115 protein-coding genes and 2 tRNA genes (1 of these 117 cut by a window edge) are annotated in these 111,507 nt (G+C 61.6%); 70 read left to right on the top strand and 47 right to left on the bottom strand.

The genetic code is table 11. The annotated features are described in order from the left end of the window. Positions 1-82: 82 nt before the first annotated feature. The 11 genes from QMG46_RS07600 to QMG46_RS07650 all read left to right on the top strand — a co-directional run bounded on the left by QMG46_RS07600 (position 83) and on the right by QMG46_RS07650 (position 15,451). Positions 83-3,811 (top strand): DUF4132 domain-containing protein, encoded by a 3,729-nt coding sequence (locus QMG46_RS07600; RefSeq protein WP_281851891.1) that lies wholly within the window; start codon positions 83-85, stop codon positions 3,809-3,811. Positions 3,812-3,819: 8 nt separating this feature from the next. Continuing rightward, positions 3,820-4,920, top strand: a complete 1,101-nt coding sequence (locus QMG46_RS07605; RefSeq protein ID WP_281851892.1) for an ATP-binding protein — start codon at positions 3,820-3,822, stop codon at positions 4,918-4,920. Then, complete coding sequence (locus QMG46_RS07610) at positions 4,910-7,381, top strand: DUF5682 family protein (protein ID WP_281851893.1); 2,472 nt, start codon at positions 4,910-4,912, stop codon at positions 7,379-7,381. Before QMG46_RS07605 ends, QMG46_RS07610 begins: the two co-directional genes overlap by 11 nt. After that, positions 7,378-8,496 (top strand): VWA domain-containing protein, encoded by a 1,119-nt coding sequence (locus tag QMG46_RS07615; protein WP_281851894.1) that lies wholly within the window; start codon positions 7,378-7,380, stop codon positions 8,494-8,496. Before QMG46_RS07610 ends, QMG46_RS07615 begins: the two co-directional genes overlap by 4 nt. Then, on the top strand, positions 8,493-10,652 hold the full coding sequence (locus QMG46_RS07620; protein ID WP_281851895.1) for a YehQ C-terminal OB-fold domain-containing protein: 2,160 nt from the start codon (positions 8,493-8,495) through the stop codon (positions 10,650-10,652). Before QMG46_RS07615 ends, QMG46_RS07620 begins: the two co-directional genes overlap by 4 nt. 205 nt (positions 10,653-10,857) lie before the next feature. After that, complete coding sequence (locus QMG46_RS07625; RefSeq protein WP_281851896.1) at positions 10,858-11,457, top strand: anthranilate synthase component II; 600 nt, start codon at positions 10,858-10,860, stop codon at positions 11,455-11,457. A 29-nt stretch (positions 11,458-11,486) separates the two neighbouring features. Then, entirely contained in the window at positions 11,487-12,515 is a 1,029-nt protein-coding gene (trpD, locus tag QMG46_RS07630; RefSeq protein ID WP_281852836.1) for an anthranilate phosphoribosyltransferase, read from the top strand. Between the two features lie 51 nt (positions 12,516-12,566). Next, a complete protein-coding gene (trpC, locus tag QMG46_RS07635) occupies positions 12,567-13,361 on the top strand; it encodes an indole-3-glycerol phosphate synthase TrpC (protein ID WP_281851897.1) in 795 nt (264 codons plus the stop codon). Between the two features lie 3 nt (positions 13,362-13,364). After that, positions 13,365-14,060, top strand: a complete 696-nt coding sequence (locus QMG46_RS07640) for an HAD-IB family phosphatase (protein ID WP_281851898.1) — start codon at positions 13,365-13,367, stop codon at positions 14,058-14,060. 4 nt (positions 14,061-14,064) lie between these two features. Beyond that, positions 14,065-14,553 (top strand): GNAT family N-acetyltransferase, encoded by a 489-nt coding sequence (locus tag QMG46_RS07645; RefSeq protein ID WP_281851899.1) that lies wholly within the window; start codon positions 14,065-14,067, stop codon positions 14,551-14,553. Between the two features lie 157 nt (positions 14,554-14,710). Further along, positions 14,711-15,451 carry a hypothetical protein gene (locus tag QMG46_RS07650; RefSeq protein ID WP_281851901.1) on the top strand — a complete coding sequence of 247 codons (741 nt, stop codon included), beginning with the start codon at positions 14,711-14,713 and terminating at the stop codon, positions 15,449-15,451. Positions 15,452-15,566: 115 nt separating this feature from the next. Here the strand turns inward: QMG46_RS07650 and crp are convergent, their stop codons facing one another. After that, complete coding sequence (gene crp, locus QMG46_RS07655; RefSeq protein WP_281851902.1) at positions 15,567-16,262, bottom strand: cAMP-activated global transcriptional regulator CRP; 696 nt, start codon at positions 16,260-16,262, stop codon at positions 15,567-15,569. Positions 16,263-16,545: 283 nt separating this feature from the next. Here crp and speD point away from each other — a divergent pair, with 283 nt between their 5' ends. Further along, positions 16,546-17,331, top strand: coding sequence for an adenosylmethionine decarboxylase (speD, locus tag QMG46_RS07660; protein WP_281851904.1), 786 nt, complete (start codon positions 16,546-16,548; stop codon positions 17,329-17,331). A gap of 123 nt (positions 17,332-17,454) precedes the next feature. Here speD and coq7 read toward each other — a convergent pair whose 3' ends face one another. Next, on the bottom strand, positions 17,455-18,096 hold the full coding sequence (gene coq7, locus QMG46_RS07665; protein WP_281851905.1) for a 2-polyprenyl-3-methyl-6-methoxy-1,4-benzoquinone monooxygenase: 642 nt from the start codon (positions 18,094-18,096) through the stop codon (positions 17,455-17,457). Positions 18,097-18,361: 265 nt separating this feature from the next. Between coq7 and rplM the strand changes: the two genes are divergently transcribed. From rplM to QMG46_RS07705, 8 genes are all read left to right on the top strand, one after another. After that, positions 18,362-18,790, top strand: coding sequence for a 50S ribosomal protein L13 (gene rplM / locus QMG46_RS07670; RefSeq protein ID WP_281851906.1), 429 nt, complete (start codon positions 18,362-18,364; stop codon positions 18,788-18,790). Between the two features lie 9 nt (positions 18,791-18,799). After that, the gene (gene rpsI / locus QMG46_RS07675) at positions 18,800-19,192 is read left to right on the top strand and encodes a 30S ribosomal protein S9 (RefSeq protein WP_281851908.1); all 393 of its coding nucleotides are present in this window, start codon (positions 18,800-18,802) and stop codon (positions 19,190-19,192) included. A 54-nt stretch (positions 19,193-19,246) separates the two neighbouring features. Next, positions 19,247-19,320 (top strand) — tRNA-Gln (locus QMG46_RS07680). Positions 19,321-19,467: 147 nt separating this feature from the next. Beyond that, entirely contained in the window at positions 19,468-19,971 is a 504-nt protein-coding gene (locus tag QMG46_RS07685) for a hypothetical protein (protein WP_281851909.1), read from the top strand. Positions 19,972-20,310: 339 nt separating this feature from the next. Beyond that, positions 20,311-21,363 carry a class I SAM-dependent methyltransferase gene (locus QMG46_RS07690; protein ID WP_281851910.1) on the top strand — a complete coding sequence of 351 codons (1,053 nt, stop codon included), beginning with the start codon at positions 20,311-20,313 and terminating at the stop codon, positions 21,361-21,363. A 121-nt stretch (positions 21,364-21,484) separates the two neighbouring features. Then, a complete protein-coding gene (locus QMG46_RS07695; protein ID WP_281851911.1) occupies positions 21,485-22,021 on the top strand; it encodes a GNAT family N-acetyltransferase in 537 nt (178 codons plus the stop codon). After that, positions 22,018-22,413, top strand: coding sequence for a VOC family protein (locus QMG46_RS07700; protein ID WP_281851912.1), 396 nt, complete (start codon positions 22,018-22,020; stop codon positions 22,411-22,413). Before QMG46_RS07695 ends, QMG46_RS07700 begins: the two co-directional genes overlap by 4 nt. Further along, the gene (locus tag QMG46_RS07705) at positions 22,410-22,715 is read left to right on the top strand and encodes an antibiotic biosynthesis monooxygenase family protein (RefSeq protein ID WP_281851913.1); all 306 of its coding nucleotides are present in this window, start codon (positions 22,410-22,412) and stop codon (positions 22,713-22,715) included. The genes QMG46_RS07700 and QMG46_RS07705 overlap by 4 nt, the downstream gene beginning before the upstream one ends. 48 nt (positions 22,716-22,763) lie before the next feature. On the opposite strand, the gene QMG46_RS07710 is transcribed toward QMG46_RS07705, so the two are convergent. Together QMG46_RS07710 and QMG46_RS07715 are read right to left on the bottom strand one after the other, a co-directional pair. Beyond that, positions 22,764-23,789, bottom strand: a complete 1,026-nt coding sequence (locus tag QMG46_RS07710) for an SDR family oxidoreductase (RefSeq protein WP_281851914.1) — start codon at positions 23,787-23,789, stop codon at positions 22,764-22,766. Between the two features lie 41 nt (positions 23,790-23,830). Then, entirely contained in the window at positions 23,831-24,820 is a 990-nt protein-coding gene (locus tag QMG46_RS07715; protein WP_281851915.1) for an aldo/keto reductase, read from the bottom strand. A gap of 119 nt (positions 24,821-24,939) precedes the next feature. On the opposite strand from QMG46_RS07715, the gene QMG46_RS07720 reads away from it, so the two are divergent. Beyond that, positions 24,940-25,881, top strand: a complete 942-nt coding sequence (locus tag QMG46_RS07720) for an AraC family transcriptional regulator (RefSeq protein WP_281851916.1) — start codon at positions 24,940-24,942, stop codon at positions 25,879-25,881. On the opposite strand, the gene QMG46_RS07725 is transcribed toward QMG46_RS07720, so the two are convergent. The 3 genes from QMG46_RS07725 to QMG46_RS07735 form a co-directional block, all read right to left on the bottom strand. Next, on the bottom strand, positions 25,862-26,494 hold the full coding sequence (locus QMG46_RS07725) for a DUF6988 family protein (RefSeq protein WP_281851917.1): 633 nt from the start codon (positions 26,492-26,494) through the stop codon (positions 25,862-25,864). The two genes, QMG46_RS07720 and QMG46_RS07725, sit on opposite strands and share 20 nt — an antisense overlap. Before the next feature lie 305 nt (positions 26,495-26,799). Beyond that, positions 26,800-27,219, bottom strand: a complete 420-nt coding sequence (locus QMG46_RS07730) for a DUF6326 family protein (protein WP_281851918.1) — start codon at positions 27,217-27,219, stop codon at positions 26,800-26,802. Positions 27,220-27,325: 106 nt separating this feature from the next. After that, positions 27,326-28,348, bottom strand: coding sequence for a hypothetical protein (locus tag QMG46_RS07735; protein WP_281851919.1), 1,023 nt, complete (start codon positions 28,346-28,348; stop codon positions 27,326-27,328). A gap of 208 nt (positions 28,349-28,556) precedes the next feature. On the opposite strand from QMG46_RS07735, the gene QMG46_RS07740 reads away from it, so the two are divergent. The 3 genes from QMG46_RS07740 to QMG46_RS07750 all read left to right on the top strand — a co-directional run bounded on the left by QMG46_RS07740 (position 28,557) and on the right by QMG46_RS07750 (position 32,276). Next, positions 28,557-28,979 (top strand): GFA family protein, encoded by a 423-nt coding sequence (locus tag QMG46_RS07740; RefSeq protein WP_281851920.1) that lies wholly within the window; start codon positions 28,557-28,559, stop codon positions 28,977-28,979. A 124-nt stretch (positions 28,980-29,103) separates the two neighbouring features. After that, entirely contained in the window at positions 29,104-30,021 is a 918-nt protein-coding gene (locus tag QMG46_RS07745; protein ID WP_281851921.1) for an aldose 1-epimerase, read from the top strand. 11 nt (positions 30,022-30,032) lie between these two features. Further along, complete coding sequence (locus QMG46_RS07750; protein ID WP_281851922.1) at positions 30,033-32,276, top strand: alpha-galactosidase; 2,244 nt, start codon at positions 30,033-30,035, stop codon at positions 32,274-32,276. Positions 32,277-32,449: 173 nt separating this feature from the next. Here the strand turns inward: QMG46_RS07750 and QMG46_RS07755 are convergent, their stop codons facing one another. Further along, positions 32,450-33,166, bottom strand: coding sequence for a FadR/GntR family transcriptional regulator (locus QMG46_RS07755; protein WP_281851923.1), 717 nt, complete (start codon positions 33,164-33,166; stop codon positions 32,450-32,452). Between the two features lie 412 nt (positions 33,167-33,578). Between QMG46_RS07755 and QMG46_RS07760 the strand changes: the two genes are divergently transcribed. Together QMG46_RS07760 and QMG46_RS07765 are read left to right on the top strand one after the other, a co-directional pair. Beyond that, entirely contained in the window at positions 33,579-34,085 is a 507-nt protein-coding gene (locus QMG46_RS07760) for a hypothetical protein (protein ID WP_281851924.1), read from the top strand. 16 nt (positions 34,086-34,101) lie between these two features. Next, the gene (locus tag QMG46_RS07765; protein WP_281851925.1) at positions 34,102-35,544 is read left to right on the top strand and encodes an XVIPCD domain-containing protein; all 1,443 of its coding nucleotides are present in this window, start codon (positions 34,102-34,104) and stop codon (positions 35,542-35,544) included. 32 nt (positions 35,545-35,576) lie between these two features. Here the strand turns inward: QMG46_RS07765 and QMG46_RS07770 are convergent, their stop codons facing one another. Both QMG46_RS07770 and QMG46_RS07775 read right to left on the bottom strand, forming a co-directional pair. Further along, positions 35,577-35,948: a 2-hydroxyacyl-CoA dehydratase gene (locus QMG46_RS07770; RefSeq protein WP_281851926.1), complete on the bottom strand. Its 372-nt coding sequence runs from the start codon at positions 35,946-35,948 to the stop codon at positions 35,577-35,579. 122 nt (positions 35,949-36,070) lie between these two features. Next, complete coding sequence (locus tag QMG46_RS07775; protein ID WP_281851927.1) at positions 36,071-37,927, bottom strand: chloride channel protein; 1,857 nt, start codon at positions 37,925-37,927, stop codon at positions 36,071-36,073. Positions 37,928-38,070: 143 nt separating this feature from the next. Between QMG46_RS07775 and QMG46_RS07780 the strand changes: the two genes are divergently transcribed. Together QMG46_RS07780 and QMG46_RS07785 are read left to right on the top strand one after the other, a co-directional pair. After that, positions 38,071-38,532, top strand: a complete 462-nt coding sequence (locus tag QMG46_RS07780) for a putative toxin-antitoxin system toxin component, PIN family (RefSeq protein WP_281851928.1) — start codon at positions 38,071-38,073, stop codon at positions 38,530-38,532. A 47-nt stretch (positions 38,533-38,579) separates the two neighbouring features. After that, the gene (locus QMG46_RS07785) at positions 38,580-38,981 is read left to right on the top strand and encodes a hypothetical protein (protein WP_281851929.1); all 402 of its coding nucleotides are present in this window, start codon (positions 38,580-38,582) and stop codon (positions 38,979-38,981) included. On the opposite strand, the gene QMG46_RS07790 is transcribed toward QMG46_RS07785, so the two are convergent. Then, positions 38,982-39,683, bottom strand: a complete 702-nt coding sequence (locus QMG46_RS07790) for a murein L,D-transpeptidase catalytic domain family protein (protein ID WP_281851930.1) — start codon at positions 39,681-39,683, stop codon at positions 38,982-38,984. 148 nt (positions 39,684-39,831) lie between these two features. On the opposite strand from QMG46_RS07790, the gene QMG46_RS07795 reads away from it, so the two are divergent. Next, a complete protein-coding gene (locus QMG46_RS07795) occupies positions 39,832-41,490 on the top strand; it encodes a L,D-transpeptidase family protein (protein WP_281851931.1) in 1,659 nt (552 codons plus the stop codon). Beyond that, positions 41,487-41,687, top strand: a complete 201-nt coding sequence (locus tag QMG46_RS07800; protein WP_281851932.1) for a CPXCG motif-containing cysteine-rich protein — start codon at positions 41,487-41,489, stop codon at positions 41,685-41,687. The genes QMG46_RS07795 and QMG46_RS07800 overlap by 4 nt, the downstream gene beginning before the upstream one ends. Positions 41,688-41,708: 21 nt before the next feature. Here QMG46_RS07800 and pncA read toward each other — a convergent pair whose 3' ends face one another. Then, the gene (gene pncA / locus QMG46_RS07805; protein WP_281851933.1) at positions 41,709-42,383 is read right to left on the bottom strand and encodes a bifunctional nicotinamidase/pyrazinamidase; all 675 of its coding nucleotides are present in this window, start codon (positions 42,381-42,383) and stop codon (positions 41,709-41,711) included. A gap of 213 nt (positions 42,384-42,596) precedes the next feature. Between pncA and QMG46_RS07810 the strand changes: the two genes are divergently transcribed. Both QMG46_RS07810 and QMG46_RS07815 read left to right on the top strand, forming a co-directional pair. Further along, positions 42,597-42,986, top strand: a complete 390-nt coding sequence (locus QMG46_RS07810) for a hypothetical protein (RefSeq protein ID WP_281851934.1) — start codon at positions 42,597-42,599, stop codon at positions 42,984-42,986. Positions 42,987-43,043: 57 nt separating this feature from the next. Next, complete coding sequence (locus tag QMG46_RS07815) at positions 43,044-44,243, top strand: MFS transporter (protein WP_281851935.1); 1,200 nt, start codon at positions 43,044-43,046, stop codon at positions 44,241-44,243. Here the strand turns inward: QMG46_RS07815 and QMG46_RS07820 are convergent. From QMG46_RS07820 to QMG46_RS07845, 6 genes are all read right to left on the bottom strand, one after another. Further along, a complete protein-coding gene (locus QMG46_RS07820; RefSeq protein WP_281851936.1) occupies positions 44,219-45,787 on the bottom strand; it encodes a PepSY-associated TM helix domain-containing protein in 1,569 nt (522 codons plus the stop codon). The genes QMG46_RS07815 and QMG46_RS07820 overlap by 25 nt on opposite strands. Positions 45,788-45,791: 4 nt before the next feature. Beyond that, positions 45,792-46,046: a hypothetical protein gene (locus QMG46_RS07825; RefSeq protein ID WP_281851937.1), complete on the bottom strand. Its 255-nt coding sequence runs from the start codon at positions 46,044-46,046 to the stop codon at positions 45,792-45,794. Continuing rightward, positions 46,043-46,312, bottom strand: a complete 270-nt coding sequence (locus QMG46_RS07830; RefSeq protein ID WP_281851938.1) for a hypothetical protein — start codon at positions 46,310-46,312, stop codon at positions 46,043-46,045. The genes QMG46_RS07825 and QMG46_RS07830 overlap by 4 nt, the downstream gene beginning before the upstream one ends. 327 nt (positions 46,313-46,639) lie before the next feature. Further along, positions 46,640-47,425 (bottom strand): carboxylesterase family protein, encoded by a 786-nt coding sequence (locus tag QMG46_RS07835; RefSeq protein WP_281851939.1) that lies wholly within the window; start codon positions 47,423-47,425, stop codon positions 46,640-46,642. A gap of 10 nt (positions 47,426-47,435) precedes the next feature. Continuing rightward, positions 47,436-48,839: a cardiolipin synthase gene (cls, locus tag QMG46_RS07840; protein WP_281851940.1), complete on the bottom strand. Its 1,404-nt coding sequence runs from the start codon at positions 48,837-48,839 to the stop codon at positions 47,436-47,438. Then, on the bottom strand, positions 48,832-49,767 hold the full coding sequence (locus QMG46_RS07845) for a LysR family transcriptional regulator (protein ID WP_281851941.1): 936 nt from the start codon (positions 49,765-49,767) through the stop codon (positions 48,832-48,834). The genes cls and QMG46_RS07845 overlap by 8 nt, the downstream gene beginning before the upstream one ends. A gap of 116 nt (positions 49,768-49,883) precedes the next feature. On the opposite strand from QMG46_RS07845, the gene QMG46_RS07850 reads away from it, so the two are divergent. Beyond that, positions 49,884-50,897: a zinc-binding alcohol dehydrogenase family protein gene (locus QMG46_RS07850; protein WP_281851943.1), complete on the top strand. Its 1,014-nt coding sequence runs from the start codon at positions 49,884-49,886 to the stop codon at positions 50,895-50,897. A 49-nt stretch (positions 50,898-50,946) separates the two neighbouring features. Here the strand turns inward: QMG46_RS07850 and QMG46_RS07855 are convergent, their stop codons facing one another. Both QMG46_RS07855 and QMG46_RS07860 read right to left on the bottom strand, forming a co-directional pair. Beyond that, positions 50,947-52,314 (bottom strand): FAD/NAD(P)-binding protein, encoded by a 1,368-nt coding sequence (locus QMG46_RS07855; protein WP_281851944.1) that lies wholly within the window; start codon positions 52,312-52,314, stop codon positions 50,947-50,949. Positions 52,315-52,353: 39 nt separating this feature from the next. Continuing rightward, positions 52,354-52,932, bottom strand: coding sequence for a cysteine dioxygenase (locus tag QMG46_RS07860; protein WP_281851945.1), 579 nt, complete (start codon positions 52,930-52,932; stop codon positions 52,354-52,356). A 214-nt stretch (positions 52,933-53,146) separates the two neighbouring features. Between QMG46_RS07860 and QMG46_RS07865 the strand changes: the two genes are divergently transcribed. Beyond that, positions 53,147-53,443, top strand: a complete 297-nt coding sequence (locus tag QMG46_RS07865; protein ID WP_281851946.1) for a hypothetical protein — start codon at positions 53,147-53,149, stop codon at positions 53,441-53,443. An 80-nt stretch (positions 53,444-53,523) separates the two neighbouring features. Here the strand turns inward: QMG46_RS07865 and QMG46_RS07870 are convergent, their stop codons facing one another. Together QMG46_RS07870 and QMG46_RS07875 are read right to left on the bottom strand one after the other, a co-directional pair. Further along, positions 53,524-54,081, bottom strand: coding sequence for an energy transducer TonB (locus QMG46_RS07870; protein WP_281851947.1), 558 nt, complete (start codon positions 54,079-54,081; stop codon positions 53,524-53,526). Positions 54,082-54,557: 476 nt separating this feature from the next. Further along, positions 54,558-55,388, bottom strand: coding sequence for a universal stress protein (locus tag QMG46_RS07875; protein WP_281851948.1), 831 nt, complete (start codon positions 55,386-55,388; stop codon positions 54,558-54,560). Between the two features lie 275 nt (positions 55,389-55,663). Here QMG46_RS07875 and QMG46_RS07880 point away from each other — a divergent pair, with 275 nt between their 5' ends. Continuing rightward, positions 55,664-56,095: a hypothetical protein gene (locus tag QMG46_RS07880; protein WP_281852837.1), complete on the top strand. Its 432-nt coding sequence runs from the start codon at positions 55,664-55,666 to the stop codon at positions 56,093-56,095. A 57-nt stretch (positions 56,096-56,152) separates the two neighbouring features. Next, positions 56,153-56,821 (top strand): PAQR family membrane homeostasis protein TrhA, encoded by a 669-nt coding sequence (locus QMG46_RS07885; protein ID WP_281851949.1) that lies wholly within the window; start codon positions 56,153-56,155, stop codon positions 56,819-56,821. A 13-nt stretch (positions 56,822-56,834) separates the two neighbouring features. On the opposite strand, the gene QMG46_RS07890 is transcribed toward QMG46_RS07885, so the two are convergent. The 3 genes from QMG46_RS07890 to QMG46_RS07900 form a co-directional block, all read right to left on the bottom strand. Then, a complete protein-coding gene (locus tag QMG46_RS07890; RefSeq protein ID WP_281851950.1) occupies positions 56,835-57,386 on the bottom strand; it encodes a hypothetical protein in 552 nt (183 codons plus the stop codon). Between the two features lie 219 nt (positions 57,387-57,605). Continuing rightward, positions 57,606-59,384: a DUF885 domain-containing protein gene (locus tag QMG46_RS07895; protein ID WP_281851951.1), complete on the bottom strand. Its 1,779-nt coding sequence runs from the start codon at positions 59,382-59,384 to the stop codon at positions 57,606-57,608. A 67-nt stretch (positions 59,385-59,451) separates the two neighbouring features. Next, positions 59,452-59,934, bottom strand: coding sequence for a DUF456 domain-containing protein (locus QMG46_RS07900; protein ID WP_281852838.1), 483 nt, complete (start codon positions 59,932-59,934; stop codon positions 59,452-59,454). 125 nt (positions 59,935-60,059) lie between these two features. Here QMG46_RS07900 and QMG46_RS07905 point away from each other — a divergent pair, with 125 nt between their 5' ends. Then, complete coding sequence (locus QMG46_RS07905; protein ID WP_345781788.1) at positions 60,060-60,707, top strand: protein kinase family protein; 648 nt, start codon at positions 60,060-60,062, stop codon at positions 60,705-60,707. A gap of 431 nt (positions 60,708-61,138) precedes the next feature. Here QMG46_RS07905 and QMG46_RS07910 read toward each other — a convergent pair whose 3' ends face one another. Then, positions 61,139-62,029, bottom strand: a complete 891-nt coding sequence (locus tag QMG46_RS07910) for a LysR substrate-binding domain-containing protein (protein WP_281851952.1) — start codon at positions 62,027-62,029, stop codon at positions 61,139-61,141. Positions 62,030-62,132: 103 nt separating this feature from the next. On the opposite strand from QMG46_RS07910, the gene QMG46_RS07915 reads away from it, so the two are divergent. Beyond that, positions 62,133-62,732, top strand: coding sequence for a short chain dehydrogenase (locus QMG46_RS07915; RefSeq protein WP_281851954.1), 600 nt, complete (start codon positions 62,133-62,135; stop codon positions 62,730-62,732). A gap of 45 nt (positions 62,733-62,777) precedes the next feature. Here QMG46_RS07915 and QMG46_RS07920 read toward each other — a convergent pair whose 3' ends face one another. Then, positions 62,778-63,554, bottom strand: coding sequence for a ferredoxin--NADP reductase (locus QMG46_RS07920; RefSeq protein ID WP_281851955.1), 777 nt, complete (start codon positions 63,552-63,554; stop codon positions 62,778-62,780). 344 nt (positions 63,555-63,898) lie between these two features. Between QMG46_RS07920 and QMG46_RS07925 the strand changes: the two genes are divergently transcribed. From QMG46_RS07925 to QMG46_RS07935, 3 genes are all read left to right on the top strand, one after another. Continuing rightward, the gene (locus QMG46_RS07925; RefSeq protein ID WP_281851956.1) at positions 63,899-65,104 is read left to right on the top strand and encodes an MFS transporter; all 1,206 of its coding nucleotides are present in this window, start codon (positions 63,899-63,901) and stop codon (positions 65,102-65,104) included. Between the two features lie 357 nt (positions 65,105-65,461). Further along, positions 65,462-66,790, top strand: a complete 1,329-nt coding sequence (locus tag QMG46_RS07930; protein WP_281851957.1) for a hypothetical protein — start codon at positions 65,462-65,464, stop codon at positions 66,788-66,790. Positions 66,791-66,942: 152 nt separating this feature from the next. Then, positions 66,943-67,575 (top strand): TMEM175 family protein, encoded by a 633-nt coding sequence (locus QMG46_RS07935; protein ID WP_281851958.1) that lies wholly within the window; start codon positions 66,943-66,945, stop codon positions 67,573-67,575. Between the two features lie 18 nt (positions 67,576-67,593). Here the strand turns inward: QMG46_RS07935 and QMG46_RS07940 are convergent, their stop codons facing one another. The 4 genes from QMG46_RS07940 to QMG46_RS07955 all read right to left on the bottom strand — a co-directional run bounded on the left by QMG46_RS07940 (position 67,594) and on the right by QMG46_RS07955 (position 69,737). Next, on the bottom strand, positions 67,594-68,172 hold the full coding sequence (locus QMG46_RS07940; RefSeq protein ID WP_281851959.1) for a hypothetical protein: 579 nt from the start codon (positions 68,170-68,172) through the stop codon (positions 67,594-67,596). Between the two features lie 15 nt (positions 68,173-68,187). Further along, complete coding sequence (locus QMG46_RS07945; protein ID WP_281851960.1) at positions 68,188-68,553, bottom strand: hypothetical protein; 366 nt, start codon at positions 68,551-68,553, stop codon at positions 68,188-68,190. Next, a complete protein-coding gene (locus QMG46_RS07950; RefSeq protein ID WP_281851961.1) occupies positions 68,550-69,179 on the bottom strand; it encodes a sigma-70 family RNA polymerase sigma factor in 630 nt (209 codons plus the stop codon). The genes QMG46_RS07945 and QMG46_RS07950 overlap by 4 nt, the downstream gene beginning before the upstream one ends. 330 nt (positions 69,180-69,509) lie before the next feature. After that, positions 69,510-69,737 (bottom strand): DUF2188 domain-containing protein, encoded by a 228-nt coding sequence (locus tag QMG46_RS07955; RefSeq protein WP_281851962.1) that lies wholly within the window; start codon positions 69,735-69,737, stop codon positions 69,510-69,512. Positions 69,738-69,998: 261 nt separating this feature from the next. Here QMG46_RS07955 and motA point away from each other — a divergent pair, with 261 nt between their 5' ends. The 3 genes from motA to QMG46_RS07970 all read left to right on the top strand — a co-directional run bounded on the left by motA (position 69,999) and on the right by QMG46_RS07970 (position 72,550). Then, entirely contained in the window at positions 69,999-70,853 is an 855-nt protein-coding gene (gene motA, locus QMG46_RS07960) for a flagellar motor stator protein MotA (protein WP_281851963.1), read from the top strand. Continuing rightward, positions 70,853-71,791, top strand: a complete 939-nt coding sequence (motB, locus tag QMG46_RS07965) for a flagellar motor protein MotB (protein WP_281851964.1) — start codon at positions 70,853-70,855, stop codon at positions 71,789-71,791. The genes motA and motB overlap by 1 nt, the downstream gene beginning before the upstream one ends. Before the next feature lie 81 nt (positions 71,792-71,872). Next, positions 71,873-72,550, top strand: a complete 678-nt coding sequence (locus tag QMG46_RS07970; RefSeq protein ID WP_281851965.1) for an HAD-IA family hydrolase — start codon at positions 71,873-71,875, stop codon at positions 72,548-72,550. Here QMG46_RS07970 and bla read toward each other — a convergent pair. Both bla and QMG46_RS07980 read right to left on the bottom strand, forming a co-directional pair. Continuing rightward, on the bottom strand, positions 72,531-73,418 hold the full coding sequence (bla, locus tag QMG46_RS07975) for a class A beta-lactamase (protein WP_281851966.1): 888 nt from the start codon (positions 73,416-73,418) through the stop codon (positions 72,531-72,533). The genes QMG46_RS07970 and bla overlap by 20 nt on opposite strands. Positions 73,419-73,760: 342 nt before the next feature. Then, complete coding sequence (locus QMG46_RS07980) at positions 73,761-74,300, bottom strand: carboxymuconolactone decarboxylase family protein (protein ID WP_281851967.1); 540 nt, start codon at positions 74,298-74,300, stop codon at positions 73,761-73,763. A 184-nt stretch (positions 74,301-74,484) separates the two neighbouring features. Between QMG46_RS07980 and QMG46_RS07985 the strand changes: the two genes are divergently transcribed. The 4 genes from QMG46_RS07985 (at position 74,485) to QMG46_RS08000 (ending at position 77,484) form a co-directional block, all read left to right on the top strand. After that, complete coding sequence (locus QMG46_RS07985; protein ID WP_281851968.1) at positions 74,485-75,402, top strand: LysR family transcriptional regulator; 918 nt, start codon at positions 74,485-74,487, stop codon at positions 75,400-75,402. 362 nt (positions 75,403-75,764) lie between these two features. Further along, positions 75,765-76,130, top strand: coding sequence for a hypothetical protein (locus QMG46_RS07990; RefSeq protein WP_281851969.1), 366 nt, complete (start codon positions 75,765-75,767; stop codon positions 76,128-76,130). 125 nt (positions 76,131-76,255) lie between these two features. Beyond that, a complete protein-coding gene (locus QMG46_RS07995; protein WP_281851970.1) occupies positions 76,256-76,663 on the top strand; it encodes a DUF6228 family protein in 408 nt (135 codons plus the stop codon). A gap of 179 nt (positions 76,664-76,842) precedes the next feature. Further along, the gene (locus tag QMG46_RS08000; RefSeq protein WP_281851971.1) at positions 76,843-77,484 is read left to right on the top strand and encodes a DUF6348 family protein; all 642 of its coding nucleotides are present in this window, start codon (positions 76,843-76,845) and stop codon (positions 77,482-77,484) included. A gap of 80 nt (positions 77,485-77,564) precedes the next feature. On the opposite strand, the gene QMG46_RS08005 is transcribed toward QMG46_RS08000, so the two are convergent. Further along, a complete protein-coding gene (locus QMG46_RS08005) occupies positions 77,565-78,095 on the bottom strand; it encodes a dihydrofolate reductase family protein (protein ID WP_281851972.1) in 531 nt (176 codons plus the stop codon). 1,322 nt (positions 78,096-79,417) lie between these two features. Beyond that, entirely contained in the window at positions 79,418-79,864 is a 447-nt protein-coding gene (locus QMG46_RS08010; RefSeq protein WP_281851973.1) for a hypothetical protein, read from the bottom strand. A 213-nt stretch (positions 79,865-80,077) separates the two neighbouring features. Between QMG46_RS08010 and dusA the strand changes: the two genes are divergently transcribed. The 4 genes from dusA to QMG46_RS08030 all read left to right on the top strand — a co-directional run bounded on the left by dusA (position 80,078) and on the right by QMG46_RS08030 (position 83,562). Further along, positions 80,078-81,058 carry a tRNA dihydrouridine(20/20a) synthase DusA gene (dusA, locus tag QMG46_RS08015; RefSeq protein ID WP_281851974.1) on the top strand — a complete coding sequence of 327 codons (981 nt, stop codon included), beginning with the start codon at positions 80,078-80,080 and terminating at the stop codon, positions 81,056-81,058. A gap of 65 nt (positions 81,059-81,123) precedes the next feature. After that, positions 81,124-81,486: a PepSY domain-containing protein gene (locus tag QMG46_RS08020; RefSeq protein ID WP_281851975.1), complete on the top strand. Its 363-nt coding sequence runs from the start codon at positions 81,124-81,126 to the stop codon at positions 81,484-81,486. Beyond that, positions 81,486-82,178, top strand: a complete 693-nt coding sequence (locus QMG46_RS08025; RefSeq protein ID WP_281851976.1) for a response regulator transcription factor — start codon at positions 81,486-81,488, stop codon at positions 82,176-82,178. The genes QMG46_RS08020 and QMG46_RS08025 overlap by 1 nt, the downstream gene beginning before the upstream one ends. 4 nt (positions 82,179-82,182) lie before the next feature. Next, on the top strand, positions 82,183-83,562 hold the full coding sequence (locus tag QMG46_RS08030; RefSeq protein WP_281851977.1) for an ATP-binding protein: 1,380 nt from the start codon (positions 82,183-82,185) through the stop codon (positions 83,560-83,562). Between the two features lie 182 nt (positions 83,563-83,744). Here the strand turns inward: QMG46_RS08030 and QMG46_RS08035 are convergent, their stop codons facing one another. Continuing rightward, on the bottom strand, positions 83,745-84,521 hold the full coding sequence (locus tag QMG46_RS08035) for a M90 family metallopeptidase (RefSeq protein ID WP_281851978.1): 777 nt from the start codon (positions 84,519-84,521) through the stop codon (positions 83,745-83,747). Positions 84,522-84,530: 9 nt separating this feature from the next. Next, the gene (locus tag QMG46_RS08040; RefSeq protein ID WP_281851979.1) at positions 84,531-84,842 is read right to left on the bottom strand and encodes a hypothetical protein; all 312 of its coding nucleotides are present in this window, start codon (positions 84,840-84,842) and stop codon (positions 84,531-84,533) included. A gap of 190 nt (positions 84,843-85,032) precedes the next feature. Here QMG46_RS08040 and QMG46_RS08045 point away from each other — a divergent pair, with 190 nt between their 5' ends. From QMG46_RS08045 to QMG46_RS08060, 4 genes are all read left to right on the top strand, one after another. Beyond that, the gene (locus QMG46_RS08045) at positions 85,033-86,004 is read left to right on the top strand and encodes a biotin--[acetyl-CoA-carboxylase] ligase (protein WP_281851980.1); all 972 of its coding nucleotides are present in this window, start codon (positions 85,033-85,035) and stop codon (positions 86,002-86,004) included. Next, positions 86,001-86,756: a type III pantothenate kinase gene (locus QMG46_RS08050; protein WP_281851981.1), complete on the top strand. Its 756-nt coding sequence runs from the start codon at positions 86,001-86,003 to the stop codon at positions 86,754-86,756. The genes QMG46_RS08045 and QMG46_RS08050 overlap by 4 nt, the downstream gene beginning before the upstream one ends. 35 nt (positions 86,757-86,791) lie before the next feature. Beyond that, positions 86,792-87,511: an SPOR domain-containing protein gene (locus QMG46_RS08055; RefSeq protein ID WP_281851982.1), complete on the top strand. Its 720-nt coding sequence runs from the start codon at positions 86,792-86,794 to the stop codon at positions 87,509-87,511. Positions 87,512-87,544: 33 nt separating this feature from the next. Then, positions 87,545-87,620, top strand: a tRNA-Thr gene (locus QMG46_RS08060). Positions 87,621-87,676: 56 nt separating this feature from the next. On the opposite strand, the gene QMG46_RS08065 is transcribed toward QMG46_RS08060, so the two are convergent. Then, positions 87,677-88,429, bottom strand: coding sequence for a DNA/RNA non-specific endonuclease (locus QMG46_RS08065; RefSeq protein ID WP_281851984.1), 753 nt, complete (start codon positions 88,427-88,429; stop codon positions 87,677-87,679). Between the two features lie 216 nt (positions 88,430-88,645). On the opposite strand from QMG46_RS08065, the gene QMG46_RS08070 reads away from it, so the two are divergent. The 5 genes from QMG46_RS08070 to QMG46_RS08090 all read left to right on the top strand — a co-directional run bounded on the left by QMG46_RS08070 (position 88,646) and on the right by QMG46_RS08090 (position 92,840). Further along, the gene (locus QMG46_RS08070; RefSeq protein ID WP_281851985.1) at positions 88,646-89,620 is read left to right on the top strand and encodes a patatin-like phospholipase family protein; all 975 of its coding nucleotides are present in this window, start codon (positions 88,646-88,648) and stop codon (positions 89,618-89,620) included. 150 nt (positions 89,621-89,770) lie between these two features. Then, on the top strand, positions 89,771-90,136 hold the full coding sequence (locus tag QMG46_RS08075) for a rhodanese-like domain-containing protein (protein ID WP_281851986.1): 366 nt from the start codon (positions 89,771-89,773) through the stop codon (positions 90,134-90,136). A gap of 42 nt (positions 90,137-90,178) precedes the next feature. After that, positions 90,179-91,111: an arginase gene (rocF, locus tag QMG46_RS08080; RefSeq protein WP_281851987.1), complete on the top strand. Its 933-nt coding sequence runs from the start codon at positions 90,179-90,181 to the stop codon at positions 91,109-91,111. Between the two features lie 10 nt (positions 91,112-91,121). Then, positions 91,122-92,486 (top strand): tryptophan--tRNA ligase, encoded by a 1,365-nt coding sequence (locus QMG46_RS08085; protein ID WP_281851988.1) that lies wholly within the window; start codon positions 91,122-91,124, stop codon positions 92,484-92,486. Between the two features lie 36 nt (positions 92,487-92,522). Next, positions 92,523-92,840, top strand: a complete 318-nt coding sequence (locus QMG46_RS08090; RefSeq protein WP_281851989.1) for a hypothetical protein — start codon at positions 92,523-92,525, stop codon at positions 92,838-92,840. A gap of 99 nt (positions 92,841-92,939) precedes the next feature. Here QMG46_RS08090 and panE read toward each other — a convergent pair whose 3' ends face one another. Together panE and QMG46_RS08100 are read right to left on the bottom strand one after the other, a co-directional pair. Next, positions 92,940-93,872 carry a 2-dehydropantoate 2-reductase gene (gene panE, locus QMG46_RS08095; RefSeq protein ID WP_281851990.1) on the bottom strand — a complete coding sequence of 311 codons (933 nt, stop codon included), beginning with the start codon at positions 93,870-93,872 and terminating at the stop codon, positions 92,940-92,942. Positions 93,873-93,924: 52 nt separating this feature from the next. Then, the gene (locus tag QMG46_RS08100; protein WP_281851991.1) at positions 93,925-94,323 is read right to left on the bottom strand and encodes a VOC family protein; all 399 of its coding nucleotides are present in this window, start codon (positions 94,321-94,323) and stop codon (positions 93,925-93,927) included. Between the two features lie 106 nt (positions 94,324-94,429). Here QMG46_RS08100 and QMG46_RS08105 point away from each other — a divergent pair, with 106 nt between their 5' ends. Continuing rightward, complete coding sequence (locus QMG46_RS08105; RefSeq protein ID WP_281851992.1) at positions 94,430-95,173, top strand: TspO-related membrane protein; 744 nt, start codon at positions 94,430-94,432, stop codon at positions 95,171-95,173. A gap of 55 nt (positions 95,174-95,228) precedes the next feature. Here QMG46_RS08105 and QMG46_RS08110 read toward each other — a convergent pair whose 3' ends face one another. From QMG46_RS08110 to pdhA, 3 genes are all read right to left on the bottom strand, one after another. Continuing rightward, positions 95,229-96,611, bottom strand: coding sequence for a dihydrolipoamide acetyltransferase family protein (locus QMG46_RS08110; RefSeq protein WP_281851993.1), 1,383 nt, complete (start codon positions 96,609-96,611; stop codon positions 95,229-95,231). A gap of 165 nt (positions 96,612-96,776) precedes the next feature. After that, on the bottom strand, positions 96,777-97,757 hold the full coding sequence (locus tag QMG46_RS08115; protein WP_281851994.1) for an alpha-ketoacid dehydrogenase subunit beta: 981 nt from the start codon (positions 97,755-97,757) through the stop codon (positions 96,777-96,779). A 3-nt stretch (positions 97,758-97,760) separates the two neighbouring features. Further along, the gene (gene pdhA / locus QMG46_RS08120; protein WP_281851995.1) at positions 97,761-98,846 is read right to left on the bottom strand and encodes a pyruvate dehydrogenase (acetyl-transferring) E1 component subunit alpha; all 1,086 of its coding nucleotides are present in this window, start codon (positions 98,844-98,846) and stop codon (positions 97,761-97,763) included. A gap of 369 nt (positions 98,847-99,215) precedes the next feature. On the opposite strand from pdhA, the gene QMG46_RS08125 reads away from it, so the two are divergent. Further along, positions 99,216-100,064 carry a tryptophan 2,3-dioxygenase gene (locus QMG46_RS08125; protein ID WP_281851996.1) on the top strand — a complete coding sequence of 283 codons (849 nt, stop codon included), beginning with the start codon at positions 99,216-99,218 and terminating at the stop codon, positions 100,062-100,064. A gap of 43 nt (positions 100,065-100,107) precedes the next feature. Here QMG46_RS08125 and QMG46_RS08130 read toward each other — a convergent pair whose 3' ends face one another. Next, positions 100,108-101,472 (bottom strand): alpha/beta fold hydrolase, encoded by a 1,365-nt coding sequence (locus QMG46_RS08130; RefSeq protein WP_281851997.1) that lies wholly within the window; start codon positions 101,470-101,472, stop codon positions 100,108-100,110. Positions 101,473-101,985: 513 nt separating this feature from the next. Between QMG46_RS08130 and QMG46_RS08135 the strand changes: the two genes are divergently transcribed. Then, positions 101,986-103,479 carry a peptide MFS transporter gene (locus QMG46_RS08135; protein ID WP_281851998.1) on the top strand — a complete coding sequence of 498 codons (1,494 nt, stop codon included), beginning with the start codon at positions 101,986-101,988 and terminating at the stop codon, positions 103,477-103,479. Positions 103,480-103,584: 105 nt separating this feature from the next. After that, the gene (locus QMG46_RS08140; protein ID WP_281851999.1) at positions 103,585-105,093 is read left to right on the top strand and encodes a peptide MFS transporter; all 1,509 of its coding nucleotides are present in this window, start codon (positions 103,585-103,587) and stop codon (positions 105,091-105,093) included. A 102-nt stretch (positions 105,094-105,195) separates the two neighbouring features. On the opposite strand, the gene QMG46_RS08145 is transcribed toward QMG46_RS08140, so the two are convergent. Continuing rightward, entirely contained in the window at positions 105,196-105,834 is a 639-nt protein-coding gene (locus QMG46_RS08145; protein ID WP_281852000.1) for a carbonic anhydrase, read from the bottom strand. Between the two features lie 55 nt (positions 105,835-105,889). Beyond that, positions 105,890-106,345 carry a MarR family winged helix-turn-helix transcriptional regulator gene (locus tag QMG46_RS08150; RefSeq protein WP_281852001.1) on the bottom strand — a complete coding sequence of 152 codons (456 nt, stop codon included), beginning with the start codon at positions 106,343-106,345 and terminating at the stop codon, positions 105,890-105,892. Positions 106,346-106,460: 115 nt separating this feature from the next. Here QMG46_RS08150 and hppD point away from each other — a divergent pair, with 115 nt between their 5' ends. Next, positions 106,461-107,555: a 4-hydroxyphenylpyruvate dioxygenase gene (hppD, locus tag QMG46_RS08155; protein ID WP_281852002.1), complete on the top strand. Its 1,095-nt coding sequence runs from the start codon at positions 106,461-106,463 to the stop codon at positions 107,553-107,555. 45 nt (positions 107,556-107,600) lie between these two features. On the opposite strand, the gene QMG46_RS08160 is transcribed toward hppD, so the two are convergent. After that, entirely contained in the window at positions 107,601-108,008 is a 408-nt protein-coding gene (locus tag QMG46_RS08160) for a DUF5362 family protein (protein ID WP_281852003.1), read from the bottom strand. Between the two features lie 114 nt (positions 108,009-108,122). On the opposite strand from QMG46_RS08160, the gene hmgA reads away from it, so the two are divergent. From hmgA to tviB, 4 genes are all read left to right on the top strand, one after another. Next, the gene (gene hmgA / locus QMG46_RS08165; protein ID WP_281852004.1) at positions 108,123-109,424 is read left to right on the top strand and encodes a homogentisate 1,2-dioxygenase; all 1,302 of its coding nucleotides are present in this window, start codon (positions 108,123-108,125) and stop codon (positions 109,422-109,424) included. Beyond that, positions 109,421-110,056, top strand: a complete 636-nt coding sequence (locus QMG46_RS08170; protein WP_281852005.1) for a lectin — start codon at positions 109,421-109,423, stop codon at positions 110,054-110,056. Before hmgA ends, QMG46_RS08170 begins: the two co-directional genes overlap by 4 nt. A 10-nt stretch (positions 110,057-110,066) precedes the next feature. After that, a complete protein-coding gene (locus QMG46_RS08175) occupies positions 110,067-111,050 on the top strand; it encodes a fumarylacetoacetate hydrolase family protein (protein ID WP_281852006.1) in 984 nt (327 codons plus the stop codon). Between the two features lie 123 nt (positions 111,051-111,173). Continuing rightward, on the top strand, positions 111,174-111,507 hold the start of the coding sequence (tviB, locus tag QMG46_RS08180; RefSeq protein ID WP_281852007.1) for a Vi polysaccharide biosynthesis UDP-N-acetylglucosamine C-6 dehydrogenase TviB. It continues 944 nt past the right edge of the window; the window shows 334 of its 1,278 coding nt (coding positions 1-334); the start codon lies at positions 111,174-111,176; its stop codon lies off the right edge, out of view.

Consider the following 111,507-nt stretch of genomic DNA (forward strand, 5'->3'; position numbering starts at 1 on the left):
TGTCGCCAACCGAAATACCGCGGTCCAAAACCCGTTATATGCTTAGTGGTGGTAAGGGATAAGCCAACAAGCAGGGGATAGTGTGCTCAAGTGGATCGAGAAGGCATTGGGTCGGCCTGGCGAGAATGCACCTAAGGATGTCGCTAACGATTGGACCGCGCGGCTCAAGACATGGCTGGCCGGTTTGGACCATCTGCCGCAGGGCGAAGGCAGAGCGGGACTTTCCGCGGATCTGCTGTCCTATGTGTCGACTGGAGAACCGACCGCCATTCTTGGCGAGGCCGGGCAGCGCGCCAAAGTAGGCATGCATCTCATGGTCACCGGCTATCACTACGGCCGCCGCGATCGAAACGATGTCAGCGTTGCCGTTTATCGCGACCTGGATGACGTCCCGCCAGCGATGCTGTTGCGTTGGGCGCGCTTGCTCGAAGCGAGCATGGGCAGCCAGGCGAACCGCTTTCGCATTGTCATGCCGGATGGTTCGCACTGGGCTGAGATGCTCATGATGAACAGCGGAGGGACGAGCCCCGGTGGGTGGTCGAGTGAGCGCCCCAAGGCGGTGGGTATTTCCGCCAACTTGATGGAAGCCCTGCTGCTGGAGACGGGACAGCCTGCCGCTGCCTTGCTTGCTGCGTGCTTTGCCACACCAGTCGATTCGGCCTATGGCGCGCAGCAGCGTCTGTTGATGGTTACTGACATCATTGGCTATGCGGGCTGGGTGGAGCGTCACGCCGAGACGCTGCGTCCGCTACTGTTACCGACATCCGTGCAACAGCGCCTGCATGTCGCCAAGATGCTAGAGCCTGTCGATACCGCGATCCTGGCATTGTTTGTGGATGAGTTGGCCGAACTGGCGGTCTCCAACAGCAAACAGGTGCGAGCGGCCGTCGAGCCGTTGCTTCATCGCTGCGCCACGGCCATGTATGCACCGTTGAAGCTGATCGCCGGTTCCGGCAAGCCTGATCAGCGCGTCAATGCGTTGCGCCTGCTATGGACGCTGGCGCAACTGCGCGACGACGAGAATCTTCGTAGCTACGCACGCGACGTTGCGACGGCGGATAAGGCTCCATCGGTGCAGGCTCTCGTCGGGGAATGGGCCAGTCAGCAACAGGCGGTCGAGGCCACTGAAAGAACGCACTACGACTACGAAATCCCGACGATCGAGTGGACCGGCCTACTCACGCCCCAGGTCTCCGCCCGGCTCGACAAGCTTTGGCAGGAACTGAATGAGTCGGTCGATCGGGTCAATCGGCAGATGCGCGAAAGTCACCAGGCCGCGTTGGCCAAGGGGCGTAACTACGGCTTGCATCAGGATGCACACTACACCGACGACAGCCTCGCGCTGCTCAAGAGCTACATCGACTCTCCCGCGCCGGCGTGGAATCAGCCACCGCGAGGAGCTCGTACAGGCTGGCGCCATACCGGGCCGGCATTGACCAAGTTGGCCGGTTGGGAGCATTCCAGTCCGACGCTGATGTTCAAGACGCTCTCGTTCTTCGGTTCGATGACGGACGAGAAAGGACGTATATCGAATATCGCGGTGGCGGTCTTCAACGCCTTGCATCGCGCTACGTCGCGCCCGACCCTGATCGAGCTGGCACAGATCATGGATTCGGCGGGAATGGATACCGACGCACCATTCCATGCCTATTGCCGAACCTGGTCGCCTTTGGGAGAAACCTGGTCAAGCGATGCAGTCTGGCCTTACTTCGCCTCGCGGCTGGAGGTGCTGAGCCAGGCATTGGGACAGGTAAAAGATTATTACTTCGATCGTTCCGCATTGTTCCGTGCTGTCGCCAGCCTGCCGTCACCGCCGCCGATCGTGGTCAATGCTCTGTTCGATCTGGCGTTGGGCATCGCCAAGAGCGAGCGCCTCGCCGCACAGGAGGCCCTGGGCAACCTGCCCGGCAAGGAGGCGCGCATTATCGGCGCGCTGGCAGACGGAAAATCCGAAGTGCGCGAGGTGGCTGCGCAGTGGTTGGGGCGGTTGCGACACGCACCGGCAATCCCCGCGCTGGAGCAAGCCGTCGAAAAGGAAAAGCACGACCTGCCCAAGGGGGCCATGCTCGATGCCTTGCAGGCGCTCGGTCGGCCTGTGGAGAAATACCTCGATCGCGACAAACTGGCTGTTGAAGCCGCCAAATCGCTGAGTAAGGGCCTGCCCAAGGACCTCGAATGGTTCCCTTGGAATGCGCTGCCCGCAGTGCGCTGGGACGATTCGGGCGAGGGCGTGACGGTCAATGTGCTGCGCTGGATGCTGGTGCAGGCAGTCAAGCAGAAATCAGCCGAACCCAACGCCGTGCTGCGCAAGTACTGCGCCATGTTCGAACCGCGCGACCGCGAGCGCTTTGGACAGTTCGTGCTGGAAAACTGGCTGCGCGAGGATATAAAGCCGATTCCGTCGGACGAGGCCATGCGCCGTGCCACCAGCCACGCACAAACCATGCACAACTGGATGCAGCGTAGCCCGCAGTACTACACCGATAGCCCTTTGCTGGGCAAATCGGTGGAGGAGCTCATCGCACATTACCTACCCGGATTTCTGCGCCAGCCACAGGCTTCCGCCACCGGCAGCAAGGGCGTCTTGGCCGTGGCCGCCGCCTGCGCAGGCGCGGGCGCGGCCGATCCGGTCGCACGTTTTCTCAAGGAGTACTACGGCACGCGAGCATCCCAGGGCAAAGCCCTGATCGCGATGCTCGCCTGGATCGAGCACCCGACCGCGACGCAACTCATGCTTTCGATCGGCAACCGGTTTCGTACCAAGAGTTTCCAGGAAGAGGCGACACGTCAGGCCGAGGCGCTGGCCGACCGTAATAACTGGAGTCTGTCGGAGCTGGCCGATCGCACCATGCCCGCAGCGGGTTTCGACAACAACGGCACGATGGAGCTCAGCTATGGCGAGCGTGTCTTCACGGCGCGCCTGATGGCAGACTTCAAGGTCGAGTTGTTCAATCCGGACGGCAAGAAAATCGCCTCGCTGCCCACGCCGCGCCAGGACGACGATGCCGACCAGGCCAAGGAAGCGAAGAAAGCCTTCTCCGCCAGCAAGAAATCGATCAAGTCGATCGTGGAGCTACAGACCGATCGCCTCTACGAAGCCTTGTGTACGGAACGCGACTGGTCGTTCGACGACTGGAACACCTACCTCAATCGCCACCCCATCGTGCGCCGCCTGCTGCAGCGCCTGGTATGGGTCCAGATGGAAGGTGGCGTCGCCACCGCAAGTTTTCGTCCGCTGGACGATGGCACATTGACCGACTGCGAGGACAACGAAGTCACGTTGCCGGCGGATGCACGCGTGCGCATCGCGCATGACACGCTGCTCGCCGAAGGCGCCGTTACGCAATGGCAGCAGCATCTGGCCGACTATGAAATCGTGCCGCTGTTCCAACAACTTGGCAAAGGCGTATTCCAGCCCTCGGCCGAGCAGTTGTCCAAGAGCAACATCCAGGATTTCGAAGGCCACATGCTGGAGACATTCGCCCTGCGTGGGCGCGCCTTGAAGCTCGGCTATACGCGTGGCGCGGCAGAGGATGGCGGCTGGTTCTATACCTACGAAAAGCGGTTCCCGACACTGGGGCTGACCGCCATCGTGCAGTTTACCGGTGGGCCGCTGCCGGAGGAGAACCGCAAGGTCGCGCTGGTCCATCTTTCCTTCGTGCCCAGCGGTGAAAACCATTGGCACCGCAACGAGCTGGCCTTGTCGAAGGTGCCCAAGATCCTGTTGTCCGAGTGCTACAACGATCTGCGCCTCATCGCCGCGGAAGGTACCGGGTTCGATCCGGATTGGCAGAAAAAGAGCGAGTACTGAGACGCCCCATGAGCGAATTTTCACGAGCTATCCTGCGTGCGCCGGCCGAGCAGGTCCACGCCGGTGAATTGTCCCGCCTTGCCGAGGGCGATACTGGGCCGCGTCCTGAAGGCTGGCGCCTGTCGCCGCGCGCGGTACGCGCTTTCATCATCGGCGACAGCAAGCGCGATGTACGGCGCAAGTTTTACGGTGACGACGCCCTGATCGATCGCTGCATCGTCACCCTGATGAGCAATCGCGGCCTGTTGCTCGTAGGCGAGCCGGGAACCGCCAAATCGATGCTTTCCGAGTTGCTCTCGGCGGCGATATCCGGGCAGTCGACCTGCACCATCCAGGGCACGGCCGGCACCACCGAAGACCAGATCAAGTACTCATGGAACTACGCGCTATTGTTGGCCGAAGGACCGACGCAGCGAGCCCTGGTGCGTGGGCCCATCTACGAAGCGATGCGTACGGGCACGTTGTGCCGGTTCGAGGAAATTACTCGCGTGCAGCCGGAGATACAGGACGGTCTGATCAGCCTGTTGTCAGACAAAGTATTGCATGTGCCGGAGCTTGCCGACGACGAGGCGGTCGTCTTCGCTGCTCGGGGCTTCAATGTGCTGGCGACAGCCAATTTGCGCGACCGCGGCGTGCATGAGATGTCCAGTGCCTTGAAGCGTCGCTTCAATTTCGAAACCGTTCGCCCGATTGCCGACCGCAAGCTTGAAACCCAGCTCGTACGCGAGCAGACCGAAGCCCTGCTGCAACAGGCCTCGGTCGACGTCGAGCTCGGCGCGGACGTGATCGAGCTGTTGGTCACCGCATTCCATGACCTTCGCAACGGTGCGACTGCGGAAGGCGTAGTGGTGGAAAAACCCACGGCAGTCATGTCCGCCGCCGAAGCGGTCGCGGTCGGCTATGCGGCAAGCCTGGATGCGCACTATTTCGGCGACGGTAGTGTGGGTGGTGAGCATATTGCCCGCCAGCTCATCGGCACCGTACTGAAAGACAACCCCGATGACGGTGGCAAGTTGCGGCATTATTTCGATGTCGTAGTAAAGCAGCGTGCACAGCGTCATGCGCAGTGGAAGCGCGTGCTGGAGGCGCGGCGCGAGCTTGAACGCTGATTCGCCCGATATCGCAGCGCGGTTGAACGCCGCGGGTTTGCGCGCACTGGGCGCCAGCCTGGTGACGCCGGAGTTGATCATTTTTCCGGTGCGCCATCACAGCCCTGGATGCGCGCTGCATATCCAGCGCATGTTCGAGGAGCAGGCGCCGAGCGTTGTATTGGTCGAAGGCCCTCGCTCGTTTACGCCGCTGCTGCCGCTGCTGACGGATGCGCAGGCGCGCATGCCGCTGGCGATCTATACCTACGCCGTCCACAGCGTGCAGGCCGGCGCAGGCGAACGGCGCAGTGCGGCGTATTACCCATTCTGCGACTACTCGCCCGAACTGGTAGCCCTGCGCGCCGCGTCGGCGGCCGGTGTGCCGACACGCTTTATCGATCTCGACTATGCCGAGCAAAGTCTGCTCGAACAGCGGGCCGAGCAGGTCGATGAAGAAGCCATGTCCCTGCTCGACGAACGGCATTACCGACGCAGCCGCTATTTGCAGGTCTTGGCTGAACAGCTCGGATGCCGGGACCACGAAGAGTTATGGGAGCATCTGTTCGAAGCTACCGCATCCGGACGGTCTTCCGGCGATTACATTACCGACATCGCGGCCTATTGCCAGTTGTCGCGCGTCGATAGCAGCGAACAGGAGTTGAAGGCCGACGGCACCTTGCAACGCGAAGCGGAGATGGCCTGGCATATCCGCGAGGCAGTACGGCGGCGCGAGCCAGGTGAGGGTCCCGTGCTTGCGGTGGTCGGTGGGTTCCATGCCGTGGTACTGCCCGAGTTGCTGGCGCGCGACGAGCCGCGACCGAGCCTCCCGGGTATGCGCGTGTCCGATTCATCGGCTGCATTGATTCGCTACAGCTTCGATCGGCTGGACCGCCTGAACGGTTATTCCGCCGGCATGACCGCGCCGGCGTGGCATCAGCTTCTATGGGAGGCGCAACAGAAGCAGGCAAGGATCAGTCCGGCGGCATCGTTGCGGATACGTCGTGAAGTGGGCTTGCAGTTGCTTTTTGATATCGCCGTCGAGCTGCGCGAATGCCATGACTTCGCCTTGCCGATGCCGGCTGTTGCAGCCGCATACGAACAGATGTTGCGCCTGGCCGCGCTGCGTGGTCGCGCGGTGCCGCTGCGCGACGATGTCCTGGACGCCATCGTAAGCTGTTTCGTCAAGGGCGACGCCGACGCTGACGGCATGCTGGTGCGTCATGTCGCGCAACGCTGGTTCAGCGGCCATGCCATGGGGCGCGTTCCGCCTGGCGCTCCCACGCCGCCGCTGGTGAAGGACTTCGACTATCGTGCGCGGCGCCAGCGCCTGCGCCTGGACGACAGCCAGCCCAGGCGTGCGGCACTGGATATCTATCGCCGCCCGGAGCATCGGCTGACCAGTCGTCTGTTGCACGGGCTGAATCTGCTGGCGGTTCCTTTTGCGGTGCGTACGGCTGGACCGGATTTTGTCGCCGGGGTCGGCTTGGAGCGCTTGCAGGAACAATGGGAGTACAGCTATTCCGCGGCGACCGAAGCGGCATTGGTGGAAGCGTCGGTCTATGGCGTAACCGTGCCGTTGGCCGTGGCGAATCGCTTTTCCGCGCGCCTGGATCGGCTCCATGCCGATGGCCAGGCCAAGGATGCTGCTGCGGCAGCCGCCATGCTGGCGCAAGCCTGTGTGCTGGGTCTGCATGATCACCTGCCGCGCACGCTCGACACCTTGCGTACGGCGATCGCCGGCGATGCCTCGTTCGAGTCGGTTACCAAAGCGGCAGGCAGCATAGGCTTGCTGTGGGAGTCGCGCGAGCCTCTGGAGGCACGAGACGCGCGTGGCATTCCCGTCGTGCTGCAATCGGCCTATGAGCGTGCGATCTATCTGGGTGCCTCATTGCGAAGCATGCAGGGCGACGGCTCCGCCCTGGTCGAGGCACTGGGCCGTCTGCGCGAGTTGTTGATCAGTGCGGCCGGCCGTGACCTCGACGCTGCACTTTATTGGGACATGGTCGGCCAGTTGCACGCAGGCCATCCCGCCGCGGTGATTCGCGGCGCTTGCGCCGGGTTGCTCTATCTCGCCGGACAACTCATGGAAGGCGACCTGGGCCAGGCCCTGGCCGGCCACTTGGGTGGCTTGCGCGATCCGAAGGATGCAGTCGGTTATCTGCGTGGATTGCTTGCGACTGCACGAGAAACCGCGTGGCAGCAGCCGATGGTGCTCCAGTCGCTCGATGCGTTGTTGCAGCAGTGGGGCGAGCCGGCTTTCGTGGCCTGTCTGCCGGAGCTTCGCCTGGCGTTTTCCAGCATGACGCCGAAGGAGACCGACCGTGTGGCCGAGGCAGTGGCCCAATTGCATGGTGCCGCCAACCTGGGTCGGTTGGTCGACTATCAACTGGATGAAGCACAGGTTCAGGCCAATCTTGCCCTTTCGGCCGTGCTGCGTGAGGTCTTTGCATCCGATGGCCTGGACGCATGGTGGGACGCATGAATCCCCTGGACCGCTGGCGCCTGGTATTGGGGCGATATGCCGACAGACGGTTGCCGGGCGCTGCCGGTGGCAGTAGCGGCTATGCACGTATGGATCGCGCCCTCGATTACCTTTATGGCCGCGAATACAAGGGCAGGGGACTGCGTCAGGAGCTCGGGCCAGGTTCCCTCGACCCATCTCAACTCACCTTGGTGACCTGGCTCAACGAGGTGCGCGAGCTGTTTCCGCAGGACACGGTCGAAGTGATCGAGAAGCACGCGCTCGACCGCTACGGGATGACCGAGCTGGTCACCGATCCGCGTACGCTCGAACGGCTGGAGCCGAACCAGCAACTGCTGCGTACCTTGCTCACCTTGCGCGGGCACCTGAAGGGCGAAGTGCTCGAGGTGGCGCGACGGATTGTGCGCAAGGTGGTGGAGGAGCTCAAGCGCAAGCTGGAATCTGAAATACGCCAGACCCTGACCGGGCGCTTGAATCGCTTTCGCCATTCACCGATGGCGATAGCGCAGAATTTCGATGCGGCCGGTACGGTACGGCGCAATCTGAAGCACTACGATGCAGAACGCGGCAAACTGGTGATCGACCAGGTGCGCTTTTTCGAGCGCAATACGCGGCGTCTGCCTTGGGACATCATATTGTGCGTGGACCAGAGCGGCAGCATGGCCGACTCGGTGATTCACAGTGCGGTGATGGCCGGCATCCTTGCCGGACTTCCGGCATTCCGCGTGAAGATCGTCGTGTTCGATACCAACGTAGTCGATCTGACCGGCCATTCCCACGATCCGGTCGAAATGCTCATGCGCGTGCAATTGGGTGGCGGTACCGATATTGCTCAGGCCGTCCGTTACTGCGCACAACTGGTGGAAAATCCGCATCGAACCGTCATGGTGCTGATCACCGATTTTTGCGAGGGTGCATCACCGGGCGAGCTGGTGCGTGCCGTCAAGCAACTGGCCGAGGCCCGCGTCAGGTTGATTGGCCTGGCCTCGCTCGACGGGCAATCGGATCCGGTATACGACCGTCAGATGGCCGAGCGCCTGGCCGCTTGCGGCATGGAGATCGCCGCGCTGACACCGCAGCGTCTCGCGCAATGGCTGGTCAAGGTGATCTCGTGAGTACCGTGCGCGAGCAATTACAGGCCCAGCTATCGCGTTATGACGACGATGCATTCGCGGCACTCGCCAACCGTGGCCTGTTGCGCCGTGCGTACAAGGATCTGGAAAGCCACGCGCCGACCATTGTCAACGAGTCCGATGAGGCACTGCATCTTGCCTTTGCCGGACAAGAGGTGCGTTTTGATCTGCGCGGGCCGGCGCAGGCGCAATGTAGTTGCCCGGCCAGCGGCGTGTGTCAGCACATGCTTGGCGCGGCTATCGGGCTGCGGCGCCTGTTGGAAGAGTCCAGCGCCGGATCGGAGCAGCGCGATACGGTCGAACCGAACATGGCTCCGATCGCCGAGCCTGCCGCTTCTGCCGTGCCCTCGAATGAACTGCTGCGCGATGCGCTGCTTGCCATGTCGTACGCCGATCTGCTCAAGCACGCCGGCAAGGCCGGTTACCGCTGGGCCTGGCAGTGCGTGCAGGATCTGGAGCCGGAGCAAGACATCCGATTGAGCGGCGAGCGCAATATCGTGATCGAGCTCATGCGACCGCGCATGAGCTTTCGCTACATGGGAGGAGCGCTCGATAGCTTGATCGTGGATACACAGACCGCACAGGTGGCCAAGTATCGCGTGGCTGCCGTGCTTGCATTCCAGCGCGCGCACGGTATCGCGCTGCGCGAACCCGATGCACCAGGCAAGCTCAGGAACGCCGAACTCGATCTGGGCAAGGATCATGCGCTTGCACAAACAGGCGTGGTGGCTCTGCTGGACTCGCGCACACGTTTGCACGTGGCTGTGCGTGATTTGTTGCAGGAATGCATCGCGCTAGGTCTGTCGCATCTGTCCGAGGCAGTGCAGCAACGTTATGCGACGCTGGCGGTATGGGCGCAAGGCGCCGAATACTACCGACTGGCGCTGCTGCTGCGACGCCTTGCCGATCATGTCGAGTTGCTGCTCGATCGCGCCGGCAACGCCGACGAACACACGCTGCTTGACGAGATCAGTCTGGCATTCGGCCTGATACTGGCGTTGGGCCGCACCGGTGCCCATGGCCCACCAGCACATCTGGTCGGGCGGGCACGCACTCGCTATGAAGCGGCAGGTACGCTCGAATTGTTGGGACTGGGTGCCAGCGCCTGGCGCTCCGCTTCGGGTTATATCGGATTGACGATGCTGTTCTGGTCACCGGCCGACCGTACGTTTCTCTCGTGCACCGATGCACGCCCCGAGTCCCAGGGCGGCTTCAATCCTGTCGCCCGCTACAAGGCTGCCGGACCATGGGGCGGCCTGGGTGCACCAGCGCAAGCCACGGGACGTCGCCTGCTGTTGACGAATGCGCAGCTCAACGCGGCGGGCCGTCTGTCGGCAGCAGAGCATACGAACGTGGCGGTACAGCAGGTTGCCGCACATGCATTTCTGCAACAGCTTCAGCCTGCCGCAAACTGGCAGGTGTTGCGGCAGGCGAGACAGCTGCAGCAACGCAGCCTGTTGGCCGAGGCCCGCCCCATGAACGACTGGGTGGTCCTGCAGCCCAGTCGCATCGGTGCCGCCCATTTCGACTCTACGCGACAGGTCCTGATCTGGCCGGTGTACGACGAAACCGGCGACGGTCTGATGATCGAGTTGCCCTATTCGCCTTATACCGAGCACGCCATTGCTCGCATCGAACAGTTGGCCGGAAGGACCTGGTTTATCGGCGACCTGCTGCTGGTGCGCCTGCGTGACGGAGCGACTGGAACGATTGGCGAACCCTTGAGCATCATCAAGACCGGCATGGCGGACGATGCCAACCCGGTCGACGCGTTGCATTTTGACGCCGGCCCCGCACCGGACGCATTGTCGGAGTGGTTGAACAAGTCGAGGCGTCCGCCCAGTCATCCGGGAGCGGATCGCGGGCAGTCGGGTCGTCCATCCGCGAGTCCCGAGCGACTGCGCAGTTTTCGCCATTGGTTGCGCCGGCAAGCCGAGCGAGGCACCGGCGCGGAGTCGGCGATTCAGCTATCGGACGAATTGTCCGGATGGCAGTCCAGGCTGGTTGCTGCCGGCCTGACCGCCTTTGGGGGCTTGAGCGAAAAGCTCGATGTCACCGCACGTCTATTGGCAGCCAACTACGTCTGCATGCAATGCGAGCGCATGATCGATGGTTCGGACGGTTCGATCAATTTCTGACCTGCGGCAATGGGCGAACCATCGTTGCGTGACGATGGGTGCAACCAGGTGCCGGGCCGTGCGGAGCATGGTTTATGCCCGCTACACTGGAGAGGTCCGGTGCCCCGCCGGGGTCGTACTGGTCAATGGAAATGCGATACTTTTGCGGGCATTTCCTGCTATTTACGCCGGTCAATACTTTATAATTCAATAGCTTAGGCCTCGTATGCTCCTGATGATCGACAACTACGACAGCTTCACCTTCAACCTCGTGCAGTACCTGGGCGAGTTGGGCCAGGACGTGAAGGTGGTTCGTAACGATGCGCTGGATGTGGCGGGTATCCGCGCGCTCAGGCCGTCGCACATCATGATTTCGCCGGGGCCGGGCACGCCGGATGATGCCGGCGTATCGCTGGACGTCCTGCGTGAGCTTGGCGCTGAGATTCCCGTGTTCGGCGTGTGTCTGGGACATCAGGCGATCGGCCAGGCCTTCGGCGGCAAGGTGATTCGCGCCAAGCAGATCATGCATGGCAAGACGTCGCCGGTGCGCCACCGCGGCGAAGGCGTGTTCGCCGGATTGCCCGATCCGTTCGAGGCCACGCGCTATCACTCGCTGGTGGTAGAGCAGTCCTCGTTGCCCGATTGCCTGGAGGTGACCGCGTGGACCGAGCACGCCGACGGTTCGATCGATGAGATCATGGGCCTGCGCCACAAGACGCTGCCGGTGGAAGGCGTGCAGTTTCATCCAGAGTCGATCCTGACCCAGTACGGTCACGATCTGCTGAGCAATTTCCTTGGCCTGCCGCTGAAGAAGCTGGCGGCATGAATGCACGGCAAGAGAATGTAGGGCGCCGGGTGAGCATCACGCCGCAGGAGGCTCTGCAGCGCACGATCGAGCACCGTGAGATCTTTCACGACGAAATGATCGAGCTGATGGGCCAGATCATGCGCGGCGAAGTCAGCCCGCTGATGACCGCAGCGATCATCACCGGCTTGCGCGTCAAGAAGGAAACCGTGGGCGAGATCACCGGCGCCGCGCGCGTGATGCGCGAGCTCTCGACCAAGGTCGACGCGCCACCGCATCCGCACTTTGTCGACATCGTCGGTACCGGCGGCGACGGTGCGTCCAGTTTCAATATCTCCACGGCGTCGATGTTCGTCGCTGCCGCGGTCGGCGCACGCGTCGCCAAGCACGGCGGACGCAGCGTGTCGTCGAAGTCGGGCAGTGCCGATGTGCTCGAAGCGCTAGGCGCGAAGATCGACCTGTCACCGGCACAAGTGGCCCGGTGCATGCAGCAGACTGACATCGGCTTCATGTTCGCGCCCAATCACCATCCGGCCATGAAAGTGGTCGCGCCGGTGCGCAAGGAAATGGGTGTACGCACCTTGTTCAACATCCTCGGGCCGCTGACCAATCCGGCCGGCGCGCCGAATATCCTGATGGGGGTGTTCCATCCCGATCTGGTCGGTATCCAGGTGCGTGTGCTGCAGGCGCTGGGCGCGCAGCATGCGCTGGTGGTGTGGGGCCGTGACGGCATGGATGAGATCTCCCTGGGCGCCGCGACCCTGGTGGGCGAGCTGCGCGATGGTGAAGTGCGTGAATACGAGGTGGAGCCGGAGGATTTCGGCCTGGCCATGGCCTCCAGCCGCAACCTGCGCGTGGAGAACGCCGATGAGTCCCGCGCCATGCTGATCGAGGCGCTGGAAGGCAAGCGCGGCGTGCCGCACGACATTGTCTGCCTGAACGCCGGGGCCGCCCTTTACACGGCCAATGTGGCCCATAGCATCGATGAGGGTATCGAGCGGGCACGGGCGGCGATTGCCTCCGGTGCGGCACGTGCCAAGCTGGATCAGTTCGTGGCGGCGACCCGACAGCCAGTCTGACGCGGACTGCGATACTCTTAGCGCGCCCCCCACTTCCGTCTGCTTTTGCTCATGCCCGATATCCTGACCCGCATCCTGGCCCGCAAGACCGAGGAGCTCGCCGAGCGTAGCGCCCGCATGCCCCTGGCCGAACTGTCCGCGCGCGTGGCCGATCTGCCCGAGACGCGCGGTTTTTCCGCCGCGATCGAGGCGAAGATCGACGCAGGCCTGCCTGCCGTGATTGCGGAAGTGAAGAAGGCCAGCCCGAGCAAGGGCATCATCCGCCCGGATTTCGACCCGGCGTCGATTGCGCGCAGCTACGAGCTGGGTGGCGCCGCGTGTCTGTCCGTGCTGACCGACAAGGATTTCTTCCACGGTAGCGAAGATTTCCTGCAGCAGGCGCGCGCCGCATGCAGCCTGCCGGTGCTGCGCAAGGATTTTGTGATCGACCCGTACCAGGTGTACGAGGCACGCGTGATCGGCGCGGACTGCATCCTGCTGATCGTCGCGGCGCTGGGCGATGCCGCCTTACTGGAACTGTCGCTGCTGGCCGCCGAACTCGACCTGGACGTGTTGTGCGAAGTGCACGACGTCGAGGAAATGGAGCGTGCGCTGGCATTGCCGGTGCCGCTGATCGGCGTGAACAACCGTAACTTGCGTACGTTCGAAACGACCATCGATACCTCGATCGAGCTGCAGTCGATGATCGAGTACGACCGCATCCTGGTCAGCGAGTCGGGGATCCATACGCATGACGATATCGAGCGTCTGCAGGGCGCCGGCATCAATGCGTTCCTGGTCGGCGAGGCCTTCATGCGCGCCAACGATCCCGGCGCCGAGCTGAAGCGGCTGTTCACAGGTAGCTGACCGATGCACACAGGGGATGCAACGGAGCTGCCGGAAACGGTAGCAGTGGCCGTGCCGCGCACGGTGCTGTTCGATTTTGACGGCGTATTGATCTACGGCGATTCGTTTTACCAGTTCGTACGTCATCGCTACGCACAAGCGTGGCCGCGCAAGCTGCTCGCGTTCCTGTCGTTGCCATGGTTGCTGCTGCAACTGCCGTTTTCGCGGCGTCTGGTAATGCGCAGCCTCGTGCATACCGCGTTTCTGGGTGTGAACGAGCAACGCTACGTAGCGGCCGCGCAATCCTTTGCCGCCATGCTGGTGCGCCGGCCTAAGCAGTTCAATCGCGACGCATTGCAGGCCCTGCGTCGACACCAGGCGGCGGGCGATCGGGTGATTGTCGTTACTGGTTGCGAGCACACGCTGGTCAGCAGCATCTTGCAGCAGCTGGGCCTGGGCGATATCGAAGTGGTGGCGTCGCAGTTCCGTCCCAGCCCGTTCGGTATGCGCGTCAAGCTGCACAACATCGGTCGTCAGAAGGTCAAGCAGTTGAGCGCACGTGGCATCGATGCCTGGCATCTGGCCTATAGCGATTCGTCGGTCGATATTCCCATGCTCAAGGTCGCCAGCGAGGCGGTGTTGGTCAACGGCGAGCCGGTGCTATGCAAGAAAATCGAGCGCGCGCTGGGCCGCAGCGTGACGCGAGTCGAGTGGTATTGAAGACATGAATGCGACGGTAGAGATCATCCCCTTTGAGTCGGGTCTGCGCGAGCATTTCTACCGGCTCAACGCACAGTGGCTGGAAAAGCATTTCCGTATCGAGGACATCGATCGCGTCATGCTGGGCGACCCGGAGCGCTACGTGCTGGAGCCGGGTGGAGCGATCTTCTTTGCGCGCTATGACGGCGAGATCATTGGCACCTGCGCCCTATTGCTGGAGTCGCCGGGCGTGTACGAGCTGTCGAAGATGGGCGTCGATGAGACCTATCGCGGCCTGGGAGCAGGGCGTCTGCTGCTTGATGCGTGCATCGCCGAGTTTCATCGCCGCCAGGGCGCGACGCTGTTTCTTGAGTCCAATAGCGCGCTGACGACGGCGCTGCGGATGTACGAAAAGGCGGGCTTCGTGAAGCAGCCGGCGATTCGCTCCGGTTCGCATTACGAGCGGGCGGATGTTTATTACATCTACCAGCCCGATTGCAGCGGGATTGGCTGAGCTTATTTGCGCGATGGTCGGCCGCGTGCGTACCGAACTTACAAAGCCTGCCGTACACAACGGTTGATTTCACGGGGGAGCCTTACATACGGCTCCCGCGCTCCTTCATAGGCTGAGCTCAAGCGCATCAATGCGCTTTCAGTCCTGGAGGATCAAGGTGAAGTACCTGGCGATTTTAATGCTGGCCGTAACAGGCGTCGCTCATGCGCAAGTGTTGAGTCAAAGAAACATTACGGTTAACGGTGACCCCGATTTCATAGAGCGCGTTGTGCAACTTCCTGATGCATCGGGAGCCCAGGTTGTTGTCAAACAAATATTGCGGACTCAGGCCGACGGTAGCCTGACGTATACGCCCTTGATTCAGCACGAGGAAACGGCGGCTTACTACCGTGGCATGTGCGAGGCAATGGGGGGTAGCACGCCCTCAAAGGGAGAGAGTACCTGGGGGCCCGATACGCTTACCGGCTTTGCTTGTGACGCCAAAGAGGACAGATTGCATGCCCCGCAAGGTATGCAGAATGGTGTTTGGCTGAAGAGCACGGATCCTCTGGAGGAGGATGCCTCCCATCAGTCGCAAACAGAAGAAAATTTATTCGGTTCTTTGATTCTGCAAGCGTATGCGCCGAAGAACTTTGCGATACCTGCCAACCAAAATACATTCTTCTCAGCAAGAGCCCAGGTCATCACCGATACCGCTGGCTACATTGCATCTCGTCTGCAAGTGGGGGATGGCTGCGTTACCGGTCACCAGGACTGGGTAGGCGCGCATAGCAATCGACTCGTGGAATTCGGCCTCCTGTGTTTCGCAACAGGGAGGGTTCCGACAATAAATACGGCGGTGACCAGCTGCATGCTCGGTCGTTGCGTAACGGATACGGGGAAAGTAACGGTTATATAGGCTGCATGAGCAGTGATGGTTTAGTGCTTCTCAGGCTTGAGCGGCCTGACCGACCATCCACCTAGTTCAAAGACAAAGGGCTCGGGTGAGCCCTTTGTCCGTGGTTGAGCTGCGCTCAGCGCGTCCCGCGCACCACAATCGTCTTGCCCGACACATCGATCATCCGCTGCTCTTCCAGCTGCTTGAGCACGCGCCCGACCATTTCACGCGAGCAACCGACGATGCGGCTGACTTCCTGGCGGGAGATGCGGATCTGGGTGCCGTCCGGGTGGCTCATCGCGTCCGGTTCCTGGCACAGGTCGAGCAGGGTGCGGGAGATGCGGTTGGTGACGTCCATGAAGGCCATGCGGCTGACCTGGCGCGAGGTGCGCAGCAGACGGTTGGTCAGCTGGGCGCCGATGGCGAACAGGATCTTCGGGCATTCCTCGCGCAGCGGGCCTTCCATCAGCTGGAACAGGCGCTCGTAGCTGATCTCGGCCATTTCGCAGGCGGTGCGGGTGCGCACCATCGATTCGCGCTGGGCTTGCTCCACGAACAGACCCATTTCGCCGATGAACTGGCCCCGGCTCAGGTAGGCCAGGATCAGTTCACGGCCCTGTTCGTCCTCGGTACAGACCGCCAGCGAGCCGTCGATGATGTAGTAAAGGGTGTTGGCCGGGTCCCCAGGGCGGATGATGGCGGTCTTGCCGGGATAGCGCCGACGATGGCAAAGACCCAGAAATCGCTCCATGGAGGCGGGATCGGGGGCAAAGCCGGAAGGTGCTTGAGAGCGTTCAAAGGCTTGTTGGAGTTGATATTTGAGTTGCGCCACGATCTATCCCGAAGATTTAGTTCAAGCATTGCCCGAAGGCTGATAAACCAGTCCGTCTTTCCCCAGCGGGCATTATGGCAAACTCCCCTACGACTCCGCAGGTTCAGTTTTCCAGAATTTTGCCGCATACTTCGCAGTCTTTCGGACTGCTGCAGGCTCCTTGTCGCGGTCCGGTCACAAGGGTCGTGGAAGCTAACTCCTTTCACGTCGAATTATCCAGCGGGGACCCTTGTCGCTAACCCGCCCTCTAGATTGCCGGACATGCCGGCCATGGAGAGTTGCTGTGGTCAAACCACTCCCGCGTCTACGCTTGCAGGGCTTCAACAACCTGACCAAGGCGCTGAGCTTTAACATTTACGACATCTGCTATGCGGTGTCCGAAGAGCAGCGTACGCGCTACATCGAGTACATCGATGAGCAGTATGACGCCGATCGCCTGACCCAGATTCTGACGGACGTCGCCGAAATCATCGGTGCCAATATCCTGAACATCGCCCGTCAGGACTACGACCCGCAGGGTGCGTCGGTCACGATCCTCATTTCCGAGGAACCGGTGGTCGAGAAACTGGGCCGCGACACCATTTCCGGTGCCGTGGTGGCGCATATGGACAAGAGCCATATCACCGTCCACACCTACCCGGAAACGCACCCGCACAACGGTATCGCGACCTTCCGCGCGGACATCGACGTAGCAACTTGCGGCGTCATCTCTCCGTTGAAGGCCCTGAACTACCTGATCGACAGCTTCGAGTCGGACATCGTGGTCTGCGATTACCGAGTGCGCGGCTTCACCCGCGACGTGAAGGGCAAGAAGCACTTCATCGACCATAAGATCAACTCGGTGCAGGACTATCTGGCGCGCCACATTCGCCAGAAGTACGAGATGTTCGACGTCAACGTCTACCAGGAAAACATCTTCCACACGAAGATGCACATCAAGGACTTCGACCTCGACACCTACCTGTTTGAGGCCCATGCGGACGACCTTTCGTTCAAGGAGCGCCAGCGGATCGAGTCGCTGCTGCGCCGCGAGATCGAAGAGCTCTTCCACGGCCGCAACCTGATGTAACGAAAAACCCCGCCGAAAGGCGGGGTTTTTCGTTCTGCGCCCTCTCCCCTGGCTCTGCCGGGGGAGAGGGCCGGGGTGAGGGGGCTGGGTGCTCGCGGAGACGCTCCTGGGTAGCCGGGAGCATCAAACCCGATAAGCCACCGTCTTCATCACCTTCGACATCAACCCCATCACCTGCGGTATCGGTACCGGCAGATCGACGCCGCCGCGTGCCTGCGCGCTCTGGGCATGCCGAATCTCATCCGCCTGCATCTGCGCCAGAATCGCCCGAGAGCGCTCGTCTCCCTCAGGCAGGCTTTGCAGGTGCTCGGCCAAATGCGCCTCGACCTGGCGCTCGGTCTCCACCACAAACCCCAGGCTGACCGGGTCGCCCACGACTGCAGCGACCACGCCGATTGCATAGCTGCCCGCATACCACAGCGGATTGAGCAGGCTGGGGCGGCTGTCGAGCTCCTTCAGGCGCTCGGCGCACCAGGCCAGGTGGTCGGTTTCCTCGGCTGCCGCATGGAGCAGGTGCTCGCGATTCTCGGGGGTGCGGGCCAAGGCCGCCTGGCCGACATAAAGCGCCTGTGCGCAGACTTCACCGGTGTGGTTGATCCGCATCAGCCCGGCGGCGTGCCGCCGGGAGGCCTCGTCGAGGTCGGCTTCGTCCACGGCATGTCCCGGTGACGTTCGTCCGGCCTCCGGTTCGCCGGCCACGGCCTCCATGGCGCGCTCGATGCCGGCTAGCAGGCGGTCCAGGGGGCTGAGCGTGCGAACGTTCATAACGACTCCATATGCGGTTGCCGGCGGTGTGAGAGGTGACCGACGCTATTGGACGACAGCCGCTCCCGGGCGCCAAGCCGGCAACCTGTCGCAGTGCGTCCAGGGGTCTTTTCAAGCGCCCGGGCAATCATGCTATCATCGCCGACTCGCAGCTCGTCGGACCCGGCGGGCTTGCGCGATAGATGAAGGTTCCGTTATCATCTCGCGCCTTTGATTCACTGATTAATGCCAACCGCCTTTGTGGCGGTAAACCAGGTATTCCGAAATGAAAACGTTCAGCGCCAAGCCGGAAAGCGTCAAGCGCGATTGGTTTGTGATCGACGCCACGGACAAGACCCTCGGTCGTCTGTCCACCGAGATCGCACGCCGTCTGCGCGGCAAGCACAAGCCGGAATTCACCCCGCATGTCGACACCGGCGACTACATCGTCGTGGTCAATGCGCAGAAGGTGGCTGTCACCGGCGCCAAGCTGGACGACAAGATGTACCACCGCTTCACCGGTTACGTCGGTAACCTGAAGACCACGAGTCTGAAGGACCTGCTGGCGACCCACCCGGAGCGCGTGATCGAAATCGCCGTCAAGGGCATGCTGCCGAAGAACCCGCTGGGCCGTGCGATGTATCGCAAGCTCAAGGTTTATGGTGGCTCCGAGCATCCGCATACCGCACAGCAGCCGCAGGCGCTGGAACTCTAAGGAATCACTATGGCGATCCAGCAAAACTACGGCACCGGCCGCCGCAAGACCTCCGCCGCTCGCGTGTTCCTGCGCAAGGGCAAGGGCGAAATCACGGTCAATGGCAAGACGCTTGACCAGTTCTTCGGCCGCGAGACCTCGCGCATGATCGTGCGCCAGCCGCTCGAGCTGACCGAGAACACCGACAAGTTCGACATCAAGGTCACCGTTGCAGGTGGCGGCATCACCGGCCAGGCCGGCGCCATCCGCCTCGGCATCGCCCGCGCCCTGATCGAATACGACGAAAGCTTGAAGTCGCCGCTGCGCAAGGCTGGTTTCGTTACCCGCGACGCGCGTGAAGTCGAGCGTAAGAAGGTCGGTCTGCACAAGGCACGCCGCGCCACCCAGTTCTCGAAGCGCTAATCGCGCTTCGACCTTTCAGTGCTCCAGGTCAGAGCGCACTGATCGGCCCGGTATTGGGAGATCGTCTAACGGTAGGACAACGGACTCTGACTCCGTTTATCTAGGTTCGAATCCTAGTCTCCCAGCCAAATTGAAAAGGGCCCTGAGAAATCAGGGCCCTTTTCTTTTGGGGCACGTCGGCGCTTGATTTGTCTGTTGGACAACTCGTGCCTTCGAAATGAAGCTTTCGCATCCGGCTTCAATAAGGCTTCACAAGTATGGTATTGGAAGCTGCCATGAAGACTCGATCTCCGTTGTTAGCGTTGGTCGGCATCGCCATTTGCTACTCGCCGCTTCAGGCCGCGACGAACCAGGATTGCGCGCGATTGTTACGTTCCGGGCGGACATGGGATCAGCCTTCGCGCCTATACCTAGACAGCACTGTATGGAGGGCTGCCGGGCTTGTTGTAGATGCGTCGGCCATGCCCATTCAAGGCTTTTCCTATGCTGAGCATAAATACTGGGTCAGCACTTTCTATAGCGACTATTCACCCGTCGGTCTTGCTCCGCTCAGCAAGAACGGAATCAGGTTGAGTAACGTCAGGTTTCTGAAAGCGGTGCCGGCCATGGGGAAAGATGAGCCAGCTGTGAAGATGGTCATGTATAGCGACGCACGCGTGAGCTACGCCATCCGTTGTAAGAACTCGAACAAGGATAGGCTGGTTGTCGATGTATACGTGAAGATCGACCACAGGGATGCGCTTGCCGAAAGCATTGCTCTGGATGCCAAGGCGAAATAGCGCTGGCTTTTGAGAAGATACTGATTCTGTGGCTGTTCCCCCAAGCCTCTGATTATTTGGGGCCTTTTGTTTTTCAGGATACGCAAATTCTTGCGTCAGGTCCTTCTGCAGGGGCTATACTTCAGTCCCTATGTTCCATGCCCGCCATCGTCCCGAACGATGCGCCGATGACGCATTCATCGGCTTCGGGCGGCACGTTGCCCTCCTGAGCCTTTCACGCCCTGGCCGTAGCGGAGATCCTCCGCCGGCAGGAAGACGTCTCCGGTTCCGCGCCTGGCGGCCGGGCGGAACCGTTGACGATCCGCCGCACCGGTCCCCTGGGTTGCGGAGCGCGTGCTCATGTCCATCAACGAAGAAAAACTCAATGCATTTCTAGGTAAGGCCGTCGGCGACCTCGGCGCCGCATTCAGCGCGGTGCTTGTCCTGCTCGGCGACGAGCTGGGCTTCTACAAGGCGCTGGCAAAAGAATCCCTGACATCTGCCGAGCTGGCGACACGCGCCAGCACTAACGAGCGCTATACGCGCGAATGGCTTGGCAACCAGGCCGCTGGCGGCTACGTCGACTACGATGCGGCGTCGGGCAAATACCGGCTCAATGACGAACAGGCGGCATGTCTTGCCGATCCCGCCGGCCCGGTCGATTTGTCCGGTGCTTACGAGGTTGCGCTTGCGTTGTTCCACACTTATCCGCGCGTGCGCGATAACTTTCGCAGCGGCGCCGGCATGGAGTGGGGCGAACATCATCCCTGCCTGTTTCATGGCACTGAACGGTTCTTCCGCGCGGGCTATAACTCCCATCTGCTGGGTGCATGGTTGCCGGCGCTTGACGGCGTCGTCGACAAGCTTGCGCGCGGTGGCAAGGTAGCCGACATCGGTTGCGGGCACGGTGCCAGCACGGTGCTTATGGCCAAAGCGTTTCCGGCATCGCATTTCGTCGGCTACGACTATCACGCGCCCTCGATCGACGTTGCCCGCGAACGGGCGAAGGCGGCTGGGGTGATCAATGCATCGTTCGAGCAGGCGGATGCCTCTCACTACAAGGGCCGCGATTTCGACCTCATCGCCTTCTTCGATTGCCTGCACGACATGGCCGATCCCGATGGCGCCGCCCGTCATGCGAGAGACGCCTTGAGGGACGACGGCACCTGCATGATCGTCGAGCCGTTCGCCGGCGACAACACGGCGGACAACCTCAACCCAGTGGGCCGTGTGTATTACGCAGCATCGTCGATGATCTGCGTCCCGGTATCGCTCGCCCGCCATGGTCCGGCACTCGGCGCGCAGGCCGGCGAGGCTCGCCTGCGCAAGGTGATCGTCGATGCCGGTGGTTTCCGTCGCTTCCGTCGTGCTGCGGAGACACCCTTCAATATCGTATTGGAGGCACGGCCTTAAAGCCTGTCCCGAGTTTCCCGGCCCCAAAGAAGCCCGCTGTCAGCGGGTCCCTTTCGGGCTGGGAGCGGGAGGCGACCTACGGTGCACGAAAGCAACGGAACACGCTGTCGACTGGATCGGGATGCTTTTGATAAAAGGACTGAGCGAAAGAGGCCGAGGCAGCGCCGTGTATATAAGGAAGGCGACCATCGATGATGCGCCGACGATTTTCGCGATTCGCCGCGAGGCGATTCGCGCCCGGTGTCGTGATCACTATCCCTGGCAGGATCTCGAGACATGGACTTCAGGAGGGATGTCCGAAACATTTGCCAGACGCGTGGTCGATAAGTTCTATGTCGCGGTCACGGCAGAGCACATCGTGGGCACCGGCATGATCGATCTCGCCACGGGAAAGGTCGACGCGGTTTTCGTGCAGCCCGAATACATGGGGCGTGGCGTTGGGCGCACCATGATGGCGTATCTGGAAGGCCTGGCGATCAGCGAAGGGCTTGAGGACATTCACCTCGATGCCACGCTGAATGCCGCACCGTTCTATCGAGCGATGGGCTTCGAAGGTAATGATACGGCCGTGTATGAGTCGTCGCTTGGTGTAAGTCTTGCCTGCGTGCCTATGATCAAGCGCCTGGCCCTAGTGCCTTCAGCCGGAGAATGGAAATGACCGCCGATTTCCCAAGTGCCATCCCCGAAATCCCGGTGAGCGATATTCGCGTGGCGGTCGACCACTACTGCCGAAGCCTCGGGTTCAAGCTGGACTGGGGCGGGGACGAGGAAGGAGGAATTGCAGGCATTTCCCGTGGTTCCTGCCGTATATTTCTGACCAACGGCGCTTTCCGTCAGGTCTATGGCAATCCCAAGCCTGTAGTCATCTGGATCAATCTTTCAAGTTGTGAAGAGGTCGACGCCCTGTATCAGTCATGGACGCACAGGGAGGCGAGGATTGTCGGCGCGCCGGAGCGGAAGCCGTGGAAGCTTTACGAGTTCACGGCCTCCGATCCCGATGGCAATGGGCTGCGTGTTTTCTATGATTTTGCCTGGGAAGAGCGCGCATGACTGGCTACACCTGCCTGTGGGAATTTTTGGTCGACCCAAAGGGCGAGGCGCAGTTCGTTGAACATTACGGCCCGGAAGGAACATGGGTGCGTCTGTTCAAGCAGGCGGAGGGTTTCATCGAAACCCGCCTGCTGAAAGACAAGGATCGGCCAGGGCGGTACGTCACGATAGATCGCTGGCTCAGCCTGTCTGCTTATGAGGCGTTCCGCGAACGCTTTGCACAAGCGTATGCAGCACTTGATCGACGCTGTGAGGACCTCACGCAATCAGAGACATCATTGGGTGCGTTCCACGATCTCTGATGCCTTCCCGGCGTTCGGTGCGAATACGCCCTGACTTCGCACATGTTTCTACGTCAACAGACCAAGCTGGATCAGGCTCTGCGCGGTCGCAACAATGGCTTCTTCGCGCGGGCGTGGGTTCCAGCCGAGCAGGCGTCTGGCTTTTTCGCCCGTGGCATTCATGTTCATGCCAAGCAATGGCACGATTCCTTTCATGGCCGGATTGCCAAGCGCGATCAGCCGCACCAGCCAGTTGGGCAGCACACGCGTCGGCACCTTGCCTGCCGCTGCCCCCATGCGCCGCCGCAGCACATCTGCAATGTCGTTCATCCACATGCTTTCGCCAGAGATCGCGAGAAAGCGCTCGCCGTTGGCGGCGGGATGAGTCATGGCATGCAGGTGCAGATCGGCCACGTCTCGCACGTCGACAACGCCGGTATTGATCTTGGGACAACCAGGTTGGCCGTCCATCAGGCTCTTGATGATTCGGATCGAGTGCGAATAGTCCGGGCCAAGAGCGGGCCCCAGGACAGCCACCGGGTTGACCGCCGACAGCTCAAGCCCGCGCCCTTCACGGGCAACGAACTCCCAGGCGGCTCGTTCGGCGAGGGTCTTCGATTTTTGATAAGGCGCGACGTTGCCGGTCAGATCGCTCCAGTCTGTTTCGTTGAATGGTCTATCCAGCGGCTTGTGCCCGACACCGATAGCACCGAAGGCGGAGGTGAGCACCACGCGCTTGACGCCGGCATCTCGCGCGGCACGCAGCACGCGAAGATTTCCATCGACGGCGGGCCTGACCCAATCCTCTTCGCGAACCTGATCGCCCGATGGTGTTGGAGAGGCGCCGTGCAGCACGTAAGAGCAACCGGCAAGCGCCTCCGCCCAACCCTGATCGGCGCTGAGGTCGGCGGTGACAAACGACAGGCGGTCGTCCGGCTCAGCCCCGCCAACGCGGAGATTCTCGCGGACTTCGGCTTCTCGCGATGGCGCGCGAACGGTCGTCCGCACCCGATAGCCGCGGCTCAACAGTGCCAATATGCAGTGCTGTGCAATGAAACCGGTTCCGCCAGTCACCAGCACCAGTTCGCCTTTCATAGTGATTTCCCGAGGTTCTTGTTGATTACAGCCATGCCCGTTCAGCGGTCGATCGTCGCCATGATCCAGTCGGCATAGCGGTTTCCGGAGATCGCCCCCGTCACCAGCGCGTCGTCGAGCTTCTGCATCTCGGTGAGATCGAGCCGAATCGCCTGCGCAGCTACGTTCTCCTCCAGATACGTACGACGCTTGGTGCCTGGAATCGGCACGATGTCGTTGCCTTTGTGCAGCAGCCATGCAAGCGCGATCTGCGCAGGCTTCACGCGTTTGTCCGCTGCCATGTCGAACACGATCTCCGCCGCTTTCACGTTAGCGTCGTAGTTCGCATCTTGATAGCGCGGATCGATTCGCCGGGTATCCCCTTCGGGATACTCTTCAGCGCGCTTCACGCCACCGGCCAGGAAGCCGCGTCCGAGCGGACAAAAAGGCACCAGCCCGATGTCCAGCTCGCGCAGGACAGGAATGATCTCGGGCTCAAGATTGCGCTCCCAAAGCGAGTACTCGCTTTGCAGTGCCGAGACCGGATGTACCGCATGCGCACGCCGGAGATTGGCGACGCCCACTTCGGAAAGGCCCAAGTAACGAACCTTGCCTTGTCTGACGAGATCGCCGACCGTGCCGGCTACGTCTTCGATCGGTACCGTTCGATCGAGACGATGCTGATAGAGCAGATCGATATGGTCGGTCTGAAGACGGCGCAGGCAGCCTTCGACGACCCTGACGATATTTTCGGGCCGGCTGTCCATGCCGACGATCTTGTCGCCTTCAAAACGCGAGCCAAATTTGGTGGCGATCACCACCTTTTCGCGACGATCCTTGAAGGCCCTGCCCAGAAGCGCCTCATTGGTGAATGGACCGTAGTTCTCGGCGGTGTCGAAGAAATCGCATCCGAGCTCGATGGCGCGATGCAGGGTCGCGATCGATTCGGTTTCATCCGCCGGGCCGTAAGACTGGCTCATGCCCATGCAGCCAAGGCCGATGGCCCCAACCTCCAATCCCTGGCCGCCAAGCCGTCGTTTGTTCAATGTCATAACAGGTCCGCTCAGATGTCGCCGGCGTTAGTGGTTTGGCGAACGGGTGAGCAGGTTAGGGCGGGGTATTCGGATTGTGAATGCTTGAGGGTGCGTATTACTTGCGCGATAGTGCGGAAATGAGCGCCGATCCCTTTTCCGACATTCTCAAACTCACGAACGCCGAGTCGCTTGTAACCGGCGGCTTCAGGGCCGGCGGCTCATGGGCCATCCGATTTCCCGCGCCAGACAAGATCAAGTTCTTTGCGATCGTAAAAGGCCATTGCTGGGTCAGCATCGACGGTGAAGCAGAGCCCATTCGCTTTGAAACGGGTGACGTCGGTCTTCTGGCGGCGAAGCGATCGTTTGTTCTGGCCAGTGATCCGAGTGTGGCTCCTCTCGACGCCATGGTTGTATTTGCCGCTGCAGGCGGCACGACCGCGACACTGGGCGACGGCAACGACTTCGCTCACATTGGTGGCCATGTGCTCCTTGATCCGGCGAGCGGTCGGCTGCTGGCGGATGTATTGCCGCCATGGATTCGCGTGCCAACCGCTTCACCCCAGGCGGCCAGTTTTCGGTGGCTGCTCCGTGAGCTTGTCGAGGAGCAGACCACTGGGCTATCTGGTGCGCAGCTGGCATCGGCGCATATCGCGCAGCTTCTTTTTATTCAGATATTGCGCGCCCATCTGCAGACGACCGGTCCCATGCCAGCCGGATGGCTGCGAGTATTGAGCGATCCACGCATCGCGCCCGCGCTTCGTTTGATGCACGGTGATCCCGCTCGTTCCTGGCATCTCGACGAACTGGCCGGGGCATGCGCCATGTCGCGAACGACATTCGCTTTGCACTTCAGAACCATCGCAGGCGTTACACCACTGGCCTATCTCATCGAATGGCGTATACGTCTTGCCGAGCGCGCGTTGCGCGAGGAGACAACTCCCGTGGCGGTTATCGCCGGGTCACTTGGCTATACATCCGAAAGCGCCTTCAGCAATGCCTTCAAACGTGTAACCGGCAGTTCGCCCAAGGCGTATCGCGGTGCCGCGCGATCTTCAGGCGCTACGCAGCAACCCCGATAGGCAGGCAGGTTGCGTGGGCTTTCCAGGCGTGAGTCATTTTTGCCATGAGCTCATTGGAGCCCGTCAATCCTGCGAGCAATCGATAAGAAAGATGCAGCAAGCCATTTCCATTACGTAGTTGCTGCACTGCCAGCTCCATCGGATAGCCTTCGATACGACGCCGAATGGGGTGGATGCCGGTGTGCACATAGGAGTTGAGCCCGTGCCAGGCGGATGAATAAAAATGTTCCAGCGGATCGGTAAGGCCGACGGGCGCGCGCCCCGACAATGCTTTCAGCATCGAGGTAGCGCCCGGTAATTTATGTGCACTCTCGTTGGATGCGGCATCGATCGGTACGTTCATCACATCGATCAATTCATCGCTGGCGACGTAAAGCGCCCAGGCCCCTCGAACGAGTGCTTCGAATTGAAGCCGGATCAGCGCTATGGCGGATTGGTGGAGCCTGTTTCCAAAGCATTGGCGGGCTGCGATGGCATGCTCGATCGATACCAGGGCGCTGGTGGCGCTGACAGAGTAGCGGGCGTGGCCCAATGGAACCGGCGGCGATGTTTGAATCAATCCGTCCAGATGTTCATGGAAGGCATCGGAGCGTTGGAGTAGCTCAGTGATCATTGGGCTATCGACTCAGCAGGTTCGGTTGTGTGCCGGGCGCAGCGCCGCAGGCCGGTTCGAAAAGCTTTCCCGGCGCAAGTTTGCGCGCATTCGCAAGTAATTGCGTTAAAAAGGGCGTTTTGTCCCCGCCCGGGGCACTTTCCCGATATTTGCCTTTGCTGATATGCGGCATAGGCTGTTTGGGCGACCCGGTCAGCTCGGCCGGAGTCGCCTGATCGCGCCGCGGAGAACGGGGCATTGAGGTCATCGGCTCCGGTAATCGGCCGGCGCAGGCGGACTCCAACGCATCAAGCCATCGAGTTGCGTCAATTACTCGCTCGCGGCCACTTCCAGGCGTGCCAGACAATCAGCAACGACAAGACAATCTCGATCACGCCAAAAAACAAATAAAACCACCATGATCCTGGCATGGAAACGAGCATGACCAAGGCGTAGAACACGCCAAGCACGATGTTCACCCAGCGGTTGATGGCCGACTTCAATGCCAGCGACAGAAAGATCATCAGGGCGGGCACAGCGAGCAGGATCGACGTTCCGAGCAGCACGCCTTGTGTTGCCGGACCTAGCGGGCCCATCTTTCCTTGCAGCATGTCTTGCAGGTTGCCGGCCTGGAACAGACCGAAGTAGTCGCCATAGATGTAGCAGAACATCAGGCTGGTCCAAAGGCCGGCGAGCTTCAGCTTGACCGGTACCGGGATATCTTCGAGCTTCGATGTTTCTTGCATCGCATTCATCCTGATGAGTTCGTGAATCGAGGGCTGGTATCTGGCGCGCTTGCCTATGGCGGGCAAATAACTTACGGGCAATCGATTGCTGCCTGGTCTGGCGCTCTCAACGTGGCACAAGCATCGGTACGCTCCCGCTCAACGAACGCCGTTGGTTCACGTCGGTCATCACCAGGATCAGCTGCGGATACTTGAAGCTAACCTTGATGTGATCGATGGTTTTGAAGGCGGGCAGGGGTGTGATAGTGGCTTTGCCGTCGCTATCAATGCGGTACAAGCCATCGGCGCCGACGGCCCACAAGCTGCCGTTGCTTGAGGTAATACCGAAGAATGCGATGGTTTCCGACGGTGGCTTTCTGCCTTTTGACATGACGCCCCAATCGTCGGATACGAACGTTTTCGTGTAGAGCGGTCGAATGCTTTTACCGCAGATTTCGACGATGCGGCCATGCATCATCATATGAACCAGCCCAACCGCAACGGCAAAGCAGCGGGGATTCCACGGCTCGGCGGCGATCCCGTTACTCGGGTCGCAGCCGCTATTCAATGGACCTCCACAGAGCTCACCGCTGTCATTTCGTTCGATGGATACAATCGCCCCGGTTTTCTCGTCGATGCGGCTGAGGCCTCCGCCCCATTCGCCGCCATTGATGCTGACGAAGATATGGTCTCCTTGGCGATGGATGGCCATGACGATGCCGGGAGGGAGTTTTCCCCTTAGCTGTACGGTATGAAGCTGACCGTCCTGGCCTATCTCGATCAGGCGCTTTGAGGTCAGTAGTGTCGTGGCTTCCGTTGCACAGCTAAGGGCGATCAGGTCGTCGCCCACCGTGGGGACTTGTTTCACGGTCGACCACGCCTGGTTGGTCCAGCGGCGTAACGCCCAGGTTCGATTATCACCACCCGTTATGATCATAGGGTGCCCATCGCTTGCGCACAGATCGAGCACAGGTGTCGAAAGGTCGTACGGAACGCGTTCGTTACCGTTATCTGCAATGGCCGATAGTTGCCCTGCATCCGAAAGGAGCCACAGGTGCCGGTCGGCAAAAACGGCGCGTATGAGAGATGATTCCTGGCCAGGACGAATGGGTTCTACGGCAAGTGCATCGCATGCTGCGAGCAGCGCCATACCTCCCATGACCATCGCAAATGCGAAAACTATCGCCGACCTCATCCGTCTGGTAAATGCAGGTAGTCCTGGTTGCATTTCACGCCCCCGCTGCCGAGGTGTCCAGAATAAGCGATACGGATGCGAGGAGGAGAGTGTCGGTGCCAGCCTCGCGCAGGAGGCTCTCTCAGGGCGTAAAGTACGGCACTGATTCGCGAAAGGTGCACCTATGACGAACGGTAAACATCCCGCGGCGCGTCGGCTCGAAGGCGGCTGCTACTGCGGCGCGGTTCGCTATGCCGTTGCGGATGAATTTCTCTATGCGGCCAACTGTCATTGCTCGAACTGTCGACGCACGACCGGCTCGGCGTTCAAGCCGCTTGCGGGGATCGAGCGTTACAAGTTGACCGTCACCAAGGGCGAGCCTGGCTTGCTGATATTCGGCGAGGAAGACGCCAACGACACGCATTGCAAGGCGTGCGGCTCGCTGCTCTATTCGATCGTTCGCGATGGCGCGTTTGTGCATGTGGCGATGGGGACATTGATCGACGTGCCCTCCATCCGGCCATCCATGCACATCTTTGTCGGCTCCAAGGCGCCGTGGTTCACCATCACCGATGACCTGCCGCAGTATGAGGAACATGGGCCGTGATGGCGTGATGCTCGCGCGACGGCAGGCGGTATTGCTGCAATGCAGCTTGTTGCTCGACCCGCCCTTATTATTATCTTAAAATAAGACAATATAGACTCGCGGTTCGGGTCGATCCGCAACGGCGATGGGCGAAGCAGTGTGGGAGTGCGATGCGTTGTTGCGTTTGATCAATGCTCAACTGAGCGTGCAGATTCTGCCTGAGCTGGGCGGTGGGCTTGCCGGTTTCGACTGGCGTGCGCGTGGCCAGGCCATTCCCTTGATGCGGCCCGCGCCGGAGCATCCGAGCGATCCCAATCAACTGGCCTGCTATCCGTTATTGCCCTGGAGCAATCGGATCGCGGACGGTGGGTTTTCCGTAGAGGGGCGCCATGTCGCCTTGGCGCCCAATCGCGACGACGAACCTTTCCCCATCCATGGCAGCGGTTGGCAGCGCGCCTGGGAAGTACGCGAGCACAGTGAATGCGAAGCGCTGCTGGAATTGCAGGAGGCGCAGGCGGATGGCTATGTCTATCGCGCTACCCAGCGTTACACGCTGCACGACGAGGCGCTGGTGGTCGAGCTGAGCGTGACCAACACCGGCCCGTCGACGATGCCATTCGGATTGGGCCTGCATCCCTTCTTTCTGCGCCATGGCGAGGTGCTGCTGCACGCGCCCGCGTCCCAGGTGTGGATGAATGACGGAAAGACGCCGCTGCCGGTGGCGCGCGTGGATGTCCCTGAAGCCTGGGACTTCCATCAGCCGCGCGTGCTGCCGGACGAGGGCGTCAATCACGGCTTTCAGCCCTGGATGGGCGATGCGGTCATTTCATGGCCGACACTCGGCTTGCAGCTGCATGTAGAGACGGACGTCGATACGTTCGTGCTCTATACCCCCGCCGACGATGAGTTTTTCTGTTTCGAGCCGGTCGATCATCCGATCAATGCCGTGCATCTTCCGGGTGGCGCAGCAGCCAACGGCATGACATACCTGGTGCCGGGTGCGAACCTGACGCGGCGTTTTGTGTTTCGCGTGGTCGACGACAGTGGAAGGGGTAGAGGGTGAATCGAGTGACGATGTCCAAGGCGGTTGCGGTTCTCGCGCTAGGTGTGTGGTCGGTTTGTGGGTCGCTGTCGATCGATGCCAAGTCGGCTAAGCCTCAAGCACAGCAGGCAGCATCGATTCATTACGACGAGGCGCACCGTGTCTTCCGTATCGATGCGGGCAAGATCACTTATGCATTCGGCGTCAACGGCGACGGTGCCTTGCAGACCTTGTATTGGGGGTCACGCCTTGCGCAGGACGATCCGGTGGGGCCAGCGGTGCCGCCCAAATCCTGGTCGTCATTCGACTCCATCGGCGCCAACACGCCGCAGGAATACGCAGGCTGGGGCGGTCCGATTACCGTCATGCCGGATCTCAAGCTGCACTTTGCCGATGGCAACCGTGATCTGATCCTGCGTTACGACAGTTACAAGATCGACAAGGACGGCTTGCATATCAGTTTGCGCGACGCCAAGGCGAACGTCACCGTCGGGCTGCGCTATACCGTCGATGGGGACACCGGTATCGTCGGCCGCTCGGCACGCATCGAGAATCATGCGACGCAAGCGCTCACCATCGACAGCGCGGCGGCGGCAAGCTGGAACCTGCCGCCGGCCACCGACTATTCGTTGCGTTACCTCACCGGCACCTGGGCCAGCGAATGGCATGTGCGTACGCGCCAGGTCACGCCTGGCGCCACGGTGCTGGAGAGTCGCCGCGGTTCGACCGGCGACGAAAACAATCCGTGGTTCGCGATCGAGCGCGGTGGCGCGTGGAACGAGTCGCACGGCCGCGTGTGGTTCGGTGCGCTGGCCTGGAGCGGTTCGTGGAGTATCCGTATCGATCAGGATGTCCTGAATCAGGTACGCGTCACGGGTGGCTATAACCCGTTCGATTTCTCCTACCGGCTCAAGCCGGGCGAGGCGCTGGATACGCCGGTGTTCTACGCGGGCTATACCGACGCGGGTATCGGCGAGGCGTCGCGCCTGATGCATCAATTCGAGACGACGCGCGTGCTGCCGCAAGCGCCGCGTCCGAAGTTGCGCCCGGTGCTCTACAACTCCTGGGAAGCGACCGAATTCAAAGTCAACGAGCCGGAGCAGGAACGCCTGGCCGAGAAGGCCGCCAAGCTGGGTGTGGAGCGTTTCGTTATCGACGACGGCTGGTTTGGCGCGCGCAATAGCGATCACGCCGGTTTGGGTGATTGGACGGTCAATCGCGAAAAATTTCCGAACGGCTTGAAGCCGCTGATCGACAAAGTGCATGGCCTGGGCATGAGCTTTGGCATCTGGGTCGAGCCGGAGATGGTCAACCCCGATAGCGATCTCTATCGCAAGCATCCCGACTGGGTGCTCAACTTCGAAGGCCGCCAGCGCACCGAGGGCCGCAACCAGCTGGTGTTGAATCTGGCGCGCGACGATGTCCGCGACTATGTGTTCGATGCGCTCGACCAGTTGCTGAGCAAGAACGATATCCAGTTTCTGAAGTGGGACTACAACCGCAACTGGACTGAGCCAGGCTGGCCGCAGCTATCGCCAGAAGAACAGCAGAAGGTCTACGTCGTCTACGTGCAGCACTTGTACGACATTCTGCGCCGCCTGCGCGAACGTCACCCGGGCGTGGAGATTGAATCGTGCTCCGGCGGCGGCGCGCGCGTCGACCTGGGCATCATGGGGCTGACCGACGAAGTATGGCCTTCGGACAACACCGATCCATCCGATCGCCTGTCGATTCAGGACGGTTTCTCGTACGCCTATGCGCCGGCGGTGATGATGTCGTGGGTGACCGGCTCGCCGAACTGGGTCAATGAGCGGCAGAGCTCGCTGGACTTCCGTTTCCTGTCGTCGATGCAGGGCGGTTTGGGTATCGGCGCGAAGATCCTGGAATGGACGTCGGCAGAAGATGCGACAGCGCAGCATTACATCGCCGCCTATAAGGACATCCGCGCCACCGTGCAGCAGGGCCGACTGTATCGGTTGTTGTCGCCGCAGGAGCGCGCGCCTTATTCGGCGACCGAGTCGGTGGCGGCCGATGGTGCGCAGGCCGTGCTGTTTGCCTTTCTGAGACAAGGGCAGGAGGCGCAGGCGTATCCCACGTTATACCTGCAGGGTCTGGATCCGAACGCGCGCTATCGCTATCGCAGCATTCACGGCGAGGCCATGCCGGGTACGCCTGCGGTGGCGAGCGGTGCGTACTGGATGAGCCATGGGATCGATCTGAAGCTGCGCAGCGATCTGGATGCTGCGGGGTTGGTGTTCGAGCGGGTGGGGTCTTGATGGGTAGTTGTTGCTAGAGCCCTCCTCACCCCAACCCTCTCCCCCGGCGAAGCCAGGGGAGAGGGGGTAGGTTGCGGAAATGCGGAATACTGAGAGTTTCCTCAGTCAGCTCCCTCTCCCCTGGCTTTGCCGGGGGAGAGGGGGCACGAGGCGATGCGAAGCGAGCCTTCTGCTTAAGCGCTCGCCTTACCCGACTGCTGCCGCCGAATATTGCTGCGCGAATCGGCCACCATCTTGATCATCGCCTGACGCGCGACTTCCGGTTGGCGGCGACGAATCGCTTCGTAGACCTTGAAGTGCTGCGGCAGCGCATTCTTGAAATTGGCCGAATTGCGTGCGGACAACACGAAGTACGTCCCCAGCGCCGTCTCGATCACCGAGAACAGCGACGTCAGCAGCTCGTTATTGGTTGCCTTGAGCATGCATTCGTGAAAGGACAGGTCGGCGACCGTCCAGGCGTCGAGGTCTTCGGCCGCGGCCATGGCCTGATAGGCCGTTTCGAGCGCCGCCAGTTGCTCGACCGTGCGGCGGCGTGCGGCCGTCGCGGCGGCTGCCGGCTCGATGATCTCGCGCATTTCCACCAGCTTGTCGACAAAGCTGTCGGTCGGCATGGAGGCGCAGCGCCAGGCCAATACGTCGGCGTCGAGCTGGTTCCAGTGGATGGGGTCGCGTACCCGCGTTCCGGTCTTCTGGCGCGACTCGATCAGGCCCTTAGCCGAAAGCACCTTCATCGCTTCACGCAGGGCGGTGCGGCTGACGCTCATGCGTTCAGCGAGTACTTCCTCGCGTGGCAGGCTCTTGCCGGCGGCTAGCTCGCCGCTCACGATCAGTCGCCCAAGCTCCTGGATCACCTGATGGTGCAGATTACGCACGGCTCCGAGCTTCACCATTCGCTGTGGTTTCCTTGGGGCGCCGGGCTTCCCATAATGGTAATGGCGTGATTTGTCCTACAAATAACCATTAATCCCCTTTATAACAGGTTGATTAAAAGGCGTCATCTTTCTTTTGGCTAGTTTGTCAGACAGAGGCGGCGCGAGCCAGTTCGCGTTATGTTCCCTGAGGCACACCGGCTTAATCCAGGAAACGGTAAAGTCCGGCCCTGGCGCAGCCTGCCCAGGCGCGACCAATGGATGAACCTAAGTGCCAGAGAAGGAGTTCCGCATGCCCGCCCAAGGATATCTAGCCGGATACCGCAAAAACCGAACCTGGGCTTTTGCATTGTCCCTCGCAGTAATCAGCGTCTGCACGTCCGATGCGGTCGCCTTCAGCCCTACTTCGAAGTCTGACAAGGAGAAATCGGTGATGACCACACCCGTCAAGAGTGATCCCGCGCAGTCCACCATTACCGCCAAGGAAGCACTGCAGCGCTTGCTTGGTTTGTTGCGCGAAAGCAAGAGCATCAAGGATTTCACGCCCGACTTCATTGGCAAGGGCATGGGCGTCAACGTAACGGTTGTCGACCAGGACACTTACGGGTACGGCGCGAAACTATCCAAGGATTGGGGCTGGGGTATTTCGCGACAAAATTCGCATGTGACCGGTCCGCGCATCGATTTCGGTTTCAGCAGCGATCCGGGCAGCAACCCCGCGGCGACCGAGATTTGCGACATCGACTATATCAAGTTCACTTCCGAGCTCGAGGCGATCGGCTTTTCCCGCAAGGAAAACCGCGGCGAACACGGCAGGGTTGTCTCGGAGAACTTCGATCGTCCGCATTTGCATGTCCAGGTGCTGGCGCAGGCCGAACATCCGCAGACGCAAGACGGTGCCACCAACCGTTCCTGCGTGAAGACGGTCATCATCCAATAAGCGAAGGAGCGCTGTCATGCCTGGAATTTCACCGCAAGCGCAAGCCGTCATCGATGCCTTCGGGCACCAACCCGGCGTTACCGCCGATCAGGTACACAACCTGCAGGCCGTCATCAACGCATCGCCGGCACTGACCGATGAAGTCAATCGCTCGGTGGCAGCCGGTCATCTGCAGCATATCGTTCCGCTGACCAACCCTCATGCAGGCGGCGAATACAGCGCGGGAGATCACTCCATGCGCCTGCCGTTGAGCATTCTGTCGACGCCGGCGGGCGGCGCAAAATTCGATGCGGGCGAGCCGACGTTCGTGCTTGGGCACGAACTGCAGCATAGTTTCAATAACGCAGCCACCGCACAGGCCTATACCGATTTTGGAAATGCGGCACAGGCCGTCGCGCAATCGCATCAGCACGATCACGATTACACCGCCGCGATCGGCAACCTGATTGCCGCCAACCGTCGTGATGAGGCCGGTGCGGAAATTTCAGGCTGGAATGCCATCGTAAGTGCAGCGCAGAAACAAAGCGGCGCTACACCGACCATGAAAGATATCTACGAGCGTAATCCTGGTCGCATGGCCGATTTCATCAACGTTGATATGACGCATGTGCCACCGGCCTACACGCTGAAGCCGAATTTGCAGGTCAAGGCCGATATGACGATGGAAACGTCGGCCCACAATCTTGCCGGCATGGGGCAGAATTTCTTCGATAAGCCACGGCCGGTCGGTGGCCTGGGTTTTCACGGAAACTCGGACTATCCCAATTACTACGGCGCTTATGCGATTGGCCTGGCGGTGCAGTACGAACGCGCCAACAACGTGCCGCAGCCGGGCGTTGCGCCACCGGAAATGAGCGTGAACATGGCGAGCCTGCATCTATCGCGCAGCCAGGTCGAACAAAACGGGATCGACCTGGGCGCCAATCACCATCAGATGCCGTTCCTGGATAAAAGTACGGCGCCGCCGACGCAGCAACATTTCGATCACACGGCGAGCACGCATGCTTTCGTGCCGCTACCGCCGAACGTCGCGCCATCTCAGGTCAATCTGCCCGCGATCGACACCCCGGCCGCGCCGCGCCTGGACCGTGCCGGCCATCCCGATCATGCGTTGTTCGAGCAGACGCGCGATGCGGTCTATCGCCTGGATGCGCAACACAACCGCATGCCCGATCAGCGCAGCGACAATCTGGCTGCCGCCTTGGTCGTTGCGGCGCGCAGCGAAGGCTTGCGTGAGGTCAACCATGTGATCTTGAACGACGATGCGTCGCGCGCATTCGCTGTGCAAGGCGATTTGAACTCGCCATTCAAGCAGACGGCGCAGGTCCAAACCGCGCAGGCACTCAATGCCTCGGTAGAGCAGAGCAGCCAAGCCTGGCAGCAAGCGGCGCAAGGCAAGGCGCAGGAGCAACCGGCAGCAAAAGCGCAGCAGCCGGCGCAGCCTCAGCCTCATATGTAGGGAGCGAAAGCGGCCTGACCGGCCGGGCGAGCTTATGGCTCGTCCGGCATCTCGCTCAGAATCTTGGGCTTGCGACCGCGCCGGGGCTTGTTCTGCGAGGCGGCGATCAGTTGCTCCAGATAGGCGATGCCTTCTTCGGGCGGGAAAAAGGCGACGACGTCGGCGACCGTCAATTCGTAGTGCTCGCGAAATGCCAGGAATTCGGCGCGAATCTGCGCCAGCCGCTCGGCGGCTGCCGCCTTCTTGCTCAGGCGCTTGACCGGCGCTGCCGGTGGCGGCTCGGGCGCGGCCACAGGCGCAGGTGCAGGCGTCGGCGCTTTGGCCGGCTTGCGTTGCTCGATTTCGCGTTCCAGCGCGGCAAGTTCCTCCTGGAATTGGCGAAATGGATCTTTCGAAAGTGCCATGCGTTGTGGGGGTTGGGTGTGTCCGGGGGCCCCCATTCTTGCATGGCTGCTGCCGGATAGCGTATGTCGCGGCCAAAGTTCGGAGTAGTTTTAAGCAAGTTGCCACCCCATCCGGTGGCTGGCTAGGCCTCGCGTTGCAGCCTGTTCCCGAAATGGCGGACAGCCTTGCGGGCCTCATGCAGACGACTGGCATGGGCGGCCAGCAGGTCGCCGCGAGTCAATATGCCGACAATGTGTCGGTCGTCGGTGTCGCTGACGACGACCAGACGACCCACATCGGCTTCGACCATATGGTCGGCGGCGTCGCGCAGCGTGTGCGTGGGGTGCACAACGATAGGAGCGCGCCGGATCAGACGCTGTATGGACGCCGTGTCGGGTATCTCCGTACCCCATAGATCGCGTCGCGTGAGCACGCCGAGCAGGCGCTGCGCTTCGTCCACCACGGGATAGCCCTGATGGCGTGCTTTCGCGTCGACTCCCGACTGCATCCACTGGCGAACCTCGGCAACCGATTGCGTAGCACTCAGCGTCACCACGGCGCGGCTGCAGGCTTCGCTGACCAGCAAGCGGTCCAGATGGTCGGCGACATACTCGCTGGGTACGCGCACGCCGCGCCGCGCGATCTTCTCGGTCATGATCGTATGGCGCATCATCAAGCCAGAAACCAGGTAGGCCGCCGCGCAGGCACCGAGCAAGGGCAGCAGGCCGTGCGGTTGCTGGGTGGTTTCGAAAGCGAAGACCACCGAGGCGAGAAAGGCGCGCGATGCCCCAGCAAACATGGCGGCCATGCAAACCAGTGCGGCCATGCGCGCGTCGACATGCAGCCAGGGCGCCCACGTTACCAGTGCGACGCCACAGACACCGCCCAGCGCGCTACCGATGGTAAAGAGCGGTGCAAGCGTGCCGCCGGAGGTGCCGCTGCCCAGCGCGATCGACCAGGACAATAGTTTGAACAGGCACAGCGAGAGCATTGCGCCGAGGCCGAGCTGACCGGCCAGCACGCTGGCGATATTGGCGTAGCCCACGCCTAGCGTCAGCGGCATGAAATAGCCGATCACGCCCACCGCCACGCCGCCCAGCGCCGGCCACCACATCCAGTGGATCGGCAGCTTTTCAAAGCCATCCTCGATGGCATAGGTCAGTTTGGTAACACCCACGCTGACCGCACCCACTAGAGCACCGAGCAGCGTATAGACGGCCAAAGCCATCGGCTCCGGCGCGGCCAGACCCGGCAGCGGAAACATGGCATCGCCGCCTTCGAAGGCGAGCCGCACGCCCGTGGCCACCACGGTGGCCAGCGCTACCGGAATCAGCGAACGCGCACGGCGCTCGAACAGCAGCAGCTCGATCGCCAGGAGCACGGCCGACACCGGTGCGCAGAACACAGCGGCCATGCCGGCCGCCGCGCCGGCAGCCAGCAGCGTCTTGCGTTCGTCGGCGGTGACATGCAGCCATTGGCCGATCAGCGAGCCGAGCGCACCGCCGGTAGCGATGATCGGGCCTTCGGCGCCGAACGGGCCACCGGTGCCGATCGCCACCGCCGAGGACACCGGCTTGAGCCAGGTAATCCGCGGTGGGATGCGACTCTGGTTCAGCAGCACCTGCTCCATGGCTTCGGGAATGCCGTGGCCGCGAATCGCCCGCGATCCCCAGCGCGCCATGACGCCGACGACCAGGCCGCCGATCACCGGAACGACGATGACCCACAGGCCGAGATGATTCCCCGCCGGGCTGACAAATGCCGTGCTCCAGCGGCCGTAGAAGGCGAGGTTGGTAACCAGGCCGATCAGGGCGGTCAGCAGCTGCGCCACGCAGGCAACGCCCACGGCGAGCGACATGCCCAGGGCGCTGATCCACAGCACACGCCGGTCCAGCGGACGAAATTGCCGTGGCATCTGCGCCGCGGCAAGCGTCGGGTCCAGCGAAGGCGCAAGCGGAAGCGCCGCACGACTGTGCGGTTCGAGTTGAGGTTCGGACATGGGAGCGGTATCGGCGTTGAGGCTGCGCAAGGTTACGCGTTTGAGCGCGCAGTAGCTGGCTGGAAAATGAACAGCCGGTAGACCGTCCCGGTGAGGCCATTCCCTTTTAAACTGCCCAGCCGACGATCTTGAACCTGTCATCCGTGAGCAAAGCTTCGTCTGCCATTCCGCGCGTCGTGCTGGACACCAATGTCTGCCTGGATGCGTTCGTCTTTGCCGACCCCCATGCCGAAACCCTGCTGCGCACGTTGCAGCGTGGCGCCGTGCATGCGCTTATCGACCAGGCCTGTCGTGACGAATGGTTGCGTGTGATCACCTATCCGCAATTCGCCCTCGATAACGATCGGCAGCAGCGAGCCACCGAACAACTGGATCGGTGTCTTCGCTATCTGCCGGCCGAAGGGCGCGCCAGCCGCGATATCGTGCTGCCGCTTTGCAAGGATACGGACGATCAGAAATTCCTGGAACTGGCGCTGGCGGCGCAGGCCCAGTGGTTGATCACCAAGGATAAGGAACTGCTCAAACTCGGCCGGCGCACGCTGCGCGATGCCGGCTTTGCCATTCTTACCCTCAAGGAATGGGACGCGCGGTTCACGCTGGTTTGATCGTTCCGCGACGATGCTAGGCGCTCGTCATGATGCGGAGCTGTCGTATGAAATCGATCCTGCTCGCGGGAACCGTCTTGGTCCTGGCCGGCTGCGGTACGGCTACGCAACATGACACGGCTATCAGAGACGCGGTCGCCAACCGGGTGTTCCTGTATCAATCGCCCAACGACGGCGATGCCACATTGACGGTAACCCGGGAAAACGGCCTGTTCGGCGGTGGCTGCTCCAGCCGCTTGAGCATCGACGACAAGTTCGCCGCGGATATCGAGACCGGCGAGCAGGTGACGTTTCATCTGCCCAATGGACAGCACAGCCTGGGCCTGGAAACTTCAGGTGCCTGCCAGAACAACCCGACTCATGCCGATGCGAACATCGGCGCCGGTGAGACCCGCCAGTTTGCGATCAACAAGCGCGGCACCGCGCTGTCGTCGGCGGACAAGCGCTGATCAGGGCGCCTTGGCCATCTGTGTCTGAGGCGCACTGCATTTCAGGTAACGCGAACCACCGAGCCATTGGCGATCGGGGTAGTAGGAGAAGACGTATTGCCCGCCCTTGAGCGTATCGATCAGCCGATGCGCTACCGCCGAACGTACCGCCGGACAACCCCAACTGCGGCCGATACGGCCGTGGCGGCTGGCGGTTTTCGGGTCGACATAGCCCGCGCCGTGAATCACCAGCGCGCGGTCGAGCGCACGGTCGTTGACGCCTGGCTCCAGCCCGTTCATGCGCAGCGAGTAACCGTTGTGTCCGTCATAGGTATCGAGCGTGCGGAACAAGCCCAGGCTCGATTCGAGGCTGTCCGGCTGGTTGGAAAACTTCGTCGCCATGTTGTCGCCCGAATTGCGCCCGTGCGCGACCAGTTCATGGAACAACAATTTTCGGCGGGTCAGGTCGAACACCCACAGGCGCGGCTCGGTCGACGGTCGCGAATAGTCGATCACGGCCAGGCGATCCGACGCAGGCAGGCCGCTGGCGGTAGCGCAGTCGGTAGCTTTCAAGGCGAGCCCGATCACGCGCGGGTTGGCCTGGGGCGCCAGGCGGGTGAGCGCATCCAGCAGCGTGGCATCGGCTGCGTGGCTGGGGGCAATGCAAAAAAAAGCTGGCACAAGCGCCGCAATAAACGCGGCGTAGCGTGGGAGTCGGAACATGAGATGTCGGGCTGCGAAACAACATGATCATCCTATCAAGGAACTGTTAATTCTTCGTTGGATCATGTATTTAGCGGGTTGTGAGGGATGGTGTTAAGTCGAGACTGTCGAAATAAAGCGGCCTCAACCATGGAGCAGGGGGATGCAGATGTCGTCGCGTGAGGTGTTCAAAACGTGGGTCAGGCGGTTGCTGGTGGCCGGTGTGCTGGTAGCAGGCATACCGTCGGCGGCTGCGCAGGCACTCGACCCGGTGGCCGACGCCGTCCATCGGCGTATCACCGAGATAAGCACCGCCAATGCCGGCACGCCGGGATTGGGGCGTGGCTTGATCGTGCTGTATGAGCAGCGCATGGATCGTCCTGTGTGGACGCAGCCCGAAGCTCTCGACCAGCTGTTCGTCGCGCTCGATGGCTTGCGCGACGACGGCCTCGACCCGAACGATTACGGCCTGAGCCAGTTGCAATGGCAGCGCGCGTCGATCGATAGCGGCGATGTATCGCCCGACCAGCTTGCCTTGTTCGACCTGCGCGCGACGGACGCCTATCTCACCGCATTGACGCATTTGTATCTAGGCAAGGTCGATCCGGCCTCGCTCGATCTGCATTGGAATTACGATGCGCGGCCGTTGAATATCGTCGACGGCTTGAACGCGGCAAGCGACGCGATCGCCAGGAACGACATCGTCGGCTTGTTCGACCGGGCGCGCCCGCAGCATCCGCTCTACAACCAGTTGCGACACGCCTTGGCGTCGATGCGCGAGATCGCCGAGCGCGGCGGTTGGCCGGAGATTCCCGATGGCCCGACGATCAAGCTCGGCATGAAGGATGCGCGTCTGCCCATCTTGCGCGAGCGTTTGATCGCCGGCGGCTATCTGCCCGACAGCGACGCGCAGAGCGAGCGTTACGACAGCGCGCTGCATGACGCTGTCAAGCAGTTCCAGCAGGAACAGTACCTGGAAGACGATGGCAATCTTGGCCCTGTCACCCGTATCGCGCTCAATGTGTCGGCGGACACGCGCGTAGATCAGTTGCGCATCAATCTGGAACGCGCGCGCTGGCTGTTGCACGAAGTGCAAGGCGACTTTGTATTGGTCGATATCGCCGGCTACAAGATCGCTTATTACAAGGATGGCCAGCCGATCTGGAATGCGCGTGTGCAGGTAGGCAAGCCGTATCGCAGCACACCGGTTTTCAAATCCAGGATTACCTACATCACGCTCAATCCGACCTGGACTGTCCCACCCACCATCCTCAAACAGGACATGCTGCCAAAGGTGCGGCACAGCCGTGGGTATCTGGCCGCCAATCGCATTCGCGTGCTCAACACCGAAGGCAAGCCGATCGATGCCTCAGGGGTGGACTGGAACAATCCGCGCGGCGTCGTGCTGCGACAGGATCCGGGGCCGGGCAATTCGTTAGGGCGATTGGTGATCCGCTTTCCCAATCCCTATGCGATCTATCTGCACGACACGCCGCACCAGAATCTGTTTGCGCGTGGGCAACGGGCCAACAGCTCAGGCTGTATCCGTGTGGAACGTCCGCGCGAGTTGGCGGCGTTGCTATTGGACGATCCGGAGAAATGGAATGCGCAAGCAATCGACAAGGCGATCGATACGGTCAAAACGCAATCCGTCATCCTGAAACGCCCCGTACCGGTACTGCTGGCGTACTGGACGGTGGAGTTACACGAGAACGACCGTCCGAGCTTTCGCCAGGACATTTACGACCGCGATGACGTGACACAAATGGCGCTCGATCAGCGCCGGGTGTCGGTGCTGTCGCCACTGATACTGGGAGAAGCGCCATGAGCGGCGGTGCATTGGAATTCGTGTCGGTCAACTGCCCGTATTGTGGCGAGCCCATCGATCTGGCCGTCGACACGTCTGTTGAAGATCAGCAATACACCGAAGATTGCCAGGTCTGTTGCCGACCAATGATGGTCGGCGTAGTAGTGGACGACGAAGGAGAAGTGGACGTTCGAGTCTGGCGGGAAGGCGGAGAGTAACGCCCTCACTCACTCCTGCGTCTAACCCACCGCACTCATCGGCAGCAATTCGAACAACCTGCGCGAATCCATCACATCCACTTCCAGCCGATCCAGCCGTGCACGCGTGGCGATATCGGTTTCCGAGGTGACCGGGCGGGTCAGATCCCACAGCACGTGGGTCTTGAAGCCCATGTCCACGGCATCCTGCGCCGTCCACAGGACGCAGACGTCGCGCGCCAGGCCGCAGATATAGAGTTCGAACACGTTGCGGTCGCGCAGCCAGCCGGCCAGGCCGGTGCTGGGGCGTGAGCCGCTGGGGCCGTGGTTCTCGCGAAACCCGCTATAGGAATCCACCCGCGGATCATTGCCCTTGCGCAGTACCAAGTCGGCGGCCGACCAGTCGATCGCCGGATGCAGTTCGGCACCCGGGGTGCCTTGCACGCAGTGCGACGGCCATAACGTCTGCGCGTGGCCGTAAAGCGGGATGCGCTCGAAGGGTTGGCGGTTGGCATGCGATGCGGCAAAGGACACATGACCGCGCGGATGCCAGTCCTGGGTTGCCACCACGTGGCGAAACAGACCGGTATCGAGCAGGGCGGCGATGCCGGGCACGATCGCGTCGCCTTCGTGGCAGGCCAGCGGGCCGCCGGGCATGAAGTCCGGTTGCACGTCGATAACAATCAATGCGGCGTGTTCGCTGATGAACTGGCTCATGGTCGCAGCTGGCCCAGTTGTGAGTCTTGTGGTGGTGATGCCCGTCGGCGTACCGAGTCTAGCCGCTACCGGCCTCGCCGGATTGTGATGGGGTGGACTCGACGATTGTGCTTGATGCCACGTATTCAGATTTCGTACTGGCGCGTTCTATATCCGCTTAGCCTAATGACACCCGGGCATAATGGGTGACCGACTGACAGGTAGCGACAAGTAATGCATTACGACCAATCGTGGATGGGCTATGGGATGGTGGGGGGCATGCAGGCGGGGTTGATTGCCCTGATCGTGGGCGCCCTGGTCTTTGGGGTATTTCATGCCATCGGTACGCGCAATGGCTGGCACTACGGGGCCCAGTTTGGCTGGTCTTACCTGATCACCTTGGCGTTGGCCGCCAGTGGCGACCTGTCCGACCTGGTCTATTTCAACTACGGCCAGTTGCAGTCGATCCAGTTGCTCAAGGCGAAGCTGGCCGAGGTGCATGACCCGGACGGCATCGGGACGCGGGTATTTTTCGAGTTCTGCGGCGCCGCCGCAGGTCTTTACGTCGGTTGGCTGCTGTTTGGCGTTTTAGGGCGACGTTGGTTCGCCAGTCTGCGAAAATAGCGGCTGTTCGCATCGGCAGGCCAGGTGCGGCGCCCTTTCCCCGGAAGTCCCCGTACCATGTCCAGCCCTGAAACCGAAACGGTCGGCAAGGCGCAGCTGACGCTGCGCATCGTGCAGGTTGTTTGCTTTACCTTTTTTGCTTACCTGGTGATCGGCCTGCAGCTCGCCGTGCTGCCGCCATTCGTCCATAACGATCTGGGCTACGGTGCGGTACTCGCGGGCCTGGTGATCAGTACCCAATATGTGGCCACCTTGCTCACCCGCGGTTTTGCCGGGCGAACCACGGACGTCGCCGGGCCCAAGCAAGCGGCCTTGATCGGCATGACGGCCTGCGGTATCAGCGGGCTGCTGATGATTTTCGCCGCACTGGCGCATGCGACGCCCGGGCTCTCGTTCGGCCTGATGTTGGTCGGCCGCCTGGCTCTGGGGTTTGGCGAAAGCTGTGTCGGCACCGGCTGCATCATGTGGGGCATCGGCCGCGTCGGTGCGTCGCATACGGCCAAGGTGATTTCCTGGAACGGCATCGCGACCTACGGCGCGCTCGCCGTGGGTGCGCCGCTGGGTGTGCTGCTGACCGACCGCTTCGGCTTCATCGCGATCGGCATCAGCGGCATGCTGCTGATGATCGGCGGCATGCTTGCTGCCTGGCGTCGTCCCGGCGTGCGTGCCGAAGCGGGCGAACGTTTGCCGATGCATCATGTGTTCGGTCGTGTCATGCCGTACGGCATGGGCCTCGCGCTGGGTGGGGTAGGGTTTGGTGTCATTTCCACCTTCATCACGCTGTACTACGCCAGCGTGCACTGGAGCGGTGCGGCTTTGGCGCTGAGCGTGTTCGGCATCTGCTTCGTCAGTGTGCGCCTGGTCATGGGCGGTGCGATTTCACGCTTCGGCGGCTATCGCGTGGCGATGACATCGCTGGTCATCGAGTGCCTGGGTTTGATCGTGCTGGCGCTGGCGGGCAGTTCGGCCATGGCGATGCTCGGCGCCGCACTGACCGGCATCGGCTTCTCGCTGATCTTCCCTGCGCTGGGTGTGGAGGCGGTCAGCCGCGTCAGCATGAACAACCGTGGCGCCGCGCTGTCGGCCTATTCGGTGTTTATCGATGTGGCCTTGGGTATTACCGGGCCGCTTGGCGGCTGGATCGTTTCCGGCGGCCGTTACGGCCCGATGTTTGCGATCGCCGCCGGCTTGTCGCTGGCGGCGATGTTGCTGACCGGGCTGCTGTATATGCGCTACGGCAAACCGGTGCGCGCCTGAGACGTCCACACGCTGTGGGTGTCGCCCTCACGCGCGCGTCGCGATGAGGCGCGTGCGAAGGCGAAGAATGCGATCGCCAACACGATGCCAACCAGGTCGACACCAAGCACGGCCATTGTTTGCGGTGTCCATGGCCGCATCCATGCGCCGGCGTTGCGCAACAGATCGGCCAGTGCCACGGCCAGCGTAAGCACGCCGGTAGCGATCAGCAGCTCGACGGTCGCGCGTGCCACCGGGCGCACGCAGGCGTACGCGCAGGCGGCGAGGAACAACCCGTAGCATGCCGCGCGTTGCGGCCATTGCGCATCGATATCCAGGGACGAAGCGATCATCGTTGCCGCGAAGGTACCCGAGATCGCCAGGCACGAACCGATACAGACACCAACGGTGGCGCGCGCCATGACGCGGGTCTTGAGGGGTTGATCCTGATGGCGCCGCTTGCGTCGCGACTCGATCCACAACAGGTTGCCCGAATAGAACAGGAAGGCGCCGGCCAGGCCGAGCAGGAAGTACAACCATTGCACCGGTCGGCCACCGAAGTTGCCGAAGTGCAAGGTGTACATGGCGGCGTAGGCGATGCTGTTGCCATCGCGGTTGCCACCGACACTGGTCATCAGCGGCTCGCCGGTGCCGGCGTTCAGTGCGATATAGCCGTAGGTATCGAGTGCGCGATCGGACAGGCCGCGAACCATGGCTACCGCGTTGCGATCGCCGTAATGTGTGAAATGCACATAGTCCGGTTCGAAGTTTGCCGCACCGCGCGTCTTGGCGACGGCCTGCGCACGAGCAGCAAGTTCGTCATATGAAAGCATCGTCGTGGCGACACCGCTCGCTTGCACGACCGGTTCCGTGCGCGTCGCTTCAGCGAACGCATCGAACAGCTTGCCGTTGAACGCGGTGACATTGAGCGCAAGCATGGTCACGGTGAACAGGCAGAACACCGCGCCGGTTATCGCGAAAATGATGTGGAAAGGCAGGCTGACCACACCGATGGCATTGTGCGCATCCTGCCAGAGCCGCTTGATGTTCTTGCCCACGCGCAGCGCAAACAGGTCCTTGACCAGTTGCGGCAGATGCAGGATCACGCCCGAGACCAGGGCCAACCCATACAACACGCTGACAATGCCCATGAAATACAGCCCGACGACCGGGAAGCCCAGCGAGTCGTGCAGCGCGTAGACAAAGTCGGCCAGATCGTTGGGGTTGCCTTCCAGGCGGGGTTGCGCCAGCTCGCCGGCCGTGGCGAAACGCGATTGGCCATCGCTGACCCAGAACGCGTAAGGTGCCTGGCCTTGTGTCGGCGGCAGCACAATGCCGAAATCGGCACGCGCCTCGGGATGCTCGGCCACCAGCTTGTCGATCAAGCCACCTACGGGTACGGCCGCATCCGGTGCACTGCGCCACGGCGGTGTCTGCCAGGCGGCGATATCGTCATGGAAAACGGTAAGCGCGCCGGCATAGAACGCGATGAACAAGGCGAAGCCGGCCATCAAGCCGGTCCAGGTGTGAACGATCTGAAAGGTTCTCAGCGTGGATGCTTTCATCGCCTCACGCTCCGCCCAGATGACGGGTCAGCCACAACGCGGCGAACGCGGCGAGATTGGCCGTGCCGAAGCTCAACCACGCGCGCGCGCCGCTGCGAAAGAAATAGGCGACCGTCATGCACGCTATCCACAGCGGAAAGAACAACAGCAGCAGCGCGATCAGCGCGCTCTGGCCACCGGGCAGGGCGTACAGCAATGCAATCAAGGCCGCCGACAACGGAAAGCCGAGCAGGACGCCGGCGAGGCAGCGGGCGATCATGCCGACGCCTTGCGAACAGTGCGTCGCCACCACGAGAGATAGGGCAGCAGCACCCAGACCAGCATCAGCATGCTTAGCGTGGCAGTAATGCCGACGCCAGCTCCTTCGGCGATGATCCACGCCGTCAGGCTCATGCCGACCAGCAGCCAACCTGTCCAGCGCGCGATGGGCGGCCATGGCTTGGCTCGCCATTGCTGCTGTGGGCTGGCGAGATAGATGCTGGTGCCGCCGGCAAGGCAGAGCAGAAGCGCGCAGGCTGTGATCACTGGTGTTCCCATGAGTAAGCCGCGGCGCCGAGGCTACAGCGATGTGGCTTCATTACAAATGAGATTTATTATCATTTGTAATGATCGCAGGGTCAAACCCAGGCTGCTTAAAGCCCCCTCACCCCAGCCCTCTCCCCCGGCAAAGCCAGGGGAGAGGGGGTACACAGAGGCAGGCCTGAATCTTGCGCGCCTTTAGCTCCCTCTCCCCTGGCTTTGCCGGGGGAGAGGGTTGGGGTGAGGGGGTGGGTGCTCGCGAAGATCTTACCCACAGCGCAACTTTGCTCTTGGCAGACGATGCGAAGCGAGCACGATCATGCAGCCATCCATTCAAAGCTGCGGGTCGGCAACCCGATGACTGAACATCCATGGCCACAGCCCAGGCAGGGCATAAGCGGGAATCCAGGAGCCATGGTTCACCCCCGGAAACTCGGTAAAGCGAACATCCGCATTGCGTTTCTTCAGCGCGGCATACATGCGCCGTGAGCCCTCCGGCGGGACGACGTTGTCGGCGCTGCCATGGAAAATCCACACCGGCAGACTCACGCGGTCAGCCGCCCAGCCATAGGGGTCGCGTTGTGCCGGCAAACCTTCGACCCGCAGGCCGGGTTCGTCGCTCGCTGGCGCAATGTCGCCGCAGATGATCGCCGCCGCAGCAAAAATGCCCGGATGATGGATGGCGATTTCCCATGAGCCGTAACCGCCCATCGACAGGCCGGTCAGGTACAGGCGATACGTATCGCCGTGAAACTCGCGCACGCTTTCGCGCAGCGCCTGCATCGCCATGCGTTCGCTGTCACCGGTCCAGTACGTATCGTCGGGTGCTTGTGGAATCACCACGACCGCGGGGAAATCGGCGCCATGTTCCCGCAGCCACGGTGGCAGCCCCTGGCTCATTTGTTTCTGGTTGTCGTTACCGCGTTCGCCGCTGCCATGCAGAAACAGCACCACCGGCCATGATTGTTTGGCCGTCCATCCCGTAGGGATGAAGACCTGGTAACGGTACTGGTGACCGGCGACGGTGACTTCGCGCTCGACAAAATGCGACGCCTCGGCGTGCGCGGTGATGGAGGTTGTCATCATCAACAAGGCCAGAAGAACAGAGCGCGGGGTCATGGGTAGCCTTTTATAGTACGGGGTCGAAGAGCCGTGCCACGTGCATGATCAGGCGCCGCAGATACGGTGCCTTGGTGTAGTCGTCGGCGCTTACCTCACGTGACTGCGCAAAGTCGGCAAGGAGCATCGTCTCGACCTCAGAGGCAAAGTGGCGATCGATATTCAACGAACTGATTTCGAAGTTGAGCCGAAACGAACGATTATCCAGATTCATGCTGCCGATCGATGCGGTGTCGTCATCGACCAGCATCACCTTCTCGTGAATAAAGCCGGGCTGATAACGAAACACGCGCACGCCGGCCAGCACGGCATCATGCGCGTACAGGCCCGAGGCCTGAAACACGGCGTAATGATCGGGGCGCGATGGAATCAGTACGCGCACGTCCACGCCGCGAGCGACCGCCAGGCGTAGCGCGGACATCACGGCCTGATCAGGCACGAAGTAAGGCGTGGTCAACCACACGCGCTGAGTCGCTGCATGAATTGCGCTGACAAAGTAGAGCGAACAACTTTCCTGCGCATCGGCTGGGCCGGTCGCGGCGATCAGGGTGAGCGCGGACCCCTCGATCTGCTGGGATGCCGCCATGGGGGGTAACTCGCCGGTCACCCAGTACCAGTCTTCGGCAAAGCTACGCTGCAATTCGGCCACAGCGGGGCCTTCGATCTGCACATGCGTGTCACGCCAGGGCGCAAGTGGCGGTTTAAGCCCTATGTATTCGTCGCCGACATTGAGCCCGCCGGTGAAGCCGATATGGCCGTCCACCACGACCACCTTGCGATGATTACGAAAATTGAGCTGGAAACGATTGCTTTTCTTGCGCGTCGTAAACGCGTGGATCGTGACGCCGCCCGCGCACAACGTCTGCACATAGTGCTTGGGCAAGGCATGACTGCCGATGCCATCGAACAGTACGCAAACCTCCACGCCGGCCGCTGCGCGTTCGAGCAGCAATGCCTGCATGCGTCGACCCAGCTCGTCATCGTGAAAAATGAAGAACTGCACCAGGACATAGTGCTGCGCCTTGCCGATTGCGGCAAAGATGGCTTCGAATGTCGCGTCGCCGTCGATCAGCAGACGCAGGCGTTGGCCGGCGTAAAAGCGCGTATCGAGCAGGTTGGCGATCGATTGGTAACGCATCGCCTCGGAGGCATCCGAAGCGTCGGCGGCCATCAACAGGCTGGTGGCTTCACGCGACTGCAGGCGACTGGCGCGATGTCGGTTGATGTAGCCACGAAACCGGCTGCGGCCGAGGTACAGATACGGAATCAGCGTGATATAGGGCAGCAGGATCAACCCGAGGGCCCAGGCGAACGCGCCCTGCGCGGTGCGCGTATTCATGACTGCATTGACTGCCGCGACGATCCCCGCGAGGTGGAACAGCAGGACGATCAGGCCGATCGCGGTACTAAGCATGAGGGGTCTTTCCTTCCATCGTTTCCAGGACGGCGCTCTCGTGGCGCTCCATCTCGGTCTGAAGATAATCGACAAACAGCCGGATCCGCGTGGGCAGAAATCGACGGCTGGGGTAGATCGCATAGATCGGCGCGTCGATCATGGCGATATCGGTCAGCAAAGGCATCAGTCGGCCTTCGCGAATGTCTTGGGCGATATCCCAGATCGACTTGATTGTGATGCCATGCCCGGCAATGGCCAGTTCGCGCATCAGATCCCCGCTGTCGCAGGTGATCGCCGCCTCCACGCGCGCCGCGCGCGGGCCATCGACGGTCTGCAAGGTCCAGGGCAGGATGCCGCGACCGGGGCGGTGCAGCATCAGGCAGGCGTGATGCTGCAGATCATCGAGCGTGCGAGGTCGGCCACGCCGGTCCAGATAGGCCGGCGACGCGCACAACACTCTTACGTTGCGTGCGATGCGGCGGGAGATCAGGCGTGAGTCGGTCATGTTGCCGCTGCGTACGGCGACATCGATGCCATGTTCGAGCACGTCGAGCGTGGCGTCGGAAATACTCAGCCGCAGGCGCAGATCCGGTTGGTCGGCGGCGAAGCGGGCCGCGGTCGGTCCGATCCACTGCCGCCCCAGATCCAGCGGTGCCGACACGTGCAAGCTGCCGCGAGCCTCCATAAGACCCGCGCCCACGGCGGCATTGGCCTCGTCGATGTCGCCGAGGATATTGAGGCAGCGCTCGTAGTAGACGCTGCCTTCGGCGGTCAGGGCGAGGCGTCGCGAGCTGCGCTGCAGCAGCCGCACACCGAGCACATTTTCCAATCGCGTCAGGCGCTTGCTGGCGACGGCGGGCGACAGCCCGAGCTCGCGCCCGGCGGCCGACAGGCTGCCATCGGTCACCGCCCGGGCGAACAGACGCATGTCTTCGAGATCGATCATCTTCAATCTGGTGGAAAAGATGCTTGCCTAGTTTGGTCAATTCACAGCCAAGGCGGCAAGCTTCATAGTGTGCGGGTCCGATCCATTCCCCATTCGCCCTTAGCCTGGAGCCTCCCATGAAAGCCGTGGCCTACCGTACCTCGCTGCCCAGCAGCGACCCCAACAGCCTGATCGACGTCGAGCTGCCCGAGCCCAAGCCGGAGGCCCGCGACCTGCTGGTGCAGGTGGAGGCGATTTCGGTCAATCCGGTCGACACCAAGATCCGTCAGCGCGTGGATCCGCAGGGCACCGACAAGGTATTGGGCTGGGATGTGGCCGGTACCGTGGTCGCGGTGGGGAGCGAAGTCAGCCTGTTCAAACCCGGCGACCACGTGTTCTATGCCGGCGCTATCGACAGGCCCGGCGGCAACGCCCAGTTGCAGGTTGTCGACGAACGCATCGTCGGTCGCAAGCCCGGCACGCTGGATTTTGCCGAGGCTGCGGCTTTGCCGTTGACCGCGGTAACCGCATGGGAACTGTTGTTCGACCGCCTTGGCGTGCCGCGTGACGGTACACGGCCGGCAGGGACCGTACTGGTCATCGGTGCAGCCGGCGGTGTCGGTTCGATCGCAGTACAACTGGCGCGCAAACTCACCGGCGCAACCGTCATCGGCACGGCCTCGCGCGCCGAAAGCCGCGAGTGGGTGCTGGGCCTGGGTGCGCATCATGTGGTCGATCATCGTGGCGATCTGGCATCGCAGATCAAGGCGATTGCGCCGCAGGGCGTGGACTATGTGCTCAGCCTGACCCATACCGAGCAGCATTTCGCGGCCATCGTCGAGGTGCTCAAGCCGCAAGGCAAACTCGGCCTGATCGACGATCCCTCTACGCCGCTGGACGTCACCAGGCTAAAGCAGAAAAGCATCTCGCTGCACTGGGAGTTCATGTACACGCGTTCCCTGTTCCATACACCGGACATGCAGGCGCAGCATCGGATCTTGAACGAAGTCGCCGACCTGGTGGACGCCGGTGCGTTACGTAGCACCATCAGCGGAAACCTGGGCACGATCAATGCGGCGAATTTGCGCAAGGCGCACGCGCAGCTGGAAAGCCACGGCACCACCGGCAAGCTGGTGTTGAGCGGTTTCTAAATCGAAAGCAGCACCGCAGGCCATGCGCTTGCGGTGCTTGCTGCTGTGTTTATGGCGCCAGGATACGTTCGGCCAGACTGCGCGCCTGCTGGCGGATTTCCGGGATCGCTGTGGTTTCCCAAAGCGTGCCGCGCAGCATGCTGCCGATCGCGAAAAAGTTGGGCCATGCGCCGTTGCCGTGACGCAGGCGCCCATCGGGTTCGGCTTCCAGGCCCAGGCCCAGTGCATCGGCGGTCACGTGGCCGTTGGTGCTCAGCTGGCGGATCAGTGCGTGCGGTGTGCGGCGTACATCGGTATTGAGGCCGACAGTCTGGATCACCAGATCCGCCGGCATCGTCGTCGCCGGACCAAGCCCGCGCGGTGTTACGTTCAAACGCAGACGTTCGCCGTCGAGCTGCACATGCTGCAAGCGCCCTTGTCGACGCTGCAGGCGGCCATCGCGTTCGAGCGCTTTCAATGATTCGGCGGCCTTCGGCGGCATGCGGTGTCTGACCCGTTCCCAGGCCCAGCGCACGTGACGCAGAAACCGCGCACGTTCGGTATGGGGCAGTTCCTGCCACAAGCTCGGCAGATGTGGGCGCAGGCCATCGACAACGGTACGCCAGTCGTTGGTGCCTTCGATCGTTTCGCGTACCAGGCGCATCCATGTACGCAAATCGGGTGCATCGCGCATCGACTCGAACAGTTCGCCGCCATCGTCCAGCGGCACGGACGGATTGAGCATGTGCGCCTCGGGCAATTTGCCGTGCCGCGAGATGGCGGTAAAGCGCGCGTTCGGCCATTGCGCGCTCAGCTCCAGCAGCACATCGGCGGCAGTCAGCCCCATGCCGACGATCACGATCTCGCGTGCCGTGGCATCGGGTTTGAGGTTGGCCATGAACCGCCACGGATCGACGATGTAATTGCCGCTGGCAAGTACGTCGTCGCCGACGCCTATCAATGGCTGGGGAGGCAGCGAGCCGATCGCAAGAATCGCCGCATCCACGCGCCGGCTTTCATCGCCCTGAATGACGGTGACACCATCGTTCTCGGGTACCAGCGCGTCGACGTCGAAGGGGGTTACCTGTACGTCGTGCCCCGCTTTGGCGGCCTGATCGAGCACGCGTTTGACTTCCGCTTCCAGGTAATCGCCATACAATCGGCGCGGCAGAAAGTCGGTGCCGGCGATGCTGCTGTCGCCGCGCTGGGCGAATTCCAGGAAGCCGCGTGGCTTGCCGGTGAACATGCTCATCGAGGCCGCGCGGACATTCAATAGATGGCGTTCGGACGTCGTGCCGTAAGCCACGCCGCGTGCCACCGTGCCCGCGCCGGTATACCAATCCAGATGCAATGGTTGCGCAGACGGGCGATCCAGCAGTTCGCTGATTACTGTGGCGGCAGCTGCGCCGCCGCCGATAATGGCGACCCGTCGAAACATGCATTTCCTTCTGATGTGCGCTGAGTGGAGAGCTTATGCTCAGGCGAGCAGCGGGCCGGCGATAACCGCGCGCTGCGGCTGAGCCAGCCAACGGTCGGCTTGCTCGGCACGCTCGTAGGTGAAGTACTCTGCCAGATTGCCGCCGTAGACGTGAAGCGTCAATGCGGTTTCATGCCGCGACAGGTTGCGGCAGCGGTGAGCATACTGCTCGCCGCCATCGAACCAGGTGGCATCGCCCGGGCCCAGCCAGTCGCGGCCGCGGCTGCGCAGGCTATCGGTGGCCGGGTCACGTTCGTAGGATTCCACTTCGAGCGCACCATGCAGCGCCAGCTCCAGTCCCCACAAGCCGCCATGATCGTGCACGGGCGTGTGATGATTCGGCGGCCAGGCCATCACCAGGACACTGATTCCCGGTTTGTTGCGCTCGGCCAGCAGCCAGCGCGACAGCCCTGTCTGTGGCTTGCTCAGCCGCGACACTGCGGTCATCGGCAACGCGCCGTTGCGATGAATTACCGCACCGAGGTCGCGCGCCATCGCAGCAAGGTCCGGCTGCTCGCCGACACCGTACGCCAAGGCGATTTCACGCAATGCCTTGAGTGTATGTGAGTGCTTACCCATGCTCTGAAGCTCTGCCGGAATGGGCGGAGTGGAACATGGCAGTCGTTAAAGACCTGTAACCGCGGATTCCTGCGGATAAAGGTATGACTTTCGCACCATGCGGACCTTGCCGGGCCGTCGTAACCTGGGTGCGTGGGTAGTTAAACCCTTGAGTTCACGACGGCATCCAAGGTGTGTACGGCTTCAATTGGCCGCATTCGCAAGGAGAGTAGTGATGATCGCGATCGGTATGCTGGTGATGGTGGTAGCGACGCTGTGGCTGGTCGTGGCGGCCATCGGTTTCGTCTTCAAGCTGGCCTTCGCCATTGTCGGCGGCGTGTTCAGCGTAATCGGTGCCTTGTTCGGCCTGGTGATCGGCGCGGTTGTGCTGCTTTGCATCGCACCGCTGATCATATTGGCGATGTTGCCGGCCCTGCTGCCTCTGTTGTTCGTCGTCGGTGCGGTGTGGCTGATTGTGCACGCCACCCGTTCCACACACGCGGCGCCGACACAAAGTACGACAGCGCACTGACATTCTGTTAGCCGTGGAAAGGCCCGGTTCGCCCTCGTGCGGACCGGGCCTTTTCTTATGCACCAACCTGAAACGTCACATCACAGCTGGTTGAGGTTGAACGTCACCGGCACACGTGCCCAGGCCTTCACGTGTTGACCTTGCACCACCGCTGGCTGGAACAGCCATTTTTGCAGTACCTGATCTTGTGCGCTGCGGTCGAGTATCCGCTGGCCGCTGCTTTTCTCGATGACGACATCGATCGGCTTGCCGGTCTCGTCGACCAGCACGCGCAACAGCACCGTGCCTTCGAGGTGGCGTGTTATGCCGTCCTTGGGATAAGCCAGTGGTGCGGTGCGATAGGCAAGTGAAGTTTCTACCGGCTCCGTCACGGGAGCGGGAACAGGGGAGGGCGGTACCAGTGTTTGCGTGGTATCGACGACCTGTACGGGGTTGGCGCTTTCATCCGTTATATGCGTGGACGTCGGTGGCGGTTGCTCGACCTGCTTGGCCGGCTTAGGTATGGCCTTGGGTACGACGACCGGGTGCGGCTTGGGAATCACGACGTCCGGCGGCACCGGCGGCAGCGGCTCGGCCATGATCCAGCGTACCTGCATTTGCGCAGGCGCATGGAAAACTTCCGCGATCTGCGGAGCCATCGGTCGTAGCACTAAAAGCAAAGCTGCAAGGTTGAGGGCGATAGCTGCGCTGAGCGCAGTAATACGGACGCTATCGGGATGCGAACGATGTGCAACGGCAACACCTGCGGACACCATAAAGCCACCTCCTGATGTAGGTAAGAGGAAAGCACGGCGCCGAACGAATAACGGCCCTGAAAGTTACATTGGAAACGGGTCGCTGGGGAATTCGCCCGGTCGACGCCAGTCTGTACTTTCCGCGGGATGCAACGCAAGAGGGGAGGCGGTGGGGTTGGCGGTATAGGCGGCTGTTTGAAACGTTGGTCGTGGAGGTCGGTTGAGGAGCCCCCTCACCCCAACCCTCTTCCCCGGCAAAGCCAGGGGAGAGGGGGCGATTGAGGTAAGTCTTCAACACTGCGTGCTTCTGCTCCCTCTCCCCTGGCTTTGCCGGGGAAGAGGGTTGGGGTGAGGGGGCCGGGTGCTTGCCAAAACGTGCCCTAATGCGCAACCAACATCGGCAAATCACTATGCATAAACAGATGCCGGGTCGTTCCTCCAAGCATCATCTCCGCCAACCGGGAACGACTCCAGGCTCCCATGACAATCAGGTCCGTCCGCCGCGCGTGCGCCGCTTCCAGCAGCAACGGCCCGGCCGCATGCGTCGGACCGGAATCGAACTCTTCGATGTGCGCACGGATTCCGTGGCGCTGCAGCCAGTCAGCCAACCCCGGCGGGGGCAATACGGGAATCGCGTCGTCCGGAAGCATGCTGCTGCCGTCGAGCACGATCACTTCGGCGGCCTGCCGTAGCAGCGGCGCGGCAGCGGCCAGGGCAATGGCCGATTCTCGGCTGCCGTTCCAGGCAACCAGGACGCGTGCGCCGATTTCGCCAATGGCGACAGTGTCGGGTACCACCAGCACCGGACGACCAGTGCCGAACACGCTGCGCGAGACCTTGCCGAAGCCGACCGGTGCATCGCTGCGCTGCTGGCTGCGTTCCATCACCAGCAGGTCGTAGCCGGAGGCGGCCTGGCAAACCGTCTGCACGCTGTCGCCTTGGGCCACACGCCACACACCGGTCAAACCCTGGGACGAGAGCAGTGTGCGCCAGGCTTCGCCGTGCAGTTCGGCTTCGGCGCAGCGGCGACGGGTCTCTTCCAACTGTACCGGCACGGCTTCCGGAAGGCTGAAGGCAGCAGCGGGCAAATCGGCCACATAGAGCGCGTCCAGTCGGGCCTCCAGTCGCCGCGCCAGAGCCAGTGCGGCACGCGCGCCTGCGCATTGCAGGTCGAGGTGATCCATAAACAACAGCAGATCGGTGCCGGACATAAACATCTCCCATAAGCGACGCTGGAACCAGCTTAGCGCGTCGCGCGTCGGCTTCGGAGAGTTTCGCGCCCGGATAGACGGGCAAAAAAAACCCCGCACAGGGAGCGGGGCAGGAATGACCGGGCATCGGGGGGAATGGGGATGCCGGTGTGCTTAGTCTCCGGGTCAGGCAGGTGTACTGGCGTGCAAATTCCGTAAAAAACACGTTCATCCGATTCTTGCGACAATAAGCGGTCCGGCACGACCGGAAGTCGCAAGGAGTTACAGCAATGAAAATGCGTAAATGGATTATGGCTACGGCACTGATCGCAGCCGGGTTAGTAGTGTTGCCGGCCCAGGCCGCGGACCTTTCCTGCAAGATGTCGTTCGAGATGAAGGGCTGGTCGGCGATCTACCAGACAGCGGACGGCTACGGCACGATCCGTTGCAACGACGGTAAGAGCATGCGCGTCAAGCTCAGCGCCAAGGGTGGCGGGCTGACCGTCGGCAAGAGCTCGATCACCAACGGTCGCGGCGATTTCACCGGCGTGCACAGCATCAACGATCTACTCGGTAGCTATGCCAACGCCAACGCGCACGCCGGGGCCGAACGGTCGGCTGGCGCGCAGGTGCTGACCAAGGGCACCGTCTCGCTGGCGCTCAGCGGCACGGGCCATGGTTGGGATCTGGGCGTGGCGCTCGGCGCGTTCAAGATCGAGCGACGTTAAGATAGACGGCCGCCCAGGGATGGGCGGCCACTCAAGCACACTTACGGGGAAGGTCACATGTCTGTTGCAACCAGTACCGCCGGTCCGCGCTACGCCTTCGGCGATGAGCTGGCGAGCAGTGTCATCCACGGCATCGGTATTGTGCTGAGCATTGCCGGGCTGGCGACCCTGGTGGCGTTTTCCGCCAGGTATGGCGATGTACGCGCCGTGGTTGCCAGTGCGGTATTCGGAACGACGCTGATTTTGTTGTACACCGCGTCCACGCTCTATCACTCGATTCCCGGCGAGGGTGCCAAGCGTGTATTGCGCACACTCGATCACATCGCGATTTTCCTGCTGATCGCCGGCACCTATACGCCTTTCACGCTGATGGCTTTGCCGGGCGCATGGGGTTGGAGCCTGTTCGGCACTATCTGGGCGCTGGCATGCATGGGTAGCGCGCTGGAGCTGGGCATGCTCAAGCGCTATCGCAAATTTGCCGTGCTGCTTTATGTGGCCATGGGCTGGGTTGGCCTGATCGCTTTCAAGCCATTGATGGCGTCATTGCAAACAGGTGGCCTGGCGTTGCTGATCGGTGGCGGCGTGGCGTATACCTTGGGCGTACCGTTCTACCTGGCGCGCAAGCTGCCTTACCACCACACGATATGGCACGTCTTCGTGCTCGCCGGCAGCGTATTGCACTACCTTGCGGTACTGCTCTACGTGCTGCCGGACCACGCCGCCTAAGTGCGTTCCCCGGTCAAAGCCGGGAAATCGTCACCACCTCCGACCCCAGCACTACCGACTCCTGGTCGCCCGCTCGCAAGCTGCGCGAGCCCTGTGCCTGGGCCGCGCCAGCCAGGCGGTAGCTCAGCATGATCGATCCATCGACCGCGCGATGGGTGGCCAGGGTAAACCGTGTCGCACCGACGATGTCGCTGATCTCGCCATCGTCGGCGGTCAGCACATCGGCTTGTTCAGTCGTTCCGGTTGCCGGGTTTTTCACCACGATGCGGTAGAGCGCCTGGGCCGGCGGCTGCTTCGGATCGATGCGTACGACCTCGTCGGCCAGCTGCGCCAGGCAATCGCTGAAGTAGATGCTTTCCACTGAGCAGATCCAGTACTGCGTGGGTGCGTCGACATGAATGCTTGCTTCGGCGGCTCGGCAGGGCTCCCGATTACCTACGTCACGTACCGACAGGCAGGCGGCTTGGTGCGCGGTGTCGTCGACGGAGGGCTGGCTGTTCGAGGCCGATGCCGCAGGGGTAAACATCGAGGCCAACAAAGCGAGCGGGATGAGGCCTTTGCACATGGGAAACTCCTTGCTATCGCGTGTTCGGGGTAAACAAAGGCCCACGCGCAACTGCCAACGCGTTGAGCCAACAACCCACTGAACCCGTTTTATCGACTGCTCCCTGTGCGCCTGCTAGTTCGCGCCAAAGCCCGTGTATTTTGTGCGAATTGCGTCACGCGAAGCGCGCGCCAAAAAAAACGGGGCCGAAGCCCCGCTCTTGGACGCATGCTTGGTGGCTTATTTCTCGCCCTGAAGCGACGGAATGAACTGCGTACGCACGGCCTCGGCCAGCTGCTGTGGCGGTAGCAAGCCCTGGTTGATGACGAAGTCGTTGAACGCCTTGCGATCGAAGTTCGAACCGAGCACGAGCTCGGTATCCAGGCGCAGCTGCTGCAGGCGCATATAGCCGTAAAAATAGGCGGTGGCCTGGCCCGGGCTATTGAAGGTATAGCGATCGAGTTCCTGGCGTGCCATCGCTTCGGACAGGCCGACGTCCTGGGTCAGCACGTCATGCGCACGCTCGCGCGTGATCATGCCCAGGTTGAGCATCGGGTCGAGATAGGCGCGGGCCGCGCGCAACAGGCGCGCCTGCAAGGCGGCAAACTGGCCGGCCGGCGGTTCGTACTGCAGCATCTCCGACTCGGAATACAGTGCCCAGCCTTCGACGTTGACGCTGTTGAAGGCGAACAGGCTACGCGCCAGCGACACGCCGCGTTCGACCATCGCCGCAAATTGCAGCTCGTGGCCCGGGCGACCTTCGTGCGCGGTCAAGGTCCAGGCAGCCGCCTTGAAGGTGAAGTCGTCGTAGGCCTGGCTCTTGTCGCCGTTGGCGGCAGGGTTGCCCATGGTCAGCACGAAGGTGCCTTGCTCGCCGTGGTTGTTGATGAACGGTGGCGGGTCCATATGCGGTGCGGGCACCGCGGCGGCTTCGGCTTCCGACGCCAGGCGCATCTGCATCTTGCGTTGCGGCAGGGTCACGATATTTTCGCGGCGGATCGTGTCTTCGATCTTGCCGATCACTTCGTGATACCACGGTTCGACATCGTTCTTGCCCAGCTGTTCTTTCTTCAATGCCTTGAGCACGTCGCGATAGTCGGTACTTTGAATGCCTTCGGCCTTGGCGACTTCGGGTGCCAGCGTGCGCATCCAGCTGCGCAACTCGACAAACTCGAGCTGTGCCTGCTTGATCAATTCTTCCGGCGCAATGTCGATGCCGACTTGCCGCAGGTTGTACGCGTACAGCGCTTCTGGCAGACGGAAATCGGTACGTGCGCGTGGCAACACCGTGCTGCGTACCCAGGCGTCGTAGCTTTTCATCTGTTGGTCGAGCGCAGCGAGCGCGGCCTTGGCTTCGGGCGTGCCGTCGAGTTTGTATTTCTGGAACAGTTGGTGGATGCCCTGGGCATAACGCGCGCTGTTGGCGAGCTTTTGCTCGACATCGCCTTTGTAGGGCCCCAGCAGAGCCTTATCCTTGAGGCTCGCAGCCATCAGTGCCTTGGCCTGGTCGGCCAGCGCTGTGCAGCCCGGTGCCTTGCCGACATAGCATTCCAGGCGCGTCACGGCCTTGGCGCGGCGCTCTGCCGGTACATCGTCTTTCAGCAGCGCGAACTCGCCGCCGAAGATCAGGTTGCTGACGTCCTGGTACGGCAACAGGTATTTGTGATTGAGATCGATGCCTTCGATCTGATTGCCCGCCGCTTTGATCATGATCTGCAGATCCTGGCGCACATTGGTGTCCTTATCGCCGGCAAGCATGCCTTCTAGCTTCGTCTTTGCCTCGACCAGCGCCTGGCGCGAGCGTGCATCGATGTCAGGACCCAGATCGGCCGTTTTGTCGTCGTAGCCGGGTAGCCCCACCTGCGACGCGAACTCCGGGCTGAAACGCGAGATGGCCTGGAGGAGTACTTGCGCGTCGGCATTGCTGCGCTCCACCCAAGCCTGCGAGGCGGTCTGCGCATGCGCCGCGCCGGCGCTCAATAACGTGGCCGCGATGATGGCTGCGAGTCGTTTGGACATAAGAAGCTCCCTATAAGGTGCGAGCGAGACTACGGTGGGGGAGGGGAATTCGCCTGTGCCGTTCGAGCTAGGCGATCCACCAGGCGAAGGCAAACAGGCCGACCATCATCAGCGAGATCACCAGCTTCACGATGGTTCCGAAAAGGAGGCCAAGCCAGGTGGCGATGCCGACATGGGTCGAACGCAACACGCTGGTGCCGGACATCAGCTCACCCGCCACGGCGCCGACAAAAGGCCCGAGCACCAGTCCTGGAATACCGAAAAAGATCCCCACCAGCGTACCGATCGCAGCGCCCCAGATCGCCAGTTTGCTTGCGCCGACGCGTTTGGCGCCAAGTGCGGTAGCGACGAAATCCACAATAAAGCCGATCGCGCCCAGCACGGCGATGATGCCCAGCGACCAGGCTCCGACATGCTGGTATCGATCCACGCCGGCGGCCAGCCATAGCCCACCGAAGATCAGCGGAATGCCCGGCAGCGCAGGCAGGATGGTGCCCGCCAGGCCGATCAGGACCAATACGGCGGACAATACATAGAGCGCGATATCCATATAGCTCAAGCGGGGAATTCCTTGTACCTGTTTCGTGGCGTGATGCCATACGGATCGGCCACAATAGCCCTTGGCGACCCGGTGCCGAGTGTACCGGGCGTGATGCTATAGAAGTGCCTATCCGCGTGCCCAAAACAATATTACTTAAGGCTGACGAGCTCGGTCGTATCGAAATCACCGAGCGCGACGGCATCCGTATGATTCGTCGCGACGTCGCCGCTGCGCGCTGGTGGGCGCGCTGGTTCGCGCGCCGTGCGGCAGCGCGTGAGGCGCGTGCGCTGAGCAAGCTGACAGGTATCGATGGCGTGCCTGCCTTGCTCGGTTGGGATGGCAAGGAACTGTTGCGTGGATACATCGGTGGCTTGCCGATGCAGCAGGCGCAACCGCGCGACCGCGACTACTACCGCCGTGCGTTGCGCTTGCTGGCGGTGTTGCATCGTCGCGGCATCGTGCATAACGACCTGGCGAAAGAACCGAACTGGCTGGTTCGCGATGATGGCCGGCCGGCGCTGGTAGATTTTCAGATTGCCTGGACGCGCGGGCGGCGTGGTGCGTTGTTTCGTTTGTTGGCGCGGGAGGATTTGCGTCATTTGCTGAAACACAAACGCACGTACTGTCCCGAAGCCTTGAGCGCACGCCAGATCGCCATGCTGAACACACCCGCGCCGCATTCGCGCTTGTGGCGGGCTACCGGAAAGCGGTTGTACAAGTTGATTGCGCGGCGGGTGTTTGGGTATTGGGATAATGAGGGGAAGGGACGGGTGCGGGATTGATCCGCACTTCGGTGTGCGTAGTGTTTCCTTTTTCGTCATTCCGGCGTAGGCCGGAATCCAGTAGCGTCAGTGTTTGGTTCTTGCCTGTGTGCTTTCGCGATCTGGCCGCCCCAAAGCAAAAGTAACCAAAAAGAAATGGCCCGTGGATCAAGAGCTCTGAGCAGTATTGAGAGATAAAACCGTTCGTGCCGCCTACTCGAATCGTCAGGGAACACTTCTGGCGCTTCTGAGGTACGCCGGATTGGTGCGCGAGGCGTCGTGATGGTGAGGGCTTAAAGCCCCCTCACCCTAGCCCTCTCCCCCGGCAGAGCCAGGGGAGAGGGGACTGACTGAGGCGAGCCTCTGTGTTGCGCACTTGCATCACCTGCTCCCTCTCCCCTGGCTTTGCCGGGGGAGAGGGCTGGGGTGAGGGGAGGGCTCTTGCTCAGTCATCATGTCTCGGGCGGAAACTGCGCCACCAAAAAATCAATCACACTGCGCAATTTCGCTGTGGGCCGTCGATCAGGCGGATACAACAGATTCATCGGCATCGGGCGTGAACCCCAGCCGGGCAGTACGTTGACCAAGCGGCTTGCTTCAAGATCTTCACCGAGCAAGACTTCCGGCTGCAGAATGATGCCGCCATGCGCCAGTGCGGCAACGCGCAAGGCTTCGCCATTGTTTGCGGCGAAACGGCCTTTGACGGGGACTTCGATCTCGCCTTTGGGTCCGATCAACCGCCAGCGATCGCGCGGAGACCAACTGCTCAGACTGATGCAGTTGTGCGTGCTCAAGTCAGCGGGCGTTTTCGGCGTGCCGTATCGCGCGAGATACGTCGGCGTTGCGGCAAGCAACATGCGAAAAGGCTGCATCGGGCGCGCTACCAGCGTGTCGTCGGTGACATCGCCAATACGCAGCGCCAATTCGAAGCCCTCGTTGACCATGTCGTAGACGCGGTTATCCAACGATAGCTCGATGCTTACTTCAGGATGCTGGTCCAGGTACTCGGTCAGCGCCGGAACTAGGCGACGGCTGCCGAAGGTGAGCGGAGCGGTCATGCGCAGTACGCCGCGTGGTGTTGCCTGGAGTTCCGATGCGCTTGCTTCGGCCAGCTCGATGTCCGCCAGTACTTGCTTGCAACGCTCGTAATAAAGCCTGCCAACCTCGGTCAGTTGCTGGCGTCGTGTCGTTCGATGCAGAAGCCGGGCGCCCAGGCGTTGCTCGATGCTGCGGATGTGTTTGCCTGCCATGGTTGCCGAGACGCCGGCCTCGGTAGCCGCCGCTGCGAAGCTGCCGGTGTCGACTACGCGCACGAACATGGCCATGTTGGCGAGTTTGTCCATGATTCGAAACCTTGTGGTTCGTAATGCTGCAATCCTAGCGCTGTTTATCAACTGACGAAATGGCGGGACACTGGGCCATTCCAGACATTCGAAGGAACCGACCATGCGTATTCTGATTATTGGTGCGACCGGCACGTTGGGCCGCGCTGTCACCGCGCTTTTCGCCGACCACCATGAAGTACTGCGCGCCGGGCGCAATTCCGGCGAGTTGAAGGTGGATGCGAAAGATCCGTCCAGCGTCCAGGCCATGTTCGAGCAAGCCGGCCCGCTGGATGCGGTGGTGATGACCGCCGGTGGCGTGCACGTCGGGCCGTTGGGCGAAATGACGCCGGCGCAGGTCCAGCTTGGCCTTGGCGACAAGCTGATGGGACAGGTCAACGTGGTGCTGGCCGGCCAGCGTTATTTGCGCGATGGCGGTTCGTTCACGCTGACCAGCGGCATCGTCGCGCAGCAGCCGATCCGGCAGGGCGTGGCGATGATGACCACCAATCGCGCGATAGAAGGGTTCGTCCAATCGGCGGCCTGCGAGCTGCCGCGCGGCCAGCGCATCAACGTGGTCAGCCCGAGCGTCTTGACCGAGTCATGGGAAGGTTACGGCCCCTATTTCGCCGGCTTCGAACCGGTGTCGGCCGCGCGTGCGGCGTTGGCTTATCAGCGTAGTGTCGAAGGCGTGGAGAACGGCCAGATCTATCGCGTGTGGTAACAGGCGATACCAAAAGGCCCGCCGGGAGTGGCGGGCCTTGTTGCATTACTTCTCGACGAAAGCGCGCTCGATCACGTAGTCGCCCGGTTCGCGGGTGCGCGGCGAGGCCTGAAAACCGCGGCCATCGAGTAGCGCGCAGATGTCGTCCAGCATGGCCGGGCTGCCGCACAGCATGACGCGGTCGGTTTCGGGATTGAGCGACGGCAGACCGGTCACGGTGCTCATGACGCCATCGGCGATCGCATCGGTAATGCGCCCGCGGTTGCGGAACGCTTCACGCGTGACCGTGGGGTAATAGATCAGCTTTTCGCGGACCAGCTCACCCAGGTAATCATGCTGCGGCAGTTCGCGCTCGAGATAATCGGCATAGGCGAGGTCGTCGATATGGCGCACGCCGTGCGCCAGCACGATCTTGTCGAAGCGTTCGTAGGTTTCCGGGTCGCGGATGATGCTCAGGAATGGCGCCAGCCCGGTGCCCGTGCCTAGCAGATACAGATGCTTGCCGGGCTTGAGATCGTTGAGCACAAGCGTGCCGGTCGGCTTGCGACTGACAATGACCGGGTCGCCGGGCTTCAGATGCTGCAGGCGCGAGGTCAGCGGGCCGTTGGGCACCTTGATGCTGAAGAATTCCAGATGCTCTTCGTAATGTGCGCTCGCGATCGAATACGCACGCATCAGCGGGCGGCCTTCGACCTCCAGGCCGATCATCACGAAATGACCGCTGTCGAAGCGAAAACCCGGGTCGCGCGTCGTGCGGAAGCTGAAAAGACTGTCGTTCCAGTGGTGCACGTCAATTACGTGCTCCGTCGCCAATGCCACCATGCCGGTTACCGTTACCAAAGACTGTGAGAGGGAGAGTGCTGCACGACGGCGCTACCGGAAATCCGGTGTCTGGGCTCGTGTGGGGTTGCAGCAGGACGCCGCGGCCTGACGAGCGCTGCCAGGAGTGCAGCGACAAGCGCACATTATGCCATCAAAGGCGGGGCGGTGACCTTGGGGCATCTCCCGGTTTGTAACCAGGGCAAAACAACCGGCCGGCTCTCATATTGCACTGCACAAAATATTGGTCAGATGCGCTAAAATAGCCACACTGCCTGACAGGATGCCGGGCCGATCTTCCCCTTATGTTCCATCCGGCCCACCGCGCCGGTTTTCGGCGATCCCGCATGTCCAAATCAACGATGTATCTACCGCTTCTGGCGCTGGCGATTGCCGCCTTTGGCATTGGCACGACCGAGTTCGTGATCATGGGGCTGCTGCCCGAGGTGGCGAAGGATCTGGGCGTGACCGCGCCGGCTGCCGGCATGCTGGTGTCCGGTTATGCGCTGGGCGTGGCCGGTGGCGCGCCGATCCTGGCGATGGTGACCTCGCGCTGGCCGCGCCGCCGCGCGCTGCTCAGCCTGATTGGCCTGTTTATTCTCGGCAACGCGTTGTGCGCGATGGCACCGGGCTACTGGTCGCTGATGGGCGCGCGCGTCGTGACCGCGTTCTGCCATGCCGCGTTCTTTGGCATCGGCGCCGTGGTTGCGGCCGATCTGGTGCCGCGCGACAAGCGCGCACAGGCTGTTGCGCTGATGTTTACCGGCCTGACACTGGCCAACGTACTTGGCGTGCCGTTCGGTACCGCGCTGGGCCAGTGGGCCGGTTGGCGCGCGACGTTCTGGGCGGTGACCGTGATCGGCATGGCTGCGCTGGTTGCCTTGCAGGTCTGGTTGCCGCGGCATCTGCCGCGTCCAGCACCGGGCAACCTGCTGCGCGAATTCCGCTCCTTGCTCGGCCCGCAGGTGCAATTGGCGCTGTTGATCAGCACGCTGGCATCGGTCGGGATGTTCAGCGTATTTACCTACATCGCTTATATCTTGCGCGACGTCAGCGGTTTCTCCGCATCGGCCGAGAGCTGGGTGTTGTTGCTGTTCGGTGCCGGCATCACTGTCGGCGGCCTGGTCGGCGGCAAGCTTGCCGACTGGCGCCTGATGCCGGTGCTGGCGGGTTTGTTCGTTGCCATTGCGCTGGTGCTGGTCACGTTCGCCTATACCAGCCACTACCAGATTCCCACGCTGATCACCTTGTTCGTATGGGGCGTGGTGTCGTTCGCGGTCGTGCCGGCTTCGCAGGTGCGCGTGCTCGACCAGGCGCGCGAGGCGAGCAATATCGCCTCGACCTTGAACCAGGGGGCATTCAATCTGGGCAATGCCACCGGAGCGTGGCTGGGCGCCTTGGTGATCGGAGCGGGCTTGCCGCTGACTTACCTGCCCTGGGTGGGCGCGTCGGTAGCCGTGCTTGGCCTCGGCGTGGTGCTGCTGTCGGCATCGCTCGACCGTCGCGACAGCGCCGCCGCCGTGCCGTGCGATGCCAATGGTCCGGCGGCTTGAAGCGGCCGGACCTCAAGCCGACGCGACGATCTGAAATAATAACAAACGGTGGTTTTCGGCATCCGCGGGGTAGAAATCGCTAAGGGTTTCTATCGCCGATATGCGACATAAGTTTATGTCGCATCTTCATATTTCAGCGCACGGGGCACCCGCTAACCTGGGGTCGGATGGGGGGCGGGAACCGGTACGTCATCACAAATCCAGGCGAAACATGACGGGTTTTGTGGAACGTTGTCACGTAACTGTCATTATCCGCCACCAGTATTTGGGAAGGGCTCGTTAATCCCGGGGAATACAAGGGGTTGAGCGTAATTTCTTGCGCCTTTCAGGCTTTTTTTAATTTAAGGGAAAACAATCATGCGTAAGTCGGCGATCACGGCGGCATTGCTGCTGGCATTTGGTGCGATGGGTGCGGCCCACGCCACCGATGATGGCGGTGTCGACGATATCTTTGTGCGCGGCCATATCGATGGCGAACTGCGTGCGTACAATTTTGACCGTCTGTACGACAGCAAGACCACGCCCGATGCGCATGCGTTCTCGGGTGCCGCGCTGGTCAACGCACAGACCGGTTCGTTCTGGGGCGGCTTCGGTTTCGGCACGTCGTTCGTGATGGCCAACTCGTTCGGCACGCATTCGGACGCGGTGTCGCGCATCGACACCACGCTGGCCGGCCCGAACAATTCGATCGGCGCGTTCAGCCAGCTGTATGCGCAGTTCAAGAACCAGTACATCGGCGTGCGCGGCGGCTACCAGTACCTGGATAACCCGTGGATGGGCAAGAACGACTCGCGCGTGATTCCTTCGTCGTACAACGCACTGTCGTTCGACGTCACGCCGATCAAGGGCTGGGACATCTACGCTATCCGCGCTTTCACCTGGAAGAGCCGCACGTCGACGGACATGTTCCACGACAACCTGTACTACCCGTCGACCTATGACGGCGACTCGAGCTTCGGCAACAACGGCTCGCTGCCGGCGAATGCGCGTCGCTCGAACGGTACGTCCGCCTTCGGTACCACCTACGTCAACGGCGGCATCAAGGCCCAGGCGTGGTACTACAACTTCCTCGGCTTCGCGAAGATGACCTACCTCGATGGTGGTTACACGTTGAAGACCGATTCGCCGTTCAACCCCTTCCTGCAGGTGCAGTACCTGCACGAGACCAGCGGCAGCGACAACATCCTGGTCGAGACGCAGACCAAGCTGTTCGGTTTGACCGGTAATCGTGTGGACGCGCAGCTGTGGGGCGCGGACATCGGTACCAGCATCTACGACGGCAAGATCGATTTCTCGTACAACAAGCTCGACAACGAGAAGGGTGCCGTCGGCGGCGGCGCGTTGATCTCGCCCTACACCACCAACTACGCGACTGACCCGCTTTACACCACCTCGATGATTCGCGGTCTGGTCGAAGAAGGCCCGGGCCATGCCTGGAAGGCGCGCGCGCAGTACAACTTCTTCGACAAGAAGCTGCAGCTTGTCGCGGCCTATGCCAAATACGTCACCGACCTGCGCGGCGACAGCCACGACGTCTACTTCGACATCATCTACAACCTCGACCAGTGGGTGAAGGGCCTGACGGTTCGTGACCGCTGGGAACGCTCGACGGGTGGCATCAACAACTTGAACCCGAGCAACCAGCCGTTCGTGTACAACCGTGTGATGATTACCTACAAGTTCTGATCGATCCGTTCCGATCGGCAGCAGCTTGTACCAAAACGCCCTGGATCATCCGGGGCGTTTTTTTTCACCCGTCGGATGCGGCATGATGGATGGCAGGGTAGCCTGGGGGTAGGTTGTCTTCAGCGCGGTGTGCATGGGGAGTGCAAAAACGCATGAGTGTTCGCACGGATCAGCCGGTCGAGGACCGGCACGTAGCGCAGCGGCACCTGGACCGCATGGTGATGTTGTCCGATGGCATTTTCGCCATCGCCATTACCTTGTCGGCGATCGAACTGAAGCCGGAGGCGGTGCCGGGCAAGACGCTTTGGCAGATCTGGTCCACGCCATTGTTCGTCTATTTCATCAGCTTCTTCATCATCGGCCAGCTGTGGCTGATGCATCGCCGGATCGTGGCGCACCTGCGCGATGTCGACGGCATTGGTGCAGCGATCAATCTGCTGTTGCTCAGCCTGGTGGCGTTGATGCCGGTGATCATCCGCTTTGCGTTGAGTGCGGAAGGCTCCAACCAGGCGACCCAGGTTTATGGCGCCGGCATCGCGGTGACGTATGCCTGCATGGCCGTGCTATGGGGCTACCTCGCTTTTGTCGCCAAACTGGCGCCGGATATACGTAAGGGCCTGGCGCTGTCGTGGCTCTACGAATCGCTGTTTGTCGTATTCGCCTTTATCGCGATTGTGTTCTATACCAGCCATCAGATGATTGGCTTGGCGGTCGCCAGCGTGATTGCGCTGGCCTGCCGCTGGTACGGTGCGCGCGCGGCTCGCGAGAAAACGCCGTCCGCATGATGCGGACGGCGTGGTGACTCAGTTCGAGAAATCGAGGTTGACCGGCGCCTCCGGCAAATGGGTCGGCAGGGCGCCTCCGGTCACGGCGACATCCTTGCCGACCGGCTCCAGCTTGAAGTCATCGGCCAGAACCTCACCCTTGCCATTGAGCAAAAAGCCGAAGGCGATATCGACGGCATCACCGGGAACATCCAGCACGATGTCGTAGCGCTTCCAGTCGTTGTCGCCATGCAGCGAGCGGTCGTCCATATTGTCGAAGCCGACGACTTTCTTGTCCGTGCCGTCGATGCGCATCCACATGCCGGCCTTGTTTGCACCGCTGGTTTTCAACCAGCCGGAAAGGCGCAACCGTTGGCCATGATAAGTGTGCGCATCGATCGTCTGCATCATGGTGCCGAAGCCGCTGGAGTCGCGTTTTGCGCGGATGAAGCCATTGTTGTCGCCCGCATGGCGGCTACCGGCCTGGTTGCCCATGTCGTAATCCGCGGGTGCCGAACCGGTCTTGAACCATCCCTGCGGCATGGCGGCGTAGGCGCTCGTGGCCATCGAACCGAGCAGCAGGGCGATAGCGACGATTTTTCCGATGTGGCGTTTCATGATGACTCCGTAGCTTCAAGGCGATGTGTATGAAGGGTGGCGAAGATAGGCGGCGACATCCGATGTCGGCGGACTGACGTCCATGCCAAGGAGGTAGGCGCGTGAGCTTCCTTCCAGATACCCGGGTGGATGGGTTTCGACATGGCCAGGCGATGTAGGGTGATGCGCTGCGAACGGTTGCGCGATGCCCAGCCAGACCATCACGCTGGCCGCGGCAGCAATGAGCCAGGGCAGTTGTCGCATCGCGCGCCGCTGGCGGTTGCTGTTCAGGGCGATGCGCAAGATGCGCGTGTCGACCATGGCTTCGGGCGCCTCTCTCGCATGGCGCTTGTAAAGCGCAATGGCTTCGTCCAGCGACGTATCGTCGGTGTCCTCGTTCATCGCCATGGCATCATGACCTCACGCAGACGCTTCTGCGCATAGCGCAGCCGGCTTTTCACCGTTTCGCGATGGGTGCCGGTAGCGAGCGCGATCTCGTCCAGGCTCAGCTCGCCCTCGGCCTTCATTAAAAAGGCCTCGCGCTGCGGCAACGGAAGTTTGCCGATGGCATCGAGCAGCGCGTTGCCCAGTGACTGGCTTTGCCATTCGCGCTCCGGTGTGGCTATGGCGTCGTTAGCTGACAGCGGAAGTGCATTATCGAGATCGTCCGTGGCATTCAAGCCATCGGGTGCATGCCGGCTCAACGCACGCCAGCGATCGGCGGCGCGACGATGCGCAATCGAAAAAAGCCAGGTCGCAAACGATGCGGAACTGTCGTAGCTGTCGCGGCTGCGGATGACCGCGATCCAGACCTCCTGAAACACTTCTTCAGCTTCGCTTTCGCGTGTGGACAGACGTAAGACATAGCGATGCAGCTTTTCCCGATAGCGCTGATAAAGCAGGCGAAACGTCTGGTCGTCGCCCTGCCGGTAGCGTTGCATGCAGGCCTCGTCACTCAGCGCAACGGCGGCGGCTTGCTCTTTATCGCCCAAGGCCTCGTTCAACCATCGCCATGGAAGGCCTTCCATGGCGCCCCTCTGAGGCGGTATCCATAAATAGGTGGCTGTCCCCGACATGCTTCCCTTTCCTGAAATCCGATCCTCCATATTCGCTGGAAATCGGGAAAAGGGGTTATTTGCCAAAATCGGGAAGGCAGGAGCTAGCGTCGGCGCAACGGGGGTTCGGAAAACCCTCCCTAGTCGTCATCCCGGCGCAGGCCGGGACCCAGTGGCATCGATTCCCGGCTTTCGCGATAGAGCGAATGCTTGTTGGCTCTCGCGATAACCGATCACACAGTCACTGGGTCCCGGCCTGCGCCGGGATGACGATAGGGGTTGAGGTTATTCAAGCGGGGCTTTCTAAGTAATCGACTCCAACGACGTCCGAAACGGTCGCCACAAGCCATCAGCCCCTTCGATATTGATGACGACAGACCGATTCTCGATCCGCTGGATACGCTCGGCCTCATCTGCGGCGAACTGGATCGCATCCTGTCGGCTCGCAAAGGATCGTCGGCGCTCTCGTCCAATCGCTATGGTCCAATGGGCGCCGCGGTCGGGCGCGAAGGGGATGTCGATAATCAGCATGGCGGTGTCCTTTCGCGCAAGAGATTGCGGCTGCGACTGCGTACAAAGCGTCGCGGTCGTATAACCATGCTGTTCACATCGGTATCAAAACGGATTCGGGGCAGTCCGATTTTGAGTGTAGGCCTGCATCTCGGCGCTGGCGCCAAAAAAGCGTCGCGCGCAGGTTTGCCGTCATATGCCAAGGCGCCCTCCGCCGCGATATTTCTCCTCAATTTCACGCCTGCCGGGCCGATACATCCCATAACGGAACGGGGCGGACCCATGTTTGTCATTATTGGATCGATCGTTGTGCTGGTCAGCGTGATCGGCGGCTTTGTGCTGTCCCATGGCAGCTTGCTCGCGCTGTGGCAACCCTATGAGGTGCTCATCATCATCGGTGGTGCGCTGGGGGCATTTGTGGTCGCCAATCCGCCATCGGTGCTGAAAGCGAGCTTTGCCGGTGTGCTCGGCCTGTTCAAGGGGCCCACTTATGGCAAGCAGGATTATGTCGACCTGCTTTCGCTGCTCTACGATCTGTTCAGCGTCATGCGCAAGGAAGGGCTGCTGGCGTTGGAGGAACATATCGAAGACCCAGCCTCCAGTCCGGTCTTTTCGGCCTATCCGCGGCTGATTCGTGAGCATCATCTGATCGACTTTCTCACCGACTGCCTGCGTTTGATCGTCGGCGGCAATATGAACGCGCACGAGCTCGAAGCGCTGCTCGACGTCGAAATCGAAACGCACCATGCCGAGGCCGAAGCGCCGAGTCTTGCTGTAGCCAAGGTCGCCGATGCCATGCCCGGCTTCGGCATCGTGGCGGCCGTGCTCGGTATCGTCACGACCATGTCGCAGCTGGGTGGGGATACTTCACGCATCGGCGAGCACATTGCCGGCGCCCTGGTCGGTACCTTCCTGGGCATCTTGCTCAGCTACGGCTTCATCGGTCCGCTCGCTGCCGCCATGGAGGCGCGCGTGCAGGAAGACGGCCGTGCGTTCGAATGCGTCAAGGTGGCGCTGATGGCCAGCTTGCGCGGTTACAACCCGATGATCGCGGTGGAGTTCGGCCGCAAGTCGCTTTCGTCCAGGACGCGGCCCACATTCCAGAGCCTGGAAGGTCATCTGAAGGCTGCGCGCTGATGAGCGACGATCAGCCGATCATTATCGTCAAGCGACGAAAAAAGCCGAAACACGGCCATCATGGCGGTGCATGGAAAGTCGCCTATGCCGACTTTGTCACCGCGATGATGGCGTTCTTCCTCGTCATGTGGATTCTCGGCGTGGGTTCGCGCGAACAAAAAGCCGCGATTGCCGATTACTTCAAGAACCCCTCGATGACGGCGGGCTCCTCCATGCGTGCCGTTCCCGGTGTGATGGGGCCGGGCGGTCCCAGCTCCAGCATGATCAAGCTCGGTGGCTCGATGGATCTGCCCAAGGGTGAGGGCAAGGACGTACGTCAGGCCACCCCCGGCAAATCGCCCACGGTCGATGACGTCAAGCTCGCGCAAGAACGCGACAAGGCGCGCCTGGACGAGTTGCGCAAGGACCTCAACGCCGCGCTCGATCGCAGCCAGGCATTGGCGCCGTTCAAGGATCAGCTGCTGCTCGATATCACGGCCGAAGGCCTGCGCATCCAGATTGTTGACAAGCAGAACCGCCCCATGTTCGACACCGGCAGCGCGACACTCAAGCCCTATACGGTGGAAATCCTCAACGAATTGGCCAGCTTTATCGACCAGGTGCCCAACCACATCAGCATCTCCGGCCACACCGACTCCACGCCATACAGCATGACCGGCGGCCCTGCGCATTACGGTAACTGGGAGCTATCGGCCGACCGCGCCAATGCGGCGCGTCGTGCCTTGCTCGATGGTGGCATGCCCTCGGAAAAGGTCACCCGCGTGGTGGGCCTGGCCGAAGCCGTGCCGTTCGATCGCGCCCACCCGGACGATCCTTCCAATCGCCGCATCAGTATCGTCGTGATGACCGACGAGGCCGCCAAGGCGGCGTTGCAGCAGGAGATGCAGCCGCGCACGGTGGCGCCGGGTGTCTCGCTGGTGGCTTCGGTCGGGCATTAAGGCTCAGTCCATTGGCTTGAAGATTCACATGATGGGACCAACTCTTTGAGTTCTGTGTCCCAACGATGCGAGAAATCATTCATGTCGATCGACCAAGGTGCGGCAACGCGTCACCGCTATCGCGCTTTCCTGTTCGACATGGATGGCACGGTCCTCAACTCGATCGCTGCGGCTGAGCGTATCTGGGCAGCATGGGCTGCGCGTCACGGCCTCGATGTCGAAGCCTTCTTGCCGACCATCCACGGTGCGCGTTCCGTCGATACGGTGGCGAAACTGGATTTACCCGGCGTGGATCCCGTGGCCGAAGCCGCCGCTATAACTCAGGCGGAAATTGACGATGTCGAAGGTGTGGTCGAAATCGACGGTGCCGCGGCGTTCCTGCGCGCATTGCCGGACGATCGCTGGGCCATCGTCACATCGGCGCCATTGGCCTTGGCGAAGCGCCGCCTTGAGGCTGCGGGGATTCCCATGCCCGCGCTCCTGGTGACCGCCGAGGATGTCGTCAACGGCAAGCCGAGCCCGGACGGCTATTTACTGGCCGCCCGGAAACTGGGAGTCGATGCGGCCGAGTGCCTGATCTTCGAGGACGCGACGGTCGGCATTCGCGCCGCCGAGTCGGCTGGCGCGACGGTGATGGTGGTGACGACCACGCATACCCATCCCATGGACACGCCTCATGCAACGATCGAGGGATATCGCGCGTTGCATGTGAGCATGGATGAAGAAGGATGGATCGGGCTCACGCCGCGCCAGTCGTAGACATCGAGGCAATGCGCCCCACCTCGGCAAGCACACGATTGCGGCCGGCGTCATCGGTATTTGGATTGACGTAATACGCAGCGATCAACAGGGGCTTGCGATTCGGTGGCCAGACAATCGCGACGTCATTACGCTCGCCATGGGCGCCACTTCCGGTTTTATCGCCGGCGGTCCACCCAGCAGGCAACCCGGCGCGTAATGCATCTTTCCCGGTGGATGTCGCGCGCAGCCACGCCGTCAGCTGTTCGCGAGATGCCTTGGTAAGCACATCGCCTAGCGACAATTTCTGCAGGTCGGCGAGCATGGCGTTGGGTGTCGTCGTATCGCGTATATCGCCCGGGCTCGACACGTTGAGCTCAGGCTCCGTGCGATCCAGCCGCGTTATGTTGTCCCCCATGCGGCGCGCGAACGCGGTGATCGCCGGAGGCCCATTCAGGCTGGTCAGCAGCAGATTGGCCGCGGTATTGTCGCTGACCGTAATCGCGGCCTCGCACAGCTCGCCGACCGTCATGCCCTGGCCGCCAACGTGCAGCGAGGTAATGGGGGCATAGGACAGCACCACATCCTTACCGAACACTACGCGTCGATCGAGCTTCTCCATACCCTGATCCACTCGCGCCAGTACCGCGCTCGCCGCCAGCAGCTTGAACGTGCTGCACATCAGGAAGCGTTCATCGGCGCGATACGCGATGCGTTGCCCGCTGCCGGTATCGAGCACTGCAACGCCCAGCCGTCCGCCGTGCTGGCGTTCCAATGCCGCTAGCCTGCTGTCCGTGCCATGCGCGCTGTTGGCAAGTGAGAGCTGAGGACGGAGAGCAAGCGCGGCTGCGCCAAGCAAGGTGCCTTTCAGCAAGCTTCGACGATCCATGTAGTGATCTCTCTTCTGGGTTTGGCGTGCGTAGTGGCGGCATCGTAATACGGTAGAGAGACCGTGTTTACCCTCGGGTTGGAAATGTGTCGTAGCCGTTCCAGACTTGATTCCTGCCTCAGGAAAGATCGCGCTGTGCCAGAACAGGGCCAGATTTATGGGCAATGCTCGATGCGACAGATCACCTCGGCACCAAGCTCTTCCACGAGATATGTCGTCGTGTAGGAGCGACTTCAGAGAATCTCGAATAACCCTTCCTATCGTCATTCCGGCCTGCGCCGGAATGACGATAGGAAAAACTGAGGTTAACTGAACCCGTTCCGGCGAGGCCGACATTTCCGATCAAGCGGCGAGCTTGTCCGCAGCCGGGAAATCCACAGCCACACCGGTAACGCCGTGCAGATAATTGGTCACCGTCTTGTCGCCGATGATGACGATGACATCCACAAGATTTTCCTTGGTCCAACCAGCAGCGAGAAAAGCATCGACCAGCGCCGGATCGGCATGACCGCGCTCGGTGGCGGTGTTCTTCACCAGGCGAGCCAGTGCGTCGAGCTTGCTATCGAAACTTGCCGTACCACCGCGGATTTCCAGCACCTGCGCATCCGTGAACCCATTCATCTTGCCGATGACCGTATGTGCGGCAAGGCAGTACTCGCAGCGGTTGACTTCGCTGACTACCAGGTTGACGACTTCACGGGCCTTGCCCGTCACGCTGCTCTTGGCATTCTGCAACGCGAGGTAGCTGCCGAGTGCGTGCTCGGAATAGGCCAGGGTGGCATAGAGATTGGGCACTTTACCCAAGCCCTTCGTGAGGTTGTCGAACAACACCTGATTGGCCGGAGAGACTTCATCGCGAGTGGGGACGTTGAACTTGGACATGATGGCTTTCCTTGGGGCATGACGCCCATGGGTTGCTGAAGATGGGTGGATGGAAAGGGACGTAGCCGCCATCAACAGCGATGGACTGGCTGGTCTGAAGAGACTTTGATTGATTCCGCGTCTGACTTCTACTGCGCTACTTGTCATATCATTCAGTCCTAATGGGAATAAAAAGGGTGTTCCGATGGACAAGCTGCAAGCCATGAGGACCTTTGTCCGTGTCGTCGAAGCGGGGAGCTTTTCCGCCGTGGCCAAGGAGTCCAACACCACGCAAAGTGCGGTGAGCAAGCAGGTGGCCGCACTTGAAAATGTTCTCGGCGCGAAGCTGCTGATTCGCACGACGCGTTCGCTTGCGCTGACCGAAGAGGGCGAGCGCTACTTTGAGCAAGTCAGGCGCGTGGTTGCGGAAATCGCCGAAGCGGAAACGTCGCTGAAGCATGGCGAGCAGCAATTGAAGGGCTGGCTGCGCGTCGCCGCATCGGTCGGCTTTGGCCGGCTGAAACTGATGCCCCTGGTTCAGACCTTTCTGGCTGCGCATCCGGCGGTAAAGATCGACGTGCGGCTCAATGATGGTTTTATCGATCTGGTGGAACGCGGCATCGATGTGGCGGTGCGCATTGGCGAGCTGCCGGACAGCAGTCTGATCGCGCGGCCCATCGGAGTATCGCGGCGTGAATTGGTGGCGCATCGCAACTATCTGCGCAACCTGCCCAAGGGGATCAAGCCACCCAAGTCGCCGGACGACTTGGGGCAGCACAACTGCATCGTCTATACCGAAGCGACCATGCGCAATGCCTGGCGTCTTAGCGCTGGACCGGGTGCGGCCGATCCCGAGGGTACCGTGCGCATCATCAAGGTCGAGGGCAATTTGCAGACTGACAGTAGCGAAGTCATCCGCACATCGGTGCTCGCAGGCATGGGCATCGGCTATGCGCCTTCGTGGCTATTCGGGGATGAAATCGCTCGCGGCGAGGTGGTCCGTGTGTTGCCCGATTGGTCGGTACGCTCGCCCATTCATGTCGTCATGCCGCAAGAGCGGCGCCACTCGGCCAAGGTCAGAGCCTTCTCCGATCATCTCGCCCAGGGATGGGCTGAGGCATGAAATTGCGTACAGGCGTCCTTTGCGTTTCGAGTTGATAGAACGCCGCTGCGGATAAGCGTAGTCTTGAACGGGTAACTCCCGGACGGTGCACTTCAACGTGCAGGGCAGGGGGCGTGGCCATGATGGAGAAAGCGACATGAGCAAGAGTCTGGATTCAAAGAAAAGCGACAAGAAAAAGCCTGCCAAAACCATGAAGGAAAAAAAGGCGGCCAAGCAGGAAAAGAAGAAAAACGCCAAGTAAGCGTTTTGTTCCAGTGCGACATTTCAGCGATGGATACATCCCGCTTCGATATCTGCTTCGAGCGTCGGCATCTGAACCATGCCGACGCCTGTTCTCCAATCAGCAACCGGCTCTCGTAAGCGTGACGAGTCCGGCTCGGTTCTCGGTGCGCCCCGTGTATCACGGGAGCGAGCTGCTGGTGGAAGTGTTGGGTGATCATCGTGCCGACGGTTTTCCCGATGTCGCCGCGATTCTGCAAGGCGCGCTGTGCTCGACCAGAGAGCCACACCCCGAGAATCTGGATGATCCAAACGTTGCGATGCTTCAGGATCGCTACTTCAGCTATTGGAAATACGCTGGCGGCTACTACGAGATCGATGATGACATCTGGTCGCTCTTCGTGACCGCGAAAGTCGACAACGCCGCGATAGTTGCCGATATCGAGCAGGCTCTGCTTGCATCGGGCGAGTTCGTCAAAGAGGCGGTGGATTTTGGGCGATTCAAGTAGCTACATGGCGCTTGGCCTATCTAAAACCCCGTCATGAACGGCGATCATTCATGAATGAGAAAAATGCGACGTTTGCCGCTATCTACGCTGGGAGTTACATACGGGAAAGGGATGGAGCGTACTGAATGATTGAGTTTGCCATCAAGGACGTCGACAGCAGCACGGTGCTCCAATTCGAAGGAGAGGTTCCCTGTGGTTTGACTGGGCGTGACGGATGTTTCTTTGTGATTCGGTTGGTCTCAATCCCCCTTAGTGCAGCCGTTCGTGTCTACGACATCCAACTAGGCCAATGGGCTGACTTCTTTGCTGATCTTGCTGTCAACTGGCAAGGTTGGAGCGGTGAAAAGGATCATGAATCGTTGGAGGGTCATCTGCGACTTGAGGCTACTTCTGATGCATCGGGGCATATCCGGCTGTTTATTCGGCTTCGAGACGTGGAGGCCGGTAGCAACTGGCTGGTAGAAACGTCGATGGCATTGGAGGCGGGTCAGCTGAAAGGCTTGGCCGATCGTGCGCGGGCCTATTTTGGCTGAGATTCGAATGCTCACTTTTCGCGGCCAGCCCCATTGCACCGCGATATATCCATCGAAATCGCCGAAGCCATGAATGGGGAAGAACAAAAAAACTGAGCGATTCGGTTCCAGCTCATAGGCTGGGAGCGGCAAAGCATTTATGAGAGGCTATCGCGGTTTACTACCCAGGAATTCCCCCGATGAACGGCAACACCTTGCAAGCTGACCTGGTTCGTTTGTTCGAGCGCCATGACGTGGAGCTGGAGCCCGACGAAGACTGGCTCGTCACCGACGGCGATTTTCCCGCTGTGCGCGCCAGCTGGCATGAGGGTACGGAAGGTGCGCCGGGCCGATTGGATGTGGATATCGTACTCAGCGAAGAGCGGCACATCGAGGAAAGCTTTGCCGGCCATGGCGGCGGCGACGCTGGTGTACGCGATGCGCTGAAAGCATTCGAGCGCAATGCCTTGTACGTGCTCTTGGCTGCTTGCTGGTACGTCACCGACGATCGGCGTATTCAACTGCAAAGCTGGGACCTGGGGCTGCGGAGCTGGGATGTGTTCGTCGGCCCGCTGACCTTCAGCCGTGACCATGTGGCCGCACCCGAAGGCTTGTTGTCGGGTTTGCAGGATGCGCTGCGCAACGAATCATTGAGCGGCGAGCTGCATTGGATCCGCCTGTTCCATCGTCGCGCCGATGACGGCTCGGTGGTTACCGAAGCGTTGCTGGATAATCAGCCGTGGCCGGGCGGTGATCGCCTGCTGAGTCAGCTGGCTTGGCCGTCGACGGAGCAGGGATACAGCGCGCGTTGCTTTGTTGCGCTGGATATTCGCGATTACTGAGTGCGTGCATCGCCCTTGTGGCAGGCCATTAATTTGCTACCAATTGCACCTGACGCGGCGGGGTCGTCCGCATCGCGCCATTAAGCGGGAACGTACGTCAATTTAATTACGCTCTCGACAAGCAAATCGGTCGCCACGAGGCGAAGCGGTGGCCGAGGGCCTGCGAAGAATGGTTTGCCTTGACCAAGCACGACGGGGTGGAGATAGATTTGATACTCATCGATGAGACCAAGCTCGGTCAGACTTTGCGCGAGATTTGGCCCGGCAACGTAGATCTCTCCGGCGAGCTCGGACTTTAGCCCCCTTATCGCCGCCTCGACATCATCTGCGATAAGCGTTGCGTTCGGACCGACTGACTTCAGCGAGCGCGACACAACCCACTTCGGTTTGCTTCGCCACACCGCGGCGTACTCGTGATCCCCTTCGTCCCAATCCGGAAGGTCATCGTCCCAATAACGCATGACCTCGTACATGCCACGACCGTACAGCATGCCCGTCAGGGCGCGCACTTGTTCTATGAAGTAACGGAAAAGCGCTGCGGGAGGCGCAAATTTCTGGTGATCGATGTAGCCATCGAGCGACTGGTTCAATCCGAAGACAAGCTTGGCCATGGAAAGTCTCCATGTCGGGGGAGCTTCAGGATAACTGGATATGAGTCGAGAAGACGTGGGGTCTTACCGGTGTAGCCGTTTCATTTAACTGCCCCGTCTCCTTATCTCGCGACGACGGTTGAAGCACAATCCCTCCCATCAGCCACGGCAATGCCGGGGCTTTTTTGCAGCATCTTTCTTGATCGCAGTACTGACCGGGAAAGTGTAACTACCCACACTACGACCTAGTAAGGCCGCAGATGAAGGTACTGTCGATATATTGGCTTGAGCAGCTCATCCTCAATATTTGATATCAAGATAGCGACCTTCAACTGGTAGTCGGAGAAAGTATCCCCATCACACTGCTCTCGTATGGTTCCGGCCGACTGATTGAGCAAATCCATCGCATTAACGACTCGCTCCATAACAAGCTTCGCTGAGATTTCATCAATATTCATAGACTCTTGCGCCCCGTGTGATATCAAGCACTCTGCGTTACATTTCAGAAAGGCTGACGATCGATCTCCGACACCAATTAGATGTCTGCATTTCTCAATACATTGTTGAGCCACAGATTAAACGCAACGTCCCCAAGTATCGCGACTGGCTTCCTGGCGATAGGATGACGAACGAACAGGGATGTGGTGCCTAGCGATTCGACGACGGTTGAAACGTAATCCCTAAACATCAGCCCCGGCAACGCCGGGGCTTTTTTGCGGCGCCCTTCACGAGCCGGGAATCTTTCATGACAGGGGCAACTATGGTTGCCGCAATTTATTCCTGACGATGACGTATCCCAATGCGACGCATCCAAGTGGGACAAATCCGATCAGAAACTGCTTTCCTGGACCTGGCCCCAAGAAAAAACGCATGAGGATCAGTATGACGGTGAGCAATAGAAGCACCTGAATAAGCGTAACTAGGAATACCTTCCAGAACCGTCGATCAAGTCGTAGTTTATTTGCGGTCACAAGGGTTACTCACATTTAGTAAGGTTTGTTCAGTGGCGTAGTCTGACAGTCCGGCAGCGATACCAAAACGGGACCAACAAATAGCGCCCGGCTGAGCCGAAGCTTGGGCATTGGCGAAGTAACTAACTGTGATGTACCGACCGTACCATTTAACTACCCCCGTCCCCTTTACCCGTCCCCTTTACCCGCGGTCAGGTTGTGCACGCCGGCACTCATAACGCTATAAGTCGCGCGATTTTCAACCAAGTAGGCTGGCAGTGAATGCTCCAGCATCTTGATTTTTTCCGACATTCGAGCAGCTAAGTAACTCCCGCCTGCGCCAAGACGATGAAAATCGCGCTACAGGTAAGCTGTAGCGCGAGGACGAGTGGCTTACGGAGAGGAAGAGGCGGCCTCGTGCTTCTTGAAGCGCTCGACGTGATCGATCAGCAAGAACGCCTCGGGCCTTGATGGGCCCGAGGCCTTCAATATGCCGGAGGCTTCTACATCGAAGACACGAAGCGACAAGTCCATCACATCACCTGTCAGGGCGGTGTTGAATTTGGCCACTGAAGTTTCAGGGGACACGCTATCAGAGAGGCGAAGCCCAATCGCTTTGCCAGGACATTGCGGATCTGTCAGCACGGCGCCGTGCCGAGGTCCCCGATAGACGATGGCTTTTAGGTGTACTCGGCCCGGTAGCGGCGAGGTTAGATGGCTATACAGCTCACACACGGTGGTGTCATGCTCTTTTTCTCTGGAGTTCGCCGCCACACAACCGACTGTCGCTGCAAAAGATAGCGCGGTACCCAACAGGACTTGGTAATACAGCTTTAGCATCCGTTGCTCCTGCACCAAACAGCGGTTGATGTATCGGCCCCCTGATTAACGCGCGCATCGACGTCTTTTTGCAGTGCGCCAGGCGCATAGAGATCAGTGTAGAAAAACGGGTCAGAGGGCATTTTCAAGCCTCGTGATGCCGGTCCTGGGGTCAGTCGCGGTTGCGAATAGTGCCGCAGGCCAGCACAAAAGCCTCCAGCTACAATACCGCCCATGCAAAACCTCGCCCCCACCGACTTCCAGCTCTCCGTCGCCCCCATGATGGACTGGACTGACCGCCACTGCCGGTATTTCCACCGGCTGCTGTCGCCGCATGCCCGTCTCTACACCGAGATGGTGACCAGCGCGGCCCTGGTGCGTGGAAAGCAACTGCGGCTGCTGGAACACAGCCAGCAGGAGCATCCGGTGGCCTTGCAACTGGGTGGCAGCGACCCGCAGGAGCTGGCGATCGCGGCACGCTTCGGCGCCGAGGCTGGCTACGACGAGATCAATCTCAATGTCGGCTGCCCCTCCGATCGCGTGCAATCGGGCAAATTTGGCGCCTGCCTGATGCGCGAGCCGGCGCTGGTCGGCGATTGCGTCAAGGCGATGCGCGATGCGGTGGATGTGCCCGTGACGGTGAAATGCCGTATCGGCGTGGACGATCAGGACGAATACGCCGATTTGCAGCACTTTACCGAGACCATGCTGGCCGCAGGGGTCGAGATTCTGGTGGTGCATGCGCGCAAGGCGTGGCTGCAGGGCTTGAGTCCGAAGGAGAATCGCGAGATTCCGCCGCTCGACTACGAACGCGTCTACCGGCTCAAGCGGGAATTCCCCCAGCTGGTGGTCGTTATCAACGGCGGCATCACCACGGCTGAGGCGGTGCAGGCCCATCTGGGTCAGGTGGATGGCGTGATGCTGGGCCGTGCGGCGTATCACGATCCCTATGTGCTGGCGAAGGTCGAAGCCGCGCTTTACGGCGAGCCGATGCCCGAGCGGGCTGACGTCCTGCGGCGGATGCAGCCCTATGTGGAGGCCGAACTCGCCCGTGGCACGGCGCTCAAGCACATCACCCGGCATGTCCTGGGGCTGTTCCAGGGCGAGCCGGGCGCTCGTGGTTTTCGCCGAATATTGAGCGAGGGCGCGCATTTACCGGGCGCCGGCTGGTCACTTATTGAGCAGGCGATGGGGCCGCGGCTGGCTGCTGCGTAACTGACCAACATGATTTAGACATTTTATTCAGCCCGCATTGCCCAAGCTGAACGACCATGTGCCCCATGATCGTCGTTTCGAACCGCCCGCCATCCTCCGTTAAGCTGCCCTGGCTCTTGTTGGGGCTGCTTTTGCTTGGGAGTGGGTCGGCGGTGGCCGCGCAGAGTGCCGAGCCGGCGACGACGCTCGAGCAGGCGATCAGCCAGGTACAACAACAGACCGGCGGCAAGGTGCTGTCGGCCAATACCATCGGCACGATGCGGCGCGGACGCGGCGCGTTCGAGCACCGTATTCGGGTCCTCACCCCCAACGGCCATATCCGCGTGGTCTCCATCTACACGGATGCGGCCAAGTCCCCGACACCGGCCGAAGCCGATTCAACCAAAAACCCAGCCCCTACGGGCGATGGCAATAAGGAGAAACACTGATGCGCATCCTTTTGGTGGAGGACGAGGCGCCGTTGCGCGAGACGCTCGCCGCACGCCTCAAGCGCGACGGCTTTGCCGTCGATGCCGCTCAGGACGGCGAAGAGGGCATGTACCTCGGCCGCGAGGTGCCGTTCGACCTGGCGATCATCGACTTAGGCCTGCCCAAGATGTCGGGCATGGATCTGGTACGGGCGTTGCGCGAAGCAGGCCAGCGTTACCCGATCCTGATCCTTACCGCCCGCGGCAGCTGGCAGGACAAGGTCGAAGGCCTGAAGCACGGCGCCGACGACTACCTGGTCAAGCCGTTCCACGTCGAGGAGCTGCTGGCGCGTATCAACGCGCTGGTGCGCCGCGCCAGTGGCTGGTCCAAGCCGATCCTGGCCTGCGGTCCGATCAAGCTGGACACCACTGCGCAAACGGTGTCGGTGGAAGGCAAGCTGGTCGACCTGACCAGCTACGAGTACAAGGTGCTCGAATATCTGATGCTGCACGCGGGCGAGCTGGTTTCCAAGGCCGATCTCACCGAGCATATTTATCAGCAGGATTTCGATCGCGACTCCAACGTACTGGAAGTTTTCATCGGCCGACTGCGCCGTAAGCTGGACCCGGAAGGCACCTTGAAGCCCATCGAGACAGTACGTGGACGCGGATACCGATTTGCCATCCCCCGCAGCGAAAGCGACGACGAATGATCCCGTGCCGCCGCGCCGACCGTTTTCGCTGTCGGCGCGCGCGGCACTGGCCACTGGACTGGTGCTGGCAGCCTTTCTAGGCGTGGTCGGCTTGACCCTGTCGCGCACCAATGCCGACAGCGCGTTGAAGGATCAGCAGGAGCGTCTGGAAAATTTCGTCACCGCGTATCTGGCCGGTCTGGAAGTGACCCGCTCGGGTAAGGTCTTCCTGCCCGATACGCCGCCGGATCAGAGCTTCTCGCGCCCGGGTTCCGGGCTGTATGCCGTGGTGATCGGCGACAACAACACCAAGCTGGAATCGCCCTCGGCGTTGGGCCGCGACTTCAGTTTTCTCAAGATGCTGCAGCCCGGCGAGAGCGAGTTCGGCCCGATCGATACGCGCATGGGGCGCCTGTACTACTACAGCTATGGCGTGAGCTGGGATCTGTCCGATCACAAGTCGGTGCCGCTGACTGTGATGATCGCGCAGACCGAGGATGTGGTCGAAGGCCAGAACGCCGAGACGCGGCGCAGCCTGGTGTTCTGGCTGTCGTCGTTGGGCGTGATGTTGATCCTGCTGCAGTTGCTGTTGCTGCGCTGGAGCCTGACGCCGTTGCGCAAGGTGGCCAACGAGATGACGCGTGTCGAGCGCGGCGAGTCGGAACATCTCGACAATCAGTATCCGCAGGAGCTGACCGGCCTGACCGAGCGCATCAATGCGTTTATCGACAACGAGCGCGAACAACGCACACGTTATCGCAACACGCTGGCCGATCTTGCGCACAGTTTGAAGACGCCGCTGGCGGTGATTCGTTCGCGGCTCGAACTGGCCAACGACAACAACACACCGTTTCGCGGCGATGTGCTCGATCAGGTACGTCGCATGGACGAGCTGGTGGCGTATCAGCTGGCGCGTGCGGCGACGTCCGGGCGGCAGACGTTTGCTACTACGGCGGTGCCGATTGCCGATCACGCCGAAGACCTCGTGCAGAGCCTGGAGAAGGTCTACGCAGCGAAGAACGTGTTGTGCGAGTTCGATATCGACGAAGGCGCGGTGTTCTACGGCGAGCAGGGTGATTTGCTCGAACTGATGGGCAACCTGCTCGAGAACGCATTCAAGTGGGCGCAGCATCGCGTGTTGCTGGTGGTGAAGCTTGAGCCGCAGGCCGGGCGTCAGCGTCCGGACTTGTGGCTGAGTGTCGAAGACGACGGTCCGGGCATCGATGCGGACAAGGTTGAGAAGGTGCTGCAGCGAGGTGTGCGCGGCGACGAGCGCGTGCAAGGCCACGGTATTGGTCTGTCGATCGTGCAGGACATCGTGCGTGCGTATCAGGGTGAGTTGACGGTGGATCGCTCTCCGGAATTTGGTGGTGCGCGGTTTGCGGTGCGGTTACCGTCGGGTTGATGCGGTAAGAGCAGCAGGCTCGCTTTGCATCGCCTCTTGTGCCCCCTCACCCCAACCCTCTCCCCCGGCAAAGCCAGGGGAGAGGGGGCACACTGAGACGAGTTTGAATCTTGCGTGCTTTTAGCTCCCTCTTCCCTGGCTTCGCCGGGGGAGAGGGTTGGGGAGAGGGGGGCTTTAAGCCCTCAGTGCTTCGACATAGGCGCAGGCGACACGCCGTAATACGCCTCCAGCAGCTCCGCGATAGCCGGTTCCGCTTTTTGCAACACACCCGGCTGCGACCAATGCAGCTCGCTCACCACGGCAAAATACTCATCCGGGCTTTCGGCCGCATACGGATCGATGACGGTGTCGCGTCCCCGCGTGACATCGGCGACAAGGTTGTCGTACGCACGTTGGAATGCCTCGATCCAGCGGCGTCGCTCGATATGCCTGGGCAGCGGCGGAACGCCATCCGGTGGGCCGTCCAGCATGTCCAGCTTGTGGGCGATTTCATGCACGACGACGTTGAAGCCATCCCACGGCTGCTCCAGGTCCAACTGCACATCGGCCAGCGACAGCACTAGTGGGCCGTGCTCCCAGGCCTCGCCGATCAGTACGTCGTCGACCTCGCTGACCACACCGCTATGCTCGTCGTGATGGCTGCGGCGTACTTTGAATTCGCCCGGATACACCAGGATCTCGCGCCAGCCACGCAGTGCGCGCGGGCCGGACTGCAATACCGGCACACAAGCCTGCATCGCGATCAGCAATTGCAGCTGTTCGGTCAATGGGGCTCCCGCCAGGGCATGAAAGCGCTTGCGAGCGAGAAAGTGGGCAGCCAGCTCGCGCAAGGCCTGCTGGCGGGAGTGATCCAGGCGATGCGCCAACGGGCAAGCCGCCAGCGTGTGGCGCCAGAGAGCTTCGGGAATGGGAGGAGGGGCGAAGCGCGACGTGATTTGTCGCCACCACGTGCCGAACACGGACGGCAGTTACTGGATCGAGCCGGGAAGCAGCGATTGCCAGCCTATGTTGGCCCGGCGAGTGGGAGCCGCGTTGCTCTCGCTACCGCTGTGTGAAGCGGCATCGTTCGTTGAACTGGAGCTGCTGCCGGAGGCTGGGGGGCAATCGCGTGAGCCGAGCAGGTCGGCACTGCCGCCTTTGGGCGACGAACTGTCCGCCGTCGCGGTATGCGACAACGTTCCAGCGTCCTGGGTGTCGACATCTGCGGCCGTCGCGGCATGAATGCCTGCGACAGCCAAGGTGCACCCGAATATGAATGGCAGGAAGTGCCTGGCACGCATGGCGAGCCTAACCCCTCAGTCATAGCCCAAGCACTGGATCGTCGCAGAATCGTCACAGGGATGCTAGTGCCCGGTCGGGCGCCGCGCTGACATCGCCTGCGGCTAGAATTCTCGTCATGTCGCATCCCCAATCCCCCCATTCCAACGCCTGCCGCTGCTTGTATCGCCCCTCTGTAGGCGTTTTTAGCTAATGCAGGCGCGCGATGTATTGACCGCCCTGGCTACCGGCGAAGCCATCTCTGGCGCCACCCTGGCAGAAACGGCCGGGGTTACCCGTGCCGCGATCTGGAAGCAGATCGAAACCCTGCGCGCCAAAGGCGTGCCGATCGAGGCCCGCGGCGCCAGCGGCTACCGCCTGCCGTGGCCGCTGCAGATGCTGGACGAGCGCACCATTCGCAGCCAGCTGCCGGGGACGGTAGCCAGCCGGCTTGGTGCGCTGGAGGTGCATTGGGAGCTCGACTCCACCTCGACCGAGCTGCAAAGGCGCCTGGCCGATGCCCCCGATATGAGCTTTGTCCTCGCCGAAACGCAAAGCGCCGGACGTGGCCGTCGCGGGCGCAGTTGGCTATCGCCGCCGGGGCTGAATCTTTATCTCTCGTGCCTGAAGCGGTTCGATGCGGGCTTTGCGGCGCTGTCCGGGCTCTCGCTGGCGCTGGGCGTCGTTGTGCTGCGCGCGCTCGATAGCCTGGGCGTGGCCGGTGCAGGCCTCAAATGGCCCAATGACCTGCTGAGCGAGCAGGGCAAGCTCGGCGGCATCCTGGTCGAGCTCAGTGGTGAATATCAGGGGCCTTGTGCGGCGGTGATCGGTATCGGTCTCAATCTACGGCTGACCGACGCGTTGCGTGCCCAAGCCGGCCAGCCCAGCGATGACCTGGCCCGATTGAATGGCGGCACGCCGCCGGATCGCAACCGCGTTGCTGCCGCCCTGATCCACGCGCTGGTCGATGGTCTTGCCGAGTTCGAGCGCGACGGTTTTGCCGGCTTTGCCCAAGCTTATCGGCCCTACGATCTGCTGCTGGGCAAGTCGTTGCATCTCACCGGCGCCCTGGGCGAGCTCGATGGCATCGGTGCCGGCGTCGATGCACGCGGCGCCTTGTTGCTTGAAACCAGCGAGGGGCTGCGACGTGTCGATAGCGCCGACGTATCGGTGCGCCGCGTATGAAGCTGTTGCTGGACCTGGGCAATACCCGTCTGAAATGGGCCGCGCTCGACCGCGGCATGCACATCGCGCAGGGCGCGGTGGCGTGGAACGACGATGTCGAATCGGCGCTCGCTGCCGCATGGGGTTCGCTCGACGGCGTGGCGCATATCTACGGCGCATCCGTGGTCGACGCGGCCAAAGAGGCGAGGGTGGAAGCGATGGCCAAGGCCATTCGCGCGCGCAGCGTCGTCTGGCTGCGTACACCGGCCGAAGCCTGCGGCGTGCGTAGCGCTTATGTGGAGCCTGAGCGCCTGGGCGTGGATCGTTTCCTGGCGATGGTCTCGGCCTATCACAACGGCGATGCGCCTTGCGTCCTCGTTGGAGTGGGCACGGCGCTCACCCTCGATGCGCTCGACGGAGAAGGTCGCCACCTGGGCGGTTTGATCGCGCCGGGACCGCAGCTGATGCAGCAATCGTTGTGGGGTGCGACGGCACGTTTGCACCCTGAGCCGGGCCGCGTGCTCGATGTTGCCGACAACACCGCCGATGCGATCGCCTCCGGCTGCTGGCAAGCTGCCGTCGCGTTGATCGAGCGCTTTGTGGCGCGGATGTCGCCCCGGCTTGGCGGCGCACCGAGGGTCATTCTCGGCGGTGGCGATGCGGCGCAGCTGCAGCCCTTGCTGGCCCTGCCGACCCAGTTGACCGAGGACAGCGTGCTGCGTGGCCTGGCGGTGTGGGCCGAGGCACATTCGACTACGATGCCGCCTCTCTAGAATAGTTGTTCGCCAAGACGGGGTACGGATCGACAATGGTTCTGCGTCTGCTCTTTGTGCTGTTGATCGCACTCAATATCGCCGTCGGTGCCTGGCTCCTGCTGGGTCAGGACGACGCGCACGTGCGCAGTGCGACAGATCCCGACGTGCCGTCGCTGCAACTGCTTTCCGAGCGCCCGGCGCCACCCGCATCGGCACCGATCGTCGCGACCACCGCACCCGTGCCCACGTCGGCCTCGACACCGTCGCCTGCCACGCCAGCCAGCGCGACGAACGCGCGTAGCAATTCCAGTTCGCGCGTCTACACCTGCATCGCCATCGGTCCCTTTGCAACACCGCTGGATTTGCGCAATGCGCGAACTGCGCTGACCGCACAGGCGGCACGCATGCGCTCGCGCCAGGAACAGACTACGCAATCGCGCGGTTGGTGGGTCTATCTGCCGGCCAGCGCCAGCCGCGACCAGGCCCTGGCGCAGGCGCGGCGCCTGAGCGCGGCCAATATCAAGGATTATTTCGTGGTCGGCGCGGGCGATCAGCCCAATACCGTGTCGCTGGGCCTGTTCAAGGACCCGGCCAACGCGCGCAAGCGTCGCGACGAGGTCGTGGCCGCCGGTTTCCCCGCGCAGATGAGCGAACGCACCGAAACGGTCCCCGAATACTGGCTGGATCTGGCCGTGGCCGACAACGCGCATTTCGACTGGCGCAGCCGCGTGCGCAACAACACGGTGGGCTCGCACAGCACGGGCTGTTTCTGATCGGCCTCCAAGCCTGTAAACTACGCGGCCCATGCCGGCATAGCTCAGTTGGTAGAGCAACCGCCTTGTAAGCGGTAGGTCCCCAGTTCGAATCCGGGTGCCGGCACCAGTAAATGAAAAAGCCCGCGCTAGCGCGGGCTTTTTTGTGCCATGAAGCCGAGAGACTTAAGGCAGCGGCAGGCTGATCGGGTTGGCCTTCATCGAGCTGCTGAGCGACGGGAATGGGTCCACGCCGGACATGGTCTTGATGTCGTTGAGCGAAACGACGTCGCAGGTGATCGTGTCGTCGTTGGTGCACAGGTAGGCGCCGGCGCCTTTGCCCGGCTCGTATACGGCTTTCCAGGTGTAGGCCGGCACGGCAACTGCATCCTTGCCGATGGTGGGGATGTTGTCTGGATCGAAGGCCGGGCCGGTGACGACATAGACTTCGCCCAGCTGGGTGGCCAGGTTGCGTACCTGTGCTTCGATCTTTGCCCACTCGCCAGTGTTGAGCTTGTGATCCTGCGGCACGACGTTGGCCATGGAGAACGATTCCTTCTCCGAAGCGATCGTCGATTCGTCGCCGGCCGGCGTCATGTGACCACGATCGTAGCCGCTGTTGGTGTAGTCCGAATCCTGCGAACGGTCGGCGACCGGGATGCCGGTTTCCTGATGGAACGAGCCGGTGCGGCTGATCGAATCGGCGCCGGCAATCTGTGCGGCGGTCAGGTGCTGCGCGGAATACAGCGGGCCCTTGGTGACACCCGATGCCAACAGGACGTACTCGGTATGGCACACCTCGGTGGTTCGCGTGGTCAACGACGAATCCAGGGTGGGGTTGCTACCGCTGACGAAGAAATTGGGACAGGCCGTGCTGGCGAAGCAAGCACCGGACACGAGAAAGCTGACCGCAAACAGCCACTGACGTACACGCAACATAGGTTGTTCCCCAACAACGAAAGGAGGGACGACCGTAGTTCGGTGCTATTGCAGAGAGGTGAAATGCTCGCGACTTTGCGTCGAATATGCGAACGGGTTCGCGATACAGGATGTTGTGATCGTTGGCCGCTATCGATGGCGACAGCATTTCTCGTCAGCGCGTGTGGATAGGCATGCGGCATTGACCGCCGCGGTCGCAGCGCGGAGAATCATTTGATGCAACGCAACAATGCTGCGGAACTCCTCATCAAGCTCGCCCTTCAGGGCGGCGGCGCGCATGGCGCTTTCACCTGGGGCGTGCTCGATCGGGTCTTGCAGGTGCCGGGCTTGCAGATCAGCGCAGTCAGCGGGACCAGCAGCGGCGCGATGAATGCGGCGGCCCTGGTTCAAGGCTGGCAACGCGGTGGCGCGGAGGGCGCTCGCGCAGCGCTCGCCGAATTCTGGGAGGCCGTGGCCAAGCACAATGCCATGGCCGACTGGTGGGCGGCCGGTGCGCGCGCCTGGAGCGATTCGGCCTGGTTCAAGCCCAGCGTGTCGCCGCTGTCGTTCAATGCGATGCGCCCGCTGGTGGAAGGTTTCTTCGACATTGATGCGCTGCGCCGCTCACCCATCGCGCTGCATGTGGCCGCCACGCGGGTGCGCGACGGCGCCTTGGTCGTGTTTCAAGGTGACGACCTCAGCCACGAGGCTCTGCTAGCGTCCTCATGCCTACCGCAATGGTTTCCGGCGGTCGAGATCGACGGCGAGGCCTACTGGGATGGTGGTTTCGCCGGCAATCCGGCACTCGAACCCTTGTTGACCGATCCCGGCGACGTGCTGCTGTGCGTGCTGGTGCAGCCCCTGCAGCTCGGGCAGATACCGCGGCAATCGAGCGACATTCTGGATGTTTCCGCACAGCTGGCCTTTGGCACGGCCTTTCGGCGCGAGCTGCGCGACCTGGCCATCTCGCGTCGGCGTGCCGACCAGCGTTTTCTGCCGAGCACACGAGAGCGCCTCTTGCGCCGGCTGCAGCTGGAGATCATCGCGCCAGACGATGGATTGGGGGCGTTGGGGCATGCGGCCACCGATACGCGGCTGCACCAGCTGCAGGCACTGCGCGAGCGCGGCTATGCAGCGGCCGATACCTGGTGGCAGCGGCATGGCGAGGCGGCAGGGGACGCCGCCGGCTGGGTCGAACAGTTCGTCGGCTAGCTTCCTGTAGACTGGAACGATAGCCCGCGAAGGCGCGGGTGGGTTTCAGGTTCGGCAGCGATGCATATAAAGGACAATCCGTCGGTAGCGGCAAACAAGGTTCGGCGAGGCCTCGCGGCCGGAGCGTTCCTCTTCGCGTGGGGCCTGTCGATGCCCACATGGGCTGCCGATGACACATTGGCACCCGCGCAACTCCTCGAACGTCAGCACGCAGGCCACGCGCCGCTGCTGCTGGATGTCCGTCATGCCGACGAATACAGCGGCGGCCATATCGACGGCGCCCTGAATATTCCGGTGGAGCAGTTGGCCGCACGGCATGGCGCCCTGGGCGTATCGCGCGATAGCGATATCGTCGTGTATTGCCAGAGCGGACGTCGCGCCGCCAAGGCACAGGCTCTCCTGCAGTCGATGGGCTACAACCACGTGCGCCTGCTCGACGGCAGCATCCAGGGCTGGCAGCAACAGTCCTTGCCGTTGGTTCGTGAAACACCAATGCATACGGCACCTGCGCGCTAGCAATCGACGCGCGGTGCATTCGATAGCGAAGACGAGTGAAGCATGGTTAAGCAACAGGCAATTTCCCTGATTGGCGTACCGACCGATATCGGCGCCGGACACCGCGGCGCCTCGATGGGCCCGGAAGCGCTGCGCGTGGCCAATCTGGCCGAAAGATTGATCAAGCGCGGGCTGGATGTGGTCGACCGCGGCAATCTTTATGGGCCGGTCAATCCGTGGCAGCCGCCGCACAACGGTTATCGCCATCTACCCGAGGTGGTGGCGTGGAACGAAGCGGTATTCGGGGCGGTATCCGAAGCCCTGGCCGAAGGCCGCCTGCCGATCATGCTCGGCGGCGACCATTGCCTGGCGATCGGTTCGATCAGTGCCGTGGCCAAGCATTGCCGCGAGCAGGGCAAGCAGCTGCGTGTGCTGTGGCTGGATGCGCATGCCGACTTCAACACCGCGCAGGTGACGCCGTCGGGCAATATCCACGGCATGCCCGTGGCGTGCCTGTGCGGCAACGGTCCGCGTGAGCTGATCGCCTTGAGCGGTACCGTGCCGGCGACTCGACCCGAGACGTTTCGCCAGATCGGCATCCGCTCGGTCGACGAAGGCGAGAAGCGGCTGGTGCGCGAGGCGAACGTCGGTATCTTCGACATGCGCCATATCGACGAAGTCGGGATGAAGCGCACGATGGAGCTGGCGTTGGCGGACATCGACGAAAACACGCATCTTCACGTGAGCTTCGATGTCGATTTTCTCGATCCGACGATTGCACCGGGCGTGGGCACCACGGTGCGTGGCGGTCCCAATTACCGCGAAGCGCAGTTGTGCATGGAAATGATTGCCGATTGCGGAAGTCTGGGTTCGCTCGATATCGTCGAGTTGAACCCGGCGTTCGACAAGCGCAATCAAACCGCCAAGCTCGCCGTCGATCTGGTCGAATCGCTGTTCGGCAAATCCACGCTTATCCGTCACCCATCGCAATCCTGAAGCAGCCCTTATGCAGACTCGTGTATTGACTGGCATCACCACGACCGGTACGCCGCACCTTGGCAACTATGTCGGTGCCATTCGCCCGGCGATCCTTGCCAGCCAGCGCGCCGACGTGGACGCGTTTTATTTCATGGCCGATTACCACGCCCTGATCAAGAGCGACGATCCGGCGCGCATCGAGCGTTCGCGCCTTGAAATCGCCGCAACCTGGCTTGCCGGCGGGCTCGATCCGCAACGTGTGACGTTCTATCGCCAGTCGGATATCCCCGAGATTCCGGAGCTGACCTGGTTCTTGACCTGCGTTACCTCCAAGGGCCTGCTCAACCGCGCGCATGCGTACAAGGCTGCGATCGACAAGAATGTCGAAGCAGGCGAGGACGCCGACGCCGGCGTGACCGCCGGCCTGTATATGTACCCGGTACTGATGGCCGCCGACATTCTTGCGTTCAATGCGAACAAGGTGCCGGTGGGGCGCGATCAGATCCAGCACATCGAAATGGCGCGCGATATCGCGCAGCGTTTCAACCACATCTATGGCGGCGATTTCTTCGTACTGCCCGAAGTAGTGATCGAAGAGCAGGTCGCGACCTTGCCTGGCCTGGACGGTCGCAAGATGTCCAAGAGCTACGACAACACCATTCCGCTCTTCGCCGGTGGTGCTAAACACTTGCGTGAAACGATCATGCGCATCGTCACCGATTCGCGTTTGCCCGGCGAAGCGAAGGATCCGGATAGCTCGTCGCTGTTTACGATCTTTCGCGCGTTTGCCAGCGAGGCGGAAACCGATGCGTTCCGCAAGGCGCTGGAAGATGGTATCGGCTGGGGCGAAGCCAAGCAGGTGTTGTACGAACGCATCGAGGCCGATGTCGCGCCGATGCGCGAGCGTTACGACGAACTCATCGCCAAGCCGCAAGTGATCGAAGAGATTCTGCAGGATGGTGCGCGCAAGGCGCGCGCCACGGCCGCACCGCTGATCGCAACACTGCGCGACGCGATCGGCTTGCGTTCGGGGGCGGCGCTGGTGCAGTCGGGCAACCAGGCCAAGCCTGCGCAAAAGCAGGGCAAATTGCCGCGTCTGGTCAGTTTTCGTGACGGCGATGGTAGCTTCCGTTTCCGTCTGTTCTCCGCCGATGGCGAAGAGTTGCTGCTGTCTCGTTCGTTTGCCGATCCGAAGTCGGCCGGTGTGACGCAAAAGCGCTTGAAAAGCCTTGGCGCTGCCGCGGCGGTCTGGCAGGTGCGTCAGGGCGGCATGGCCTTGGAGGTGGACGGCGAGCACATCGGCGACACGCCCGAGTACGGCGATGAACCGGCACGCGATGAGGCCCTGGCACGTCTGCGCGAGGCCTTGGATCAGCTCGCCGCGCAGGAGTAACGCGCTGGCGGGCCTAACCATGCAGGGGTTTGTTCGATGCGTTATCTCGCCATTTTTCTGCTTGCACCCTGGCTGCTGATTCTTGGCTGGGCGTACTGGGCGTATCCCAAGAGCCTGCCGCGTACCACGGCGCGTCGTGCTTTCGATTGGCTGATGTTGTTGCTCGCGGCCGGTGCGGCTGTGGGTTCTGCCCTGCTGGGATTTGATGCGGCGCGTGTGCCTCAGGTTGGTGAGTTCGGGCCGTCGAGTGGAGCGATCTGGCAGCAGGTGTTGCCTGCGCTATATGGCTATGGGGCGTGTGTTGCGGTGTTGGTGTTGGCGTTTTTTGTGCGTCGGGTGATTTGGCGGCGTTGAGTTTTTGGAGCAAAAGCTCGTAGCGTTGAAGACTTGCCTCAGTAAAGCTCCCTCTCCCCTGGCTTCGCCGGGGGAGAGGGTTGGGGTGAGGGGGCGCTCTCAGCCCTGAGCTTGCCGCTCTTTCCGCGCCTCATACGCCTTCAAATGCGCATAAGCCGTACGCAACGGCGTGACATCTGCGCCCCCCGCGCCGCGCGCAAGCATGTCGCCCACCACATGATCGGCTTCCACGGCCTTGCCACCTTCCAGGTCGCGCAGCATCGACGCAGTCAGCGTCGAGCCTTCTTCCGTCAACACGCCACGAGCCTTGGCCAGTACGGCGTCGTGCGGCGCATGACCCGCGTGCTCGGCAACGCTGCGACACGCCTCGAGCAAGGCCAGCGTCGTTTCGCGTCCACCCGGCGCACGCATGATGTCGCCTACTGCGGCGCGCATCAGACAGGTGATTCCCGCAAGCGTGGCCAGAAATACCCACTTGTCCCACATGTCTTGCAGGATCGTATTGCTGGCGCGGGCCTCGAACTTGACGCCCAGCATGGCTTGCGCAATGGCGGCCATGCGCGCCGATGCGCTGCCGTCGCGCTCCCCGTAAGTGAGGCTATGCGAAGTATTGAGATGGCGTACCACGCCGTCGGCATCGACAGTCGCGGCAATCACGCATTGGCCACCTAGCACGCGAGCCGCACCGAAGCGCTCATCCAGGCGATCCATGTGCTGCATGCCGTTCAATAGCGGCAGGATCGCCGTGTCCGGCCCGACCGCCGGTGCGATATCTGCGATGGCCTGATCCAGATCGTAGGCTTTGCAGCTGAGCAGGATCAGGTCGTAATGGCCGTTCAATGTTGCGGCAGTGACGGTCGGCGGTGCGTCGCGATGAAAGTCGCCGGTGCTGCTGCGTATCGTCAAACCCGTTTCGGCCAGCTTTGCGGCACGGGCGGGACGTACGAGAAAAGTTACGTCCTGCTGGCTTTCCAGCAAGCGCCCGCCAAAGTAACCGCCGGTGGCGCCCGCGCCGACAACCAGGATACGCATCGCTTTTCTCCGCCAAAAGGTTAGTCACAAGTATGGACTGGCCGCACCCGATTCAATTGCCGTCCGTTCCATCCCATGCGTTCAGATGCGGCCCGAACGGCTCGCGCTGTTGCCGGACGACGCAGAAGCGGTGGCCGCTGGGCGCTTCCATGACCCACCAGCGGTCGCGCACCAGGTTGACGCGTTTGGCGCCCAGCTTGTCCAGCCGGGAGGCTTCCGCTTCGATATCGTCGGTTTCGATATCCAGATGCACTCGGCTTTCGTGGGTGACTTTTTGCAGCAAGATGATCGGTTCGTCGGCTGCGGTCCGCAGTTCGGCGTACTTGCCGTCGCCATCCTGGTCGAGCGTGACAATGGGCTTCCCCAGCGCGCGGCTCCAGAATTCGGCGGCTTCTTGAAGGTCCCCGGCTTGGCAGTCCAGCACCAGGGTAGATAATCGGCTGTGGTGCATAAGAGAATCTCCTCCGGTCAGGCCGGGCAGTGTCCGCCGGGTCGGGTGAAGAAATCGACGTGGCCGTCGTCAAATCGCTAACCAACGATATCGAAGGAGTAAGGCAATGCCCTGGCTGGTCCTGCTTTCCGCACTGTGCATGCCTGTGGTGGCATGGTTTTCCCAGCACGGGGCATTTGGCCCGGACATTGGCACGATTTCCGACAGTTACCCCACGTTGCTGGGAGCCGCTGGCTATGCGTTCGCCATCTGGGGTCCGATTTTCCTGTTCAATATCGTGTTCGCGATCTGGCAATGCAGTAACCGCCGGCACGACTCGGCGATGTTGCGCGTACGTATCGCGTCGCTGATCGCGTTCGCATTGACGTCGGTGTGGATGGTGGTGTTTTCGCAGCAGCAGTTCTGGCTGGCGTTGGCGGCGATCTGGGCCAGCCTGGCTTGCCTGGTCTATGCGGCGTACTGGCTGTCACGGCAGCGCCCCGCGCCGGACGCGCTGAGTTTTTGCGCCTGGCTGCCGCTGTCGTTGCACGCAGGCTGGGTGTCGTTGGCGGCGTTTCTCAATACCGCCCAGGTGATCGTGGCCTTTCGGCTGCTGCCGCTGGACGACATGCTGCCGTGGAGCATCGGCTTGCTGGTATTGGCGGCGTTGTTGTTGCTGATCGCCAACGCACGCATGGGTGGCAACGTGATCTATGCACTGGCAGCGGCATGGGCCTTGGCGGCGATTTACCTCAAGCAATCCATCGGCGCGTTGGCCGGTGCGCCGACCGTGGCTTTGGCGGTTGTGGCCGTGGCGGCAGTGCTGGTGTTGCAGACGCTATGGTTACGCGTCAAGGCGAAGTCGATATAAAAAAATCCCCCGGTTCGCACCGGGGGATTTTTCTTGAGGCGATGGTGCCGAGCGTTTAGTTCGGCTGCGCCAGATCGTCCAGCAGCGCCTTCAGGAAGCGCGCGGCTTCGCCGCCGGTGGCGGCGCGATGGTCGAAGGTAAGCGAGATCGGCATGCGGCGATGCACTTCGATACCGCCCATCACAGCCACCACATCGTGGCTGAGCTTGCCCGCACCCACGATCGCCACGCACGGCGGCACCACGACCGGCGTCGCGTAGCGGCCGGCGAACATGCCGAAGTTGGACAGGCTGATGGTGTAGCCGGATAGTTCCGAGGCCGGGATCGAACGGTCTTCGACCTGCGTGCGCAGACGCTTGATGGCGGCGCGAACGCCGGCACCGTCGAGTACGTCGGCATTGCGCAGCGCCGGCACGAACAGACCTTCCTCGGTGTCCACGGCGATGCCGATGTCCACGTGCGGATGCAGCGTGCGGGTGAGGTTCTTGCCGTCGAACCACGCGTTCAGCGCCGGCACGCTCTTGCAGGCGGTGACGATGGCGCGGATCAGGCGGGCGGTGATGTCCTGCTTGCCGATCCAGGCGTGCAGGTCGGCGTCATCGACCAGGGTGGTCGGCACGACCTGGGCATGTGCATCGGCCATCACGCGGGCCATGTTGCGGCGGACGCCCTTGAGCTGCTCCGGCTGGCCGCTGGCGTGCACGCTCGGCGAAGAGGTGCGTACCGGCTTGCCTGCGAGCGAGGTCGGGCCACGTGCCGGTTCCGGCTCGGGCAGGCGCGGAGCCAGGTGGCGGCCGGCGTCTTCGTGCACGGCGCGTGCAGGTGCGGCGCCCAGCGGAGCCGAACCGTTGGCAGCAGCGTCCTTGACGTCCTTCATGGTGACCACGCCGCCGTCGCCGGTGGGGCGTACGCGGCTAAGGTCGACCTTGAGCTTCTTGGCCAGCGCGCGCACGGCCGGCACGGCCTTCACGCCGCCGACCGAGCTGAGCTGCTCGACGTGCACATGATTGCCGCTGACCATCGCGCCGACCACGGTGCCTTCGTCTTCGCGATCGCCCTTGGACTGGGCAATCTCGCCACCTTCATCGGAAGCGACGACCTTGGCGCTGTTGTCTGGCGCCGCACTGCCGACGCTCTTCTTCGGGCCGTGATGATGGCCGGTGGACTCGGCTTCGGCACGCTGCTTGGCGTTAGGGTCAGGCTCGAACTCGGCCAGTGCGGCACCGGTCTCGATGATGTCGCCGGCGGCGCCGTGCAGCTTGGTGACCTTGCCGGTATAGGGCGAGGGCACATCGACCACGGCCTTGGCCGTTTCCATCGACACCAGCGGGGCGTCGAGCTTGATGGTGTCGCCTACCTTGACGTGCCACTCGACGACGGTTGCGTCGGGAAGGCCTTCGCCGAGGTCGGGGAGGTAGAAGGTTTTGATGTCGGCCATGAGATGGTTTCTCGTGATCAGGCTTGGAATTCTTGTGGGCGTCGCCCCGGCGAAGGCCGGGGCCCAGTGTCTTTCAGTGTGCGGGAAGGTTTTGTGTGCTTCGCACGCCATTCTTTACTGGGTCCCCGCTTTTGCGGGGATGACGCGGCTCCGTAGGTTTGTCTATTAGGAAGCAGCCAGCGCTTTCTTCGCCGCTTCCACCACGCGCTCCGTGCTCGGGAGATATTTCATCTCCAGGCGGAACAGCGGGATGTGCGTGTCGAAACCGGTGACGCGTTCGACCGGCGCGAGCAGGTCGTACATGCATTCCTCGGCCAGGCGCGCAGCGATCTCGGCACCGAAGCCTGCGGTCTTGGGCGCCTCGTGCACGATTACGCAGCGGCCAGTCTTCTGCACCGATTCGGCGATGGTGTCGAAGTCGAGCGGGGTTAGCGTGGCCACGTCGATCACTTCAGCGCTGATGCCTTCCTCGGCCAGTGCGTCGGCGGCTTCAAGCGCTTCCTTGACCTGCGCGCCCCAGGTCACGATGGTGACGTCGGTGCCGTCGCGCAGCACGAAGCACACGTCCAGCGGCAAGGCTTCGCCGTCGTCCGGCACTTCTTCCTTGTACTGGCGATAGATGCGCTTGGGCTCGAAGAACATCACCGGATCCGGATCGCGGATCGCGGCAAGCAGCAGGCCATAGGCACGTGCCGGCGACGAGGGCATCACCACGCGCAGGCCCGGGATATTGGTGAACAGGTGCTCGTTCGCCTCGGAGTGATGCTCCGGCGCGCGAATGCCGCCGCCCCACGGTGCGCGCCACACGGCCGGCACGGTGATGCGGCCGCGCGTGCGGTTGCGCAGGCGGGCGGCGTGGCAGGCGATCTGCTCCATCATCGGATAGATGAAACCTTCGAACTGCGCTTCGGCGACCGGCTTCATGCCTTGCGCGGCAAGACCCACGGTGACGCCGGCAATGGTGGTTTCGTCCAGCGGCGTGTCGAGTACGCGCAATTCGCCGAACTTTTCCTGCAGGCCCTGGGTGGCGCGGAACACGCCGCCGTTGACGCCGACGTCTTCGCCCAGCACCACGACGGAATCGTCGTGGGCCATTTCATAGGCAAGTGCCTGGGTGACGGCTTCGATAAGAGTGATTTGTGCCATGGCTCAGTGGGCCTTCTTGTCGAGCGAAATAACCAGATCGCGCTGCTTGGCGAGATCGGCGGGTACTTCGGCAAAGGTGTAATCGAACATCGCGGTGACCGGCTGGGTCTTGGTTTCCAGGTAGGCGTTGACTTCGTTATCCATCCAGTCGTCGCACTCGGCCTTCCACGCTTCTTCCTTCGCGTCGTCCCACACGCCCTTGGCGACCAGCCAGTTGCGCAGGCGCACCATCGGCTCCTTCGCCCAGGCGTCTTTCACTTCCTGCTCGCCGCGGTAGCGGCGGGCGTCGTCGGCAGTGGTATGGTCGGAGAGGCGATAGGTGACCGCTTCGATCACGCTGCCGCCTTCGCCGTTGCGAGCGCGATCGAGCGCGTCTTCCATCGCCTTGCGCACCGCGATGATGTCGTTGCCGTCGACCTGGATCGAGAACAGGCCTGCGGCGATACCTTTCTGTGCCAGCGTCGGCGCGCCGGACTGGATCTTGCGCGGCACCGAGATCGCCCACTGGTTATTCACAATCACCGCCACCATCGGCAGGTTCTGCGCGCCGGTGATATTGATGGCGCCATAGAAGTCGCCCTTGGACGAACCGCCGTCGCCGATCATGCACACGGCCACGCGCTTCTCGTTGCGGATCTTGAACGCCAGCGCGGAACCAGCGGCGTGCAGGCACTGCGTCGCGATCGGCACCGACCAGGCAAAGTCGTGGCGAGCCGGCTCGTTCTGGTAGTCGTTGCCGCGCTCGTCGCCGCCCCAGTACATATAGACCTCGCGCGGCTGCACGCCGCGATACAGCTGGGCGCCGTACTCGCGATAGCTCGGCGCCAGCACGTCTTCGGGCTTCATGGCGCTGCCGACGCCGACATGCGCGGCTTCGTGGCCCAGACACGAGGCGTAGGTGCCGAGCTTGCCGGTACGCTGCAAGGCGACCGACTTGGCATCGAACACGCGGGTGGACAGCATCAGCTTGTAGAGCTCGACCATATGGTTGAGGTCTTTGGCAAACTCCGGCAGATCGTCACGGACCTGCTTGCCCTCGGCGTCGAGGTATTGCAGGTATTCGATTTCGAATTTGGCTGCGATGGACACGACTTGCTCCCAAAACGGGTAAGGTAGAAAAAGTTTGTGGGGAGGCGCGGCCTATCCAGTGAGGCCGTCACGCGGGGATTCCTCAGCCTTCGTACCCTTCCAGCGGGGGTGAGGCTTTCCCAAGACCGCCTTTGATAACAGGCTCTTATGTTGCGCCGCAAGGTACGGTGCAGCATGAATGTGCGTGCTTTTCCGCCGGAAGCCTTGCATTACAGGGAGTTGCGAGCGGACGGCTCGAATGGGCGATCGGAGAGCCGGAGCGTCGGTTGGGCTCTCGCTCATCCTGGCCGGTGTCCTTGAGCAGCCGTCCGGCCACCCCCATCCCCATGAACCGCTACCATCGCCACTTTGCGCCATCAGCGATTCGGAATGACCACGAACCAACGCGATCTCGAAGCCGGTATCGAACTGGACCTGGATGGACGGCTCACCTATGGCGGCTACTTGCGCCTGGATGTGCTGCTTTCCGCGCAACGGCCCTTGAGCGATCCGCCGCATCACGACGAGACGCTGTTTATCGTGCAGCACCAGGTGGCCGAGCTGTGGATGAAACTGCTCATTCACGAACTCAAGGCGGCGATCACGTGCCTGCAGCGCGATGAGCTCGATACCTGTCTGAAGATCCTGGCGCGCGTGAAACAGGTGCAGCGCCAGTTGTTTGAGCAGTGGGCGGTGCTGGAGACGCTCACCCCGTCGGAATACCTGGAGTTTCGCGACGTGTTGGGCCCTTCGTCCGGTTTCCAGTCGCTGCAGTATCGGCAGATCGAATTTCTGCTCGGCAACAAGAATGCGCAGATGCTCAAGGTGTTTGCCTATGACCCGGTCGCCGAAGCGAGCTTGCGCGACGTACTTGAAGCGCCGAGCCTGTACGACGAATTCTTGCGATATCTCGCGCGCCGCGGCCACGACGTGCCGGCGGACTTGCTCAGCCGGGACGTGACGCAGCCGCATCAGCGCGACGAACGGCTGTTGCCGGTGTTCAAGCATATCTACGAGCATCGCACCGAGTGCTGGCCGGAATATCACATGTGCGAACAGCTGGTGGACATGGAGGAAAGTTTCCAGCTTTGGCGTTTCCGCCATATGAAAACCGTGGAGCGCATCATCGGCCATCGTCGCGGCACCGGGGGTTCGTCCGGCGTATCGTTCCTGAAGAAGGCCTTGGACCTGGAATTCTTCCCGGAGTTGCTCGACGTGCGTACGGTGCTTGGCAGCTAAAGACCGGGAGCCCGCGGCTCCCGGTTGGAGTATCGGGCGTGCTTCAGAACGAGCCGCGTCGGTTTGCCCGATCAGCCTCCATCGATTCCATCAGCGTTGGCGCGAATCCTGTCGCGTCAACGCACTCGAGTAGACGTGAAGGTTTGACCCCTTCGGCCATGAATGCGCCCGCGGCTCGATTGACACAGCTCGATACCAGGTTGTAGGCGAAGCCGTGGGCTACCAGTCCTCGTGCATAGATCATGCTGGCGCTGGGCACCTGGGAAAACGCCCTCATCGCACCTTGCCGCGGCGTAAAAGCATCGAATTCGGCCTGGATCAGTACAAGGTTCTCGATCTGCGACAGGCGCTCGATGGGCGGACGCGGAGGACTGAGTTGCCTCCAATAGGCGCATAGCGGATAGGTCTCGTCGCTTCCGCCGACAGGGAATTGATGCGCGAAAGCGGTTCCCCATTGCGCCCATTCGGACGGTGAGGGAATAGGAGAAGTGTTTTGACATTGAACGGTCCACAAAACCGAGCTGGCGTTGTTCATGTCCAGTCGCGAGGGTTGTTCTGGAGGTGTGAACAGGCCTGGGGCGAAGAGTCGGGCAAGTGTCCGCGCCTCCTGATCCACCATCTGATCGGCGCTGAAGTCATGCGTTCGGATAGTGTCCAATAGCTGTTCAAGCTGCAGCCGAGGCTGTTGCCTGAATTGTTCCTGGAAAAACGCCGCGGCCATCATCGCCTCCGGGGAGCCGGTCGACTTGCGCACGATTTCCCTGAATCTGCTATCCAGAGCGATGAAGCGCTGCTGTATCTCATCGCCGGTCGCACCCAAGCTGTAGTTTTCCGGTGCGGAAAGGATCTTGTCGACGACGAATCGCTCGAAGATTTCCTGGCGGCTGGAGGCTTTGGGCAAGGCGTTCTCGTAAAGATCTCGAGTCCAGTCGACGTTGGAGTCGAGAATCATTCGGTCGACATGTTGAGGAAACATGCCGCCATACCAGGCACCAAGCTCGGTGCCATAGGACACCCCCCAATAGCTGATCTTCTCCTCACCGAGCAACTGGCGGACGAGATCCATGTCATGGGCCGTTTGTTCGCTGGTGATATAGGGCGCCAGGGGATTCGATTGGCAGCCGCGCGCCGACACCTGTGCATGTTCGTTGAGCGCCAGGATGTTCGCCGGGCTGCGGTTGTCGGTGATGTTGTCGTAGGGCTGCAACCATTCATCCGATTGGCAAAGCAGGGCCGTACTGTCGTCACTCCCCTTGATGCCGCGCGGCGTCATGCCGATAAGGTCGAATTGTTCGCTGATACGACGCTTTTCCGGCGAGCTGCTGCCTTCCCACTCCCAATCGGCGACCAATGACGCCGTATAAAATCCTGCGGGAATGCCCGGGCCGCCGGGATTGATGAACAGCACGCCGCGGCGCTTCTGCGGATCGCGAGCGGACACACGCATCAGGGCGATCTTGATGACACCTTCAGCTGGCGCGGCGTGATCCTTGGGGACCTCGATCGTGGCGCATTGCAGGCGATTGGTCAGTTCGGGAAAGGCATCGGTGTAGTCCGGGCAATCCTGCCAAGGTATTGCGGGCGTTCGGGCTATTCCCAGAAGTGGCATGAGCAACAGCAAAGACAGCGTCAAGAGGCGATATCGCAAGGACATAGAGCACCGGGTGCAGAAGTGAGGTTGAGCGCCTGCTTGCGCCTGACATGCGGCACGCCCAGGGGTCGCATGAGCGACTCTAAGCAACCTGTCGCCGCGGGCCTGCCGGATTCCTGCTATATGTCTGGTCGTCCATGACCTCTATGACCTTCACGGTCTAGCCCGGGAGCGTGTTGTCCTCTGTGGCAATTGACGATCCCGGTAGCGACATGTTTCTCTTGAGTTGATCGCAATTTCTTGCGAGTACCGGATGAAACGAGGGAACGCATGACCGAAACCACTTCCAGCGCAGCCACGACGCCCGATTTTCCCAAGACACTGGGGCACCCGCGTCCGCTGTGGATGCTGTTCATGACCGAGTTCTGGGAGCGCTTCGCGTTCTACGGCATTCGCTGGGCGCTGGTGCTGTACATCGTGGCGCAGTTCCACGGTGGCGATGCGACCGGTGAACAGCCGGCCAGCCGAACTTACGGCGCCTACCTCGCGCTGGTCTATGCGGCAGCGATCTTCGGTGGCTATGTGGCCGATCGGGTGCTGGGTTATCAGCGCTCGATCCTGGTCGGTGCGGCGGTGATGGCGCTAGGCCTGTTCATGATCGCGGTGCCCAATCAGCAGATATTCGAGATCGGGCTGGCCACGATCATCGCCGGCAATGGCCTGTTCAAGCCCAACATCTCCACCATGGTCGGCAAGCTCTATGGCATCACCGACGAGCGGCGCGACAGTGGCTTCACCATTTTCTACATGGGCATCAATCTCGGCGCGCTGATCGCGCCGGTGCTGACCGAGTATCTCGCCAAGGCAGTGTTCGGCAGCAACGCGATGCCGAGCTACAAGTACGTATTCATCGCATCGGGTGTGGGCATGCTGATCAGCCTGTGCTGGTTCTGGGTGGGCCGGCGCGGGCTCAAGTCGGTCGGCGTGGCGCCTCCCGGCAGCGAGAGCGTGATGCGCGTGGTGTACGTATTGCTGGGCGCGGCCGCTGCGGTGCCGGTGATGTATTTCCTGCTGGCTTCCGGCGCGGGCTTTCTGCAGTGGGTACTGAGTGCGCTCTTTATCGTGCTGTCATTGTTGCTGCTGGTCGAAGGCATTCGCGAAGGCAAGGTGCAGCGCGATCGGGTTATCGCGATGCTGATCATCTTCGCCTTCAACGTGTTGTTCTGGATGTTCTTCGAGCAGGCCGGCAGCTCATTCACCTTCCTCGCCGACAAGATCGTCAATCGTCAGTTGGGCGACTTCAATTTCCCCACGGCCTGGTTCCAGTCGGTCAATTCGCTGGCGATCATCACCATCGCGCCGATCCTGGCCGTGATATGGGTGCGCATGGGCCGCAGCAATCCTTCGATTCCGCGCAAGTTCGGTCTGGGCCTGATCTTCAACGGGCTGGCCTTCGCGTTGCTGATGCTCGCGTTGTCGGACATGGTCGACGCGAACGGCAAGATCCCGTTCTGGACGCTCTTCATGGTCTATGTGATCCAGTCGGTGGGCGAGCTGTGCCTTTCGCCGATCGGCCTGTCGATGGTGACCAAACTGGCCCCGCTGCGCCTGGTCGGCTTCGGCATGGGTGGCTGGTTCCTTTCCACCGGCATCGGCAACAACCTGTCGGGCATCTTCGCCGGACATGTTTCGGGCGAAACGGGCATGACCACGCAGTCGGCCCTGAGCGGGTACACGTTTGGTTTCTGGTCACTGATGGGGGCTGGCGTGCTGCTTTTCCTGATCGCGCCTCTGATCAACAAGCTGATGCACGGCGTGAAATAGCGTCAGTTTGGACGGGGCGGCAGTTACGCCGCCATTGACGAATGTCGCCGTCACGGCTAAATGTCGGTGTTTTCGCGCACGGTCAGCCGACCGATGAAGGGGTGCATGAACAACGCCAGTCAAGCCGTGGCACCGGGCGTGCCCGATTTTCCTGATACCCTCGGCCATCCGCGTCCCTTGTGGATGCTGTTCATGACCGAGTTCTGGGAGCGTTTCGCGATCTACAGCGTGAGCTGGGCGCTGGCGCTGTACATCGTGGCGCAGTTCTACCACGGCGATCCGTCCGGGCAGGCGTGGGCGAGCAAGATCTATGGCGCGTACACCGCGTTGGTCTATGCGACCGGTATTTTTGGCGGCTATATCGCCGACAAGGTGATCGGTTACCAGCGATCGATCCTGCTAGGCGCCGTGGTGATGGCGATTGGCTTGTTCACCGTCATGCTGCCCTCGCGTGACGCGATGCTTTACGGCTTGTCCATGGTCATCGTGGGCGACGGGCTGTTCAAACCGAATATCTCCTCGATGGTCGGGCAGCTCTATCGTCCCGACGATGAAAGGCGGGATCGCGGTTTTACGCTGTTCTATATGGGAATCAACGCGGGCGCGTTTGCCGCGCCGCTGGTCACCGGCTGGATGGCCAGTTATTTCACCAGTACGCCGCTGGTGGAGAATTATCGGATCGTGTTCGGTGCCGCGGGCGCCGGCATGGTGTTGAGCTTTCTGTGGTTCTGGTTCGGTCGGCGCGGTTTGCGCGGCGTCGGCCGGCCGCCACAGGGTGCCGAGGGCAAGCAGCGCGTGCTTTGGGTGATCGGTGGCATGGCGCTGTCCGTGCCAATCATCTACTTCGTGCTGGCGCAGATCGGTGCGATCGGCTTGCAGTGGCTGCTCGGCCTGCTGTTTATCGGCGTGGCGGTGATGCTGCTGGGCGAGGCCGCGCGGCAGGGCCGCGTGCAGGTGCAGCGGGTGGTGGCGATGCTGATCATCTTCGCCTTCAACCTGCTGTTCTGGATGTTCTACTTCCAGCTTGGCACGTCGTTCAACTTCCTGGCCGAAACGATGGTCGATCGCAAGATGTTCGGCGGTTGGTCGTTCCCGGTCGGCTGGTTCCAGTCGATCAGTCCGCTGGCGATCATTGTGTTGGCACCGGGCGTGAGCATCATCTGGGCCTTGCTGGCGCGCCGGCACAAGGAGCCTTCGATCCCGCGCAAGTTCGGCCTGGGCCTGGTCTTCAACGGCCTGGGGTTCCTGGTGCTGGTGTACGCGCTGGCGCGACTGATCGATCCGCAGGGACTGATTCCGTTCTGGCCGTTGGCCGCCTGCTATGTGCTGCAGACCGTCGGTGAGCTGTGCCTGTCGCCGATCGGCCTATCGATGGTGACCAAGCTGGCGCCACCCAAACTGGTGGGCCTGGCAATGGGCGGCTGGTTTCTGTCGCTGGCTGTCGGCGGCAATCTATCGGGCCTGCTGGCTGGCCATATCAGTGGCGCGACCGGCATGACTGCCGCTTCCGCGCTGGATGGTTTCACCTTCAGCTTCTGGTTGCTGGCCGGTGCGGGCGTGCTTTTGTTGCTGATCTCGCCGTTGATCAATCGGTTGATGCATGGGGTGAAGTAAGCGATGAGGGGCGGTCGCGACTGAAGTCGCTCCTACAAACTAGCCATGCCCAGCTAGCTTGTAGGAGCGACTTCAGTCGCGACCACCCGTAACGTAACCGCACTACTCGGTAGCACAAGCCGACGGCTGATCCGACAACGAAACAAAGCGACGGCTCTGCCCGTCATACGCTTCCACCACGCCGCTCTCGATGTCATACACCCAGCCATGCAGGCTGAGCCGCCCCTGTTCCAGCGCCAGCGCAACGCAGGGATGCGTGCGGATATTCACGAGCTGAGCGACGACGTTGTCATGCACCATCGCATGGATGGCCGCGCACTCTGAGGTATGTGCGTGAGCGCTGTTGATCGCCTTGGCCGTGTCGGCATAACGCAGCCATCGCCGCACGGCGGGCATGGCGGTCAGGTCGGCATCGGTGGCGATCGCCTTCATGGCGCCGCAATCGGAATGGCCGCAGATCACCACATCGCTGACGCCGAGCGCGACCACGGCATATTCGATCGATGCCGATACGCCACCAGGTTCGGGTCCATAGGGCGGCACGATATTTCCCGCGTTGCGCACGACGAACAGTTCACCCGGCTCGCATTGGGTGATCAGCTCCGGTACCACGCGGCTGTCGGAGCAGGCGATAAAGAGCGCTTGCGGGTTCTGGCCGGCAGCCAGGCGCCGGAATAGCGCCGAGCGCTCCGGAAATGCATCGCGCTGAAACCGCTTTACGCCATCGACGAGGTCTTGCATGGTTCGGTGTGACTCACGGCTTTGACTGCGCGCATTGTCCCACGACAGGCGATGTCTAGCGTGGCAGGTCCAACAGCTTGTCGAGAATGCGCTCCAGCCACACGCGTTCTTCCTGGTCGAGCTTGGCCAGCACTTCACGCTCACGCGCACGGGCCATCGGCGCGACTTCGTCGTGGAGCTTCCAGCCGGCCTCGGACAAACCCAGCACCGAGCGGCGCTTGTCGCCGTTGTGAGTTTCCCGATTGACCCGACCGGCCTCGACCAGGCGGGCGAGGGCGCGGCTGACGGCCACCTTGTCCATGGCGGTGCGTTCAGCCACCTCGCGTGCCGACAGACCGTCGAAACGGGCAAGCACGGCCATGACACGCCATTCCGTCACGCTGAGGTCGTAACGCTTCTGGTAGTCGTCGGCGATCCCCTGGCTGATCGTGTTGGACAGGATCGACAGGCGGTAGGGCAGGAACCGTTCCAGTTCCAGGGGGGCGTGGTCGGGCGTCTTGGTGTCAGGCACTGGTGCAGTGGTCCTTGCAAATGGTTTCAAATGTAACTATAACGTGAGGCTTATCCGGATGGTCGCATGCTTGAAGGTGCCGGCCATCGTGTACAGCCCGACGACGGAGAGCATCATGAGCGCGCAGCCCAATCTTGGCATGCAAGTCACCACGTTCGAGAACCCGATGGGGATCGACGGCTTCGAATTCGTCGAATTTGCCGCCCCCGCCGGTCGCGGCGAAGAGCTGCACCAGCTGTTCCGCAGCATGGGCTTTACCGCCGTACTCAAGCATAAGAGTCGGGCGATTACCGTTTATCGCCAGGGCGGCGTGAATTTCCTGGTCAACGAAGACCCCGATTCGTTCGCCGCGGACTTCGCCGGTCAGCACGGCCCCTGCGCGGCGGGTTTCGCCATCCGCTTCAAGAAGCCCGGTGCCGAGGTCTACCAGACCGTGCTCGGCAACGGTGGCGAGGCGATCAGTGCGAAAGAAGCCACCAAGGCGGCCAACGCGCCGGTGGTGAAGGGGATCGGCGACTGCATGCTGTATCTGATCGATCGCTATGGCGATGCGGGCAGCATCTACGGCGACGATTACCTGCCGATAGCGGGCGTCGACCAGCATCCGAAGGGCTTCGGTCTGACCTTCATCGACCACCTGACGCACAACCTGTATTTCGGCAACATGCAGAAGTGGTCGGACTACTACGAGCGACTGTTCAACTTCCGAGAGATTCGCTACTTCGATATCAAGGGCGTCAAGACCGGCCTGGTGTCCAAGGCGATGACCGCGCCGGACGGCATCGTGCGTATTCCGCTCAATGAATCGAGCGATCCGAAATCGCAGATCAATGAATACCTCGACAGCTACAAGGGCGAGGGCATTCAGCACATCGCCTGCTTTACCGACAATATCTACGACACTGTCGAAGCGATGCGCGAGCGTGGCGTGGAGTTCCTCGACACGCCCGATACCTATTTCGACGTGATCGACATGCGTATTCCCGATCATGGCGAAGACGTGCCGCGCCTGGCCAGGAACAAGATCCTGATCGACGCCGATCCGGAGACCAAGCAGCGCAAACTGCTGCAGATCTTCACGCAGAACAATATCGGGCCGATCTTTTTCGAGATCATCCAGCGCAAGGGCAACGAAGGTTTCGGCGAAGGCAACTTCACCGCGCTGTTCGAGTCGATCGAGCGCGATCAGATGAAGCGCGGCGTGCTTTAAAACATCAGGAGCGCACCGGCACATGCCGGCGCGCTCCTGCGTTCTTCAGGTCGGGAGGTGCGCGCCCGGCAGGTTGTGCATGCTGAAGCCGAGAGCCAATGCCGCAATGATGCCGATAATGGCCAGGCCGAAACCCACGATCATGGCGATAGCCTGGATCATGAAGTAGAGCCTGAGCTTGCCCAGTGCCGTTTTCGCGGCGATGGCATCGTCGCGCTGCTGGGCCTGTTCAAGCGCATTGGCCGTTTGCAGCAACAGGATGCTCAGCCAGATGGGCAGCCACATCACCAACAGCCCGAGGCCGAACGAAATCAGTACGTATAGCCCGCAAAAGACCAGCTGGACAATGGCCAGAAATTTGATCCAGCCTTTGCCCTGTGCCAACGGGTCAATGAGTTCGGAAACACTGACGCCGCCGTTTCCAAACGGCGGAGGATTAAACTGAGACGACATGATTTTCCCCTTCATGCATGAATAAGACCGCCGTCTTTGCGGCGGTATGGCGAAGGTAGCAGCAAACGGCGGCAGACTGGTAAGACCGCCGGGCAAATTCAAAAGGAAGCGATGATGAGCGAGCAGGCAGGTTATCAATCCGGGTTTGGCAACGAGTTTGCCAGCGAGGCTATCGCGGGGGTCTTGCCGACAGGCCAGAATTCGCCGCAGAAAGTCGCCCATGGCCTTTATGCCGAGCAATTGACCGGCAGCGCTTTTACCGCCCCGCGGCCGACCAACCGGCGCAGCTGGCTGTATCGGATCCGCCCAGCGGCGATGCACAAGCCGTTTGCGGCACGCGACCATGCCAGCTTCCACAACCGTTTCGATGAGGCTCCCGCCACCCCGAACCAGCTGCGCTGGGACCCGTGGCCGATGCCCGAGCAGCCGACCGATTTCATCGATGGTCTGATCACCCTGGCCGGCAACGGCAGCGCCGCCGAACAGGCCGGTTGCGGCATGCATATCTACGCTGCCAATCGCTCGATGCAGGGCCGCTTTTTCTACGACGCCGATGGCGAATTATTGATCGTGCCGCAGCAGGGGCGGTTGCGTTTGGCGACCGAGCTGGGTGTGCTCGACGTCAAGCCGCTGGAGATCGCGGTGATTCCGCGTGGCGTGCGTTTTCGCGTGGAGCTGCTCGACGGCCACGCACGCGGTTACGTCTGCGAAAACTTCGGTGCGCTGCTGCGCCTGCCCGACCTCGGGCCGATCGGCGCCAACAGCATGGCGCTGCCACGCGATTTTCTCACGCCGCACGCAGCTTACGAAGACGTCGAAGGCGACTTCGAATTACTGGCGAAATTCCAGGGCAGCCTGTGGTCAGCGCGCATCGATCATTCGCCGCTGGACGTGGTGGCCTGGCACGGCAACTACGCGCCCTACAAGTACGACCTGACGCGGTTCAATACGGTCGGTTCGATTAGTGTCGACCATCCCGATCCGTCGATCTTTACCGTGCTGACCTCACCCAGCGATACGCACGGCACGGCCAATATGGATTTCGTGATCTTTCCGCCGCGCTGGCTGGTGGCCGAACATACCTTCCGCCCGCCGTATTTCCATCGCAATATCGCCAGCGAGTTCATGGGCCTGATCGAGGGCGTCTACGATGCCAAGGCCGGCGGCTTCGCGCCGGGCGGTGCCAGCCTGCATAACTGCATGAGCGGCCATGGCCCGGATGCGGGTACGTTCGAAAAAGCCAGTAACGCGCCGCTGGACAAGCCCGATCACCTGACCGGTACGATGGCTTTCATGTTCGAGACGCGCAAAGTAATCCGCCCGACCCGGCAGGCGCTGGCAGCGCCGCAATTGCAAGGCGATTACTATCAGTGCTGGCAGGGCATCACCAAGCATTTCAAGGAGCCTGGCGCATGACGCGCACACTATCGTTACTTCTCTTGAGCCTTGGCCTTGCGGCCTGCAACGGGCATGACAAGCCGGTGGACCAGCCGGCGGCAGCCTCATCGGCAGCGGCACAGCAGCATGCCCAGGCCGTTCTCGCCTCCGGGCCGACATCCGATGTCGCCAAGCCCGCGGCAGCGGCGAGCACGCTGGCCAGCCCGCCGCAGGCGGCGAGCTACAGCGGTTATGGCGACCTGCATTTCGGCTTGAGCGAAGCGGATTTCCGCAAGAACTGGGGCGATCTCAAAGGCGGTCCCGCGGCTGCCGGTTCTACCTGCACGGTTCTCTATCCGATCTGGATCAAGCAGATGCCGCCGGACATCGGTTTCATGTTCGAAGACGACAAGTTCGTGCGCTTCGATGTCAGGACGGCCAAAGAAGCGGCACCCGGCGGCGGCAAGGTCGGCATGACCGTGGAGCAGATCGCTGCGCTTTATCCGGCCGCAGAAAAGCAGCCGCAAAAGTACGATGCGGACGCGGTCGATATGCGTGTGCCCGGCGACCACGGTGCGGTGCTGCTGTTTGAAGCGGACAAGAGCGGTAAGGTCAACGCGTGGCGCGTGGGTCTGCCGCCACAAGTCGATTACGTAGAAGGTTGCGGCTGAGGAGCCATGCATGAAATTGGGTAGTCTCAAAGAGGGTGGCCGCGACGGCAGCCTGATCGTTGTCAGCCGCGACCTGACTCGTGCCGTACGCGCCAAGGGCATCGCATCGACGCTGCAGGCCGCTCTGGACGACTGGTCCAGCAGCGCGCCGCGCTTGAATGCGCTTTATGCCGAGCTCAACGACGGCAAGGCCGCGGATGCGTTCGAGCTGGATATGACCGCATTGGCCGCACCGTTGCCGCGCGCCTATGAGTTTGTCGACGGTAGCGCCTACCTGCCGCATGTGGAGCGTGTACGTCGCGCACGTGGTGCGGAAGTGCCGGAAAGTTTCTATACCGATCCGCTGATGTATCAGGCGACCAGCGCCGGCTTCCTTGGCCCGCGCGATCCGGTGATGGTTGCCAGCGAGGACTACGGCATCGACCTGGAAGCCGAGGTGATTGTCGTTACCGACGACGTCCCGATGGCAGCTACCCCGGCGCAAGCCGCCGCGCATATCCAGTTGATCGGTCTGGTCAACGACGTGTCCTTGCGTGGGCTGATTCCAGGTGAGCTGGCCAAGGGTTTCGGTTTTCTGCAATCCAAGCCGCGCTCGGCGCTCTCACCCGTCCTGGTGACGCCGGACGAACTGGGCGACGCATGGCAGGGTGAAAAACTGCACCTGCCGATGCGCACGTGGATCAACGAGCAATGGTTCGGCGAGGCGGAGTGCGGCGTCGACATGCAGTTCGACTTCGGCCAGCTGGTGGCGCATGCGGCCAAGACACGGCCTTTGACGGCCGGTACGGTAGTGGGCTCGGGCACGATTGCCAACGAAGACACCAGCAAGGGCGCTTCCTGTCTGGCCGAACAGCGCACGGTCGAAACCCTGCGTGACGGTAAGCCGAGCACGCCGTTCCTCGCGTTCGGCGACCGGGTGAAGATCGATGTCACGGACCGTACGGGCAAGTCGATCTTCGGCTCGATCGAGCAGACGATCGCACGGGCGAGCTAAGCGTACCCAGGAGTGAGAACAAAGCTGGGCCATGTGGCCTTTACCCGGTTCTCACTCCTGATCGCTCTCAACTAGCCCTCCCGTCATGCCAAACTACCGCTTCGCTCGTCGCGGAAGCTGGGAATGCTCAATCTTGAAACTGCCAGGATCGCCGTCATCGGCTTGGGCTATGTCGGCCTGCCGTTGGCGGTGGAGTTTGGCAAACGCTACGACACAGTCGGCTTTGATATCCGCGCGGAGCGAATAGAGGCCTTGCGTGCCGGTCGCGACAACACGTTGGAGGTCGAAGCGGCGGAATTGGCCGAAGCACGACGGCTTGGTTACAGCGCGTCGCTGGACGATATCCGCGACTGCACGGTGTTCATCGTCACCGTGCCGACCCCCATCGACAGCGCCAAGCGCCCTGACCTGCGTCCACTGACCGGCGCCACCGAGAGCCTCGGGCGTGTGCTCAAAT

Source organism: Dyella sp. GSA-30 (genome assembly GCF_027924605.1).
In the GTDB taxonomy this organism is placed as follows: domain Bacteria; phylum Pseudomonadota; class Gammaproteobacteria; order Xanthomonadales; family Rhodanobacteraceae; genus GSA-30.

Bases quoted from the DNA above. Each gene is read 5' to 3' on its own strand.
- QMG46_RS08065 (WP_281851984.1), bottom strand. From the start codon at position 88,429: ATGTTGCGTGTACGTCAGTGGCTGTTTGCGGTCAGCTTTCTCGTGTCC.
- QMG46_RS08125 (WP_281851996.1), top strand. From the start codon at position 99,216: ATGACCACGAACCAACGCGATCTCGAAGCCGGTATCGAACTGGACCTG.
- QMG46_RS07945 (WP_281851960.1), bottom strand. From the start codon at position 68,553: ATGAACGAGGACACCGACGATACGTCGCTGGACGAAGCCATTGCGCTT.
- QMG46_RS08040 (WP_281851979.1), bottom strand. From the start codon at position 84,842: ATGCGTGCCAGGCACTTCCTGCCATTCATATTCGGGTGCACCTTGGCT.
- pncA (WP_281851933.1), bottom strand. From the start codon at position 42,383: ATGAGCCAGTTCATCAGCGAACACGCCGCATTGATTGTTATCGACGTG.
- trpC (WP_281851897.1), top strand. From the start codon at position 12,567: ATGCCCGATATCCTGACCCGCATCCTGGCCCGCAAGACCGAGGAGCTC.
- QMG46_RS07790 (WP_281851930.1), bottom strand. From the start codon at position 39,683: ATGTTCCGACTCCCACGCTACGCCGCGTTTATTGCGGCGCTTGTGCCA.
- QMG46_RS08090 (WP_281851989.1), top strand. From the start codon at position 92,523: ATGCGTTATCTCGCCATTTTTCTGCTTGCACCCTGGCTGCTGATTCTT.
- QMG46_RS08025 (WP_281851976.1), top strand. From the start codon at position 81,486: ATGCGCATCCTTTTGGTGGAGGACGAGGCGCCGTTGCGCGAGACGCTC.
- QMG46_RS08110 (WP_281851993.1), bottom strand. From the start codon at position 96,611: ATGGCCGACATCAAAACCTTCTACCTCCCCGACCTCGGCGAAGGCCTT.
- QMG46_RS07710 (WP_281851914.1), bottom strand. From the start codon at position 23,789: ATGAAAGGCGAACTGGTGCTGGTGACTGGCGGAACCGGTTTCATTGCA.
- bla (WP_281851966.1), bottom strand. From the start codon at position 73,418: ATGGATCGTCGAAGCTTGCTGAAAGGCACCTTGCTTGGCGCAGCCGCG.
- QMG46_RS07950 (WP_281851961.1), bottom strand. From the start codon at position 69,179: ATGGAAGGCCTTCCATGGCGATGGTTGAACGAGGCCTTGGGCGATAAA.
- QMG46_RS07900 (WP_281852838.1), bottom strand. From the start codon at position 59,934: ATGGATATCGCGCTCTATGTATTGTCCGCCGTATTGGTCCTGATCGGC.
- QMG46_RS08075 (WP_281851986.1), top strand. From the start codon at position 89,771: ATGCCCACATGGGCTGCCGATGACACATTGGCACCCGCGCAACTCCTC.
- QMG46_RS07700 (WP_281851912.1), top strand. From the start codon at position 22,018: ATGACCGCCGATTTCCCAAGTGCCATCCCCGAAATCCCGGTGAGCGAT.
- QMG46_RS07640 (WP_281851898.1), top strand. From the start codon at position 13,365: ATGCACACAGGGGATGCAACGGAGCTGCCGGAAACGGTAGCAGTGGCC.
- QMG46_RS07750 (WP_281851922.1), top strand. From the start codon at position 30,033: ATGTCCAAGGCGGTTGCGGTTCTCGCGCTAGGTGTGTGGTCGGTTTGT.
- motB (WP_281851964.1), top strand. From the start codon at position 70,853: ATGAGCGACGATCAGCCGATCATTATCGTCAAGCGACGAAAAAAGCCG.
- QMG46_RS07895 (WP_281851951.1), bottom strand. From the start codon at position 59,384: ATGTCCAAACGACTCGCAGCCATCATCGCGGCCACGTTATTGAGCGCC.
- QMG46_RS07865 (WP_281851946.1), top strand. From the start codon at position 53,147: ATGATCGCGATCGGTATGCTGGTGATGGTGGTAGCGACGCTGTGGCTG.
- QMG46_RS08055 (WP_281851982.1), top strand. From the start codon at position 86,792: ATGGTTCTGCGTCTGCTCTTTGTGCTGTTGATCGCACTCAATATCGCC.
- QMG46_RS07920 (WP_281851955.1), bottom strand. From the start codon at position 63,554: ATGGTGGCATTGGCGACGGAGCACGTAATTGACGTGCACCACTGGAAC.
- QMG46_RS08115 (WP_281851994.1), bottom strand. From the start codon at position 97,757: ATGGCACAAATCACTCTTATCGAAGCCGTCACCCAGGCACTTGCCTAT.
- QMG46_RS08020 (WP_281851975.1), top strand. From the start codon at position 81,124: ATGATCGTCGTTTCGAACCGCCCGCCATCCTCCGTTAAGCTGCCCTGG.
- QMG46_RS08050 (WP_281851981.1), top strand. From the start codon at position 86,001: ATGAAGCTGTTGCTGGACCTGGGCAATACCCGTCTGAAATGGGCCGCG.
- QMG46_RS07930 (WP_281851957.1), top strand. From the start codon at position 65,462: ATGCGTAAGTCGGCGATCACGGCGGCATTGCTGCTGGCATTTGGTGCG.
- QMG46_RS08145 (WP_281852000.1), bottom strand. From the start codon at position 105,834: ATGCAAGACCTCGTCGATGGCGTAAAGCGGTTTCAGCGCGATGCATTT.
- QMG46_RS07775 (WP_281851927.1), bottom strand. From the start codon at position 37,927: ATGTCCGAACCTCAACTCGAACCGCACAGTCGTGCGGCGCTTCCGCTT.
- QMG46_RS07730 (WP_281851918.1), bottom strand. From the start codon at position 27,219: ATGCAAGAAACATCGAAGCTCGAAGATATCCCGGTACCGGTCAAGCTG.
- QMG46_RS08160 (WP_281852003.1), bottom strand. From the start codon at position 108,008: ATGTCGTCTCAGTTTAATCCTCCGCCGTTTGGAAACGGCGGCGTCAGT.
- QMG46_RS07885 (WP_281851949.1), top strand. From the start codon at position 56,153: ATGTCTGTTGCAACCAGTACCGCCGGTCCGCGCTACGCCTTCGGCGAT.
- motA (WP_281851963.1), top strand. From the start codon at position 69,999: ATGTTTGTCATTATTGGATCGATCGTTGTGCTGGTCAGCGTGATCGGC.
- QMG46_RS07835 (WP_281851939.1), bottom strand. From the start codon at position 47,425: ATGACCCCGCGCTCTGTTCTTCTGGCCTTGTTGATGATGACAACCTCC.
- QMG46_RS07820 (WP_281851936.1), bottom strand. From the start codon at position 45,787: ATGAAAGCATCCACGCTGAGAACCTTTCAGATCGTTCACACCTGGACC.
- QMG46_RS07645 (WP_281851899.1), top strand. From the start codon at position 14,065: ATGAATGCGACGGTAGAGATCATCCCCTTTGAGTCGGGTCTGCGCGAG.
- QMG46_RS07755 (WP_281851923.1), bottom strand. From the start codon at position 33,166: ATGGTGAAGCTCGGAGCCGTGCGTAATCTGCACCATCAGGTGATCCAG.
- hmgA (WP_281852004.1), top strand. From the start codon at position 108,123: ATGAGCGAGCAGGCAGGTTATCAATCCGGGTTTGGCAACGAGTTTGCC.
- QMG46_RS07890 (WP_281851950.1), bottom strand. From the start codon at position 57,386: ATGTGCAAAGGCCTCATCCCGCTCGCTTTGTTGGCCTCGATGTTTACC.
- QMG46_RS07985 (WP_281851968.1), top strand. From the start codon at position 74,485: ATGGACAAGCTGCAAGCCATGAGGACCTTTGTCCGTGTCGTCGAAGCG.
- QMG46_RS07955 (WP_281851962.1), bottom strand. From the start codon at position 69,737: ATGCTGATTATCGACATCCCCTTCGCGCCCGACCGCGGCGCCCATTGG.
- QMG46_RS07705 (WP_281851913.1), top strand. From the start codon at position 22,410: ATGACTGGCTACACCTGCCTGTGGGAATTTTTGGTCGACCCAAAGGGC.
- QMG46_RS07860 (WP_281851945.1), bottom strand. From the start codon at position 52,932: ATGGGTAAGCACTCACATACACTCAAGGCATTGCGTGAAATCGCCTTG.
- QMG46_RS07785 (WP_281851929.1), top strand. From the start codon at position 38,580: ATGAAATCGATCCTGCTCGCGGGAACCGTCTTGGTCCTGGCCGGCTGC.
- rplM (WP_281851906.1), top strand. From the start codon at position 18,362: ATGAAAACGTTCAGCGCCAAGCCGGAAAGCGTCAAGCGCGATTGGTTT.
- QMG46_RS07935 (WP_281851958.1), top strand. From the start codon at position 66,943: ATGAGTGTTCGCACGGATCAGCCGGTCGAGGACCGGCACGTAGCGCAG.
- panE (WP_281851990.1), bottom strand. From the start codon at position 93,872: ATGCGTATCCTGGTTGTCGGCGCGGGCGCCACCGGCGGTTACTTTGGC.
- QMG46_RS07915 (WP_281851954.1), top strand. From the start codon at position 62,133: ATGCGTATTCTGATTATTGGTGCGACCGGCACGTTGGGCCGCGCTGTC.
- QMG46_RS07720 (WP_281851916.1), top strand. From the start codon at position 24,940: ATGAGCGCCGATCCCTTTTCCGACATTCTCAAACTCACGAACGCCGAG.
- QMG46_RS07825 (WP_281851937.1), bottom strand. From the start codon at position 46,046: ATGATCGCCCGCTGCCTCGCCGGCGTCCTGCTCGGCTTTCCGTTGTCG.
- QMG46_RS07940 (WP_281851959.1), bottom strand. From the start codon at position 68,172: ATGAAACGCCACATCGGAAAAATCGTCGCTATCGCCCTGCTGCTCGGT.
- QMG46_RS08100 (WP_281851991.1), bottom strand. From the start codon at position 94,323: ATGCACCACAGCCGATTATCTACCCTGGTGCTGGACTGCCAAGCCGGG.
- QMG46_RS07690 (WP_281851910.1), top strand. From the start codon at position 20,311: ATGTCCATCAACGAAGAAAAACTCAATGCATTTCTAGGTAAGGCCGTC.
- QMG46_RS07970 (WP_281851965.1), top strand. From the start codon at position 71,873: ATGTCGATCGACCAAGGTGCGGCAACGCGTCACCGCTATCGCGCTTTC.
- QMG46_RS08070 (WP_281851985.1), top strand. From the start codon at position 88,646: ATGCAACGCAACAATGCTGCGGAACTCCTCATCAAGCTCGCCCTTCAG.
- cls (WP_281851940.1), bottom strand. From the start codon at position 48,839: ATGCTTAGTACCGCGATCGGCCTGATCGTCCTGCTGTTCCACCTCGCG.
- QMG46_RS08135 (WP_281851998.1), top strand. From the start codon at position 101,986: ATGACCGAAACCACTTCCAGCGCAGCCACGACGCCCGATTTTCCCAAG.
- QMG46_RS08085 (WP_281851988.1), top strand. From the start codon at position 91,122: ATGCAGACTCGTGTATTGACTGGCATCACCACGACCGGTACGCCGCAC.
- QMG46_RS07810 (WP_281851934.1), top strand. From the start codon at position 42,597: ATGCATTACGACCAATCGTGGATGGGCTATGGGATGGTGGGGGGCATG.
- QMG46_RS08105 (WP_281851992.1), top strand. From the start codon at position 94,430: ATGCCCTGGCTGGTCCTGCTTTCCGCACTGTGCATGCCTGTGGTGGCA.
- hppD (WP_281852002.1), top strand. From the start codon at position 106,461: ATGAGCGCGCAGCCCAATCTTGGCATGCAAGTCACCACGTTCGAGAAC.
- QMG46_RS07715 (WP_281851915.1), bottom strand. From the start codon at position 24,820: ATGACATTGAACAAACGACGGCTTGGCGGCCAGGGATTGGAGGTTGGG.
- QMG46_RS07695 (WP_281851911.1), top strand. From the start codon at position 21,485: ATGCTTTTGATAAAAGGACTGAGCGAAAGAGGCCGAGGCAGCGCCGTG.
- QMG46_RS07800 (WP_281851932.1), top strand. From the start codon at position 41,487: ATGAGCGGCGGTGCATTGGAATTCGTGTCGGTCAACTGCCCGTATTGT.
- QMG46_RS08170 (WP_281852005.1), top strand. From the start codon at position 109,421: ATGACGCGCACACTATCGTTACTTCTCTTGAGCCTTGGCCTTGCGGCC.
- QMG46_RS07910 (WP_281851952.1), bottom strand. From the start codon at position 62,029: ATGGACAAACTCGCCAACATGGCCATGTTCGTGCGCGTAGTCGACACC.
- rpsI (WP_281851908.1), top strand. From the start codon at position 18,800: ATGGCGATCCAGCAAAACTACGGCACCGGCCGCCGCAAGACCTCCGCC.
- QMG46_RS08005 (WP_281851972.1), bottom strand. From the start codon at position 78,095: ATGGCCAAGCTTGTCTTCGGATTGAACCAGTCGCTCGATGGCTACATC.
- QMG46_RS07815 (WP_281851935.1), top strand. From the start codon at position 43,044: ATGTCCAGCCCTGAAACCGAAACGGTCGGCAAGGCGCAGCTGACGCTG.
- QMG46_RS08000 (WP_281851971.1), top strand. From the start codon at position 76,843: ATGAACGGCAACACCTTGCAAGCTGACCTGGTTCGTTTGTTCGAGCGC.
- QMG46_RS07625 (WP_281851896.1), top strand. From the start codon at position 10,858: ATGCTCCTGATGATCGACAACTACGACAGCTTCACCTTCAACCTCGTG.
- QMG46_RS07850 (WP_281851943.1), top strand. From the start codon at position 49,884: ATGAAAGCCGTGGCCTACCGTACCTCGCTGCCCAGCAGCGACCCCAAC.
- dusA (WP_281851974.1), top strand. From the start codon at position 80,078: ATGCAAAACCTCGCCCCCACCGACTTCCAGCTCTCCGTCGCCCCCATG.
- QMG46_RS07765 (WP_281851925.1), top strand. From the start codon at position 34,102: ATGCCTGGAATTTCACCGCAAGCGCAAGCCGTCATCGATGCCTTCGGG.
- QMG46_RS07760 (WP_281851924.1), top strand. From the start codon at position 33,579: ATGACCACACCCGTCAAGAGTGATCCCGCGCAGTCCACCATTACCGCC.
- QMG46_RS07845 (WP_281851941.1), bottom strand. From the start codon at position 49,767: ATGATCGATCTCGAAGACATGCGTCTGTTCGCCCGGGCGGTGACCGAT.
- QMG46_RS07795 (WP_281851931.1), top strand. From the start codon at position 39,832: ATGTCGTCGCGTGAGGTGTTCAAAACGTGGGTCAGGCGGTTGCTGGTG.
- QMG46_RS07870 (WP_281851947.1), bottom strand. From the start codon at position 54,081: ATGGCTCCGCAGATCGCGGAAGTTTTCCATGCGCCTGCGCAAATGCAG.
- QMG46_RS07855 (WP_281851944.1), bottom strand. From the start codon at position 52,314: ATGTTTCGACGGGTCGCCATTATCGGCGGCGGCGCAGCTGCCGCCACA.
- rocF (WP_281851987.1), top strand. From the start codon at position 90,179: ATGGTTAAGCAACAGGCAATTTCCCTGATTGGCGTACCGACCGATATC.
- QMG46_RS07745 (WP_281851921.1), top strand. From the start codon at position 29,104: ATGGGCGAAGCAGTGTGGGAGTGCGATGCGTTGTTGCGTTTGATCAAT.
- QMG46_RS08010 (WP_281851973.1), bottom strand. From the start codon at position 79,864: ATGCTAAAGCTGTATTACCAAGTCCTGTTGGGTACCGCGCTATCTTTT.
- QMG46_RS07685 (WP_281851909.1), top strand. From the start codon at position 19,468: ATGAAGACTCGATCTCCGTTGTTAGCGTTGGTCGGCATCGCCATTTGC.
- QMG46_RS07980 (WP_281851967.1), bottom strand. From the start codon at position 74,300: ATGTCCAAGTTCAACGTCCCCACTCGCGATGAAGTCTCTCCGGCCAAT.
- QMG46_RS08045 (WP_281851980.1), top strand. From the start codon at position 85,033: ATGCAGGCGCGCGATGTATTGACCGCCCTGGCTACCGGCGAAGCCATC.
- QMG46_RS07995 (WP_281851970.1), top strand. From the start codon at position 76,256: ATGATTGAGTTTGCCATCAAGGACGTCGACAGCAGCACGGTGCTCCAA.
- QMG46_RS07875 (WP_281851948.1), bottom strand. From the start codon at position 55,388: ATGTCCGGCACCGATCTGCTGTTGTTTATGGATCACCTCGACCTGCAA.
- QMG46_RS07925 (WP_281851956.1), top strand. From the start codon at position 63,899: ATGTCCAAATCAACGATGTATCTACCGCTTCTGGCGCTGGCGATTGCC.
- QMG46_RS07615 (WP_281851894.1), top strand. From the start codon at position 7,378: ATGAATCCCCTGGACCGCTGGCGCCTGGTATTGGGGCGATATGCCGAC.
- QMG46_RS08140 (WP_281851999.1), top strand. From the start codon at position 103,585: ATGAACAACGCCAGTCAAGCCGTGGCACCGGGCGTGCCCGATTTTCCT.
- QMG46_RS07735 (WP_281851919.1), bottom strand. From the start codon at position 28,348: ATGGCGCTGCTCGCAGCATGCGATGCACTTGCCGTAGAACCCATTCGT.
- QMG46_RS07605 (WP_281851892.1), top strand. From the start codon at position 3,820: ATGAGCGAATTTTCACGAGCTATCCTGCGTGCGCCGGCCGAGCAGGTC.
- QMG46_RS08175 (WP_281852006.1), top strand. From the start codon at position 110,067: ATGAAATTGGGTAGTCTCAAAGAGGGTGGCCGCGACGGCAGCCTGATC.
- coq7 (WP_281851905.1), bottom strand. From the start codon at position 18,096: ATGAACGTTCGCACGCTCAGCCCCCTGGACCGCCTGCTAGCCGGCATC.
- QMG46_RS07740 (WP_281851920.1), top strand. From the start codon at position 28,557: ATGACGAACGGTAAACATCCCGCGGCGCGTCGGCTCGAAGGCGGCTGC.
- QMG46_RS07725 (WP_281851917.1), bottom strand. From the start codon at position 26,494: ATGATCACTGAGCTACTCCAACGCTCCGATGCCTTCCATGAACATCTG.
- QMG46_RS07880 (WP_281852837.1), top strand. From the start codon at position 55,664: ATGCGTAAATGGATTATGGCTACGGCACTGATCGCAGCCGGGTTAGTA.
- QMG46_RS07770 (WP_281851926.1), bottom strand. From the start codon at position 35,948: ATGGCACTTTCGAAAGATCCATTTCGCCAATTCCAGGAGGAACTTGCC.